The organism is Streptomyces sp. NPDC033131 (assembly GCF_055578365.1).
The window spans coordinates 54,507-142,341 of record NZ_JBVIPA010000027.1 but is presented as its reverse complement, the minus strand read 5'-3'; the positions used below and the strand labels follow the sequence as shown (position 1 = coordinate 142,341).

The window sequence follows — 87,835 nt, the reverse complement described above, 5'->3', positions numbered from 1 at the left end:
GGGGGGACCCCCATCGCGGCCGCTCCGGCGCCTTGCGATGCACGGCACCAGACCACGCGACCTGATCGGACGCTCATAGTGAAAGGACCCCTAAGCCTCCCGGCGCACCTCGACCACCCGGAAGCGGTTGGCCACGAACGCGCCGTCGGTGAGGGCCGCGTTCGCCGCCGGGTTGCCGCCCGAGCCGTGGAAGTCGGAGAACGCGGCGGTCTGGTTGACGTACACCCCGCCCGTGAGGTTCAGCGACAACTGGGCTGCCTCCTCCAGGCAGACCTCCTGAAGGGCCTGTTCGACCTCCTCGTCGGTGGTGTAGGCGCCGACCGTCATCGCGCCCTTCTCGCGGATGGTGCGCCGCAGCAGCTCCACCGCGTCCGCCGACGAGTCGACCGCGACGGCGAAGGAGACCGGCCCGAAGCACTCGCTCATGTAGGCGGCCTCGTCGTCGGTGCCCTCCCAGTACTTCCGCGCGCCGTCCAGCTTCACGATGACGGGCGTGCGGACGACGGCCTGCGGGAACTCCGCGTTGCTGATCTCCCGCGAGGCGAGGGCGACTTCGCCGAGACCGGCCGCGGCCTCCAGGCGGGCCTTGACGTCCGGGTTGACGATCGCGCCGAGCAGGGCGTTCGCGCGCGCGTCGTCGCCGAGCAGGCCGTCGACCGAGCGGGCGAGGTCGGCGACGACCTCGTCGAAGGTCCGGGGGCCTTCCTCGGTGCGGATGCCGTCGCGCGGGACGAGCAGGTTCTGCGGGGTGGTGCACATCTGGCCGCTGTACAGGGACAGCGAGAAGGCCAGGTTGGACAGCATCCCCTTGTAGTCGTCCGTGGAGTGGACCACCACCGTGTTGACGCCGGCCTTCTCCGTGTAGACCTGCGCCTGGCGGGCGTTGGCCTCCAGCCAGTCACCGAACTCCGTCGAGCCGGTGTAGTCGATGATCCGGATCTCGGGGCGGGTGGCCAGGGTCTTGGCGATGCCCTCACCCGGCCGCTCGGCGGTCAGCGCCACCAGGTTCGGGTCGAAGCCGGTCTCGGCGAGCACCTGGCGCGCGACCTGAACGGTCAGCGCGAGGGGCAGCACCGCGCGCGGGTGGGGCTTGACGAGGACCGCGTTACCGGTGGCCAGGGAGGCGAACAGGCCCGGATAGCCGTTCCACGTCGGGAAGGTGTTGCAGCCGATGACCAGCGCGATGCCGCGCGGGACCGGCGTGAACCGCTTGGTGAGCGCCAGCGGGTCGCGCTTTCCCTGCGGTTTGGTCCACTCTGCCGTGTCGGGGGTGCGGACCTGCTCCACGTACGCGTACGCCACCGCCTCCAGGCCGCGGTCCTGCGCGTGCGGGCCGCCCGCCTGGAACGCCATCATGAACGCCTGGCCGGAGGTGTGCATGACCGCGTGTGCGAACTCGTGGGTCCGGTCGCTGATGCGCTTGAGGATCTCCAGGCACACCACCGCGCGCATCTCCGCGCCCGCGTCACGCCAGGCCTTCTGCCCGGCCTTCATGGCGGGCAGCAGCTCGTCCACGTCCGCGTGCGGGTAGCTCACGCCCAGCTCGACGCCGTACGGCGAGACCTCGCCGCCCACCCAGTCGTCCGTGCCGGGCTGGCCGAGGTCGATGCGGGTGCCCAGGAGGGCGTCGAAGGCCGCCTTGCCCGCCGCCATGTCCAGGCTGCCGTTCTCGCCGTACGCCTTGGGGTGCTCGGGGTGCGGGGACCAGTACGCGCGGGTGCGGATCGCTTCCAGCGTCTGGTCGAGGGTGGGCCGGTGCTTGGCGATCAGATCGTGCGCGGTGAGTTCGGCGGCCATGCGGGACCAACTCCTCGTCTCAAGAACTCTTCGTCGAGCTCATGACCTGGGCAGAAACATGGGCAGGAACAGCCAGTCAGAGTTAGAGTAACCGAACGATCGGTCGGTACAAGGGGGTCCGCCGCATCTGTGGAAAACCCCGTGCGGGAGGATCGCGCACATGACAGCACTCGACCTCAGCAGCCCCGTGGCCGTCGTCGGCACCGGCACCATGGGCCAGGGCATCGCCCAGGTCGCGTTGGTCGCCGGCCATTCCGTACGCCTGTACGACGCCGCCCCCGGCCGGGCGCAGGAGGCGGCCGACGCGATCGGCGCCCGCCTGGACCGGCTCGTCGAGAAGGACCGGCTCGGCGGCGCGGACCGGGACGCCGCCCGCGCCCGCCTGCTGCCCGCACGGGACCTCGCCGACCTCGCCGACTGCGCCCTGGTCGTCGAGGCCGTCCTGGAGCGGCTGGACGCCAAGCAGGAGCTGTTCCGCGCGCTGGAGGACATCGTCGGCGAGGACTGTCTGCTCGCCACCAACACCTCGTCCCTGTCGGTCACCGCGATCGGCGGCGCCCTGCGCAACCCGGGCCGCCTGGTGGGCCTGCACTTCTTCAACCCCGCACCACTGCTGCCCCTCGTGGAGGTCGTCTCCGGGTTCGCCACCGACGTCACGTCGGCCACGCGCGCGTACGAGATGGCCCGCGCCTGGGGGAAGACCCCGGTCGCCTGCGCCGACACCCCGGGCTTCATCGTCAACCGCATCGCCCGGCCCTTCTACGCCGAGGCCTTCGCGGTCCACGAGGCCCAGGGCGCCGAACCGGCCACCATCGACGCGGTCCTGCGCGAGTGCGGCGGCTTCAAGATGGGCGCCTTCGAACTCACCGACCTCATCGGCCAGGACGTCAACGAGTCGGTCACCCACTCCGTGTGGCAGGCCTTCTTCCAGGACGTGCGCTTCGCGCCGTCGCTCGCCCAGCGCCGCCTGGTCGAGTCGGGCCGGCTCGGCCGCAAGACCGGACACGGCTGGTACGACCACTCCGAGGACGCCGACCGCCCCGAACCGCACACCGCGGAGCCGGCCCAGCCGCCCGCGTACGTCGCCGCCGAGGGCGATCTGGGCCCGGCCTCCGAACTGCTCAACCTGATCCGCGAGGCGGGCATCCCGGTCCGCGAGGACGAAGAGGACCACGGCACCCGCCTGGTCCTGCCGAGCGGCGGCCAGCTCGCCCTCGCCGACGGACAGACCTCGGTCGAGTTCCGGGACGTCGTCTACTTCGACCTCGCGCTCGACTACCGGCGGGCCACCCGCATCGCCCTGTCCGCCTCCCAGGACACCTCCCAGCAGACCCTCGCCGAGGCCACCGGCCTCTTCCAGGCGCTCGGCAAGCAGGTCAGCGTCATCGGTGACGTCCCAGGCATGATCGTCGCCCGGACGGTCGCGCGCATCGTCGACCTCGCGCACGACGCCGTCGCCAAGGGCGTGGCCACCAAGGAGGACATCGACACCGCCATGCGGCTCGGGGTCAACTACCCCCTCGGCCCCTTCGAGTGGAGCCGCAGGCTCGGCCGCAACTGGGCCTACGCCCTCCTCGACGACCTGCACATGCGTGACCCCTCCGGGCGCTACGCACCGTCCCTCGCGCTGTACCGCCACGCGTACGCGACCGACAAGCGGGAGGGCAGCACCTCATGACCACCGCCAAGCGCGACACGTACACCCCGCAGACGCTGCTGTCCGTCGCCGTCCAGGTCTTCAACGAGCGCGGCTACGACGGCACCTCCATGGAGCACCTCTCCAAGGCGGCCGGCATCTCCAAGTCGTCGATCTACCACCACGTCTCCGGCAAGGAGGAGCTGCTGCGCCGCGCCGTGAGCCGCGCGCTGGACGGCCTCTTCGGGATCCTCGACGAGGAGCCCGCGCGCGTGGGGAGCGCCGCGGAGTGTCTGGAGTACGTCGTACGGCGCATGGTGGAGGTGCTCATAGCCGAGCTGCCGTACGTGACCCTGCTGCTGCGCGTGCGCGGCAACACCGGCACCGAGCGGTGGGCCCTGGAGCGGCGCCGCGACTTCGACCACCGGGTCGCCGAGCTGCTGAAGGCGGCGGCGGCCGACGGGGACGTGCGCGGCGACGTGGAGGTACGGCTCGCGACGCGGCTCGTCTTCGGGATGATCAACTCGATCGTGGAGTGGTACCGGCCGGACGGGCGGGGCATGAACGAGCGCGAGGTCGCCGACGCCGTCGCACGGTTGGTGTTCTCGGGGCTTCGCGAGGAGCGCTGACGTCAGCCCTGCGGCTCCAGGTCCTCCTCCTCGAAGACCAGCAGGGTGCGCGTACTGAGCACCTCGGGAATCGCCTGGAGCCGGGTCAGCACCAGCTCGCGCAGCGCCCTGTTGTCGGAGGTGTGCACCAGCAGCAGGACGTCGAAGTCGCCGCCCACCAGGGCGATGTGGGAGGCGCCGGGCAGTTGCCTGAGCTGTTCCCGCACCGTGCGCCAGGAGTTCTGGACGATCTTCAGGGTGACGTACGCCGAAGTGCCCTGGCCCGCGCGTTCGTGGTTGACGCGGGCCCCGAAGCCGCGGATCACGCCGTCCTCGATGAGGCGGTTGATGCGGGCGTAGGCATTGGCGCGCGAGACATGGACGCGTTCGGCGACCGACCTTATGGACGCGCGGCCGTCCGCCTGGAGCATCTGCAGGATGTCCAGATCGATCGCGTCGAGGGGACGCGCGGGTGGCTCGGGGCCGCTGCCTTCCGGGCGCTCGGCCATTTGTTCAGATGCCACGTGCCCCCGCCTCTCCGCCATGGACGCACTGCGTTCATTTGAGGCTGTGGAGAACCGTTTGTCCACAGCCTGCGGGTGCCAGTAGCCAAAATGTGCCGACGACCGAACAATCGGTAGGTGAGGCGCATCACATCCGTGGCGCGCCTGAAGCCGCTCCCACGAGGAGGTGCCGTCATGACGGTCATGGAGCAGCGGGGCGCCTACAAGCCGACCCCGCCGCCCGCCTGGCAGCCGCGCACGGACCCCGCGCCGCTGCTGCCCGACGCACGTCCGTACCGCGTGCTCGGCACCGAGGCGGCCGCGCAGGCCGATCCCGGGCTGCTGCGCCGGCTCCACGCCGAGCTGGTGCGCGGCCGCCGGTACAACGCGCAGGCCACCGCACTCACCAAGCAGGGCCGTCTGGCGGTCTACCCGTCCAGCACCGGCCAGGAGGCCTGTCAGGTCGCCGCGGCGCTGGTCCTGGAGGACCGCGACTGGCTCTTCCCCAGCTACCGCGACACCCTCGCGGCCGTCGCCCGCGGCCTCGACCCCGTGCAGGCCCTCACCCTGCTGCGCGGCGACTGGCACACCGGCTACGACCCGCGCGAGCACCGCGTGGCCCCCCTGTGCACCCCGCTCGCCACCCAGCTCCCGCACGCCGTCGGCCTCGCGCACGCCGCCCGCCTCAAGGGCGACGACGTGGTCGCGCTGGCGATGGTCGGCGACGGCGGCTCCAGCGAGGGCGACTTCCACGAGGCGCTGAACTTCGCCGCCGTCTGGCAGGCCCCGGTCGTCTTCCTCGTCCAGAACAACGGCTTCGCGATCTCCGTCCCGCTCGCCAAGCAGACCGCGGCCCCGTCGCTGGCCCACAAGGCCGTCGGCTACGGCATGCCCGGCCGCCTGGTCGACGGCAACGACGCCGCCGCCGTGCACGAGGTCCTCGCCGACGCCGTACGGCACGCGCGCGCGGGCGGCGGCCCCACCCTGGTCGAGGCCATCACGTACCGCGTCGAGGCCCACACCAACGCCGACGACGCGACCCGCTACCGCGGCGACGCCGAGGTCGACACCTGGCGCGACCACGACCCGATCGCCCTCCTGGAGCACGAACTCACCGAACGCGGCCTGATCGACGACAGCGGCATCCAGGCCGCGCGCGACGCCGCCGAGGCCATGGCCGCGGACCTGCGCGAGCGCATGAACCAGGACCCGCCGCTCGACCCCATGGACCTGTTCGCCCACGTGTACGCCGAGCCCACCCCGCAACTGCGCGAGCAGCAGGCCCAGCTGCGGGCCGAGCTGGCGGCGGAGCAGGAAGGGCCGCACCGATGACCACCGTCGCCCTCAAGCCGGCCACCATGGCGCAGGCCCTCACGCGCGCGATGCGCGACGCCATGGCCGCCGACCCGACCGTGCACGTCATGGGCGAGGACGTCGGCACCCTCGGGGGAGTCTTCCGCGTCACCGACGGCCTCGCCAAGGAGTTCGGCGAGGACCGCTGCACGGACACCCCGCTCGCCGAGGCCGGCATCCTCGGCACGGCCGTCGGCATGGCGATGTACGGGCTGCGCCCGGTCGTGGAGATGCAGTTCGACGCGTTCGCCTACCCGGCGTTCGAGCAGCTGATCAGCCATGTCTCCCGGATGCGCAACCGCACCCGCGGCGCGCTGCCGCTCCCGCTCACCATCCGCGTCCCCTACGGCGGCGGCATCGGCGGCGTCGAGCACCACAGCGACTCGTCCGAGGCGTACTACATCGCGACCCCCGGGCTCCACGTCGTCACGCCCGCCACGGTCGCCGACGCCTACGGCCTGCTGCGCGCCGCCATCGCCTCCGACGACCCGGTCGTCTTCCTCGAACCCAAGCGCCTGTACTGGTCCAAGGCCTCCTGGAACCCGGACGACCCGCAGACCGTTGAACCCATAGGCCGCGCGGTGGTGCGGCGCTCGGGCCGGAGCGCCACACTCATCACGTACGGACCGTCCGTGCCCGTCTGCCTCGAAGCCGCCGAGGCGGCCCGGGACGAGGGGTGGGACCTCGAAGTCGTCGACCTGCGCTCCCTGGTGCCGTTCGACGACGAGACGGTCTGCGCCTCGGTACGGCGGACCGGGCGGGCGGTCGTCGTACACGAGTCGGGCGGGTTCGGCGGCCCGGGCGGGGAGATCGCGGCCCGCGTCACGGAGCGCTGCTTCCACCACCTGGAGGCGCCGGTGCTGCGCGTGGCGGGGTTCGACATTCCCTACCCGCCGCCGATGCTGGAGCGTCACCACCTGCCCGGCGTGGACCGGATCCTGGACGCCGTGGGGCGTCTGCAATGGGAGGCCGAGGGCTGATGGCACACGCTTCTGACATGCACAGCCTGGAGTTCAGGCTCCCCGACCTCGGGGAGGGGCTCACCGAGGCGGGAATCGTCCGCTGGCTCGTCGAGGTCGGGGACCTCGTCGTCGTCGACCAGCCGGTCGTCGAGGTCGAGACGGCCAAGGCGATGGTCGAGGTGCCCTGCCCCTACGGCGGTGTCGTCACCGCCCGCTTCGGCGAGGAGGGCACGGAACTGCCCGTCGGGGCCCCGCTGCTGACGGTCGCGGTGGGCACGCCGGCCTCCGGCGGTCGGAGCGAGGGCTCGGGCAATGTGCTGGTCGGCTACGGCACCTCACAGGCGCCGGCCCGCAGGGGCAGGGTGCGGCCGGGACAGCCGGCCCCGACGACCGCAGCGGCCGACGGCCACGCCGGCGCCCCCGAGACGGCGGACGGCCCGGTACCGGTGATCTCGCCGCTGGTGCGCCGCCTCGCCCGCGAGAACGGCCTCGACCTCAGGGAACTGACCGGCTCCGGCCCCGACGGCCTGATCCTGCGGGCCGACGTGGAGTACGCGCTGCGGGCGGCGGCGGCCCAAGGGCGTACGACGGTTCCGGCCGTGGCGCCCACGCCCGTGGCGCCCGCCACCACCCCGGCCCCCTCCGCGGCGACCGCCGGAGGCACCCGCATCCCCCTCAAGGGCATCCTGGGCGCCGCGGCCGACAAGCTCTCCCGCAGCCGCCGCGAGATCCCGGACGCCACCTGCTGGGTGGACGCCGACGCCACGGAACTCATGAAGGTACGGGCGGCGATGAACGCCGCGGACGGGCCGAAGATCTCCCTCCTCGCCCTGCTGGCCCGCATCTGCACCGCCGCCCTCGCCCGCCACCCCGAGCTCAACTCCACCGTGGACCTGGAGGCCAGGGAGATCGTCCGGCTGGACGCCGTGCACCTCGGGTTCGCCGCGCAGACCGAGCGGGGGCTCGTCGTGCCCGTCGTACGGGACGCGCACACACGGGACGCCCAGTCGCTGACCGCCGAGTTCGCCCGGCTGACCGAGTCGGCCCGCCAGGGCACCCTCAGCCCCCGGGACCTCACCGGCGGCACCTTCACGTTGAACAACTACGGCGTGTTCGGCGTCGACGGCTCCACGCCGATCATCAACCACCCCGAGGCGGCCATGCTCGGCGTCGGCCGTATCGTCCCCAAGCCGTGGGTGCACGAGGGCGAACTGGCGGTGCGCCAGGTGGTCCAGCTGTCGCTCACCTTCGACCACCGGGTGTGCGACGGCGGCACGGCGGGCGGCTTCCTGCGCTACGTGGCGGACTGCGTGGAACAGCCGGCGGTCCTGCTGCGCACCCTCTGATCACGTCGTGACCGCGCCGCCCCTGCCGTGTTCCCCGTGATCGGCGTTCCGGCGTTCCCTGTGATCGCGGCGGCACGCATACTCGGGGGGTGACCGCCAACCAGCCGCCCTCCGCTGTCGCCGCGTACGACGCCGTCGTACTCGCGGGCGGTGCCGCCCGGCGGCTCGGCGGTGCGGACAAGCCCGGGGTGCGGGTGGGCGGGCGGGCACTGCTCGACCGGGTGCTGGCCGCCTGCGCCGACGCGCGCGGCACCGTCGTCGTCGCCGATCCGCGCCCGACCGCGCGCCCGGTGACGTGGGCGCGTGAGGATCCGCCCGGCGGCGGGCCGGTGGCCGCACTCGACGCCGGTCTGCGCCGCACCACGGCCGACGAGGTCGTCGTCCTCTCGGCCGACCTGCCGTTCCTCGGTGAGGCGACGGTACGGCGGCTGCTGGCCGCCCTGCAGGCCACCGGCACCGAGGGCGTGCTGCTCACCGACGCCGACGGCCGCGACCAGCCGTTGGTGGCCGCCTACCGCGCGCCCGCACTGCGCCGGGAACTGACCGGCCTCGTCGCAGCGCACGGCAGCGCCACGGGGCTGCCCCTGCGCCGGCTCACCGCCGGTCTCGACCTCACCCGCGTCCCCGACCCCGTCGCATCGTTCGACTGCGACACCTGGGACGACATCGCCACCGCCAGGGCACGTATCAGGGAGCATGGGCTCGTGTTGGATGAATGGATTTCCGCAGTCAAGGACGAGCTGGGCATCGACCTCGAGGTCGACACCGGTGTGCTGCTCGACCTCGCCCGTGACGCCGCCCACGGCGTGGCGAGGCCCGCGGCACCGCTGACCACCTTCCTCGTCGGCTACGCGGCCGCACGGGCCGGCGGAGGCCCCGAGGCGGTGGCGGAGGCGTCCCGCAAGGCCGCCGCCCTCGCCCTCCGCTGGGCCGACGAGGACACCGCCGACGCCCAGCCGGACGTGGCTGCCGACGCCAAGCCGGACGTGGCCCCGGACGCCACGCCCGACACCCGACCGGACGCCGGATGATCGCCCGCGCCGCCCGGACCGGTGAGGACGCCGACGACGCGGAGGACTTCGACGTCGAGGAGGTGCTCGCGCTCGTGAAGGAAGGCAACGGCCACCCCGCCGGTGATCATGTGCCCGCCCCGCAGACCGGCCCCCCCGAGGCCTCCCACCGACCGGACCCCCGCCACCGGGCGACCCCCTGGCCCGCGGCCCGCGAGATCGCCGAGCGCGCTGCCCGGTCCGCCGGCCGCGGCGCTCACCGGGCCCCCGTCTCCGTCACGCTCGGCGACGCCCTGGGACTGACTCTGGCCGCTCCCCTGACCGCCCTCACCGACCTGCCCTCCTTCGACACCTCGGCGATGGACGGCTGGGCGGTCGCCGGCCCCGGCCCCTGGGCCGTACGGGACGAGGGCGTACTCGCCGGGCACGCGGAGCCCGATCCGCTCACCGACGGCGAGGCCGTCCGGATCGCCACCGGTGCCCGCATCCCCCTCGACACCACCGCCGTCCTGCGCAGCGAGCACGGCCGCGCGGACGACAAGGGCCACCTCCACCCGACCCGCGAGATGGCCCACGGCCAGGACATCCGCCCGCGCGGACAGGAGTGCCGCAGCGGTGACCAGCTCCTGCCGGCCGGCACCCTCGTCACCCCGGCGGTGCTCGGCCTCGCTGCGGCCGCCGGATACGACACCGTCACCGCCGTGCCCCGCCCCCGCGTCGAAGTCCTCGTCCTCGGCGACGAACTGCTCACCGAGGGCAGGCCGCACGACGGGCTGATCAGGGACGCGCTCGGCCCGATGCTCCCGCCCTGGCTGCGCGCGCTCGGCGCCGAGGTCACCGCCGTACACCGGCTCGGTGACGACGCCAAGGCGCTCCACAAGGCGATCACCACCTCCGGTGCCGACCTGATCGTGACCACCGGCGGCACCGCCTCCGGCCCCGTCGACCACGTCCACCCCGTTCTTCAGCGCATCGGCGCCGAGCTCCTGGTCGACGGCGTCAAGGTGCGCCCCGGCCACCCCATGCTGCTGGCCCGTACCAAGGAGAACCAGCACCTCGTCGGCCTGCCCGGCAACCCCCTCGCGGCCGTCTCCGGCCTGCTCACGCTCGCCGAGCCGCTGCTGCGCATCCTCGCGGCCCGTCCCGCCCCGGAGCCGTACACGCTGCCGCTGCGGGACGAGGCGCACGGGCACCCGCACGACACCCGGCTCATTCCCGTGGTCCTGCGCGGTGACTGTGCCGTGCCGCTGCACTACAACGGCCCGGCGATGCTGCGGGGCATCGCGGCGGCCGACGCCCTGGCCGTCGTCCCTCCGGGCGGGGCACAGCCCGGTCAGGAGACGGAACTGCTCGACCTGCCCTGGGCCAGCGCCGGGATCGGGGTGTGTTTCACGTGAAACTTCCCGGCCAGGACGCGATCGCCCGGCAGGCGGACGAACATCTCGTGACCCATCGGGTGCTGCTCCCGCGCAAGGTGGTGGAGCATCCGTTCCGGCAGGTCGCCAAGAGGGTGCTCATGGCCCTGTTCCTGCTCGTGGCCACCGCGTCGATCGTCTACGCCGACCACGACGGCTACAACGACAACTCCGACGGCTCCGTCGACTTCCTCGACGCCTGCTACTACGCGACCGTCACCCTCTCCACCACCGGCTACGGTGACATCACCCCGGTCAGTGACGCCGCCCGGCTCACCAACATCTTCGTCATCACACCGATGCGCGTGCTGTTCCTGATCATCCTGGTCGGCACCACGCTCGAGGTCCTCACCGAACGCACGCGTGAGGAGTGGCGACTCAACCGCTGGAGGTCCACCTTGCGCGACCACACCGTCGTCATCGGCTTCGGCACCAAGGGGCGTTCGGCGATCCAGACCGTCTGTGCGACGGGGCTGAAGAAGGAGCAGGTCGTCGTGGTCGACCCCAGTTCCAAGGTGATCGACGCGGCGACCGCGGACGGGTATGCCGGGGTCGTCGGGGACGCGACGCGCAGCGACGTCCTGATGCGGGCCGAGGTGCACCGGGCCCGGAAGATCATCATCGCGACCCAGCGCGACGACACGGCCGTCCTCGTGACGCTCACGGCCCGGCAGCTCAACAAGGGCGCGAAGATCGTGGCCGCGGTGCGGGAGGAGGAGAACGCTCCGCTGCTGAAGCAGTCCGGCGCCGACGCGGTGATCACCAGCGCCAGTGCCGCCGGGCGGCTCCTCGGTCTGTCCGTGCTGAGCCCCGCGGCCGGCATGGTGATGGAGGACCTGATCCAGCAGGGCAGCGGCCTCGACATCATCGAACGGCCGGTCATAAAGGCCGAGGTGGGCAAGAGCCCACGGGAGACGGCCGACCTGGTGGTGAGTGTCGTACGCGGGCACCGGGTGCTCGGCTACGACGATGTGGCCGTCGGCACACTGGAGCTGACGGACCGGCTGATCACCATCGTGCGGGCGACGCCGGGCTCGCAGATCGCGCCCGACGTCCGCCCGCTGCCCCAGGACTGACCGCGGCACGGGGGCCTGTCACTTGCGGTTGTACAGCCGCATCGTGATCGGCCCGAAGACCAGCACGAACAGGCCCGCCCAGCCCAGCGACCAGGCGACCTCGTCGGCCGGCCAGTCGCCCGCCATCAGTCCGCGCACCGCCGACGCCAGATGCGTCACCGGGCTGTTGTTGACGAAGGCCTGCAGCCAGCCCGGCATGGTCTTCGGGTCGACGAAGACGTTGGACAGGAAGGTCAGCGGGAAGATCACCATCATGCTGACGCCCATCACCGACTTCTCGGTGCGCAGCATCAGTCCGAACATCGTCCAGATCCACGAGAACGCGAACGAGAACACCACCAGCAGCGCGATCCCGGCGAGCACTCCGGCGGCCCCGCCGTCCGGGCGGTAGCCGAGGATCATGCCGACCGTGAGCATCACGACGGACGCGATGGTGTAGCGCAGCGCGTCGCCGAGGAGATAGCCGACCATCACCGACGGCCGCCAGATCGGCAGCGTGCGGAACCGGTCGAAGACGCCCTTCTCGATGTCGGTGTTCACCGAGACGCCGGTGTACATCGTGATCATCACGACCGACATCACCAGGATGCCCGGCAGCAGGAACTGGATGTACTCCTTCGGGGACCCGGCCAGGGCGCCCCCGAACAGGTACGTGTACATCAGCACCATCATGATCGGGAACGCCGTGACGTCGAAGAGCTGCTCCGGCACGTGCTTGATCTTGAGGATGGCCCGCCAGCCGAAGGTCAGCGAGGCAGACAGGGCGCTCGGGCGCGGCGGCCGCTCACCGGCGACGAGCAGCGCGGCGAGGGATTCGGCACTGACTGGGGCCAGGTCCTTGGTCTCCGTGGTCGTCGCGGTGCTCATGCCGCCACCTCGTCCTTCGAGTCGTTGGAGCCGTTCGCGTCGTGGGAGTTCTCCGCGTCGCGGGTGTCGTGGCCGGTGAGGGCGAGGAAGACCTCGTCCAGGCTGGGCTGGCCCAGGGAGAAGTTGTCGACGACGACCCCGGTGCGGGCCAGCTCGGCGAGCGCGCGGGCCGCCTGCTCGGCCGCCCCCTGCCCGTTCGCGGCCCCGCCCCCGACACGGGCCGTCAGCGCGACCGGGTCGGGCTCCAGCTGCACGTCCACGCCGAGGGCCAGCCGCAGCACCTCCTCGGCCTGTGGCCGCTGCGCGGGATCACGCAGTCGCAGATGTACGGACCCGGCGCCCACCGACGCCTTCAGCTCGCCCTTGGTGCCCTCGGCGATCACCTTGCCCTGGTCGATGACCGCGATCCGGGACGCCAGCTGGTCGGCCTCGTCCAGGTACTGCGTGGTCAGCAGCACCGTGGTGCCCTGGGCGACGACCGCCCGCACGATGTCCCACACCTGGTTGCGGCTGCGCGGGTCGAGGCCGGTCGTCGGCTCGTCCAGGAAGAGCAGCTCGGGCGTGTTGAGGATGGAGGCGGCGATGTCGATGCGGCGCCGCATGCCACCGGAGTAGTGCTTGACCTGCTTGCCGGCTGCCTCCGTGAGGCCGAAGGCCTCCAGCAGCTGCGCGGCACGTTCTCGCGCGGCCTTCTTGTGCTGGCCGAGCAGCCTGCCCAGCAGGACCAGGTTCTCGGTGCCGGTGAGGTCCTCGTCCACCGACGCGTACTGGCCGGTCAGGCTGACCCGGGCGCGGACCTCGTCGGCCTCCCGTACGACGTCGTGCCCGAAGACATGGGCCTCACCGCCGTCCGGCCGGAGGAGGGTGGCGAGCATCTTCACCGTGGTCGTCTTCCCGGCGCCGTTCGGGCCGAGGACGCCGTAGACCGTGCCTGCCGGCACCGCCAGGTCGACTCCGTCGACGGCCCGGGTCTCGCCGAACGTCTTCACCAGGCCTGCGGTTTCGATGGCCAGGCCGGACGTGTGCTGGCTCATGGGGTGATGTCCTTCCGCGTACTTGGGTTACGCATGGAAAGACCTTTACGGTCGCGCAAACTCATCGCTCCCGCACAACGAATTTCCGGGAGATCGGTCGAAGGACCGATGGGGACCCGACCAGGGACCGACGAGGGTCCGGAACCAAGGACCGACGAGGATCCGACCAAGGGCCGACGAGGACCAGACCGATGACCGGCGAGGGTCCGGCCAAGGACCGGGAGGTAGCGTCCCTTTCATGCATGCGATCACGATTCCCGAACCTGGTGGACCCGAGGCGCTGGTGTGGGACGAGGTCCCGGATCCCGTGCCCGGCGAGGGCGAGGTGCTGGTCGAGGTGGCGGCCAGCGCCGTCAACCGCGCCGACATCCTGCAGCGGCAGGGCTTCTATGACCCGCCGCCCGGCTCCTCCCCCTACCCCGGCCTGGAGTGCTCCGGACGGATCGCCGGGGTCGGCCCCGGTGTCACCGGCTGGAGCGTCGGCGACGAGGTGTGCGCGCTGCTCGCGGGAGGCGGTTACGCCGAGAAGGTCGCCGTACCGGCCGGCCAGCTGCTTCCGCTGCCCAAGGGCGTCGGCCTCACCCAGGCCGCCGCCCTGCCCGAGGTGGTCGCCACGGTCTGGTCGAACGTCTTCATGATCTCCCACCTCCGTCCCGGCGAGACCCTGCTCGTGCACGGCGGCTCCAGCGGCATCGGCACCATGGCGATCCAGCTCGCCAAGGCCGTGGGCGCCAAGGTCGCGGTCACGGCCGGCAGCAGGGAGAAGCTGGACCGCTGCGCCGAACTGGGCGCCGACATCCTGGTCGACTACCGCGAGCAGGACTTCGTCGCCGAGATCAAGGAGGCCACCGACGGGGCCGGCGCCGACGTCATCCTCGACAACATGGGTGCCAAGTACCTCGACCGCAACGTCACGGCCCTCGCCGTCAACGGCCGGCTGGCGATCATCGGCATGCAGGGCGGCGTCAAGGCCGAGCTGAACATCGCCGCCCTTCTGCGCAAGCGGGCCGCGATCAGCGCGACCTCCCTGCGGGCCAGGCCCCTCGGCGAGAAGGCGGCGATCGTCGCGGCCGTGCGCGAGCACGTCTGGCCGCTGCTGGACGCCGGTCACGTCCGCCCGGTCGTCGACTGCGAGCTCCCGATGAGCGACGCGGCCGCCGCGCACCGGGTGCTGGAGGAGAGCGGCCACATCGGAAAGGTCCTGCTCGTCACGCCGTCGACGCCCGTCACGCCGTAGACGCCCGTCACGCCGTAGATCTCAGGAGGCGGTCCGCCGCACCCGGAGCGCCACGAAGGCGAGCCCCAGCCCGAGTCCGACGAGGATCAGCCCGCCGCCGAGGGGCATGATCCGCAGTCCGGGCTCGGCGGGGCGGGCGGCGCTCTCCTTCGCGGAGCGTGTCGGGTGCCCGGGAGGCAGGGCAGCGGTCTCGCGCGGCGGTTCCGGTACGGCGGTGACACCGTCCTCGTCCTCCGGCACCGCGGCTTCGGTGTCCACCCGCTCCGCTTCCTCCGCCTCGTACCTCCGCCCCGGCCGCTCCCGCCCCTCGCCCGGACGGCTCCCGGCCCGTGAGGGCTCGACGGCGGACGGGGAGACGGATTCGGGGTCGGACGCCGAGGACGCGGAGGCGGAGGCGGAGGCAGGCGGAGACGCGGGGGGCGAGGACTCGGCCGCGTACGCCCACTCATTCCCGTACGTCCACTCACTCCCGTACGGCGGCACGACCACCCCCGCGGACACCACGATCAGCACCCCCGTCACGCGCAGCGATCGCAGCCATGAAGTCACGGAACAAGCCTGGCATTCACCCGTACACCCGGCATTGTGGACTGGTCCGGAGGGGCCAATCCGGGTCGATGTCGTCGTGAACGGTGGATCAGCCCTTACCGGGGGCACCACGGTGATGAGGTGTAGGGGTTGGAACTGCTCACCAAGGAGTGCACACAAGGCCGAATTAGCTCGATCGTGTGATCGTCCGCTTGCGGGCTTGCGGTGCTCTGGACTGATCGGGCTAACGTGATCGTACGACCTGGGACACCGGGTACGGCGTCAGCGTGCGGGGCCCCTGCTCCACCAGAGGATGGTTCAGAGCCTCCCCGCCGCCTCTGGCCGTGCCCAATTGGCCAGGTCGTGAGGGAACTGGCCTCCCGGGCCCGGACCACGCACAGGATGCGTGTCGCCGCCCCGGGGTCGAGAACGCCGGGGACCAGCTCGCCCAAGACCGTTCGGGGCGCGCGGCTGAACGGACTCACTCCCGCTCAGTCCACAGGAACGGTGCGAGAGAATGGCGGCATGGAGATGCCGAGGAACGAACGGTCGCCGGAGAACCCACAGATCCTGGTCGTTGGGCAGGACGGGATGGCTCTCGGCGGCGGAGGAGACGAGGACTCCCGCGAGGTTCCCGTGACGGAGATGGTGGAACAACCGGCGAAGGTCATGCGGATCGGAAGCATGATCAAGCAGCTGTTGGAAGAGGTTCGCGCGGCTCCCCTGGACGAGGCGAGCCGGGTCCGGCTCAAGGAGATCCATTCCAGCTCGGTGAAGGAGCTGGAGGACGGTCTGGCCCCGGAGCTCGTGGAGGAGCTGGAGCGGCTGTCGCTGCCGTTCGCGGACGAGGCGACCCCGAGTGACGCGGAACTGCGGATCGCGCAGGCGCAGTTGGTCGGCTGGCTGGAGGGTCTCTTCCACGGGATCCAGACCACCCTGTTCGCCCAGCAGATGGCCGCGCGCGCCCAGCTGGAACAGATGCGCCGCGCCCTTCCGCCGGGCGTCGGCGGTCACGAGGACGGTGACGACCCGCGTACGGTCGGCCGCTCGGGCGGCCCGTACCTGTAGGACCGCGTCACCCCATCACATACGCACAAGGGCCCGGCGGCCGATGGCTGCCGGGCCCTTCCACGTCGTCTCACCGCACCGGCGTCACGAGGGATTGCCGGTCGAGATCTCGAACTGCATCTCCGGCGGCTTCTTCGGGTCGAAGTCCGTGCCCGCCGTCGGGTACTGCTTCATGACCGTGCCGTCGCCGTAGGTGTTCTCGTCGACGGAGGTCTTGTCGTAGTTCCACCCGGCCGCCTTGAGGCACTCCAGGACGGAGTCCCAGTTCTTGAACGCGAAGTCCGGCATCCGCACCTGGGCCGGGTCGTTGTACGACTCGTCCGGCTCGGTGCACTCGGTCTTCTCGACCGTCTTGGAGGTGTCCGGCCCCCGGTAGCCCGCCGCCTTGGTCGACGTCGACGCGCTGGGGCTGTTGCCGGCCTTCGGGTCCTCGGTCCCGCCGCTGTTCATCATCAGCGCCGCGATCAGCCCGCCGACCGCGAGCAGCGACACCACGACCGACCCGATGATCACCGGCTTGTTGCCCTTGCCGCCGCCGGAGGAGACCTGGGCGGTCTGGGGCGTCATGTTGTACGGCGGCGGAGTCGACGGGTGCTGCGGCGCGTACCCGGACGGACCGGGCGTCTGGTAGCCGGCCTGCTGCGGATAGCCGTACGCCGGGGAAGGCGCCGACGGATGCGGGGTGCCGTACGGATTCGGCGTCGGGGCCGGCTGGTACGGCGTCTGTACGTTGCCCATGGGCCCCGGCGTCGCCTGGTCGACCGGCGGGAACACGGCGGAGCCGACGCCCGCGCCGCTCTGCGACGGCGCACCCGGCACGATGCTCGGCGCGGCGGGCTGGAAGGAGGCGGCCACGCGCAGGCACTCGTCGCGCATCACCTCGGCGCTCGGGAAGCGCTCGTTCGGGTTCTTCTTCAGCGCGCGGGCGACCAGTGCGTCCACCGCGGGCGGCAGGGCGCGGTTGATCGACGAAGGAGCGACCGGCTCCTCCTGCACGTGCGCGTACGCGATCGCCAGCGGCGAGTCCGCGTCGAACGGCAGCCGGCCGGTCACGAGCTGGAACAGCATGATGCCGACCGAGTAGAGGTCGGAGCGGGCGTCGACGCCTCTGCCCAGCGCCTGCTCCGGCGACAGGTACTGCGGGGTGCCGACGACCATGCCGGTCTGGGTCATCGAGGTGACACCGGACTGCATGGCGCGGGCGATGCCGAAGTCCATCACCTTGACCACGCCGCGCTTGGTCATCATCACGTTGCCCGGCTTGATGTCCCGGTGGACCAGGCCCATCTCGTGGCTGATCTCCAGCGCGGCGAGCACGTCCGCGGTGATCTTCAGTGCCTTGTCGGCGGGCATCGCGCCGTACTGCCGTACGTCCGCGCCCAGTACCGAGCCGAGCGGCTGGCCCTCGACGTACTCCATGACGATGTACGGCATCGTCGTGCCGTCCAGCTCGTCCTCGCCGGTGTCGAAGACGGAGACGATGTTGGTGTGCGTGAGCTTGGCCACGGCCTGGGCCTCGCGGCGGAAGCGCTCGCGGAAGGCCTGTTCGCGGCCCAGCTCGGTGTGCAGCGTCTTGACCGCGACCTGTCGGTCGAGCACGGCGTCGTACGCGAGATGCACCGAGGCCATACCGCCTTCGCCGAGCAAGTCGCGCAGCTGATAGCGGCCGCCGGCGAGCGCCCGCCCCGCGTACCGCCCCTGTGCGCCGTCCTGGCTCATGTCTCTGCGTCCCCCGTAGGCCTTCAGGCGCCGTGCGTGCCATTGATCCAAAGTGCTATTCCCGGCCAAGTCTGCCGGAGGGCACTGACACGTCAAGCGCGGTGCCCGATCCGTGACCGTACGCGAAAGAAAGGTCGCGCAAGCGTTACAGCAGACGTACGGCCGGTACACACAATTTGCACGCCGGTACGGACTGGAGGTTTGATGGCCGGTCCGTCTTCGGGCCGGTTCCCGGGGTCTTCCCGGATCGGAGGCTTGCGCGGAGGCTGTAGCGTGGCCGACGGAGACCGTAACAACACCGCGCGCACCGCGGGCAGAAACGACGGCGAGGACTGATGGCACAGCAGCAGCGCGCTCAGGGCCCGTCCGACCCCGAGGCGACTGGCGGCGGAATGTCAGATGCGCCGGAACTGTGGGGGAACGGCGGACTGGTCGGAGACGGCCGATATCGGATGACCCGCAGACTCGGCCGGGGCGGCATGGCCGAGGTCTTCGCGGCCGAGGACGTGCGCCTCGGACGCACTGTCGCGGTCAAGCTGCTGCGCGCCGACCTCGCCGAGGACCCCGTCTCCAAGGCCCGCTTCACGCGCGAGGCGCAGTCGGTCGCCGGACTCAACCACCATGCGATCGTCGCCGTGTACGACTCCGGCGAGGACTTCGTGGGCGGCCAGTCCGTGCCGTACATCGTGATGGAGATCGTCGAGGGGCGCACCATCCGCGACCTGCTCCTCAACGCCGAGGCCCCCGGCCCGGAGCAGGCCCTGATCATCGTCTCCGGTGTGCTGGAAGCGCTTGCTTATTCGCACCAGCACGGCATCGTGCACCGTGACATCAAGCCGGCCAACGTCATCATCACGCACAACGGCGCCGTGAAGGTGATGGACTTCGGCATCGCCCGCGCCCTGCACGGCGCGTCCACGACGATGACTCAAACCGGCATGGTCATGGGCACCCCGCAGTACCTCTCCCCGGAGCAGGCCCTCGGCAAGGCGGTCGACCACCGCTCCGACCTGTACGCCACGGGCTGTCTCCTCTACGAACTCCTCGCGCTGCGTCCGCCCTTCACCGGCGAGACCCCCCTGTCGGTCGTCTACCAGCACGTCCAGGACATCCCGACGCCTCCGTCCGAGGTCTCCGACGCCGTCCCGCCGGAGCTGGACGGCCTTGTCATGCGCTCGCTGGCCAAGGAGCCGGACGACCGTTTCCAGACGGCCGAGGAGATGCGCGGGCTGGTCCAGTACGGCCTGCAGATGCTGTACGAGCAGGGCGGCCACACCGGCACCTGGAACACCGGGCCCGTCGACATGCACGAGGGCCGGCACACCCCGGCGGGGGGCTTCGCGGGCACCAGCGTGATGCCGCACCCCGGTGACTCCTCCGGCACCACGCAGATCCCGCAGCCGATCCTGCCCAACCGCTACGGCGGCGGGGACGACGGCGGCTTCGAGGGACGGGGCAACCGGGGCGGCGGCCGCGGCAAGCTGTGGATCCTCGCCGTGCTCGCGGTGATCGCCATCGCGGCGGGTGTCGCGCTCGCCCTCAACGGCAGTGGCGGGAACGGTGGCGGCACGAGCCCCACGAAGTCGCCGACCACCTCGCAGACCACCAAGGACGAGACGGCCAGCGAGACGCCGAGCAGCGACACCAGCGAGCAGCCGACGGACACGTCCACGGACAACGGCACCGGTACGGAGCCCGACCCGGACTACACGCCCTCGTCCAGCCCTTCCAGCACGCCGTCGCAGTCGTTCAGCGAGGAGCCGACGGACGAGCCGACGGACGAGCCGACGACCACGGAGCCGACGGACGAGCCGACGACCACGGAGCCGTCGGACGACCCGGTGAGCCCGGACCCGACGGGCGAATCGCTCGTGGGCGGCACGAGCGACGGCGGCACCACCGGCGGCTGATCATCGGCTGACCCAGCGCGTCCACGCGCGCGTGCACCCGGAAACGGGCTGCACGCGCGCGTGCTGTTTGTCGGCTCTCCAGGACGCTCAGTCGGCGAACGCGTCGCACACCGCGTCGTACTCCCGCGTCCACCACACCGCGAGCGCCGAGGCCGCCGGGAACTGGGGGTCCGCGCGGGTGTCGCCGCGCTCGTAGTGCCAGCGCAGCATCCAGAAGTCGTTGAGGCGCTCCCACCACACGCGGTGCACGGCCGCCGCGAGTTCGGAGGGCGTGGCGCCGGCCGTCCGCCGGTACGCGCGCGCGTAGGCCCGCACCTTCGGCAGGTCGAGTGCGCCCGCGGGCCGTACGAAGAAGATCGCCGCGGCGCGTACGGCCTCCTCCGCGCGGGGCTTTACGCCGAGCCGGTCCCAGTCGACGATCGCGGCGGGGGCGTCCCCCTTGTAGAGCAGGTTGAACGGATGGAAGTCGCCGTGCACCCAGCCCACCGAGCCGCCACGCGGCGGACGGCGGTCGGCGTGCTGTTCCAGGAGCGCGCGCCGCTCCAGGAGCCGGTGCCGGGCGAGCTCGTCGAAGGAGTCGGCGGGGCGGTGGCGGTGTACGTGGGCGAGCAGGTCGTCGATGAGGGCGAAGGTGTCGGCCGCCTTGGCCGTCTCGGCTGTCTCGGGCGCTCCGGCTGTTCCGGGCGACTTCGCCCGCGCCCGCGCGTGCGACTGCATCACGCGTTCCAGGCTCGCGTGCACCACTCCCAGAAGGGCCCCGAGCCGTCCGCACTGGGCGGTGGTGAGCTGGCCGCCGTGGCGGTGCCTGCCGTCGATCCAGGGGTGCAGGGCGTAGGCGTGGCCACCGACGACCGCGACCGTGCGCCCGTCGCGGCCGGTCAGCGGGGGTGCGACCGGGACGCCGAGGTCGGCCAGGCGCTGGGTGGCCCGGTGCTGACGGGCGATCGCGGCGGGGTCGGCGGTCTCGGGGTCGAAGTGGTGCTTGAGGAAGTAGCGGCCGCGGGTCGTACAGAGCCGGTAGCCGCGGTTGAGAAGCCCTTGGTCGACGGGCTCGCAGGCGAGGGCGGATCCGGCGGAGTACTGGCGGAGGAGGGCTCCCAGCGGGGGCGCGTGGGGCATGAGGGGTGGTACACAAGAGCGCGGCACGCTGCCCGATGCTAGGGCAGAATCCAGGCCTCTGAGCTGCGGGTTGTCACAGACAGTCGCTTTCGATCACGTGAGGTGCCCGAAGTTGCGCGCCTGTGTGGTCGAGCCCCGCGAAGGGGGCCCGGGTGGCTGGAATCCGTGCCGACGCGCCGACGGCCGTTCCCGCTCGGCCGGCGCCTGGGCGTCCGTCCCGTCGTCCGTCCGGGCCGCGGCGGCTCGGCGCGAGATCTCCGTCTTTGCCCAGGAGGCGGTGTCGTACCCGTCCGCGAGACCCGCGCCGGGGAGACTCTTCCCGTGACCTGGGTCACCGGGATAACGTGCCGTTGTTCCGGCCCCCTGCAAGGCTGTGACCAGGGACGGTGTCCGATTTCGCGATTTTACTTGGAAATCCAAGCAAAAACGCAGGTCAGAAGGGGTTTCACAGAAATGTGAAGCACTGGGTAACGTGCCTGTTGCAGGGCGCTCGCCGGGGCACCTGTCACGCCTGTCGCCGACGTGCCGCACCCACCCCGTGCGTCCGGAGGACCGCAGGTGAGCCGCACTGGCACCCGGCGAACCCGGGTAGCCGGACCGACGGAGGAGCACACGTGACCGTGGAGAGCACTGCCCCGCGCAAACCGCGACGCAGCGCAGGTACGACCGGTGCGAAGAGCACGGCCGGCAAGCGCCCGACCGCAAAGAAAGCGCCAAGCACCAAGCCCGAACTCGTCCAGCTGCTGACGCCCGAGGGCGAGCGGATCGAGAGCGCGGAGAACGCCGCGTACGACAAGTACGTCGCCGACATCACCCCCGACGAGCTCCGCGGCCTGTACCGCGACATGGTGCTCACCCGGCGCTTCGACGCCGAGGCCACCTCCCTGCAGCGCCAGGGTGAGCTCGGTCTGTGGGCGTCGCTCCTCGGCCAGGAGGCCGCCCAGATCGGCTCCGGCCGGGCCCTGCGCGACGACGACTACGTCTTCCCCACCTACCGCGAGCACGGCGTCGCCTGGTGCCGCGGGGTGGACCCGACCAACCTGCTCGGCATGTTCCGCGGCGTGAACAACGGCGGCTGGGACCCGAACAGCAACAACTTCCACCTGTACACGATCGTCATCGGCTCGCAGACCCTGCACGCCACCGGCTACGCGATGGGCGTGGCCAAGGACGGCGCGGACTCGGCGGTCATCGCCTACTTCGGCGACGGCGCCTCCAGCCAGGGCGACGTCGCGGAGTCCTTCACCTTCTCCGCCGTCTACAACGCCCCCGTGGTGTTCTTCTGCCAGAACAACCAGTGGGCGATCTCCGAGCCGACCGAGAGACAGACCCGGGTCCCGCTCTACCAGCGCGCCCAGGGCTACGGCTTCCCGGGCGTCCGGGTCGACGGCAACGACGTACTGGCCTGCCTGGCCGTCACCAAGTGGGCGCTCGAGCGCGCTCGCAGCGGCGAGGGCCCCACGCTCGTCGAGGCGTACACGTACCGCATGGGCGCCCACACCACCTCCGACGACCCCTCCCGCTACCGCCACGACGACGAGCGGGCCGCCTGGGAGGCGAAGGACCCGATCCTGCGCCTTCGCCGTTTCCTGGAGGCCGCAAACCACGCGGACGAGGGATTCTTCGCGGAACTCGAGGCCGAGAGCGAGGCGTTGGGCAGGCGAGTGCGCGAAGCGGTCCGTGCCATGCCGGACCCGGACCACTTCGCCATGTTCGAGCACGCGTACGCGGACGGACACGCGCTGGTGGACGAGGAGCGGGCGCAGTTCGCCGCCTACCAGGCGTCGTTCGCCGAGGCAGAGGGGGGAAACTGAGATGGCCCAGACGGTGGCTTCCGAGCCGGTCAAGAACATGGCGCTGGCGAAGGCGATCAACGAATCGCTGCGCACGGCCCTGGACGCGGACCCCAAGGTCCTCGTCATGGGGGAGGACGTCGGCAAGCTCGGCGGTGTCTTCCGTGTGACGGACGGCCTGCAGAAGGACTTCGGCGAGAGCCGGGTCATCGACACCCCCCTCGCCGAATCCGGCATCGTGGGCACGGCGATCGGCCTCGCCCTGCGCGGCTACCGCCCGGTGGTGGAGATCCAGTTCGACGGGTTCGTCTTCCCCGCGTACGACCAGATCGTCACGCAGCTCGCGAAGATGCACGCGCGTTCGCTCGGCAAGGTCAAGATGCCGGTCGTCGTCCGCATTCCGTACGGCGGCGGCATCGGCGCGGTGGAGCACCACTCGGAGTCCCCGGAGGCGCTGTTCGCGCATGTGGCGGGCCTGAAGGTGGTCTCCCCGTCGAACCCGTCGGACGCCTACTGGATGATGCAGCAGGCCATCCAGAGCGACGACCCGGTGATCTTCTTCGAGCCGAAGCGCCGCTACTGGGACAAGGGCGAGGTGAACACGGAGGCGATCCCCGGCCCGCTGCACAAGGCGCAGGTCGTCCGCGAGGGCACGGACCTCACCCTCGCCGCCTACGGCCCGATGGTGAAGCTCTGCAAGGAGGTCGCGGACGTGGCCGCCGAGGAGGGCAGGTCCCTGGAGATCCTGGACCTGCGCTCGGTGTCCCCCCTGGACTTCGACTCCATCCAGACCTCGGTGGAGAAGACCCGCCGCCTCGTGGTGGTCCACGAGGCGCCGGTGTTCTTCGGCTCCGGCGCGGAGATCGCCGCCCGGATCACCGAGCGCTGCTTCTACCATCTGGAAGCCCCGGTGCTGCGGGTGGGCGGCTACCACGCCCCGTATCCGCCGGCCCGCCTGGAGGAGGAGTACCTGCCGGGCCTGGACCGGGTACTCGACGCCGTCGACCGTGCCCTGGCGTACTGAGGAGAGGGTCGTGACGACGATGACGGAAGCGTCCGTACGCGAGTTCAAGATGCCGGACGTGGGCGAGGGGCTCACCGAGGCCGAGATCCTCAAGTGGTACGTCAAGCCCGGCGACACGGTCACCGACGGCCAGGTGGTGTGCGAGGTCGAGACGGCCAAGGCGGCGGTGGAACTGCCCATCCCGTACGACGGAGTCGTACAGGAGCTGCACTTCGCCGAGGGCACCACGGTCGACGTGGGCACGTCGATCATCGCGGTGAACGTGTCCGGCGGGGGCCCCGCCACCGCCGCTTCCCCGGAGGCGACCGCTCCGGCGACCGCCCCCGCGACGACGCCGGCGCCCGCCGAACCGAAGCCCGAGGAGCCGAAGTCGGCGGGTTCCGGCCGCCAGCCGGTGCTGGTGGGCTACGGAGTGGCGACCTCCTCCACCAAGCGCCGCCCCCGCAAGGGCCCGGAGATCCCGGCCCAGGAGGCGTCGCCGGCGATCCAGGCGGAGCTGAACGGGCACGGGACGGGCACCGCGACCGCGGCCGCCAAGCCCCGCCCGCTGGCGAAGCCGCCGGTGCGCAAGCTGGCGAAGGACCTGGGCGTCGACCTGGCGACGGTGGTTCCGTCCGGCCCGGACGGCATCATCACCCGGGAGGACGTGCACGCGGCGGCGGCACCGGTGTCCGAGCCGGTGACGCGGACCCCGGTCGCGGAGCCCGCGCCCGCCGCTCCCGCTCCCGCCGCCGTGGCGGCGTACGACGCCTCCCGCGAGACCCGTGTCCCGGTGAAGGGCGTCCGCAAGGCGACGGCAGCGGCGATGGTCGGTTCGGCCTTCACCGCCCCGCATGTCACCGAGTTCGTGACGATCGACGTGACCCGCACGATGAAGCTGATCGAGGAGATCAAGCGGGCCCCCGAGAAGCACGAGATGCAGGGCCTGCGGGTCAACCCGCTGCTGCTGATCGCCAAGGCCCTGCTGGTCGCGATCAGGCGCAACCCGGACATCAACGCGTCCTGGGACGAGGCCAACCAGGAGATCGTGCTCAAGCACTACGTCAACCTGGGCATCGCGGCCGCCACCCCGCGCGGCCTGATCGTCCCGAACATCAAGGACGCGCACGCCAAGACCCTCCCGCAACTGGCCCGGTCACTGGGCGAACTGGTGTCCACGGCGAAGGAGGGCAAGACCTCCCCCGCCGCCATGCAGGGCGGCACGGTGACCATCACCAACGTCGGCGTCTTCGGCGTCGACACCGGTACGCCGATCCTCAACCCGGGTGAGTCCGCGATCCTCGCGGTCGGTGCGATCAAGCTCCAGCCGTGGGTCCACAAGGGCAAGGTGAAGCCCCGCCAGGTCACGACACTGGCTTTGTCCTTCGACCACCGCCTGGTCGACGGGGAGTTGGGCTCCAAGGTGCTGGCGGACGTGGCGGCGATCCTGGAGCAGCCGAAGCGGCTGATCACCTGGGCGTAGGGCGTTGTCACGGCCGACACGGTGAAGGGCCCTCCGCCGACGGCGGAGGGCCCTTCACTCACAGGTGCCTACTGGCCGGCACCGGTTGGCGCAGGCCGGATCAGCCGAGCCTGGCGAAGCCGTAGTTCATGAGCTTCTTCGCGTCCGTCGCGCGCTGGGTGGCGCTCGTGGAGGCGAGGACCGTGCCGATGACCGTCTTGCCGTTGCGGGTGGCGGCGAAGACGAGGCAGTACTTGGCCTCGGTGCCGGAGCCGGTCTTGACCCCGATCGTGCCGCTGTAGCTGCCGAGGAGGGTGTTGGTGTTCGTCCACGTCGGCATGGTGCGGGTGCTGCCGGTCTTGGTGATCGTCTTGGCGGTGTACGACTTCGTCTTGACGATCGTGCGGAACGTGGTGCTCTTCATCGCGCTGCCGGCGAGCTTCGTCAGGTCCTTCGGCGTCGAGTAGTTGGCGCCGTTGCCGATGCCGTCGAACGAGTCGAAGTGCGTGTTCGTCAGACCCAGGTTCTTCGCCTGGGTGTTCATCTTGCCGATGAACGACTTCACGCGTGCCGCACGCGTCGTGCCCGAGCCGAACTTGTCGGCGAGGGCGTACGCGGCGTCACAGCCGGACGGCAGCATCAGCCCGTACAGCAGCTGGCGGACGGTGACCTTGTCGCCGACGATCAGGCGGGCCGAGGAGGCGCCCTTCGACACGATGTAGTCGCTGTACGCCTTCTGGATCGTGACCTTCGCGTCGAGGTTGAGGTTCGACTGCGCGAGCACGACCTTGGCGGTCATGATCTTCGTGGTGGAGCCGGTGGAGCGCTTGGTGTTCGCGGCCTTGCCGTACAGCCCCGCGCCGTTCGCGTTGTTCATCACGTAGCCGCCCTTGGCGACGATCGTGGGTGCGGTGACGGCCTGTGCGGGTGCCGCGGCGAGGGCTCCGGACGCGAGCATGGCGCCTGCGGTCACGGTGACGGCGGCGGCTCGGCGGAAGCGGACAACCTGGAAGCCGTCCTTGATGACGGTTATCAACTGAGATACCCCGATTGTGTCGAATGCCCCTGGAGGTGCGGCCGAGTTGAGGTGCAAAGAAGGTGGGGCCGCAGGTGTGTGACTCGTAACTAGCACAGAAGGTTGTGCGGCTGCTGGGGCGGGTTCCCGTTATTTGCCGCAGCCTTTACCGGAGATGCCCTCCAGGTCCGCATGGTGGACGGTCGCCATCATGCGTACGTGTTGTATCTAAGCTGTGGGCATGAGCCTGGCAGTCAAGCACCCGCCCGCCGCCGACCGCGTGTACGCGCACGTCAAGCAGGGCGTCCTGGACCGCCGTTACGAGGGCGGCATTCTTCTGACCGAGGGTGAGCTCGCCGACGCCGTGGGGGTTTCCCGTACACCTGTGCGGGAGGCGCTGCTGCGGCTGGAGGTCGAAGGGCTGATCAAGCTCTACCCGAAAAAGGGAGCGCTCGTCCTGCCCGTCTCCGCCCAGGAGATCAAGGACGTGGTCGAGACCCGGCTGCTGGTCGAGGAGCATGCGGCGCGCAAGGCCGTACCCGCCCCCGCCGGACTCATCGAACGGCTCGAGGGACTGCTGGCCAAGCAGAAGGCGCAGGCCGCCGCCGGAGACCTCGCCGAAGCCGCCGTCACCGACCGCTGTTTCCACGCCGAGATCGTCCGCAGCGGCGGCAACGAAATCCTCTCCCGGCTCTACGACCAGCTCCGCGACCGCCAACTGCGCATGGGTGTCGCCATTCTGCACTCCCACCCCGACCGCATCGCCAAGACCCTCGTCGAGCACGAGGAGATCCTCGAGGCGCTGCGCTCCGGGGACGCGGAGGCCGCCGTCGGTGTCGTCCACCGGCACGTCGGCTGGTTCTCCCATCTGGCCCGGGGGGACGTCCGATGAGCTCGGCGTCGGTCACCCTGCCGGGTGACCCGCCGGGCGGCCGGCGCGCCATGGCCGTCTGGGGCATCGGCGTCTCCGTGTACTTCGTCGCCGTCATCTTCCGCACGTCGCTCGGTGTGGCCGGCCTCGACGCCGCCGACCGCTTCCACGTCAACGCGTCCGCCCTGTCGACGTTCTCGATCCTCCAGCTCCTCGTCTACGCGGGCATGCAGATCCCCGTCGGCCTGCTGGTGGACCGGCTCGGCACCAAGAAGGTGCTGGGCCTGGGGGTCGTTCTCTTCACGGCCGGACAACTCGGCTTCGCCTTCTCCCCGTCGTACGGCATGGCCCTCGCCTCGCGGGCGCTGCTCGGCTGCGGGGACGCGATGACGTTCATCAGCGTGCTGCGGCTCGGCTCCCGCTGGTTCCCGGTCCGGCGCGGTCCGATGGTCGCGCAGCTCGCGGGGCTGGTCGGCATGGCGGGCAACCTGGTCTCCACCCTCGTACTGGCGCGGCTGCTGCACGGCGTCGGCTGGACGGCGGCCTTCGCGGGCAGCGCGCTCGCGGGTGTCGTGGTGCTGGTTCTGCTGCTGCTCTTCCTGAAGGACCACCCCGAGGGGCACGAGCCGGAGCCGTCCCCGCATCAGGGGGCGGCGTACGTACGGCAGCAGATCGCCGCTTCCTGGCGGGAGCCGGGGACACGGCTCGGGCTGTGGGTGCACTTCACGACCCAGTTCCCGGCGATGGTGTTCCTGCTGCTGTGGGGCATGCCGTTCCTGGTCGAGGCGCAGGGGCTGTCACGGGCCGTGGCGGGGGAGCTGCTGACGCTGGTCGTGCTGTCCAACATGGTTGTCGGACTGGTCTACGGGCAGGTCGTCGCCCGGCATCATGCGGCGCGGCTGCCGCTGGCGCTGGGGACCGTGGGGGCGACGGCGTCGATGTGGGCCGTCACGCTGGTCTATCCCGGCGAGCACGCGCCGATGTGGCTGCTGATCGTGCTCTGCACGGTCCTGGGTTCGTGCGGGCCCGCGTCGATGCTCGGCTTCGACTTCGCCCGGCCGGCGAATCCGCCCGAGCGGCAGGGGACCGCGTCCGGGATCACGAACATGGGGGGTTTCGTCGCCTCGATGACGACGCTGTTCGCGATCGGGGTGCTGCTGGACGCGACCGGCGACGACTATCGCGTCGCGTTCTCCTCGGTGTTCGTGCTCCAGGCGGTCGGGGTGAGTCAGATTCTGCGGTTGCGGAAGCGGACGGCCCGCAGGGAGCGGGAGCGGTTGGTTGCCAGCCGGGTGGAGACGGTGCACGTGCCCGCGTAGGGCACCCGGCTGGTCGGCGGCACGCCCGCTACGGCGTCACCGCGAAGTTCCGCAGGATCGCCCCAGTGAGCTGCGGATCGCCCTCCGCCTTGACCCGGTCGGCGACGGCCTCCGGTGTGACGCGGCCGCAGGCGAGGCGGACGTAGGTCTCCCAGTCCAGGGTGAGGGTGGCGGCGGGGCCGAGGGCGGGAGCCGTCTCGAGGGTGCCGCGGCCCTGGATGTCGACGCGGATCGTGCGCAGGAACTCGATGGGGCCGTGGACGTCGAAGACGATCGCCGAACTGCGGGGCGCGCCCGCGTCCTCGGCCACGATGCGCGGGAGGACGGAGAGGAGCACGTCCCGGGCGATGTGCGCGCCGGGGGAGTCGAGGTTGCCGGGGCGGCCGAGGGCGGCGCGCAGGTCCTGCTCGTGCACCCACACGTTGAACGCGTGGCCGCGCATGGACTCTTCGAGGGTGAGTTCCGTGCCGACGTGGCCGCGCACCTTGTGGCCGGGGTCGCGCGACTCGTTGCGCAGCTGGCGGTTGCGGCGGATGATCACGTACTCCAGCTCGGAGGTCATCTCCGGCGACGTGTGGTGACGGCGGACGTCGACCTGCATCTCCATGTAGCGCTGGTGCTCGTTGGTGACGTGGAACAGGTCGCGCGGCAGCGTGTGGATGGGACGCGGGTCGCCGAGCATCTCGCAGTCCAGGCCGATGACATGGGAGACGACGTCACGGACCGACCAGCCCGGGCACGGGGTGCGGCGGTTCCACTCACCCTCCACCAGGGGCAACACCAGCTCGGATATCGCTTCGATGGAGTGGGTCCAGGCGTCGGCGTAGGGCTGGAGGGTGGGATGCAGACTCACGGAACGGGACCCCTCGGCGGTCGGTACTCGGGCGGTGGTGGCGTCGGCGGCGTTGCCAGCGGGAGGTGGCTGTCGGCGGGTGTCTTGGAACGCTAAGTTACGCTGCTGTGAGGCACCCCGGCAGTGCTTTAGTGTGACGATCGTAGGCCCGTTTGACATCCTCCCCCTCCTTCGGAGAGGGGGATTCCAACCCAGATGGGTTGAGGTTCACGGGTGCTCGAACGGCCGGTAGCCGCTGTCACCCCTCCGGCACCGGCTGAATGCCGGGGGCGAGGAATCCCGCCCTGTCCTGCCGCGACGTTGTTTGCTGCGTTCTCGTCGGCGTTGCAGGTGAACCCGCAGGAGACACAGACGAAGTCGGCTTGGCTCTTGCGCGACTTCTTCTCGATCCATCCGCAGGCGGAGCAACGCAGGGAGGTAAAGGGTGCGGGGACATCCTCGACCCGGCCCGGAGCCTTGTGCTCCGTGCGTCGGCGGAGCAGACCCCAACCCTGGGCGAGGACCGCCTGGTTCAGCCCGGCCTTCTGTTTGACCTTCGTGCCGGGATACTCGACCGTTCCCTTCGCGGAAGCGGTCATGTTCTTGATGTTCAGCTTCTCGAACCGGATCAGGTCACAGGTGCGGGCGAGCATCGTGCTGGTCTTCTCGCACCAGTCCTTGCGCCGGTCAGTCTCCCGCGCCTTGAGTCGTGCGACCGCCGCGTACTCGGCGGTCTTCAGATCGCTGCCCTTCGGGGCGCGTGCCGCCCGACGTTCGTGCTTGCGGATCTGTGCCCGCTCCTTGGCGGTGAGCTGCGGGCAGTTCAGCTTCCGGCCGTCCGACAGGGCGGCAGTGATCTTCACGCCCCGGTCGATGCCGATGACCTTGCCCGTGCCGGGTGTATCGATCGAGTTGGGGACGATGGCGAATGCGATGTGCCACCGGTTGTTCTTGTAGGTGACGCGGAAGGTCTTGGCCTGTGGCAGATCTCGCCGGGTGAGCCGGAACCGGACCCAGCCGCATCCGGGCACCTTGACCTGGGCCCACCGTCGGTTGAGCTTCTGCACTACGACGGATCGGCCCACGACCTGTTTGCCCGTCTTGGCGTTCAGTTTCGGGGAACCGTCCGATTCGAACTCCGGTACCCGGTCGGTGCCGATGACCCGGAACCCCTCGTGCACGTACTTCTTGCGCCAGGTGGGTTCGCCGAAGCCGGAGGTGAACTTGGCATTCCTCGCCTTTGCGAAATCCTTCAATGCCTGCTGTTGCACATCGGCGTTCCCAGCACGCAGCCATGCGTTGTTGTGCCGGGCCTCGGTGAGCCGGCGGCACTGCTCGACGAAGCCAGGCGCGGACTTGCGTCCGGGCCTCCAGTGCATGTGTTGCTCGACAGCGAGGTTCCAGACGTACCGCGCATGCGCGCAGTGCAGCAGCATTTGCTGTTCCTGGTCGCTCGTGGGATACATGCGAAACCTGCTCATGCACCCATTGTGGGTGCACTATGGGTGCATGGTCAAATTCTCTGGGTCTAGTCTGGGTGCGTGGTGAACTTCAATCTCAGGCTTCCCGACGACCTGCACATGGCCATCAAGGCTGCCGCCGAGCGTGAGGGGCGATCCGCCCACGGACAGATGCTGTGGTACCTGCGACGCGCGATCGAATCGGACGGACAGCCGGATCGCTCTCAGGGCGACCCGGCTGCCCCTGCCCCGCTCCGTGGTGGCGGGCATTCTCCCCGGTCCTGAAGGACCGGCATCCTGCCCGCAAGATCAGTGGACGACTGAATGACAGGACGGTGGCAATGTGCGCGCCTCGTTGATCCAGATCGCCGTGGACGAAGACGAATCGGTCGCATCGCGTCGGGGGCGAGTGGCCTCGCTCGTACGGGATCAGGTCGGTGCCGACCTCGTGGTGCTGCCCGAGTTGTGGACCACCGGCGCGTTCGCGTTCGAGGAGTTCGGGCGGGAGTCCGAACCGCTTCAGGGGCCGACGTACGAGGCCATGGCGAAGGCCGCGAGTGACACGGGCGTGTGGCTGCACGCCGGTTCGATTCCGGAGCGCGCGCCGGACGGGACGCTCTACAACACCTCACTCGTCTTCTCTCCCTCCGGCGACCTGGCCGCGTCCTACCGCAAGATCCACCGCTTCGGCTTCGACAAGGGTGAGGCCGTGCTGATGGGGGCGGGCGAGGACCTGGTGACGGTGCGTCTGCCCGACACGACCGTCGGTGTGGCGACCTGCTACGACCTCCGTTTCCCCGAGCTCTTCCGCGGTCTCGTCGACGCAGGTGCCCAGACCCTTGTCGTCCCGGCGGGCTGGCCGGAGCGCCGCCGGGCGCACTGGACGCTGCTGGCCCAGGCGCGGGCGGTGGAGAACCAGGCGTTCGTGCTCGCGTGTGGAACGGCCGGGACGCACGCCGGGGTTCCGCAGGCCGGTCACTCGATCGTGGTCGATCCGTGGGGCGAGGTGCTGGCCGAGGCAGGCGCCGACGAGGAGGTCCTCACGGTGGAGTTCGCCCCGGAGAAGGTCACGACGACCCGCGAACAGTTTCCGGCGCTCAAGGACCGGGTGCTCGGGGTGGCGGCGCCGCGTCGGTGAAGGCGGGGTGTGGTCCGCGCCCAGGGTTTTCGCCCCCTCCGCCCCTTCCCGTCCCGTCCCTGGGGGCTGCGCCCCCAGACCCCCGCTTCGGCCCGGAGGGCCTCGTCCTCAAGCGCCGGACGGGCTGGGTTTGAGTCCCGTTGTTCCTCAAGCGTCGGACGGGCTGGGTTTGAGTCCCGTCGTTCCTCAAGCGCCGGACGGGCTGGGGTTCAGTGCCGTCGCTCCTTCTCCGCCAGGTGGATCACGCAGACCGCCACCGCGATCAGCAGTGCCGGGTCCGCGTCCTCCCGGACGACGTCGACTCCGTACGTCTCCCGGACGTGCAGCCAGCGGCGGGAGACGACGGCGAGCAGTCCGCCGTCGTACTCGACGGCGAACTCGCGGTCGAGGATCTTGCCGCTGACGTCGAGTTCGGTGCTGCCGTCGGCCAGGGCCACCCGGTAGTGGTTGCGCAGGAGGGAGAGCCGTTTGCGGCGGATCGTGGCGAGCGGTTCACCCTCCCGTTCGATCACCATCGTGTCGCGCACGGCGAACATCTTCTGGCGGATGTCGATGAGGACGCGCCCCTGCGTGTCCTTCAGCTCGAAGGTGTCCCGCAGGCGCATCGCCTTGCCGTCGACGAGGAACACCCTGTTGCCGTGGTCGTCCTCGATCCAGTAGTCGTCACCGATGCCGAGGATCCGGTCGCGTACGAGGAATCTCATGACACCAGGGCTTCCCCGCCGCCCGGTCCGAAACGCCGCCGATAGGCCGAAGGGCTGAGTCCGGTCTCGCGCCGCACGCGCGCGCGGAGGTTCGCGGCCGTCCCCAGCCCGCTGCGGGCCGCCACCACGTCCAGCCGTTCCTCCCCGCGCTCGATCAGCCGGCACGCGAGCGCCACCCGCTCCCCCGTCAGCCAGGCCAGCGGGGTCGTCCCCAGCTGTGCGCGGAAGCGCCGGTGCAGGGTCGCCGGCGACACCGCCGCCCGCGCCGCCAGGCCGGCCACCGTCAGCGGCTCCCCCAGCCGCTCCTGCGCCCAGGCCAGCAGCGGCCCCAGCGACTCGTCCGGCACCTCGGGCACCGGCCGCTCCACGAACTGCCGCTGCCCGCCGTCCCGGTGCGCGGCGAACACGAGGCGCCGGGAGACGTGGTTGGCGACCTCGGCGCCGTGGTCGCGCCGTACGACATGCAGGCCGAGGTCGAGGGCCGAGGCGCTGCCCGACGCGGTGAGGATGTCGCCGTCGTCGACGAACAGGACGTCAGACTCCAGGTGTACGCGCGGGAAGCGTGTCCGGAAGGAGTCCGCCCACATCCAGTGGCAGGCGGCCCGGCGACCGTCCAGCAGCCCGGCCTGCGCGATCGTGAACGCCCCGGAGCAGAAGCCGACGAGCCGGGCGCCACGCGCGTGTGCCCGGCGCACGACGTCCAGGACGCGCGCGGACCGCGGGGCGTCGGTGTCGGGCCGGTTCGGCACGATCAGGGTGTCCGCCTCTTCGGCCGCTTCCAGCCCGGCGACCCCGGTGAGCGTGAAGAACCCGTCCCGCATACGGGTCGCGGGCTCGGCGGCGCACAGCCGGAAGTCGTAGAGCTCCCGGCCCAGTTCCGGTCGCCGCAGCCCGAAGATCTCGATGGCGCAGCTCATTTCGAACGGGTTGGAGTTCTCGTCCACGAGCAGAACGACTGTGTGCGGCTGAGAGGATCCTTGCGGCATGTGCGATTTCTAGCACTCGTACGGCGGTCCGGGCACCCCGCACGATGACCCCATGAGCAGCGAACCCGTCTCCCTCCCCCAGGCCCTCGCGTCGTTCGCCGACCTGTGGAGCCCCCGCATCGTCACCGCCGTCAACGACTACGACGTACGCATCGCCAAGGTCGAGGGCGAGCACGTGTGGCACGTCCACGACCACACCGACGAGTTCTTCCTGGTCCTGGACGGCGAGCTGCACATCGCCCTGCGGGAGACGGACGGCGAGCGCACGGTCGTCCTCCCCAAGGGCTCGGTCTTCACGGTCCCGCGCGGCACCGAACACAAGCCGTACGCCCCGCGGCCGACGGCGATCCTCGTCCTCGAACCCACCGGCACCCTCACCGTCGGCGACCGCCACGACGAGGTACCGGACCATGTGGACGCAACCACGGGGCACGCGCTGGCCTGAACCGTCACCGAAGGGAGGTCGCGGCGCTTTTCACTGCCGTGAGCAGGGCGTTCAGGGCGGTACGGGTCGGCGACAAGATCGAGGCCGGGGTGTCGCTTTCGCGGAGGTGGACGGTGGTGGGGGTGGCGGATATCTCCAGGCAGTTAGTGTCGGCGCCGCCTCCGGAGAACGACGATTTCTGCCAGTGGAGGGCTTCGGACACGGGGGAGTTCCTTCACATTTCCTGGGCGATACGGCGGATGAGGTCGAGGGAAGCATCCTGCGGAAGGGCCGCCTTGTCGATGCTCTCGAAGAGGGTTCGGTAGCGGTTCAGCCGTGCTGTGGCGTCGATGAACTCGGCACCGTGGGTCGTGTCGATCTGCACGGTGTCGAGTTGGGGCACGACTCCGCCAACGTACTGCATGGGGTAGCCGGCCCCCGCGAAACCCTCGGCAGAGAAGGGGATCACGCGAAGGGTGAGCGATTTCCAATCAGATGCCTCAAGAAGGCGTTCGAGCTGGACGCGGGTGACCTCGGAACCGCCGACGCGCATACGCAGCGCGGCCTCATGGATGACGACGTCGTAAGGTTTGCCCGACTCCGGTACCTGTCGACGCCGCATCCGGAACGAGATGCTGGCTTCGCGGTCCGCCTCCGGAAGGCTGGGTTCCACGAAGAGTGAGGCCGCGCGGGCGTGCTCCTCGGTCTGGAGGACTCCGGGGATGTGCACTACCTCGAATGAGCGGACGTACGACGCGTGTCGCTCCAACTCGGCTAGGTCGAGCGCCTGAGGAGGCAACACGCCCCGGTACTCCTCCCACCAGCCCTTGAACTGCGGCACCGCCATCTCGACCAGCGCGGCCACGAGTCGGCTGTCGTCGCACTCGTAGAACCCGGCCAACCTGCGCAGCCGCTGCTCGCTGATTCCGAACCGACCGGATTCGATGTGGCTGATCTGTGTCTGGTTCACACCGAGGAAGGCGGCGGCATCCCGCGACTCAATGCCTGCCGCCTCGCGCAGCTTGCGCAGTTCGGCACCGAGTCTGCCCTGTCGGGCTGTAGGGCTGACCCTCGGCGGCATCGTGTCCTCCTCGTTCGTCGTACTTTTCCGGATCAGTTGAGGCGTATCAGGCTGAGCCGCTACGGTCGTAACGCACCTAACGGAGGGTGCCCTCGCGGTCACTCATCCGCAACTCGCGCATGCCCACGCCTCGTTGGCAGTGCCACCTCGACCATCGATATCGGGGCGCCGGACAGCAACGCGGCCGGGATCGCGCAACCCCATCACCCCCACCGGAGTTGCTGCCCCATGCCCTCGTACACCCTCATCTGCCCACCCCTCGATACGTCCCCCCACATCGCCCGAGACTTCGTCGCCACCGTCCTGCGCACCCTGGAACTGGACGGCACCCTCGTCGAGGACGCGATCCTCTGCACCTCCGAACTCGTCACCAACGCTTGCGTGCACGCCAAGGGCGACGGCACGGTGCTGTGGTTGGCGGTGGATGAAGGGCGGCTGAGAGTGGTGGTATACGACGGGGACGAGAAGCCTCCGGTGATAAGGGAATTGCCGGCGGAGACGTGGGAGCAGGGCGGCGGCCGCGGCCTCTGTCTGGTGGACGCCGTCACCGAGGGCCGCTGGGGACACGGCCCGGACGTCCCGTACGGCGGGTACGAGCACCGGCATCGGGACGGCAAGGCGGTGTGGTTCGACCTACCTGTGGATGTGCCTGTACGACGCCCGACCGCACCATGACCGACCGGCCGCATGGCCGACGAAGGGTGAGGGAGATCAGCGCAACGCCCCCACCTCCCGGATCACCCACACCTAGGATGGCCCGCATGGCTATCGAAGGCGCGCAGACAGCCCCCGACGTGGTGGAGGACGTGTTCGAGGGACACGCCATGGACATCGAGGTCGAGGATACCGGCGAGGACACCACAAAGATTCGGCGGCCGTGGAACCCAGACCAGATCCGGGTGAACACCAGCCAGTTCTCCCTGCGTAACATCCTCGACCAGATCGACGAGAAGTCCATCGAACTCGCTCCGGACTTCCAGCGGTTGCAGGTCTGGCACTCCGGCCAGAAGTCCCTGCTGGTCGAGTCCCTGCTGCTGCAGATCCCGTTGCCCGCGTTCTACTTCGCCGAGGACGCGGACGGGTCGTTCCGGGTCGTGGACGGCCTTCAACGGCTGTCCACGCTGCACGCCTTCGTCCGGGGCGGGGAGGCCGGCTTCGCCCTCGGGAAGCTGGAACACCTGGTTGACCTGAAGGACCTGCGCTTCAGCGATCTTCCCGTGCCGTTCCAGCGGCGGATCAACAACACCCAGCTGATCGTCAACGTGATCGATCCGACGACGCCGCGCGGGGTCACGTACGAGATCTTCAAGCGGATCAACACCGGGGGGACCCCGCTCAACGCCCAGGAGATCCGGCACTGCATGAGCAGTCCGCGCAGCCGGGACATCCTGCACCGGATGACCCACACGGCCGCCTTCGCCAAGGCCACCGGAGGCCGCCTCACCGACCACATGCGGATGAACGACCGGGAGATGGCCCTGCGGTTCGCCGCATTTTGGCTGAAGGACGTCGAGGCGTACATGGAGCGGCCGTTCATGGAGATGTTCCTGATGGACGCCACCGAGATGCTCGACTCACCGCAGCAGGTTCCGGACGAGCGGGTGGCGGAACTGGAGGCCGCCTTCGAGCGGGCGATGTCCCACGCGTACCTTGTCTTCGGCGAGCACGCCTTCCGCAAGTGGCCGGAGGGGGACGAGTACCGCCGCCCGATCAACCGCGCTCTGTTCGAGACTTGGTCCATGGCGCTGGCCGACCCCGACCACACGGCCGCCGATCTGCGCGCGCGCCGCGAGGCGATCGTGAAGGCCGCCCGCGAGCGGATGACCAAGGACGTCACCTACCTCAACGCCATCACCTCGTCCACCGCCGACCGCAACCGGGTGGCTTACCGATTCACGGCCGCCACATTGGACTCGCGAGTCGGCCTGTGATCACTTCCCTGGAGATCCGGGGCTTCAAGCGGTTCCAGTCCGAGTCGTTCGCCCTGCGCCCTCTCACCGTCCTGACCGGAGTCAACGGCGGCGGCAAGAGCACTGTGATCCAGTCCCTGCTGCTGGCGAGGCTGGCCAGTACGTCGGGCGCTACGGCAGGCGGCACGGTCCGGCTGAACGGCCCGCTCGGGCTGGCCCTCGGCGAGGCCCGGGACGTGCTGAACTGGACGGCCGACGCGCGGGAGATCACCGTACGGCTCGGCGGTCCGGACGGGGAGTCATGGGTGTACGTCTTCGGTCTGCCCGACGCCGAGCAGGCACTGCACCTCGATGTACGGCGGCTGCCGGTGGCACACGTGCCCGGCATCGGGCCGAGCGTTGCGGACCCCGCTTTTACCTACCTGTGCGCCGAGCGCCTCGGCCCACGCGACACGCTGGCCGTGTCCGCCGAGGAACCCGATCGTATCGGCGTAGGAGTCCGGGGCGAGTTCACCGCACAGGTGCTGGCGCTGCGCGAGTCCCGTGCGGTCAGCCCTCGCAGCCCCCGCGGGGAGGTCAGGAGCCCGCTGCACCACCCGGAAGCAGCCGGTCCACAGCTGAGGGTCCAGGCCGAGGCATGGGCCTCGCAGATCATCCGCCCGCTGCAGATCACTGCCCGGGTGGCCGTGGGAATCATGGCCGGGACGATCCGGTTCGGTGAGACGGGTCTGAGCGGAGAGGAGATCCGCCCTGCCAACACCGGCTTCGGCGTCTCCTATGCGCTGCCGGTCGTCGTCGCCGGCCTGCTCACCGAGCCGGGTGACCTGCTGATCGTGGAGAACCCGGAGGCGCATCTGCATCCGGCGGGACAGTCCCGGCTGGGCCGGTTCCTCGCGCGGGTGGCGGGTAGCGGGGTGCAGGTCGTGGTGGAGACGCACAGCGACCATGTCCTCAACGGAGCCCGTCTCGCCGTCGCGCAGGACCGCTCCCTCCCGGCGGAGGACATGATCACGCACTATTTCGACCACGACCGGATCCTGCCCATCGACATCAATGACAGGGGCGAACTCAGCCACTGGCCCAGCGGCTTCTTCGACCAGATCGAGACCGACCTCGGGAGGCTGGCCCGTGCCCGACGCGGCAGGTAGGAACGAACAGGACTTATTAGGTGACACCTCAGCCGACGAGACTGCCGAGGCTGACGACGACTACCGCGTCGTCGTCGGTGAGGAGTGCTTCGACTGGCGGGAGCTGACGGAATCCGGCCTGGGGGACGCCCTCGACACGCTCGCGGAGCTGCTTCAGCCCTTGGCCGACGGCCGTAAGGCCGCGTTCATGGATCCTGCGTACGACGTCGAGTGCCGGCCGTCGGTCAAGCTGATTGACGCCCTCTACTCCCCGGACGGCGGACTGCCCCGTGATGAGCGGGTCCGTTTGCAGGAACTGCTGGGCAAGTGCCGGCGTCTGGAACCGGACGAGGCGGACCTGCCCCAGCCGCTCCGTGCGGCCGACGGCCCCTGGAGGGAGCCGTCCTGGGGCACGGCCCACGCCCTGGCCCGGGCAGCGACAGGCCGGGCCATGTCCTGCCTCCTCATGCCGTACGCCACACAGCCCGACTGGCCGTCCGGATGGCTCACCGTCGCGCGTACGACGGAGACGGGCTACGACGAGGTGAAGATGCACGTCCTGCGGATCCCGGACGACGCACCGGGGTTCTGGCGAGGCCTCCTCACTCACGAGGACGTCCCGGCCGAGCGATTCTTCGCCTTTACCCAGGACGCCTTCCCCCGGCTGCTGTTCGCCGAATCCCTGCGCCTGCACCACTTCAAAGGCACCTACGCCGAAGTCCTGCCCTGGCTGGTGAAACTGCTCGGCGCACTCGACGACCACTTCACCCGGACACTGGCCGACTGCGGCGGCGACCAGAAGCAGGTCATACGGCGGTTCGGCGCGCTGGGGCTCGACATCTCCCCCGAGAGCCCGAACACGAAGAAGAACGCAAGGGCGTGGGAGCAGCGCAACGTCGACTACGACGAAAGCACCTACCGTTGCGAATGGCACGGCAAGCGGCTGTGGGATCGCGACCGTGTGCACTTCTCCCTGCCGATCCCCGCGTACGGTGACCGGATCCTCGTCGGGATTTTCGTAGGGCACCTGGCGACCTGAGCCAGCCCAGCCGCGCGGAGTGGGAACGGGGCGCAGGGTGAGGGTGCGGGAACCGATCTCCCCCGCACCCTCGAAGCACGTCGAACTCGCCCTGCCGTACCGCAGTGACCTCCCGGTCAGCGGCGGCGCGGGCGCGGTGCCAGCTTGTACAGGGCCACGCCCGCGGCCATCAGCGTGGTGGCCGTGACCATCAGCGCCATGCTGTTCACCCACAGGCCGGTGGCGGCCAGGGTGGCGCCCCCGGCACCGGTGGAACCGACGCCTATCACTCTTCCGTACATGGTCGTTCTCCTAGTGGTGTGGTGCGGTGGTCCGTGGGGGGCGGTTCACGTGGCCACCCACTTCTCCTCGCTGCGGCGCAACAGGCCCCACAGCGACGTGAAGTAGATGGCGTGCTGGAACAGGTCGTAGAACATCTCGGGGATCATCAGCGCCGCGACCAGGACGGCACGGGGACCCGCCCGGCGCACCGAGACGATCTTCTCGACCATGAAGAGCAGGCCGATCGCGGTCCAGAACGGGGAGAAGCCGGGCCAGCCGTACAGCGTCGTGTACGTGATCATGAAGGTGATGTAGACGAGGAAGGACAGCGCGCCGAAGCCCATCAGGAACTGCTGGGCGAAGTAGCGGGCGGTGACCCGGGTCCAGCCGTAGTCGCGCAGGTTCTCCAGGGCGCCGCGCTGCCAGCGCAGCCGCTGGTGCCACAACTTGCCCAGCGTGGGCATGACCTCGGTGGTGACCGCGCAGCCGGCCGGGGACATGGCCCGGTAGCCGAGGGTCTTGACCGCCTTGGTCATCTCGTCGTCCTCGGTGAGCGAGGCGAGGCTGTAGTAGCTCGTGCCGCCGCCGATCACACCGTCGCGGCGGGCGGCGCGCACCTCGCGCAGCACCCGGGCGCGGAACATGGTGCCGGTGCCGGTGAGGACCTGCGCCTTGCCGCCGGTGCGCTCCAGTTCCCAGGCGTAGCGGTGGAACTCCATGCGCTGGAGCAGGCCGAGGAAGCCGCCGCCCTCCTCGCCGTAGAAGACGCCGCCGATGGCGCCGACCCTGCGGTTGAAGGTGGCGAGGGCGGTCTCGGCGAACCACGGGTTGAGCACGGTGTCGGCGTCCTGCACGAGCAGCAGGTCGCGGTCGTCCAGGTGCGGCAGCATCCAGGCGATGGCCTGGTTGAGGGCGCCGGCCTTCTTGTGGGTGTTGCCCTGCGTGTGGAAGACCTGGGCGCCGAGGGACGCGGCGACGAGGGCGGTGTCGTCCGTGCAGTTGTCGGCGATGACCACGACGAGGTCCGGGGGCCGGGTCTGGTTCCACAGGCCCTGGATGGCGGCCGCGATGCGGTCCTGCTCGTTGTGGGCCGGTATCAGTGCCGCGACGCGCGGTACGGGCCCGGGGTTCTCGGGGGCGGCGTGCGCGCGGCGAGCGGCGTGGCGGCCGGAGATCCGCTGCCGCGGATCGTGTGCCGGAGCGGACGCCGGGGCAGCGAGGTCGAGCACGTGGAGCCCCCCGAGGTACTGGTGCAACGGCCCGGCACTGCATCCCCCCGGGCCTCAGACCCTCCACTCTTCACGATATTCACACAAGCGCACAAGATGCCCCCGGTTACGAAATGCTCAAGGTTGTCTCCGCATGCCCTGTGCATCCCGCTCCGGGGGTCCTGTGCCGCTGCAGTGCGTGTGCCCCGATTGGGGTGTCGCTGCCTGCCGATGCGTCATACCGTCTGCCGGTCAGACGCCGTAGCCGTCGCTGTATCCGTTCCGCCTGCTGTGGGGCCGTTCCTCTTCGACGACCGGCGTGTTGGGCGGCATCACGACGCGCCTGCGCCGCGCGATGCTGCTGAAGGTGCTGACGCCGATCAGTCCGACGACCATCAGGATGATGCCGACGAGGTCGAGGTTGACCCCTTGCATGTCCCAGTCGGTCGCGAACGTGAGGATGGCGCCCACGGCGATGAGGATGATGCACCCGCCGAGGCCCATGAGTGTCGCCTCCCTGTCCGGTCCGGTCGATCCGGTCCGGAACTGCGGGTACCCCGTCTGTCAACCCCCATGCCGCGGGGAACCGTTCGAGCCGGAAGCTACCCCGCCAGGAACGCCACCAGCGCGTTCGCCAGCAGATGCGGGTCGTCCGCGCCGCACAACTCCCGTGCGCTGTGCATGGACAGGATCGCCACACCGATGTCGACGGTCGTGATGCCGTGGCGGGCCGCGGTGATCGGGCCGATCGTCGTGCCGCACGGCATGGAGTTGTTGGAGACGAAGGTCTGGAAGGGCACGTCCGCCCTCTCGCAGGCGGCGGCGAACAGCGCGCGCCCCGAACCGTCCGTGGCGTAGCGGTTGTTGACGTTGACCTTCAGGATCGGGCCGGCGTTGACGCGCGGGTGGTGCGTCGGGTCGTGCCGTTCCGCGTAGTTGGGGTGGACCGCGTGGCCCGTGTCGGAGGACAGACAGACGGTCCCCGCGAAGGCTCTCGCCCGGTCCTCGTAGGACCCGCCGCGCGCGAACACCGAACGCTCCAGCACGCTCCCGAGCAGCGGCCCGTCCGCGCCCGTGTCCGACTGCGAACCGTTCTCCTCGTGGTCGAAGGCGGCGAGCACCGGGATGTACGGCAGGTCGCCGGCGGCGGCGAGCGCGGCGAGCGCGGCGAGCGCGGCCACCCCGGAGTGCACGGACAGGAGGTTGTCCATGCGCGGCCCGGCGACCAGCTCGCCGTCCCGGCCCAGGTGGGCCGGCGGCTCCACGGAGTGCGTCATCAGGTCCCAGCCGGTGACCTCACCCGCGCCGATCCCGGCCTCCTCCTCCAGGAAGGCGATGAGATCGCCGTCCCGGACGTCGCCGCCCAGCCCCCAGATGGGCTGCAGGTGCCGCTGCTTGTCGAGCTTGAGGCCCTCCGCCGACACCGAACGGTCCAGGTGGATGGCGAGTTGGGGCACCCGCAGCAGCGGCCGGTCGACGTTCACCAGCCGCGTCGAACCGTCCCGCAGGGTCAGCCGGCCCGCCAGGCCCAGATCGCGGTCCAGCCAGGAGTTCAGCAGCGGCCCGCCGTAGATCTCCACGGCCACCTGCCGCCACCCGTGCGCCCCCGTGTCGGGCCGCGGCTTGACCCGCAGGTTCGGCGAGTCCGTGTGGGCGCCGACGATCCGGAAGGGGGTGTGCGGCAGGGCGCCCTCGGGCACGTACCAGGCCACGATCGCCCCGCCGCGCAGCACGTACCGGCCGCCGGTCGTCCCGTCCCACGCGTCCGTCTCCGCGACCTGTCGGAATCCCGCCTTCTCCAGGCGCTCGGCCGCGTTGGCCACCGCGTGGTACGGCGAGGGGCTCGCCGCCAGGAAGGTCATGAGGTCGTCGGTGTGGCCGCGGTCGAAGCGGGAGGGTGCGCTCATGGGGTTCACCTTAACGACGTACGAGGGCCCGCTCCCGGCGATGCGGAGCGGGCCCTCGTAAGGACGGTGTGGAGGTCCGGACGGCTGGTCTGATGTGTCCTAGAACGCGGCCTCGTCCAGGTCCATCAGGTCCAGCTCCACTCCCTCGGCGACCTTGCGGGCCAGGGTGACGCCCGGCAGAACGTTGGCCGCGAAGAACTTCGCCGCCGCGATCTTGCCGGTGTAGAAGGGCACGTCCTTGGAGGAGGCCGTCTCCAGCTTCTCGGCGGCGATCGCGGCGCCCTTGAGGAGCAGGTAACCGACGACCACGTCACCGGAGGCCATGAGCAGGCGGGTGGTGTTCAGTCCCACCTTGTAGATGTTCTTGACGTCCTGCTCGGTGGCCGCGAGGTCCGTCAGCATCAGGCCGACGATCGCCTCCAGCTCCACGGCCGCCTTGGCGAGGTGCTCACGGGCGCCGGACAGGGCCTCGCCGCCGGTGCCGAGCGCCAGGAACTTCTTGATGTCCTCGGCGAGGGAGTTCAGCGCCGCGCCCTGGTTGCGGACGATCTTCCGGAAGAAGAAGTCCTGGCCCTGGATCGCGGTCGTGCCCTCGTACAGGGTGTCGATCTTGGCGTCGCGGATGTACTGCTCGATCGGGTACTCCTGCAGGAAGCCGGAGCCGCCGAAGGTCTGCAGGGACTGGGCGAGCTGCTCGTAGCCCTTCTCGGAGCCGTAGCCCTTGACGATGGGCAGGAGCAGGTCGTTGAGGGCTTCCTCGGCCGAGGCGTCCTCGCCGTTCGCCCTCTTGACCGCGATCGTGTCCTGCACCGACGCGGTGTAGAGGACCAGGGCGCGCATGCCCTCCGCGTACGCCTTCTGCGTGATCAGCGAGCGGCGGACGTCCGGGTGGTGCGTGATGGTGACCTTGGGCGCGGTCTTGTCCATGAAGTTGGCCAGGTCGGGGCCCTGGACGCGCTCCTTGGCGTACTCCAGCGCGTTCAGGTAGCCGGTCGACAGCGTGGAGATCGCCTTCGTGCCGACCATCATCCGCGCGGCCTCGATGATCATGAACATCTGGCGGATGCCGTCGTGCTTGTCGCCGATCAGCCAGCCCTTGGCGGGGTGCCGGTCGCCGAAGGTCATCTCGCAGGTGTTGGAGGCCTTCAGGCCCATCTTGTGCTCGACGTTCGTCGCGTACACGCCGTTGCGCTCGCCCAGCTCGCCGGTCTCGACGTCGAAGTGGTACTTCGGGACGAGGAACAGGGACAGGCCCTTGGTGCCCGGGCCGTGGCCCTCGGGGCGGGCGAGGACGTAGTGGAGGATGTTCTCCTCCATGTCGTGCTCACCGGACGTGATGAAGCGCTTCACGCCCTCGATGTGCCAGGAGCCGTCGTCCTGGGGGATCGCCCTGGTACGGCCGGCGCCCACGTCGGAGCCCGCGTCGGGCTCGGTGAGCACCATGGTCGAACCCCAGGTCCGCTCCACCGCGAGCCGCGCGATCTTCTTCTGTACCTCGTTGCCCTCGTCGTAGAGGATGCCGGCGAACGCCGGGCCGGAGGAGTACATCCACACGGCCGGGTTGGCGCCGAGGATCAGCTCCGCGTACGCCCAGACCAGGGTCGGGGGAGCGGTCGTACCGCCGACCTCCTCGGGCAGGCCGAGGCGCCAGTACTCCGACTCCATGAACGCCTTGTAGCTCTTCTTGAACGACGGCGTCACCGGCGCGGTGTTCGTCTCCGGGTCGAAGACCGGCGGGTTGCGGTCGGCGTCCGCGAAGGACTCCGCCAGCTCGTTCTCCGAGAGGCGGGTCATCTCCTCGAGGATGCTCTTGGCAGTCTCGGTGTCCATCTCTTCGAACGGACCGGTCCCGTACAGCTTGTCGCGCCCGAGGACCTCGAAGAGGTTGAACTCGATGTCGCGGAGATTCGACTTGTAGTGCCCCATGGCGACGGCTCCGTAGCGGATCGGCGGGTCGGCGAGGCACTGGCTCCTCGCACCTAGTTCACGTACCAACAAGTAGCTACCGATGATGCTACCCGTCGGTAATAAGAAGCAACCCCGATCCGACATCTGTGACAGGTCACACCGGAACCGTCAGCGTCGCCGTGTATCCCTTCTCGACGCTGCCGGTCGTCGTCGCCAGCTGCTGCTCGTGGCCGTCGCTGAAGATGCCGTCCGTCTCCAGGGAGAGCCGGCCGAGGTTCGTCACGCTCCCGCTGTAGCCGTCCGTGGCGTACACCGTGTCGCAGACGTCCTGGGCGAAGGCGAGCTGCGAGGTGTTCGTGATGGACGTCGCCGCGGTGGCGTCGTCGAGGCTGCCGTAGACCTCGAAGTGGACGTGCGGCCAGCGGCCCGGGTAGCAGCCGGGGAAGATGCTCGTGAAGGTGACCTGCCCCTTGTCGTCGGTCTCCTGGACGCCGCGCAGGTAGTTCTCGTCGCTGACGCCCTCCGAGTACAGCGAGTAGTCGCCGTCCCGGTCGCAGTGCCAGACGTAGACGGCGGCGCCCGCCTTCGGGGTCCCGCAGCCGGCGGCCGCGTCCACGACCGTGAGCGTGAGGGTCAGGGGCACGCCCTCGGCGGTGCCGCCCGCGGAGTCGCCGAAGCTGCTGGTGATGTCGCTGCGGACGACCCCGCTCTCCTTCAGGACGTTCACGCCGTTCGACCCGTCGCCGGGGAAGGGGCCGGCGGTCTCGTCGGGGATCGTCGCGCACTCGGGAGAGGTTCCCGCGGCGGCGGAGCTCCCGGCGGCGGAGGGCGAGCCGGACGAGGCGGCAGAGGGGGCGTCCTCGGTGGTGCAGCCCACCAGCGGTACCAGGCTCGCCCCCGCCATCAGCCGGATCATCCGGCGGCGGGCGAGGACGGGAAGGTCGTAGGAGAGTCCCCTGTCGTGCTCGTGGAGTTCGTCGCCGTGGTGTCCGTGCATGGCTGTCCCCTTGCCCGTGTGGCTGCCGTTCCGGTGCTTTTATCTGACATGGCAGACGTTATGAGCCGTGGCGGCGAGAACACCAGGCCGACGGCTGTCAAGTCACTGTCGATCCCCTGTCGGTTTGCCGACCCTCCCCGTAGCGGCCCGCTCCCCGGCCGCTCTCGGTACTCTTGCGCGCATGTACGGCTACGACCAGAACGTCGGTGCACAGCAGGGGTACGCCCCGCCGCAGCAGCCCATGTCCGGCGGCGTCGGCGGCTACGGCCAGCAGCCGCCGCTCTACCCCGAGCCGTCCCCGCCCTCCCTCGCGGACGCGGTGCGCGCCTTCACCACCGGGCAGATGTCCGCCGAGGACTTCCAGCAGGTCTTCGCGACCTCGAAGGTCTACTGCCCGCGCGGTGACAACCCCGGCTTCCTCGCCCTGCACAACACCCAGCAGCCGGTGATCCCCATGTTCACCTCGCTCAAGGAGCTGCGCCGGTACGCGGGCAAGGAGTCCAAGTACTTCGTCATCACCGGCGCCGAGGTCATCGACCTGCTCCCGACCGGCTACGGCTTCGTCCTCGACATGGAAGGCGAGCATCGCATGGTCTTCGACGCGAAGGCCGTGGAACAGATGGTCGAGTTCGCGATGCGGCGGATGTACGGCTGATCGTCACTCCGGCCGGCGCAGCGCCAGGCCGTCGAGGACGACCTCCAGGCCGTACGCGAACTTCCCGTCCCGCACGGCCACGGGGTCCCGGGTCGCGGCGGTGGCATCGGCGTAGCCGCCTTCGAGGTGGGCGTGGCCGGCCGCGGCCTGCTGGGCGGCGGGCAGGAGGCGGGCGATGAAGTCCGCCTCACTCTCGCCGGAGCGGGCGATGGTGGTGAGCCAGGCCGCCTCGGTGGTGCTCATGCCGACGACGTAGGCCATGACCGTCTCGATCGCGCGTTCCGGCTCCAGGAACCCGGCACCCTTGAACAGCGCGGCCAGCCGATCGGAGAAGGACATCAGGTTCGGGCCGAGGTAGGCGAGTCCGGCCTGGCCGAGCACCGAGGACAGCCAGGGGTGGCGTAGCGCCGTCGTACGGAACGATTCCGCGGCCTCGGTGACGGCGGCACGCCAGTCGGGGCCGTCCGCGGCCGGTACGTGGATCTCGGCGGCGACCTCGTCCACGGCGAGCTCCATCAGCTCGTCCTTGGTGGCCACGTGCCGGTAGAGGGAGGTCGCGCCGGCGTTCAGGCGGGCGCCGAGCTTGCGCATGCTCAGGGCCTCGATGCCGTCGGCGTCCAGCATGGCGACGGCTTCACGGACGATGGCGTTCCGGTTGAGGGCGGGCTGGTCGGCCCTGGGCTGGGGGCGGGCCCACACGGACGGGATGGGGTTCTGCTTCGTCGTCTTGGCTGCCATGTCACTCCTCACGCGACCTGCTGCGTACGTCGTTCGCATCGAGCGTACAGCGTTAGTTGGTTGCGCACACTGTTCCGTCATGCGTACAGTGTGCGCATCGAAGGAACGGTGTTCGCGAAGGGGAGTCCCATGGAAGCCGAAGCCCGCAACCCACGTCGTTGGTGGATCCTCGTCGTGCTCTGCCTGAGCACGCTGGTCCTGGTGGTCGACAACATGGCGCTGACCGTCGCGGTGCCGGCGATGACCGAGGACCTCGGTGCCAGCGCCCAGGACACGCAGTGGATCCTCGACTCCTACATCCTGGTGTTCGCCGGTCTGCTCCTGACCTCCGGCAGCCTGGGCGACCGCTTCGGCCGCCGGAAGGTGATGCTGATCGGCCTGCTGCTGTTCGGGGCCGCCTCGCTGGCGGCGTCCTTCTGCACCAGCCCCGGCGAGGTGATCGCCGTACGCACCGCGATGGGTGTCGGAGGGGCGCTGATCATGCCGTCGACCCTCTCGATCCTCATCACGGTCTTCGACGAGGAGGAGCGCGGCAAGGCGATGGCGGCCTGGGGCTCGGTGTCGATGCTGGGCCTGGTCGGCAGTCCGGTCCTGGGCGGCGTACTGATCGAACACTTCTCCTGGCAGGCGATCTTCTTCATCAACGTGCCCGTCGTCGCGCTCGCCCTCGTCGCCGGTGTCACGCTCATGCCGGAGTCGAAGGCGCCCTGGCAGAAGGCCGACCCGCTGGGTGCGGTGCTGTCCGCGACCGGCATGACGGCCCTGGTCTGGTGGATCATCGAGCTGCCGCAGCACGGCGCGCTCGGCGGCCGCTCCACCCTCACGCTGGTGGTGGCGGTGCTGTCCCTGGCGGGCTTCGTGATCTGGGAGAACGTCACGAAGTCCCCCATGGTCCCGCTGGTCCTCTTCAAGCACCGCAACTTCAGCGGCGGCTCGCTGTCCCTCGCCCTCGTCCAGATCGGCAACGGCGGTCTGCTGCTGGTCCTCACCCAGTACCTGCAGTTCGTGCTCGGCTACTCGGCGATCGAGGCGGGCCTCGCCTTCCTGCCGCTGGCGGTCGCCGCGCTGATCGGCAACGGGGTCGGCGTCAAACTCTCCGCGGCGATCGGCAACCGGTTCGTGATCCTCGGCGGCATGCTGCTCATGGTCGTCTGCTTCGCCCTGATGGCCACGGTGGACGCCGACTCCGGCTTCACGCTCCCGGCGGTGGCCCTGGGGCTCCTCGGCCTCGGCGCGGGCCTCGCGATGCCGGCCGCGGTCGCCGCGCTGATGGGCACCATCCCGGCCGACAAGGCGGGCGTCGGCTCGGCGCTGAACGACACCATCCAGCAGGCCGGTACGGCTCTGGGCATCGCGATCCTCGGCTCGCTGCTGTCGAGCGGCTTCAGGGCGGAGATGCCGGCGGACGCTCCGGAAGGGGCCGGGAACTCGATCGCGGAGGCGCTGGCGGTGGCCCAGGGGGACAGCGGGCTGGTGCGGGCGGCGCGGGAGGCCTTCACCGCGTCGATGTCGACGACCTTCACCGTGAGCGCGATCGGTGTGCTGGTGGCGGCGGTGCTGGCGGCGGTGGTGATGCGGGACGGGAAGAAGTGGCCGCAGGAGCGGCAGGCGGGGTCGGAGGCGGGTTCGGATGCCGAGGCGGGTCAGGCCCTGGGTTCGGGCTCTGATTCGGTGAAGGAGTCCGAGCTGATCGCCTGACCTGATTGAGTTGGGCCGGGAGGCCGGTGCCCTGGGAAGGGTGCCGGCCTCGGGCGTTGGCCGCCGGCACGGCCGAAAGGCGGGAATGGTTTCCCGTGTTCCGGGGTTGGAGGTGGCAGAAAGTTCAACGCTCAACTAAACTCGGAGCACAAGGAGGTACCGACATGCCTGCAGTGACCGTCGAGAACCCGCTGACGCTGCCCCGCGTCGCCGCGCCCACCGACGCCGTGGCCCGTCCCGTGCTCACCGTCACGACCGCGCCGAGCGGTTTCGAGGGTGAGGGCTTCCCGGTGCGCCGAGCGTTCGCCGGGATCAACTACCGCCATCTCGACCCGTTCATCATGATGGACCAGATGGGCGAGGTGGAGTACGCGCCGGGTGAGCCCAAGGGCACGCCCTGGCACCCGCACCGCGGCTTCGAGACCGTCACCTACATCATCGACGGCATCTTCGACCACCAGGACAGCCAGGGTGGCGGCGGCACCATCACCAACGGCGACACCCAGTGGATGACCGCGGGCTCGGGCCTCCTGCACATCGAGGCCCCGCCGGAGGCGCTGGTCATGTCCGGCGGGCTGTTCCACGGGCTTCAGCTCTGGGTCAACCTGCCTGCCAAGGACAAGATGATGCCCCCGCGCTACCAGGACATCCGCGGTGGCCAGGTGCAGCTGCTCACCTCGCCGGACGGCGGCGCGCTGATGCGCGTGATCGCCGGTGAGCTGGACGGTCACCAGGGTCCGGGTATCACCCACACCCCCATCACCATGGTCCACGCGACGCTGGCCCCGGGCGCGGAGCTCACGCTGCCGTGGCGGGAGGACTTCAACGGTCTCGCGTACGTCCTGGCGGGCAAGGGTGCGGTCGGCGCCGAGCGGCGTCCCGTCCACATGGGCCAGACGGCCGTCTTCGGCGCCGGTTCCTCGCTGACCGTCCGCGCGGACGAGAGGCAGGACTCCCACACGCCGGACCTCGAAGTCGTGGTCCTGGGCGGACAGCCGATCCGTGAGCCGATGGCTCACTACGGGCCCTTCGTGATGAACACGCGGGACGAACTGCAGCAGGCCTTCGACGACTTCCAGAAGGGGCGGCTGGGGACGATCCCGGCGGTGCACGGGATGTCCGAGGGTGGCCTGTAGAAGTCACCGAAGGCGGGGTCCGGGCAGACCGGGCCCCGCCTTCGGTGTCCAGGGCGCCGCAGCAGCGATCCGCTGTCCCTGCTCTCGTTATCCGAACATGCCGGGCTGGTAGTCCCCGGCGGGCTGCTGGACGATCACGTTCAGGCGGTTGTAGGCGTTGATGACGGCGATGAGGGCCGCCAGGGCGGCGAGCTGTTCCTCGTCGTAGTGCTTCGCGGCGTTGGCCCAGGCCTCGTCCGTGACGCCGCCGGCCGCGTCGGCGATGCGGGTGCCCTGTTCCGTCAGCTCCAGGGCGGCGCGCTCGGCCTCGGTGAACACCTTGGCCTCCCGCCACGCCGCGATCAGGTTGAGGCGGGTCGAGGTCTCCCCGGCGTGGGCGGCGTCCTTGGTGTGCATGTCGGTGCAGAAACCGCAGCCGTTGATCTGACTGGCGCGGATCTTCACCAGTTCCTGCGTCGCGGCCGGCAGGGTCGTGTCCGAGACCACCTTCCCCGCCGAGTTGATGTGCCTCAGGAACTTGGCCGCGACCGGGCTGCCGAAGAGGTTCAGTCGTGCGTCCATGGTGAACTCCTGTGTGGTGGCTGGTGGTTACACCTCCCTGACGGAACAGCTCACCAAGATGTGACAGGCGCGAATGTGACGTGCGTCTCCTCGCCGTGCGGCTCACGACGCCCGCGAGGAATACCACCCGTTCTACGGCTTGTCGGCCTCGAACAACTCGAACCAGATGCTCTTCCCCTCGCCCCGCGGGTCCACCCCCCACACGTCCGCGAGCAGTTCGATGAGCACCAGGCCGCGGCCGGACGACGCCAGCTCACCCGGTCTGCGTTTGTGCGGGAGGTCGTCGCTGGTGTCCGTGACCTCGACGCGCATCCGGCGTGCGCCCGGCTCGCCCCGCACCTCGGCCAGCAGCAGGGCGTCCGCGTCGGTGTGGACCAGGACGTTGGTCAGCATCTCGGAGAGCAGCAGCACCGCCGAGTCGATCTGGTCCTGCGACGCCCAGTCGTGCAGCAGCTCCCGCAGCTGTTGCCGGGCCACCGCCACCCGTTCCGGTTCGGCCTGGGCCACCGAGAGCATCGTGCGGCGGACCCTGGGGGGTACGGCGACCGTGTCGCCGCAGCCGCAGCCCTCGCCCTGCCGGCACAGCAGCAGAACGGCTATGTCGTCCTCGCGGCGGTCGGCCAGGGGCCCGACGGTGTGGTGCGAGGAGGGCCCGTGCACGGCCTGGACCAGGGCGTCGGCAAGGGCTTCCAGGTCGCCCTCGTGATCCTCCAGGATCGCGCGGATGCGCTTCCAGCCGGTCTCCATGTCGTGGCCGCCGGTCTCGATGAGGCCGTCGGTGCACAGCAGCAGGGTCTCGGAGGGTTCGAGGGTGATCCGGGTGGTGGGGTAGTCGGCGTCGGGGTCGATGCCCAGGGGGAGGCCGCCTGCCGTGGGGCGGTTCAGGACCGTGCCGTCCGCCATGCGGATCGCGGGGTCGGGATGGCCGGCGCGGGCGATGTCCAGGATGCCGGTCGTGGGGTCCGCCTCCACGTACAGGCAGGTGGCGAAGCGGTGGTCGGCGCTCTCGGGATCGTCGTAGGTCATGCCGTGCAGGAAGCGGGAGGCGCGGGAGAGGACCGCGTCGGGGCGGTGGCCCTCCGAGGCGTACGCCCTGAGCGCGATGCGGAGCTGGCCCATCAGGCCGGCCGCGCGGACGTCGTGGCCCTGGACGTCGCCGATGACCAGGGCGAAGCGGCCGCCCGGCAGGGGGATCATGTCGTACCAGTCGCCGCCCACCTGGAGGCCGCCGCCGGTGGGGACGTACCGCGCGGCGATGCTCATGCCCGGTATCCGAGGGCCGAGGGTGGGAAGCATCGAGCGTTGGAGGCCGTCCGTGAGTTCCCGCTCCGACTCCGCCACGCCCGCCCGGGAGAGGGCCTGGGCGAGCATACGGGCCACCGTCGTCAGGACGGAGCGCTCGTCCGGTGTGAACGCCACCGGATAGGTGAAGGCCGCCATCCACGCGCCCATCGTGCGGCCGGCGACGGTCAGCGGCAGGAAGGCCCAGGACCGGCGGCCGAAGTGCCGGGCGAGCGGCCAGGTGAGCGGGTAGCGGGACCTGTAGTCCTCGGGGTCGGAGAGGTAGACGGCGCGGCCGGTGCGGACCACCTCGGCGGCCGGGTAGTCGGTCGCGAGGGACATCTGGGAGAAGGGTCCCTCGTCGCCGGGCCGGTGGCCGTGGTGGCCGATGATCGTCAGGCGGTCTCCCTCGACGCCGAAGACGGCCAGACCGTCCGGGGAGAAACCGGGCATGGACAGACCCGCGGCGACCCGCAGGACCTCGGCCGTGGAGCGGGCCTCGGCCAGGGCGCGGCCCGCGTCCAGCAGGAACGCCTCGCGGGAGCGGCGCCAGTCGCCGGTGACGGCGGTGCGTCCGGCGGGCGTGCCGGGTCTGGGCTCGGTGACCTCCTGGAGGGTGCCGATCAGCTCGTACACCTTCCTCGCCGGGTCGAAGGACGGCTTGGAACGGCTGCGGACGACGCGGACGACGTGCCCCTCGGGGTCCATGATCCGGACGCGCACCTCGGCGAGGGTGTCCTCGGCGACGGCGAGCTGGATCACTCCGGTGATCTCGTTCCAGTCGACGGGGTGGAGACGGGCCCGGGTCTGGGCTTCCGTGAGGACGGTCTGCTCGGCGGGCAGCCCGAGCAGCCGGGCTGCCTCGGCGTCGACCGTGACCAGTCCGGTGGCGGTGTCCCAGTGCCACAGGCCGGTCGCGAGGACGGCGAGAACCTCCCCCACGGCGGGCAGAGGCTCGCCATTGCGCATTGCCCCACTTTAAGAAGACGAGGACGAGGAGTGCCACTGATCACCGGCTCTTCAATGGTGGGGAGGCGATCTCGAGGTGGCCGGTACCCTTGGGAGGTCCGGGCACCGGGCCCCGGAGATTCCCGATCAGCGAAGGCTGGATGAACGACGATGCATCGGTACAGGTCCCACACCTGCGGCGAGCTCCGCGCCTCTGACGTCGGCACCGACGTCCGGCTGAGCGGCTGGCTGCACAATCGGCGCGACCTGGGCGGCATCCTCTTCATCGATCTGCGCGACCACTACGGCATCACCCAGCTGGTCGCCCGCCCCGGCACCCCGGCGTACGAGGCCCTCGACAAGGTCTCCAAGGAGTCCACGGTCCGCGTCGACGGCCGCGTTGTTTCACGTGGAACCGAGAACGTGAACCCGGACCTCCCCTCCGGCGAGATCGAGGTCGAGGTCGGCGAGGTCGAGCTGCTCGGCGCGGCCGCCCCGCTGCCGTTCACGATCAACACGGAGGACGGGGTCAACGAGGAGCGGCGTCTGGAGTACCGCTTCCTGGACCTGCGCCGTGAGCGCATGCACCGCAACATCCTGCTGCGTACGTCGGTCATCTCCGCGATCCGGCACAAGATGACGGCGCTGGGCTTCAACGAGATGGCGACGCCGATCCTGTCCGCCACCTCGCCCGAGGGTGCCCGCGACTTCGTCGTCCCCTCCCGCCTGAACCCGGGCAAGTTCTACGCCCTCCCGCAGGCCCCGCAGCAGTTCAAGCAGCTGCTGATGATCTCCGGCTTCGACCGCTACTTCCAGATCGCGCCCTGCTTCCGCGACGAGGACGCCCGCGCGGACCGCTCGCCGGGCGAGTTCTACCAGCTCGACGTCGAGATGAGCTTCGTCGAGCAGGAGGACGTCTTCCAGCCGATCGAGAAGCTCATGACCGAGCTCTTCGAGGAGTTCGGCAACGGCCGGCACGTGACGTCCCCCTTCCCGCGCATCCCGTTCCGTGAGGCGATGCTCAAGTACGGCTCGGACAAGCCGGACCTGCGCGCCCAGCTGGAGCTCGTCGACATCACCGACATCTTCGAGGGCTCGGAGTTCAAGGCCTTCGCCGGCAAGCACGTGCGTGCCCTGCCGGTGCCGGATGTGTCCGCGCAGCCCCGCAAGTTCTTCGACCAGCTCGGTGACTTCGCGGTCTCGCAGGGCGCGAAGGGCCTGGCCTGGGTGCGGGTGACCGAGGACGGCTCGCTGACCGGCCCGATCGCGAAGTTCCTCACCGAGGAGAACGTCGCCGAGCTGACCAAGCGGCTGTCGCTCGCCGCGGGTCACGCCGTGTTCTTCGGCGCGGGCGAGTTCGACGAGGTCTCGAAGATCATGGGCGCGGTGCGGGTCGAGGCCGCCAAGCGTGCCGGGCACTTCGAGGAGAACGTCTTCCGGTTCTGCTGGATCGTCGACTTCCCGATGTACGAGAAGGATGAGGAGAGCGGCACGATCGACTTCTCGCACAACCCGTTCTCCATGCCGCAGGGCGGTCTGGAGGCCCTGGAGACCCAGGACCCGCTGGACATCCTGGGCTGGCAGTACGACATCGTCTGCAACGGCGTCGAGCTGTCCTCGGGCGCGATCCGGAACCACGAGCCGGAGATCATGCTCAAGGCGTTCGAGATCGCCGGCTACGACCGGGAGACCGTCGAGGAGAAGTTCGCCGGCATGCTCCGCGCGTTCCGCTTCGGCGCCCCGCCGCACGGCGGCATCGCCCCCGGCGTCGACCGCATCGTCATGCTGCTGGCCGACGAGCCGAACATCCGCGAGACCATCGCCTTCCCGCTCAACGGCAACGCCCAGGACCTGATGATGGGCGCGCCGACGGAGCTGGAGGAGGCACGGCTGCGGGAGCTGCACCTGACGGTGCGCAAGCCGCAGCCGAAGTAGTCCGCTTCGGAGTCCGCTTGGTGGTCCGCTTCGCGAGGGGCCTGAAACCGACGTCGGTTTCAGGCCCCTTCGGCGTGCCTGGGGAAACCACAGTCCGCTCCCACGTCTTTGACAGTCTCCTTACCTAACTTCCCTGCTCATGACGGGAAACCAGACGGCCCCAGGGCCGAAACACAAGCAGGACCCGACGCGTCGCAAGGTCGTCGTGGCGGGCGGCGCGGCGGTGGCCGCCGTGGGTGTGGGCGGTGCCCTCGCCATGACCGCCTCCGCGGACGAGACGACGGCGGGCGCGAGCGCGGCCTCGACCGCGTCGAGCAGCGCGGAGGTCTGCTACAAGCTCACCTCGGAGACCACCGAGGGTCCCTACTACATCGACGCCGACAAGATCCGCCAGGACATCACCGAGGACAAGGAGGGCATCCCGCTCACCCTCACCCTCAAGGTGATCGACTCCGAGACCTGCAAGCCGATCCGCGACGCCGCCGTCGACATCTGGCACTGCGACGCGCTGGGCATCTACTCCGGCTACGAGAGCCTGTCGACCGGCGGTGGCGGCACCGCCCCGACCGGCGCCCCCTCGGGCACGCCGACGGGAGAGCCGCCGTCGGGCGCACCGTCCGGCGGCCCCGGCGGCGGTGGCGGGATCCACGAGGAGCCCACGGACGACGAGCGCTACCTGCGCGGCACCTGGAAGACGGACAAGCAGGGCCGGGTCACCTTCAAGACGGTCTTCCCGGGCTGGTACCGCGGCCGCTGCGTCCACATCCACACCAAGGTGCACGTGGACGGCGAGTGGACCGACGCCGGCTACGAGGGCGGACACGCCTGCCACACCGGCCAGTTCTTCTTCGACGAGGAGTCCGTGCTCGCCTCCGCCGAGGTCGAGCCGTACGCCACCAGCACCACCGAGCGCACCACGCTCACCGAGGACACGATCTACGACCAGAGCGGCACCCAGGGCGGTCTCCTCAGGCTGAAGTACGACAAGAAGAACATCGCCAAGGGCGTCGTCGGCTCCCTCACCGTGGGCGTCGCGCCGGACGAGACGAACGACGGCACCTGATCGCTGCCGTGCCCCGCCGGGTCGATGGGTTGTTCATGCAGTTCACCTGTTCGCGTACATGAACATTTGCTCAACCCATTGACCCGGAAGATCGGCCTCCGTAACGTCCCCCAGTGCCCGCGTACGTGATTGCAGTTCACGTATGTGCACCGCGAGGGAGACAACGATGTCAGAAGTCGTGTCAGAGGTCGTGACACCCGACGCCGAAAGCCGAGCAGTCGGCAAGTTCCTGCGTCGCATGCTGCCGATCCTGGTCCTGATGCTGCTGGTCAACCAGATGGACCGGACGAACGTCGGCTTCGTCCAGGACGAGTTGCGGGCCGATGTGGGGGTGAGTGCCACCGCGTACGGTCTCGGCGCCGGCCTGTTCTTCATCGGGTACGCGCTGTTCGAGGTCCCGAGCAACATGCTCCTGGAGCGGTTCGGCGCCCGGGTCTGGCTCACCCGCATCATGATCACCTGGGGCGTGGTGATCGTGGCGATGTGCTTCATCCACAACGTCGCGATGTTCTACGCCCTCCGTTTCCTCCTCGGCGTCGCCGAGGCCGGCTTCTTCCCCGGAGTGCTCCTCTACTTCACCCAGTGGCTGCCCGACTCCAGCCGGGGCCGGGCGAGCGCGATCTTCCTCGGCGGTTCGGCCACGGCGTACATCGTGACGGGACCGGTCACCGGAGCCCTGCTGGAGCTGCACGGGGCGGGCGGATTCGCCGGCTGGCGCTGGATGTTCGCGCTGGAGGGCGCCTTCTCGATCGTCGTCGGGATCGTCGCCGGGTTCTTCCTCGTCTCCCGCATCGAGGACGCCCGCTGGCTCACCCGCGAGGAGAAGGCGGCACTGAGCGCGGCGGTCGACCGCGACAAGGAAGCCCGCAGCCGAGCTCCCAGGGTCTCCCGGCTCAAGCTCCTGTTCCACCCCCAGGTCGCCCTGCTGACCGGCGTCTTCTTCGCGATGGCACTCACCGGGTACGCGATCACCTTCTGGCTGCCCAGCCTGGTCGACGACATCGGCGGGCTGTCGTCCTTCCAGGTCGGGCTGCTCACCGCCGTACCGTGGATCTGCGCCGTGATCGCGATGTACACGGTGAGCCACTTCACCGACGCCGCCCCGGACCGCCGCCCCTTCCTGGCGATCGCCCTGGTCCTGTCGGCCGTGGGCACCTTCCTCGCCACCCTGGGCTCCCCCTGGTTCGGGCTCGCCGCCCTCACGCTCGCCGCGGTCGGCGGGAAGTGCGCGGCCACCCTGTACTGGCCGATGGCCCAGTCCGGACTCGACCTCAAGGTCGCCGCGCCGGGGCTCGCCGTGGTCAACTCCATCGGAAACCTGGGCGGTTTCGTCTCCCCCACGCTCTTCGGCTACCTCAAGGACACGACCGGCAGCACGAACGGCGGCCTGTACACGCTCTCCGCCGCGTCGCTCCTCGCGGTGATCGGGGTGGTCTTCATCAGGAACACCCGCGGGACGTCCGGCGCCCCGCCGCGGACCGCGCCGGAGACGAGCGCACAGCGGCCCGTCGTGTCCTGAGAAGCGCGAAGGCGCCCGGGGTGACCGCACCCCGGGCGCCCGCGTTCACGAACTCACAGTTCACGAAAGCGACTTGTAGCCGCTCCAGCCGGTGGCGATCGTCGCCCGCGCCCCGAACGACCCCTTGCCGTCCCCGCTGTTGCGGAACAGGTTGCCGCTGCTGTCGCGGGAGACGATGTCGGCCTTGCCGTCGTCGGTGATGTCGCCGACGCCGACGATCACGTTGTACGAGCCGCCCCAGTTCGCGAACAGCCGGGTGCGGGCGCCGAAGGTGCCGTTGCCCTTGCCGTAGTAGCGGTACAGGGTGTTCGCCTTGTCCTGGGCGAGCAGGTCACCGATGCCGTCGCCGTTGAGGTCGCCGACGCCCACGATCTTCTTGTACGTCTTCCAGTTGTCGTAGAGCTTCACGCGGGCGGACAGCTTGCCGGTGCTGGTGCCCTTGTAGAGGTAGACCGTGCCGGTGGACGTGTTGCGGGCGACCAGGTCCGGGCGGCCGTCGCCGCTGACGTCACCGGGGGAGGTCAGGACGTCGTACTGGGTCCAGCCGCCGGTCGACAGCGTCGTGTACGACGTCGACGGCCTGACCGCGGCGTTGCAGCCCGGCTTGTACAGGCGCAGGGCGCCGCTGCTCAGGCGGACCAGGACGTCGTTGCAGCGGTCGCCGCTGAGGTCGCCGAAGGGCACGAACCTCGCGGTCGTCGGCCAGCCGGTGCCGGTGGTCTTCTCGCCGAATCTTCCGGTCCCGGTGCCGCTGTGGAAGGTCAGGCCGCCGGAGGCGTTGAGGGTGAGCAGGTCGCCCCTGCCGTCCGGGCCGTCGGGGCTGGTGAAGTCGCGGAGTGCGGGCGCGCCCCGGAGGACGAACCCCTCCCCGGACTTCACCGTGGCCGGGGTCGAGGTGCCCAGGCCGGTCGCCTTCAGCGTCCACGTGAACGCGCCGTTGGGGAAGTAACCCCCGCTCGCCGTCCTGCCGTTCCAGGTCGCCGACACCCAGGCCGAGGTCGCACCGCCGGTGATCGTGCGGGTCGCCCTGCCGCTCGCGCCGCTCTGCACCGAGGTGAGGGTGAGGGACCAGGAGGTGACGGGGCGGGAGAGCAGCCAGTGACCGCGCCACGGCTCCGTCGAGGGCGGCTCCATGATGCCCTCGGTCTCCGTGGAGAAGGCCGTCGGCGTGGACGGCGTGACGCCGGTGGTGGCCACGTGCGTCTGCTCGAACGAGTCGAACCAGGCGACCAGGCCCGTGTACTCGTCCACCGTCCAGCGGTAGCGGCGGTCCACCGCGAGGCCGCTGTCCGGCAGGCCGGAGGCGATCACGCGGGTGGTGCCGGTGGCCGCGTCGGTGAGGACCAGCCGGTCGGCGTCGTGGTCGTGGCGGACGGTGAAGCCGTCGCCGAGCAGCACGTCACCGGGCTGCACGGCGCGGGACGTACCGGCCTTGGTGTCGTAGACGCCCGCCGAGGCCGTCCCGCAGGACCAGTACACCCAGCGGCCCGCCGCCTGGAGCTCGCTCGGCGTGCAGGCGAGCGAGGGGACCGTCACCGTGGCGAGGGTCCTGTCCTCGGTGAGGCTGTAGGAGGTGAGCTTGCCGGTGCCGGCGGCGCTCCAGAGGGTGGAGCCGTTCAGGGCGGCGGCGCGCACCGAGCGCTTCAGCTTCTGCGCGTAGCCGAACTCGCCGACGTACTGCGCCGGGGCGGAGCCGCCCGAGTTGTAGACGGCGTAGTCGTCGGAGACGTCGACGATCGAGCCGCCCGTGGTGCCGTAGAACGACAGGGGGTTGTAGCCGATGGAGACCAGCCGGTCCGCGTTCTCCAGGCCGCTGCCGCCCTCGTCGCCGTCGTAGAACGTGTCGAGGTAGACGTCCTCGGGATCGGTGCCGTCGAAGTTGCCCCACATCGCCGAGCAGGTGGTGTTCGGGTACGGGCACGTCGGGCTGACCGAACTGCTCTCCGTGGCGGCGGACGCGGTCAGCTGGGTGCTGCCGTTGGTGGTGAGCCTGCGGACGGACGTGGTGTCCGAGGTGCTGCTCGTGGTGTCCTCCGCGACGCGCAGGCTGCCGCGGCTGAGCGCGAGCCCGGTCTTCTTGTTCTCGTACGGAGGGACCTTGGTCAGCTTCGCCACCTGCGGGGTGCCGTCGGCGCCGAGGCTCACGCGCTGCACCCACCAGTCGGCCGTGGTGGTGCCGCCGGTGACGAGGGCGCCGCCGTCCGGGGTGGCCAGCGGGGTGCCGTACGACCCGGGCAGCAGGGTCCTGGTGGTGCCGTCGGTCAGGGAGACGGCCTTGACGCCGGGGGCGCCGGTCAGGACCAGCCAGTCACCGACGAGGACGGGAACGGGGGAGACGGTGGTCTCCTCCCCGGCCACCGGGACCGTCTCCTCGGCGGCGAGGTCGGTGCGCGGCTTGAGGTGCAGACCGGCGGCCTGCGTGTACCAGCCGACGCGGTCGTCGCTCAGCACGACCTCCGGCACCGTCTCCTCGGACAGACCGGTGAAGACCGGGGTGAGCCGCGCGGTGGCGAAGTCGAGGTAGCCGACGGTGTACGACGTGAGGGCACCGTTCTCGTCGCGGGCGGGGTGGGTCAGCAGGGCGCCGTTCTCGTCGCCGGTGCGCGCGAAGTTCCACTCCCAACCCACGTCGGCCGGATAGCCGGTGACCACGCGGTCGCGCTGCTTGCCGTCGACGAGGTCGACGAGGTGCAGCACGTGTCCGTCCAGTTCGGTGCCGTCGACGACGCCGTTGTACTCGACGGTGACGGTGGTCTCGCCGTACGTGCCCACGCGGTCGGCCGACTGGCTCAGGTCGAGGGTCCGCAGGGCGCCGCCGTCCGGGCTCCACAGCGACACGGGGTCGCCGCCGTCGGTCCTGTTCGGCAGCGCCACCGTGTCGGCGTCCTGCCCGAACACGCCCGAGGCACAGCGCTTCTCCGTGTCGTAACAGCTGGTGGTGGTCGGCGAGTAGACCCCGGACGGTCCCTCGACGGTGACGGTGCTGCCGTCCTCGTAGTCCGTCCAGAACAGGCCGGCGGCCCCCGCCTGGCGGTGCAGGAAGCCGGTCTCGCCCGCCGCCAGCAGCCGCTCGGCGCGCCGCAGCTCGAGGCGCGGATCGTCCAGGACGATCTCGGTGGTTCCGGCCGCCGCGGCCGTCGTGGCGGCCTGCGCGGCGCCGCCGCCGTCCTCCGTACCGGAGAACAGAGTGATGGATCCGGCCGCCACGGCGACCGCGAGCGCGGAGACGAGAGCGGCACGACCGCCCCGTCTCGGGGCGTGTCTGCCCACGTGAAGTTCCCTCCCCACGAGGGCCCCCGCCCTCGCACAAGTGGCCGGATGCTATCAGGGGGCGGGGGTGCGTCCGCGCAGGTGAAGGGGCAGGGCGGGTGCTGAACGCCTGGTCTAGCCGGCGACGCGGGTGACGCCGAAGATCAGGGTGCGGCGACCGACGTCGTAATGGACGGTCCCGGTGGTCTTCAGCAGGTCGTCCAGGACATCGGCGTCGTCGACGTCGATGGTCAGCACTTCCTCCCAGGCGCCCTCGTCGAGAACGAGCTGCAGGGTGAACGTGCCGCGTGCGCCTGCGTCGCCGGCGACCCAGCTGAACTGGTAGTGGCTGAGCTGGCGGACCTTGATGCTTTCGTCGGTGAGGGGCTGGCTGATGGTGCCCATGACGTCCTCCTCATGCGCTGATCGGCGAAATCCCGTCGTGCGTGTCCGGGCGTGTCCGGGCGGGTCCAGGGGGATCCGGTCACCGATCACTCCGGCCGGTCTCGTCGGTCTGACCGGATTCGGTCTCGGTCTCGATCCGCTCCTTGCGGATCTCGCCGCGAACGGTCTCTTCCTCGGTACGCTCCTCGGTACCCAGCCGGACGCGTTCGACGGGGACGGCTTCCGTCTCCACGACGGGGCGCTCCTCGTGGAGTATCACCTCGTGTTCGGCCTCGGTGATGTCGGCGCCGGACATGGCCGCGTCCCGGTTGGCGTCGGTGATCGGCTCGTGCTCGACCCGGACTTCCTCGTGGCGTACGGGGACGGTCTTCTGGACCTCCTCGGTGACGACGTACTTGCGCAGGCGCGCCCGGCCGGTCTCTCGGCGTTCGACACCGACGCGCATCTGCTCCTCGGAGCGCGTCATCGCGTCGTCGCCGGCCCGCTCTGTTCCGGCAGCGGTCGTGGTGGCCGTGGTGCCGGTGACGGTGCCTGCCAGGCCGCCCTGGGGCTGGTCGGTCCGCTGCCAAGCGGTGTCCCAGTCGATGCCGTAGTGCTGGTAGAGGCGGTGCTCCTCCTCTTCGGACAGATGTCCGCCGGCGTCGACGTCGACGTTCGGTGCGTCCTTGACCGTTTCCTTGTCGTAGGGCACCTCCAGGTGGTCCTCCACCACGGTCCCGTCGTGGATCGGCACGAACGACTCGCTGGTGCCGAACAGGCCGGTCTTCACGCTCACCCATTCGGGCTCACTGGTCACATCGTCGAAGAAGATGTGCTTGGCCTCACCGATCCTGTTGCCGTCCGCGTCGTAGACGGGATGATCCAGCACGGTGGCGATCTGGTCGCGAGTGATCATTAGGGCTCTCCTTGTTCCTGTAGTCCCTTACGCGTAACCACTCGCTTCACGGGCAAAAGCGGAAAATTCCAGAAAAAATGGAAATATTCCCGCAGTGAGGCGGTCGCACGGCGGGGAACCAGGGGGCGGACGATCACCGCCGGTCGCCGCTCGCCGGTGCCGCCGGGTATTGAGACGGCCTATCAAGGAAACGCAAAGCGACTTCACAGAATCCTGGCCGACGGTCGTTCCATGACCTCAACGGCCCTGAACCAACTGGTTTTGGTCGCCTGTGACCTCGTCGCCGTCTCGGTGCTCACCTTCGGCGTCTTCTTTCCGCGTCACCACCGCCGGGACCTCGTCGCCGCGTTCCTCGGAGTCAATGTCGGCGTCCTGTCCGTGGCGATGACGCTGAGTTCCGCGTCGGTCGGGATCGGCCTGGGAATGGGCCTGTTCGGGGTGCTGTCGATCATCCGGCTGCGGTCGTACGAGATCGCCCAGCACGAGATCGCGTACTACTTCTCCGCCCTGGCGATCGGCCTGCTCAGCGGACTGCCGCAGCACGCGACCGTGCTGTCCGCCGCGCTGACCCTGCTGATCGTCGGCGCGATGTACGTCGGCGACCACCCCCGCCTGTTCGCCCGGCACCGCACGCGCAGCCTGCGTCTCGCTCCGCGCACACCGACGAGGACGCCCTGCGCACCCACCTCGAGGTGCTGCTCGGCGGACGGGTGGTGAACCTGTCGGTCAAGAGCGTCGACCTCGTCAACGACACCACGCAGGTCGAGGTCCGGTACGTCGTGACCTCCGTCCCGGTGCCGGAGGTAGCGGTTGCCGCCCCTGCCGAGCTGGGCGTACGGGCATGACCGCCATCGACTCGCTGGGCACCGCCGTCTCGTCAACGCCCCCGACCAGAAGGTCACGTTGATCCTCGATGGCGCCGGCATCTCCAGTTCCTCGGGGGCGGCGATCGCGGCGACCGAGGCGGAGGAACTGGTGGTCGTCCTGGCCGACGGCAGCGAGAACACCCTCTCCGACGCCGACTCGTACGCCGAGTCCACCGAGAAGGACGACGCCGACGCGGCCCTCTTCAGCGCCGGGAACCTGACGGTCGGGGGCGGCGGATCGCTCACCGTGCGCGGCAACGGCAACGACGGCATCGCGAGCAAGGACGGACTGGTCATCGCCTCCGGCACGGTCACCGTCGAGGCCGCCGACGACGGCGTCCGGGGCAAGGACTACCTCGTCGTGCACGGCGGCCAGGTCACCGTCACGGCGAAGGGCGACGGTCTCAAGGCCGACAACACCGAGGACACGGAAGCCGGTTACCTCGCTGTCGACGGCGGCACGGTGAAGGTGAGCAGTGCGGGCGACGGCGTCGACGCGGCGACCGACCTCGTGGTGACCGGCGGGACGCTCGACGTGCACAGCGAGGCCGCGGACGACAGCTCCGCGCACGGGCTCAAGTCGGGGGTCATCACCGTCCTGGAGGACGGAAAGGTCGCCGTCGACGCCTCGGCCGACGGCGTGCACAGCGACGCGGCCGTGCGTCTCGGCGGCGCCACGGTGACCGTCGCCGCCGGCGACGACGGGGTGCACGCCGAGGGCGATCTGCTCGTCGACGGCGGGTCGGTGAAGGTGACCCGGTCGAACGAGGGCCTGGAGGGCAAGGACATCACGGTCGCCGGCGGTTCGACGGAGATCACCTCCTTTGACGACGGGGTGAACGCGTCCGGCGGTACGACGACCGAGGAGGGCGGTGGCGGCGGCCGGGGCGGTGGCGAGTCCGCGGGGGACTTCACCCTGAAGGTCACCGGCGGCACCCTGGTCATCAACGCCGACGGCGACGGCATCGACTCCAACGGCACCGCCGAGATCACCGGCGGCACCCTCGTCGTCAACGGCCCCGAACAGGGCGGCAACGGCGCGCTCGACGTCAACGGCAGCTTCACGGTCGGCGGCGGTGTGCTGGTGGCCACCGGGAGCGCGGGTATGGCCGTCGCCCCCGACACCGGGTCCGCGCAGGGCTGGATCTCGGCGACCCTCGACACGACGGTCGATGCGGGCACGACGCTGCACGTGGCGGACGCCGACGGCAAGGTGGTGGCCACGTACGTCACCTCGAAGGCGATCCAGAACGTCGTCTTCTCCTCCTCCGCGGTGAAGTCCGGAGCGGAGTACCGGATCTACTCCGGCGGCTCCGCCTCGGGCACGAGCACGGGCGGGCTGGCGGAGAAGGGCGAGCTGGGCTCGGCGGACGAGCTCGCGACGGTGACGGCGGGCGAGGCGCCGGAAGGGCGGGTTCGGGGGCGGGCGGAGGTAGGAAGGCCGGTGTTGTGGCTACTCGCCTTCGAAGATCTCGGCGGCGGATGTGGCGGTGGCGGCACGGGTGAGCCAGGTGCTCAGGGTGGCGTGGTCCGTGCAGTTGGTGATGCGTTCGCGGGCTTCGTCGGAGACGTCGATACCGCGGCCGGCCAGCACCAGCAGGAGCGCTTGGGCTTCGCCTTCGGCGCGCAGCTCCTGCGCCAGCGGGGACTGGAAGAAGGAGAGGTCCATGGTCACGAGTTTCCTCCAGTGTTCGGCGACCGTGCCTGTGCCCAGGCCCTGTGCGGTCAGTTCGATGAAGATGTCCGCTGCGTTCTCGTCGCGTTTGTGCAGCGAGAACGGCAGTCGCGACAGCGGCCGGGTTCGGGCCCGCGGAATGCGTGGTCGCAGCCGTCGCAGTTGCGGAGGGGGTGCCTGACGGACGGAGGTGCTTCGGGGGCGCGGTACGGCGGGAGAGGCGGGAGCTGGGCCGTGAGGCGGTGAGCCAGGAACGCGGCCGGGCGGTACAGGGGCTCGGCGGGGAGGTCGCTGGTCAGGGCGTGGCGTACGGCGGTGGGGGTGAGATCGCGCTCCAGCCAGGCGGCGACGCCGGGGGCGAGGTGGTCGGCGTCTGTGGCGGAGAGGAGCAGGCGGGGGTCTTCGCGGCGGAGGCCCGCAAGGACGTCGATGGCCGTCTGGAGGAGGGCCGGGGAGGCGTACGCGGGCTTCGGTACGGCGGGGAGGGCGCGGCGTGGGGGCTTCTTCCGCTGCTCGGCCGCCCGCCGGGCCGGGGGCCTGTCCGGGGGTTTGGGTACGTCGTCGGGCGCGTCCCCGTGTCGGCCCGGCTGGTTGCAGGAGACGGTGCGGGTGACGATCCGGCCGCTCTCGGTGCGCTCGCGGGTGCGGCGCAGGTAGCCGTGGGTCTCCAGTTCGCGCAGGGCGGCGGCGATACGGGTCGGGCCCTCGGGGAAACGGTCGGCGAGGGTCTTGATGTCGGCGCGGGCGCCGGTGGGGAGCGACTGGATGTGGACGGCGAGCCCGATGGCCAGCGCGGACAGCTCGGGGTGCTGGGCGAGGTGGTTGCCGATCACCGTGAAGCGGTTGGTGTGGCGGGAGTTGTCGTGGATCACTCCGCCCGGGTGGGCGTTCCGGCGGGGGTGGTTTTTGCCCGTGGGACGGGTCTGGGCGTGCGGGTGCACGCTAGGGTTCTGCGTATCCATCGGGAAGCTCTCTTCTTCCTCGGTGGTCAGGCCCTCGCATGGGATTGCAGTCCCGGCGGGGGCCGTCGCATGTCTGCGGTTGTGTGGTGTCGCGCTGAGCGTAGAGCAGCCAACCCGTGCCGAAGCCAGCCGAGTTGGTGATGTTCACTCGCGCGAGTGAGCAGGCGCCGTGGGCGGGAGGGGTGGGGCTTGGTCGGGTTTCTTTCCCTCTCGTGGTTCTTTGGGAAGAGCGCCAGGCCGACCGGAACACACGTCCTCAGGCTTCGGTGGTTGCGGCGCCAGGTCGAGTTCGGCCCACACGGTTTTACGGGGACGGGGGACGGGGGTGTCGAGTCGGGTGGACTTTTCCTTGTTCGTATCACTGAGCGTGGCCGTGCGTGCTTACCGTGAACAGTGACGACGCCGATGCGTACGGTGACCGTCCGGAGCTTGTCCGCTGCTGTCCGGGCTGTCGGTACCGGCCATAGGGGTACGTGCGTTGCGGCACGGAGGTACGACGGAGGGGTGCGGTATGTCGGTGGACGGCGAGGTACGACGGCTCAAGAGCGAGGCGGACGAGCCGGGTTGGGAGGTCGACCCGGACGATGACTGGGGAGTGGCCGTCGTCGCGACCGTGGGGCGGCAGCTCAGGCTGCGGCGGGAGGCGGTGGGGATGCGGGCCGCCGAGTTCGGGGCGGCGGTGGGGTACGGGGAGGACCTCGTCTACAAGATCGAGGGCGGTAAGCGGATCCCTCGGGGCGAGTATCTGGACAGGGCGGACGAGGTGTTGGGGGCGGGTGGGTTGCTCTCGGCGATGAAGGAGGATGTGGCGAAGGTCCGGTATCCGAAAAGGGTTCGCGAACTGGCCAAGTTGGAGGCGCAGGCGGTCGAGATCGGCATCTACGAGAGCCACGGCATCAACGGCCTGTTGCAGACCTCTGAGCACGCAAGGTCGTTGTTCAAGGCCATGCAACCCCCGTACTCGCCGGACGAGGTGGAGCGCATGGTGGCCGCCCGCATGGCTCGGGCGTCGATCTTCGAGCGGTCCCCTGCCCCGGCGCTCAGCTTCGTCCAGGAAGAGGCGGCCCTGCGGCGACCTCTCGGAGGCACAATGGTGAGGCGACAACAGCTCGAACGTCTGTTGGAGGTGGGGAATCTGCACAACGTTCTGCTTCAGGTGATGCCGTTGAACTGCGAGACCCACTCCGGCATGGACGGCAGGATCGAGCTGCTGAAATTCGCGGATGGTACGGCAGTGGGCCGCTCCGATGGTGCGTTCAACGGGCGGCCGACCTCCGATCCCAAACAGCTGCGCATCCTTGAGCTGCGGTATGGCACCATCCGGGCTCAGGCGCTCTCCCCAGGGGAGTCGCTGACCTTCGTCGAACAACTGCTGGGAGAGACATGATCCGCAAGGCCCATGCCGGGGACGCCTCCGAGCTGGCGTGGTTCAAGAGCAGCTACAGCAGCGGCAATGACGGCAACTCCTGCGTCGAGATCGCCCTCGCCCCCAGCGCGGTGCACGTCCGCGACTCCAAGAACACGGGCGGGCCTCGGCTCGCGCTCGCGCCGGAGGCATGGGCGGGCTTCGTGGCGTACGCCTCGGAGAGCTGACCTCTCAACCAGCGGCGTCGGCCTTCTGGTTTCTCAGGTCCCCTCCGCATACCTACTGCGTCACGAACTGCGTGAGGATCGCCTGTACCTCGTAGATGTCGACGCCCTTGGTGAAGGTCTTCTGGATCGGGACGGAGTTGCCCGAGACCCAGATCTTCAGCTCGGCGTCGAGGTCGAAGGTGCCGGCGGTCTCCACCGCGAAGTGGGTGATGCTGCGGAACGGGATGGAGTGGTACTCCACCTTCTTTCCGGTGATGCCCTGCTTGTCGACCAGGAGCAGGCGACGGTCGGTGAACAGGATGACGTCGCGCACCAGCTGGTACGCGGCCTGCACCTGCTCACCGGCGCCCAGCAGGCGCGCGTAGTCCTGCTGCGCCTGGCTCGGGTTCACGGTGTGCGCGTTTCCGAACATGCCCATGTGGATCCCCCCACTCGATCGGCTCATGTGCCCGGGTGCGTTCCGTTACGACCCGGCTTCATGTGATCTTCGTATTGTGTACCTTCTGGGGCGCGACGGTGTGTGGAGGTGCGGGAAATGTGATCGCGAGCGGCAACCCTTCCGGGGTCCGCGGCCACTGACGGGGTGACAGTACGTTCCACCACCCGTAAGGAACTCCCCTCGTGGCATCCCCCTCACACCGTCGGTCCCTCCGCAAGCGTCGCACCCTCGTCGTCTCCGCCGCCGCCGTCGCGGCCGCCGCCCTCGGCACCTCCTTACTCGTGCTGAACGCGAACGCGGCACCCGTCGACCTCTACCACCAGACGCTCGCGGCCAAGGACGGCTGGGCGTCCTCCGGCACCGGTACGACGGGCGGCGCCAAGGCCGACGCCGCGCACACCTTCACCGTCAGCACGCGGGCGGAGCTGGTGAAGGCGCTCGGTTCCGCCTCCGACACCACGCCGCGGATCATCAAGGTCAAGGGCACGATCGACGCCAACACCGATGCCGCGGGCAAGAAGCTGACCTGCGCGGACTACGCGTCGGGCACCGGCTACTCGCTGTCGGCCTATCTGAAGGCGTTCGACCCGGCGACGTACGGCACCTCGAAGCTGCCCTCCGGCACCCAGGAGAGCGCCCGCGCCGCCGCTCAGGCCAAGCAGGCGAAGAACATCGTCTTCAAGGTGCCCGCCAACACGACGCTCGTCGGCGTCCCCGGCACCAAGGCCGGCATCACCGGCGGCAGTCTCCAGGTGAAGAGCGTCGACAACGTCATCATCCGCAACCTCACCTTCGCCGCCACCGAGGACTGCTTCCCGCAGTGGGACCCGACCGACGGCTCGGCAGGCGAGTGGAACTCCAACTACGACTCCGTCACCCTGCGCGGGGCGACCCACGTCTGGGCCGACCACAACACCTTCACCGACGCGCCGTTCTTCGACAGTGCGGAGAAGACGTACTTCGGCCGGAAGTACCAGATCCACGACGGCGCCCTCGACATCACCAACGGCTCGGACCTGGTGACCGTCGAGCGCAACCAGTTCACCAACCACGACAAGACGATGCTGATCGGCAGCAGCGACACCGACAGCGTCGGCAAACTGCGCGTCTCCATCCACCACAACGTGTGGAAGGGCATCACCCAGCGCGCCCCGCTGGCCCGCATCGGCCAGATCCACATCTACAACAACGTCTACGACACGACGACACTGAACGGCTACGCGCCGAAGTACAGCATCGACTCCCGTGCGAAGGCACAGGTCGTCGCGGAGAACAACCACTGGACGGTGCCGGCCGGCGGCAAGGTCGCCAAGCTGCTCAGCGGCGACGGCACGGGTTCCGTCGCGGGCGGCGGAAACCTCGTCAACGGCACGGCGACGGATGTCGTCGCCGCGTACAACGCCGCGAACTCCAAGAAGCTGAAGACGACGGTGAACTGGACGCCGTCGCTCACGGCGGGGCTGGAGCCGTCGGCGAAGAACCTGCTGACGTCACTGGCGACGACGACGGGGGCCGGGGTGCTGTAGGGCACCGCCGAGCCCGGCGGGGCCGGCACCCGGTGCGAGGGCGGTCAGGTCGTGCTCATCCGGAGCGGCCCCGCCGCCCTCCTGCACCGGCTGCGGGTCAGGTGACGTACCGGCCGTCCCAGGGTTCGCCGAATTCCAGGCGGTCCGGGTAGAGCTCGGCCCAGGACTCGTTCTCCTCCTTGCGGATCACCAGGCCGAAACGGACTCCGTCGACGGTGAGCTGGAAGGGGCGGACGGCGATGTCCGTGTAGGAGCGGCGCGGCAGGCTGCGCAGGAGTTTCGACAGGTGGATGCGGGCGCGGCCGAGGACCGAGTCGTTGCCGTCAGGGGCGCGCTGCTGGTCCGCCCAGGTGCCCGCGCACCAGATCTCCGAGTCGCGGTAGTGGCCGTCGGCGTCGAAGGTGTGCAGTGCCACGTAGAGGCGTTTGTGCTCTTCCCAGCCCTCGTCGGGACGGAAGCCCTCGGGGAAGGCGTACGTGATCGACGCCAGGAACTGGCCGTCCGCGTACCGGCCGATGGACTCGGTGTGACGCCTGGGCGCGTAGGCGATCGGAATGACCTCGGGTACTGCCATTGCCATGGCGGAAACCATACGGGTGGTCGGGGACATTCCGGCAGGGGGTAGGGGTACGGACGAGGGCCCGGGAAGCGGTGTGCTTCCCGGGCCCCGCGCTGATGAGCGCGCGCGTCACGCCGTCGGCTTCTCCTCCAGGCGCGGGAAGAGGACCGCACCCTTGGTGACCGTCGTGCCGGCCGGGAGCCTGCCCCACTCGCCGGCCTCCTGGACCTTCTGGTCCGCGAGGGCGCCGAGGGAGGTGCCGGCGCCGAGCGAGTCCCAGAGCTTCTGGGAGGTGTCCGGCATGACCGGGTTCAGGAGGACCGCGGACGCGCGGAGGGACTCCGCGGCCGTGTAGAGGATCGTTGCCAGGCGGGCCTTGCCCTCGTCAGAGGTGTCCTTGGCGACCTTCCACGGCTCCTGCTCCGTGATGTAGCCGTTGACCTGCTTGACGAAGTCGAAGACGGCCAGGATGCCGCCCTGGAAGTCCAGCTCCTCGCCGATCTTCCGGTCGGCTTCCGCCACCGCCTTCGCCAGGCCGTCCTGGACCGCCTTCTCGGCCTCGCCGGACGCCGTCGCCTCGGGCAGGGCGCCGCCGAAGTACTTGCCGACCATGGCCGCGACGCGGGAGGCGAGGTTGCCGTAGTCGTTGGCCAGCTCGCTGGTGTAGCGGGCCGAGAAGTCCTCCCAGGAGAAGGAGCCGTCCTGGCCGAAGGCGATCGCGCGCAGGAAGTACCAGCGGTACGCGTCCACGCCGAAGTGCGAGGTCAGGTCCTGCGGCTTGATGCCCGTCAGGTTGGACTTGCTCATCTTCTCGCCGCCGACCATCAGCCAGCCGTTGGCGGCGATCTTGCCGGGCAGCGGGAGGCCCTGCGCCATCAGCATCGCGGGCCAGATCACCGCGTGGAAGCGGAGGATGTCCTTGCCGACCAGGTGGACGTCGGCCGGGAAGGTCTCCTCGAACTTCTGCTGGTTCTCGTTGTAACCGACCGCCGTGGCGTAGTTCAGCAGCGCGTCGACCCACACGTAGATCACGTGCTTCTGGTCCCACGGGATCGGGATGCCCCAGTCGAAGGTCGAGCGGGAGATCGACAGGTCCTGCAGGCCCTGGCGGACGAAGTTCACGACCTCGTTGCGCGCGGACTCCGGCTGGATGAAGCCGGGGTTCGCCTCGTAGTGGGCGAGGAGCTTGTCGCCGTACTCGCTCAGCTTGAAGAAGTAGTTCTCCTCGCTGAGGATCTCCACCGGCTTCTTGTGGATCGGGCACAGCTTCTGACCCGCGAAGTCACCCTCGCCGTCGAGCAGCTCGCCCGGGAGCTTGTACTCCTCGCAGCCGACGCAGTACGGGCCCTCGTAGCCGCCCTTGTAGATCTCGCCCTTGTCGTACAGGTCCTGGACGAACTCCTGGACGCGGTCGGTGTGCCGCTTCTGCGTGGTGCGGATGAAGTCGTCGTTCTCGATCTCCAGGTGCTCCCAGAGGGGCTTCCAGGCCTCCTCCACGAGCTTGTCGCACCACTCCTGCGGGGTCACCCCGTTCGCGTCCGCGGTGCGCATGATCTTCTGACCGTGCTCGTCCGTGCCGGTGAGGTACCACACCTTCTCGCCGCGCTGACGGTGCCAGCGCGTGAGCACGTCCCCTGCGACGGTCGTGTAGGCGTGGCCCAGGTGAGGAGCGTCGTTGACGTAGTAAATGGGGGTCGAGACGTAGTACGCCTTCGCCCCCTGCTTCTCGGATCCAGTGGCCGCCATGCCCGAAATCCTACTGGTCTCGCGAAGGTCGACTCACATGCGTTTCGGGGGGTGGACCGGAGATCGGTCCACCCCCCGACGGGGCAGCGGGCGCTGCGGGGGTTACGGGCGCCAGGTGGCCAGTACGCCCTCGTAGAGCTCGGCGTCCGTGAGCTCGCGGGGGGTCGGGCCCGCGTGGAAGAAGGACGTGTTGCCCGTCTTCAGCTTGCGGAGGTAGTCGAAGGCCTTGTTGTCCTGCTCACCGAAGGCGACGAAGGAGAAGAAGACGGTGGGGTGGCTCTTCGCGGCGTCCGTGAGGGACTGGGTGGCCGGGGTCTTGGCGTCGGGGGCGCCGTCCGTCTGGAAGACGACGAGGGCGGGGGTGCCGGGGGCCGCTTCCCGCGCGTGGTGGGTGACGACTGCCTCTACCGCGGCGTGGTAGCTGGTACGGCCCATGCGGCCGAGGCCGGCGTGCAGCTCGTCGATCTTGTTGTCGTGGTCGGTGAGGGTCAGCTCGCCGGTGCCGTCCAGTTCCGTGGAGAAGAAGACCACGTGGACCTTGGCCTCGGGGTCGAGGTGGGCCGCGAGGGCGAGGGTCTGCTCGCCGAGGGCCTGGGCGGAGCCGTCCTTGTAGTACGGGCGCATGGACGCGGAGCGGTCGAGGACGAGGTAGACCTTGGCACGGGTGCCGGTGAGGTTCCTGTCCTTGAGGGTGGTGTCGGCGGCCTCGTAGGCGGTTCGGAGGGTGGCGGGGACGGTGGCCTCGGCCTCGGCCTCGGCTTCGCCTTCGGTGTTCCCACCCGCACCACCCGTGCTGCTTTCGTCGTCGACCGCGGGTGGCCCCTGTGGGGCGTCCTCGCCGTCGGCGGCCAGCGGCTCGGGGGTGGAGACCGGCTCGGGGGCCGGGGGCTCCTCCGCGACCGGCTCCGGCTCCTCGGCGGCGACCGGTTCGGCGGCGGGTTCGGGCTCCGGCTCGGGGCTGACCTCCGCCACGGGCTCGGGAGCCACTTCCGCGACCGGCTCCGGCTCCTCGGCCGCCACCGGTTCGGCGGCGGGCTCCGGCTCCGGGGCGGCCTCCACAACCGGCTCGGGCGCGGGTTCGGGCGTCACCTCGGCGGTCGGCTCCGCGACCGGCTCCGGCTCCGGCTCGACGACCGGCTCAGGCTCGGGCTCGGGAGCGATTTCCGCGACCGGTTCGGCGGCGGGTTCGGGCTCGGGAGCAACCTCCGTGGCCGCGACCGGCTCCGGCTCCTCGGCCGCCACCGGCTCGGGCTCCTCGGCCGCCACCGGCTCGGCAGTCGGCTCCGGCTCCGGCGTGACCTCCGTGACCGCGACCGGCTCCTCGGCCGCCGCCGGCTCGGCCGCCGGCTCCGGCTCCGGCGTGACCTCCGTGGCCGCGACCGGCTCCGGCTCCTCGGCCGCGACCGGCTCGGGCTCGGGAGTGACCTCCGCGACCGGCGTCTCCACCACCGGCTCCGGCGTCGGTTCCTCCGCCACCGGCGTCTTCGCCGGCTCCGCCGCGGTCACAGCCGGGAGCGCCGGTTCCGCCGGTTCCGCCGGCTTCGGTACGGCCACCTTGTCGAAGGCCGCCGCGACCAAGTCGTGCTCGTCCTTTGCGGACAAAGGGGACTCGGTGGGCGGTGTGGACGGCGTCGACGCGCGCGGTTCCGGGACCGTCGCCGTCGGCTGCGGGTCCGGGGTCGGCTCCGTTGCAGGGGCCGGTACCGTCGGCGCGGCCTCCTGCGAGGCAACCTCGGTTTCCTGCGAAGGGGCGGTGGTGTGCCCCTTGCGTGACCGGCCGAACGCGTTCCGCAGGAGAGTGAGAATGCCCATGTGCGCAACCCTTCGCATGAGTTGTAGCCCGTCAATCCCTGGCCAGGACGGACACGTAAGGTTAGCGGCCCCGGAAGGCGATCTTGGGCAGGGGCGGGTCGCGCGACCCGGGAGACGTCAAGAGGGCATATCAAGCCTTGACCCGCGCGCCTGCCCGTCGAGGCCAACTGCCTGACAGCCACCTCGGGTTCACCCTCGGTTCACCGGCACGCCCCGCTCCCGCACAGACGTGCCCATAGCGTCCGTCACACCGGAACCAAGGGGAAGCAAGGGGAGAGCAAAGTGCGTATGCAGTTGCCGTTGATCAGGACTTCGAACGAGCACCCCGGGGGGCGCTCCGCCCTCACCTGCCGGTTCCGGTGTGGTGACGCCTGTTTCCACGAGGTGCCGAACACGTCCGCCAACCCGTACGTCGGTGATGTCATCGCCGGTGCGCTCAGCCGGCGGTCGATCATGCGGGCCGCGGCCGTCGTGACCGTGGCCGGTGCGGCGGGGGCGGGGCTCACCTCGCCGGTCGCCGCGGCCGAAAGCGGTGCAGAGGGAGCCATTGCGGGCAAACCCGGTCGCGGCAGGGCCGCCCGTGGTCTTCGGTTCGCCGCCGTCGCGCCCAACACCGCCGACGTGGTGACCATTCCGGATGGTTATCGGCAGAATGTCGTGATCCGCTGGGGTGAGCCCATCCTGCGCGGGGCTCCGGCCTTCGACCCGGAGAAGCAGACCGCCGCCGCCCAGGCCGGTCAGTTCGGGTACAACAACGACTTCCTCTCCCTCCTCCCGCTGCCGGGCGAGCGGAACAGGCAACTCCTCGTCGCCAACCACGAGTACACCGACGAGGTGCTCATGTTCCGCGGCTACGACGCCGCCAACCCGACCCGTGAGCAGGTCGAGATCGCCTGGGCGGCGCACGGGCTGTCCGCCGTCGTCGTGGAGGGCGACCGCAGGAGCGGGAAGCTGACCGCCGTCTCCCGGCACCCCCTCAACCGGCGCGTCACCGCCACCACCGAGTTCCGGGTCACCGGGCCCGCCGCCGGGTCCGACCTGCTGAAGACCTCCGCCGACCCGACCGGCACCAAGGTCCTGGGCACCCTCAACAACTGCGCGGGTGGAACCACCCCCTGGGGCACCACGCTGCACGGCGAGGAGAACTTCAACCAGTACTTCGCCAACGCGAGCCGGGCGACGGACAAGCGGTACGGCATCGGCACCGCGGCCTCCGAGCGCAAGTGGGAGCGGTTCGACAAGCGGTTCGACGTGGCCCAGGAGCCGAACGAGGTGCACCGTTTCGGGTACGTCGTCGAGCTCGACCCGTACGACCCGCACTCCACGCCCCGCAAGCACACCGCCCTCGGCCGCTTCAAGCACGAGGGCGCGACCGTGCGGCTCACGGACGACGGCCGGCCGGTCGTCTACACCGGTGACGACGAGCGGTTCGACTACTTCTACAAGTTCGTCGGCAGCAAGCGGATGAAGAAGGGCTCGTCGCGGGCCGTGCGCGAGCACAACCTGAGCCTCCTCGACGAGGGCACGCTCTACGTCGCCAAGCTCACCGGTGACTCCCCCGCCATCGAGATCGACGGGACGGGGAAGCTGCCGGGCGACGGTGAGTTCGACGGCAGCGGCGAGTGGATCCCGCTGGCCACCGCGACCGCCAAGGGTGCCGTCTCGCACGTGGACGGGATGACCGCCGACGAGGTGTTCGTCTTCACCCGGCTCGCCGGGGACAAGGTCGGCGCGACCAAGATGGACCGGCCCGAGGACATCGAGCCGAACCCGCACACCGGCAAGGTGTACGTCGCCCTCACCAACAACAGCAACCGCGGTGTCGGCACGAACGCCCCGGCCGACGAGGCCAACCCGCGCAACGCCAACAAGCACGGGCACGTCCTGGAGCTCACCGAGCGCTGGAACCGGGCCGACAGCAAGAAGTTCGCCTGGACGCTCTTCCTCGTCGCCGGTGACCCGGAGGACCCCGCCACCTACTTCGCGGGATTCCCCAAGGACGACGTCAGCCCGATCTCCTGCCCGGACAACGTGGCCTTCGACTCGTACGGCAACCTGTGGATCTCCACCGACGGCGCCCAGCTCGGCTTCCACGACGGCCTCTTCGGCGTCGCCACGAAGGGCGAGCGGCGCGGTGAGCTCAAGCAGTTCCTGACCATGCCGATCGGTGCCGAGACCTGCGGTCCGGTCATCCAGGACCGGCGGGTGCTCGTCGCGGTGCAGCACCCGGGCGAGATCAACGGCGCGTCCGTGGAGAAGCCGGCCAGCACCTGGCCGGACGGCCCCGGCAAGATCGTCCGCCCGTCGGTCGTGGCGGTGTGGCGCGCCGACGGCGACGACATCGGCGTCTGAGCACAAAGACCGGCGCGGTCGTCATCCGCGCTGGTGCAGCGTGATCTCGACCAGCAGCGCGCGGTGATCCGTGCCGGCGAGGTCGAGGAAGCGGGTCTCGCGGGCGGCGAAGTCGGCGGAGACCAGCACGTGGTCGATCTGGGCGCCCAGCGCCGGAGTGGTCCGGGCCGTGCGGGCGGGCCAGGTGGGCGTGCGGTCGGCGCCGGTCAGGCGGGCCGCGTCGCGCAGGCCGGTGTCGAGGATGCGGCGGAAGGCGGCGTGGTCCTGGGAGGCGTTGAAGTCGCCGGCCAGAATGGTCGGCGACTTCGCCCGGCCGGCGGCGAAGTCGCGCAGGGCACCCAGCTCGCGCCGCCAGACGTCGACCTGGCCGGGCAGCGGGGGCATCGGGTGCGCGAGCTGGAGCCGTACGGCCCGTCCGCGCACGTCGGCGACGGCACCCGGCATGCCCATCGTGCCGGGGATGCCTTCGGCGGCCTCGAGGGGGAAGCGGCTGAGGAGGACCGACCCCGCCGATCCGCCGCCCTCGACGGCCTGTCGGTGCGGGTAGTCGGCGCCGAGGGCCTGCTTCAGCGCCGCGTCACACGTGTACTCGCACTCCTGTATGAAGACGAGGTCCGGCCGCTCCCTGCGGACGGTGGCGACGAGGGAGTCGGTGGCCTGCCCGAACTCGACGTTCGAGGTCAGCACCCGCAGGGAGGCGACGGCCGCACCGCCGGGCTCGCTGCTCTTCCCGTACGGCTCCATGAACCAGGCCAGCAGTCCGATGACGAGGACCGCCCACACCACCCCGGTCCACCACCGGGCCAGCAGGGCGATCCCCAGCCCCAGCGCGGCGGGTGCGAGCAACCACGGCAGGAAGGCCAGGAGCTGGGGGACGGGGGTGATCCCGTCGGTGTCGGCGACCCGGCACCCCACGACGACGCTCACCCCGGCGAACAGCGGCGCGGCGCACCAGATGCCGGGCCGGCGGAAGCGCTGTCGGGTCACCGTCCCGAGACTACGAGCGCCGGTCCACCCGCGCCAGGAACTCCCCGAGCGCCCCGTTGAACTCCTGCGGGCGCTCCAGGTTCGGCAGGTGGGCCGCCCTCTCGATCACCCGCAGTGTCGAGTCGGGGAGGGCCGCGTGCATGGCCTCGGCGTCGGCAACCGGCGTGTACGTGTCGTCGGCGCCCACCACCACCAGCGCGGGGACGGTGACGCGGGTCAGCAGCTCGCGGTAGTCGGGGCGTGCGGCGCGGGCGCGGAGGGCGGCGGCGGCACCCTGGGCGGGCGCGGACGTCATCATGCGGTGGACGTGGGCCTTCACCTCGGGTGAGGCGTACGGCGCCACCATCTTCTCCAGCACCTCGTCGGCGTACCCCCGCAGCCCCTCCCGCAGCAGCCGGTCCGCCATGGCGTTGCGGGTGCGCACGCCCTGGGGGGTCTCGGCCGCCGGGAAGGTGTCCGCGAGGACCAGGCCCCGGACGCGCTCCCCGAACCGCCGGTAGCCGTCCATCGCGATCTGGCCGCCCATCGACAGGCCGGCCAGGACGAAGGTCTCCACCTTCAGCTCGTCGAGGAGCGCCTCGATGTCCTGCGCGAACTGGGCGAACCGGGTGACGCCGGGGGCCTGCCGGGAGTCGCCGTAGCCCCGCAGGTCGGGGGCGATCACCCGGCGCGTGGCGGAGAACCCGGCGATCTGCGGGGCCCACATGGTGCGGTCGAAGGGGTGGCCGTGGACCAGGACAAGGGGGACCGCAGAGGTATCGGCCCCTTTGTCCTCGTATGCGAGGAACTCCGGGAAAGAGGTCATGTGACCGACCCTAGATCGCCCCAACTCGTCGGTGCAATAAGATCTTTGCTCTCGGTGCAATCCGATCCTGACGGGGTGGGGACTCTGTGGACGACTACCGGCGCCTCGCCGACCGCCTGGCCGACGACATCGCCGCCGGACGCCTCAAGCCCGGTGAACGGCTGCCCCCGCAGCGGGTGTTCGCACGGCGGCGCCGGATAGCCGGGTCGACGGCCGGGCGGGTGTACGGCGAACTCGTGCGGCGCGGGCTGGTGGTGGGGGAGGTGGGACGCGGAACGTTCGTCCGGGCGGCGCCGGTCGCGGCGACGGGCCGCGCGCTCACCGAGCCGGCCGAAGCCGCCGCGCCCGTCAACCTGGAGCTCAACTACCCGTCCGCACCGGGCCAGTCCGAACTCCTCGCCCCCGCCCTCGCGCCTCTCCTGCGCCCCGACGTCCTGGCGGAGGCCCTTCGCCCGGCCGCCGCCACCGGCACCCGCGCCGCCCGGGAAGCGGCCGCCGGTCTGCTCGCCGCCCCCGGCTGGCGCCCGGCCCCCGGGCAGCTCCTCTTCACCGGCAACGCCCGGCAGGCGATCGCCGCCGTCCTCGCCTCCCTCGTCCGGCCCGGCGGCCGGGTCGGCGTCGAGAATCTGACGTATCCCGTGGTCAAGGAGATCGCGGCCCGGCTGGGCATCACGCTGGTGCCGCTCGCCACGGACGAGGACGGCCCGCTCCCGGAGTCCGTCGCCGCCGCCCACCGCACGGCACCCCTGTCCGCCCTCTACGTCCAGCCGGCCCTGCACAATCCGACGTCCGTGACGATGAGCGAGCAGCGCAAGGGCCGACTGGCCGCCGCCGCGACCGACTTGGACATCCCGGTCGTCGAGGACCGCATCTGGTCCTTCCTCGCCGACGACCTCGTCACACCGCTGGCCGCCTACGCCCCCGCCCTCACCCACGTCGTCGACGGCCTGTCCAAGCGCGTGGCGCCCGGACTCACCGTCGGCTTTCTCGTCGTACCGCCGCATCGGGTGGAGACCGTGGCCGCCGCCGTGCGGTCCGGCGGGTGGAGTGCGGGGCGGTTCGCGCTGGAGGCCGGTGTGCGGTGGATCGGGGACGGGACGGTGGCGCACCTGGTCGCGGCGAAGCGGGCGGACGCGGGGCGCAGGCAGCGGATCCTGGAGGAGGAACTGCGGGGGTTCGCCGTACGGTCGGATCCGCGTGCCTATCACGCCTGGTGGGAGCTGCCCGCCCGGTGGCGCGCGGACACCTTCACGGCCGCGGCCGCCGCGCGCGGTGTCGCCGTCACGCCCGGGCCCGCCTTCGCCGTCGACCCGAGCCGGACGCCGGACGCGGTCAGGCTCGGGCTCGCGTCGGCCGCCGTGCCGGATCTGCGGCGGGCACTGCGGACGCTTGCCGAGATCGCCGGCGCAGCAGATGCCCGTACCGGCCGCTGAGCAGGCAGGCCAGCGCCACCGCCAGTCCGGCGGCGGCCAGCAGCCAGGAGACCGTGCGCAGGGTGGCCGTGAGGGCGTCGTAGATCGCGCCGGCGGCCGGCCGGTGGGCGGGATCGGGCAGGTCGGCGAGGGTGAGACGGCGGCCGACGGCGACCGCGAGGCCGAGCAGGGCGCCGCCCAGGGCGGTGCCGAGGGCGGTCGCGGTGACCGCGCGGCGGCGACAGGCCGCCACGGCGATCCCGGCGGCCGCGAGCACGGCCGCCGTCACGGGCAGCCAGAATCCGGCGACGTCGAGCACGTGGAACCCCTTCCGGAGCCGGGACAGATCCTCGGCCGGGAGGACGGAGACCTCGGTGTGCCGGACCGGGATGCGGTGCGCCAACGGCACGTGGTCCTCGCTCAGCCGGTTCCTGACCTCGGCGGCGACCGGTGCGAGGTCCACCGTCACGCCGCCCTCGCCGCCATCGCCGCCATCCCGCAGCGCGCTCAGCACCGCTTCGTGCACGGCCCGGTTGCCCGCGTCCCACACCGTGCGGAACGCCTCGGTCCGGGTGAACGAGCGCACCGCGTCCCGCACGAAGAGGCGCATCGGACCGCCGACGTCGGCCGCGTTCACGATCTCGGCCCCGACGGTGTCCGCGATCGCGTCGCGCACGTCCGCATCGGCGGCCAGCGGCGCCATCGTGGTGACGTACCGGCCGGTGTCGGCGAGCCCGTACGCCACCCAGGCCGCCGACGCGCCGAACGGCACGAGCAGACAGGCCAGGGCGATCAGTACGGCCGACAGGGCGTTCCGGAGTCGTGAGGGCACCCTTCCAGGCAAGACGGGCCCGGCCGGGACCGCGAGCGGCGCGACTCCATACGGACGCACGCGCACACCGAACGGGCGCCGGGCCGCCCAGGTGGCGGGTGCCCGGCAGAGGCTCAGCGGATGCGGTTTCCCGCCGCGTCCTCACGTGTGTAGTAGCGGTAGAAGAACACGCCGAAGATGCCCGCCCCGACCACCAGTCCCAGGGCCGTGGACCTGAGCACGCTCGCGTCGGACTGGCTGTACAGGAAGCCGATGGCCGCGCCCGCGAAGGCGGACTTGGTGATCGAGTGCAGCTCCCGCTTCAGCCGCGGGGCGAACGTCGCCACGGCGAGGCACAGCACGATGAACGCGATCGCGGTGACGAAGCCGAACAGGATGTTCCAGCCGGTGATGGGCCCGCCCTCGCGGCGGTTGGCCGCGGCCCAGTAGCCGTAGACGAGGCCGAGCACGACGGGCACCGCGTACCTCGCCACCGCGTGGACGCGCTCGCTGAACAGGTCGGGCGTGCGCTTCGGCCGGGTCATGCTCCGCCGGGCCGGGCGGGCCGGACGGCGTGTGCCGCGCAGTCTGCCGGGCCTGGGTGCCGCGTGAGCCATGAGAGCACTCCTCTCTCCTCGCCCCCGCCTTCCAGAGCACACCTGGGGACAGGCCCTGGCAAGTCGGCGGCTTCCGCCCCGCGCGGGCAGGCTCGTTTGCAGGCCTGGGACCCACCTTTGCAGCCGCAGCGGTTACGGTGCTGCCGTACGTGATCGACGGGGGACGGGGAGGGACCGATGCCGGGAACCGTGCTGCTGCTGGCCGCATCGCCGGTGGGCAAGGGCTGTCTGGTGGACGCGGCGTCCGTGCTCCCCGTGCTCGCGGCCGTGCCGCCCGCCGTGCTGTCCGGCGCCGAGACCGCCAACGTCGTCGAGCTCGCCGACCCGCTGGAACCCCAGGCCGTCCTCACCCGGCTGCGCGCCGCCGCGACGGCCCCCGGCCCGCTCACCGTCTTCGTCACCGGCCAGCTCCTGCTCGACCGCCGCCAGCACCTGCCGCACCTCGCACTGGCCCGCACCACCACCGCCACCGTCCGCTACACCGGCCTCCCCTGGCACTGGATCCGTGAGGAACTGCGCCTGCGCACGCCCGGGACGACGACCCTGCTGCTGGACCTGCACGCCGACGCGGAGAGCTGGCAGTGGCTGCGCGCCCACCCACTGGACTGCGGGCGCAGTACCGCGGTGTACGGACGTGTCGCGCCGCCGCCGTCGTCTCGGCGGACGGTGGCCGCGCCGGCGTACATGAAGGCCGTCGCGACGATCCTGCGGAGCGGGTGGCGTCCGCCGATGGAGCAGTTGCACGAGCAGGCGCTGGCCCGGCTGGGGAGCGAGGCGTACGGGGACCTGGTCCTCGGTGTGCCCGGGTCGGGGGTGCCCGGCGTGGCCGTACCGGGCGGGGCCGTGCCCGCTCCGGCCGGCTTCGCCCCCCGGACCCCGCAGCAGCCCGAACCGTCCCGGCCGCACGCGCCGGACGGGCAGGCCGGTGCGGACCGGCGTCGGGAGATCGTCCGGCCGCGCACGGAGAGCGAGGCCGCCCGGCACGGCGTCGACGACGAGGATGATCCGCACGCCGCCATCACCACCGCCGTCCAGGACGGCCGTCACGACGCCGCCGACGCACTCGCCGCCGAGCACGAGCAGGCCGCCGTACGGTCTCACGGCCGTGCCTCGGAGCAGGCCCTGCACTGGGCGGAGGTCCGGGCCGATCTGGCGATGTTCGCGGGCGATCCGGCCCGCAGCTGCCGTACCTGGCTGGCGGTGGCGTCCGCTCGGCTGGGTGCCGGGCAGGCGGTGGACGCGCCCGCCGTGGAGTCGGCCGTGGACCGGGCGCACCACCAGTGGGGGCAGATCGGCGATCCGGCGGCGGCTCGTGAACTGGGGGCCGCGCTGGCCGACCTGCGGGCCCGGGTGCCGGGGCGCCGGGAGGGCGCCCTGGACCACATCCGGCGGCAGCTGCGGCAGTTGCAGACGCTCGGCTCGTGAACACGCGGTGCTCCGAACCCCTCCCCTGACTCCCCGAGCGGTGCCATGATGCTGAGTTATGGCTGAGGGGGATGGAGTGGCCAACCAAGGCATACGGGTTCGGCTGGACGGGACCGCGAGCGAGAGCGACGTCGGCGCTCTGCGCAAGTGGCTGGAGCGGGAGAAACCACTCGACGAACTGGTGCGGGCCGGCCGGCTGCAGATTCACGAGCAGCGCCGCACCGACGAGCCGGGTGCCCCGATGGGCGTCGGGATGGACATCGTCGTCGCCGTCATCGGGGCGGGCGCGGCCACCGTCTTCAAGGAGCTGCTGACGCAGGTCAAGCAGGCCGTGGAGGCATGGCGGGCCAACCGGAGAGAGGTCGAGGACGGCGATCCGCCCGAGGGTCGTGTCGACACCGTGGGCCTCGACGACAGGTAGGCCGGTGACCCGCTTCGACCCGCGTGGACGGGTGAACCGGGCGCTGCTGGTGGGGGTCTCCGAGTACGACCTCACGGAGCCGCCGCACGGCGTGCCCGGCGACCTCCCCGCCGTCAAGCACAACCTGAACCGGCTCCGGGACACACTGTTACGGGGCCGGGTCTTCGGCGAGCACGAGATCACCGTGGCCCGCTCGCCGTCCCGGGACGACTTCGACCACGCCCTGCGCAGGACCGCCGAAGAGGCGCAGGGCCTGCTGTTGCTGTACTTCTCGGGGCACGGCGCCATCCCCAGCGCGGGCGACGAGCTGTTCCTGCAGATGCGCAACGCGAGTGTGGTCGCGGGCGGGCACGCGGTCTTCCCCGGCTCGGAGACGGTCAGCACGGCCCTGACCATGCTGGCCGCCGGTCCGGCCGAGCGGATCGTGGTGGTCCTCGACTGCTGCTTCGCGGGCAACGCCGCGTGGATCTGGGAGACCTTCCGCGACAAGCGGCGCGTGCTGCTCCTGATGAGCGTGCAGGCCAATCACCGCATCGACGCGGGGGACCCCTCGACACCCACGCCGTTCACCGAGGAGCTGGTGCAGCTCCTCGAGGAGAACGGTGAGCTGGGCTTCCAGGAGGTCGCGGACCGGCTGCGGGACCGGATGGCGGCGGCCGGGTACAAGACGGTGCGCGGCGAGGCGTGGGAACCGCAGAGCAGGACGGAGCCGGGTGAGGACGTCCTGCTGTCCGCACGGCCGGCTCAGCCCGTCCGGCGGCCGATCGGCGGATCGGGGCCGTGGCCGCCGGGAGAGGGGCACAGCCCGTCCGAGCGGCCCCCCGAAGGGAAACCGGGCCCCTCCCGCCTGCGTACCGCCGCGGCCCTCCTCCTCGCCCGTCTCCGCACCGGCACCGCGGCCCTCGCCCACGCCTTCCGGCGTCCGCCCGCCACCCGCCGCCCCGCCACCCGCGTCCTGCTCGTCCTCACTCTCGTCCTCGCCGCCCTGGGGCTCGGCTCGTACGGCATCGTCACCCTCACCGCCGGCCACCCCTCCTGCGCGCCGCCCCTCGAACTGCGCGTCCTGACCGACCCCGACCTCGAACCGACGGTGGCCGCGGCGGCGGAGGCCTATCTGCAGTCGGACGAGAACACCGCCGGCGACGGCTGCCGGCGCAGCGGCATCACGGTGTACAGCGCGGGATCCGCCGACGTGGTCACCGCGCTGGCCGGACAGTCGGACGCCTGGCAGGAGCCCCGGGACGAGGACACCAACCCGCAGCGGGACGTCGGCCCGCAGCCGGACGTCTGGATCCCCGCCACCGCCGCCGACGCCGCCCGCGCCACGGCCGCCCAGGACACCGACGCCGTGGCCCGCCTGGACTTCGACGAGGAGCCGCTGGCGTACTCCCCGGTCGTGCTCGCCGCCCCGCGGGACCTCGCCGCCGACCTGGACGACCGCGTCGAACCCTCGCTGGCCCTGATGATCACCGCCCTGCGCGAACGCGACGCTGATGCCGAAGTGCGCCGGCCCGACCCGGAGTTCGCGACCTCCGCGCTGCTCGCCACCATCGGCCTGTACGCGGGCGGAGCCGACCCGGCCGGGGCGGAACTGAAGGTCGCCCAGCAGGGGCCGCCCTCTCCCACGGCCGCCGGCCTGCTGTGCACGCTGCCCGACGACAACGCCGTGGACAACCGCACCGCCGCCCTCGTCCCCGAGTTCCTGCTGCGCAGCGGCGTCGGCTGCGACCGGGCGACCCGGACGCCCCGGTCCGCCCACTATCCCGGTGACGTGCCGGGGCTGGAGCCCACTTTCGTGCGGGTCCGCTGGCAGGACGCCGACCGGGACGAGGAGGCGCGTGACGAGGCGGCCGAGAGCTTCCGTACCTGGCTCGCCGGGTCGGACGGGCAGGCCGCCTTCGGCCGGGACGGCTTCCGTTCCGCGCGCGGCGAGCACCTTCTGCTGGACGCCGACAGCCCGGTCCCCGACGGGATGGTGCCGGTGCCGTCGCCGCTCACCGAGACCGCCGGACGCGTCGAGACGGAGAAGACGCTCACCAAGTACCGCGCCGCGCACGGCCCCGGCCAGGTCCTGTTCCTGCTGGACAGCTCCGGTTCGATGGCTTCCCTGTGGGAGGGCCCCAGCGGTGGGCCCGGACTGCTCAAGCAGTCCCTGGGCGGGCTCGGCGGCAAGGACGAGTACGGCGTGTGGGCGGTGTCCGGGACGTCCGGGGCCGAGCGCTCGTACGAGACCGTGCTCCCCTTCGGCCGCCACACCCGCAGGGAGGCGGAACGCGCCGTCGACGCGGCCCGCGTGAGGGACGCCCAGGCCGACCCGCACCGCGCCCTGCTCGCCGCGCTCGACGACCTGGGCGGCCTAGGCCCGGACGAACGCCCCCGCCTCCTCGTCCACATCACCGACAGCGAGGACGACGACCGGCTCACCGGCGCGAACCTCGACGAGGTACTGGCGCGGGCGCGGGCGGCGAAGGTGCCGGTGGCCATGGTGTCCCTGGAAACCGGCGGCTGCGACCCGAACCGGCCGGCCGCCCGCATCTCCGCCGCGAGCGGCGGCCGCTGCCTGGACACCGACGAGGACCTCGGCGCGGGCCTGACCGACGAGGTCGCACGCACCGGACTGGGGGCGGACTGATGACGGGGCGAGGCAGCGAACCGGAGATGTGGCCCGGCGGCACCGGACGCGGGACGGCCCCGCGCCACGCCGGCCGGCGGCTGGCGGTTCTGCTGGTCCTGCTCCTGGTCGCGGCGTGCACCGGTGGTGGTGCGGGTGGTTCCACGACGCCCGCCGCCGACCGGCCGGGGGACATCGTCGTCGCCAGCGGCCGGGACGTCACCGGCAAGAACGGCATCCGCCAGCAGCTCATCGACGCCTGGAACCGGCAGCAGGAGAAGGCCGGCACCGGCTACCGCGCCCGGCTGGTGGAACTGCCGGGCAGCGCGGACGAACAGCGCAGTCAGCTCCTCGGCGCCCTCCAGTCGGGCAGCGCCGCCTACGACGTCGTCAACCTCGACGTGACCTGGGTACCGGAGTTCGCCGCGGCCGGCCTCGTGCGCCGGCTGCCCGACGGCGTGCTGGACGGTGACGTCATCACGTCGGTGGCGGACACGGCCCGCTGGGACGGCAAGGTGTACTCGGTGCCGTTCAACAGCGACGTCGGTCTGCTCTACTACCGGCGCGACCACCTTCACCAGGCGGGCGTCCAGAGGACCGACCTGAGCGCGGGCGTCGACCGGGCCTGGCTCCAGGAGACCGTCCAGTCACTGGAGAACCAGCCGCCCAAGGGCTACGAGCAGGGCTGGACCACCCAGCTCGCCCCCTACGAGGGCCGTACGGTCAACGCCCTGGAGGCGTTCGCTTCCGCGACGCCGGATCTCGCCCTCATCGACGAGGACGGCCGGTACGTCGCCTCCGCCGAGCAGTTGACCGAGGGCATCGCCGAACTCCGGCAGCGCACCGGTCCGCCGTACACCCTCCCGGACGCCGTCCACTCCGACGAGGCCGCCTCCCTCGCGGACTTCGCCGCGGGCCGCACCACGTTCCTGCGCCACTGGCCCTACGCCTACCGCACGCTGCACCAGTCCTTCACCCCCGGCCGGCTCGGTGTGGCCCCGCTGCCCGGCCGGGCGGTGCTCGGCGGCCAGAACCTCGCGGTGACCACGGCGTCCCAACGGGCGGCCAAGGCGGCCCAGCTGATCGGCTTCCTCACCGGCAAGGAGAGCGAACGCTGTCTGCTGGACGCGGGGTTCGCGGCGACGCGGACATCGGCGTACGACGACGACTCGGTGAAGTGCACCCTGGCCGCCGCGGCCCCCTCGGCCTCCCCCACCGGTGAGCGCGCCGACCGCATGCCCCGCGACAGGGCCGACGGCCGCCCCGCCTACGCCCGCCGCATTCTCCTCCCGGCGCTCCGAGCCGCCGTACAGCGGCCGCGCACCCCGCTGTACGGCGCGTTCACCCAGACCTTCACCGCCCAGCTCGGCGCCCTGTTCGGCGACCGCCCGCCGACCGACGCGCAACTGGCCGAGCGACTGGACGAGGCCCTGCGGAAGGCGCTGCCGGACTAGGGACACCCCGCGAGGCCGCTCGGCGGATGTGCGGGAGTTCCTAACGGCCGGCGGGAGCCGCGGAGTCCGTGAGCTGGGTGGCGTGCTGCGCGGGCCGGGGCTCCATGGCTCTCGCCGGGCCCGCGTTCGCCGCCAGTACCAGGGCGGCGACCGCGACGACGGCGGCGACGATGCTCCTGGCGTAACGCTCGGTGGCGCTGGTGCGTTCAGGCACGACAACCTCGCAGCGGCGACAACAACAGCAAGAACACGGACAACGACAACAACAACGACCGGACCACCATGAGCAGCGGCGTGTTAAGCATGCTTAATACGCCGTTTAACCTAGGGGCTGACGGAGCCGAACGGCAAGAGGCACCAGGGGAGTTGGGCATGCCGGAGCGCGACGACCCGGTGATCATCGGGCGGCGGGTGCAGCAGCTGCGGACGGATCGCGGGCTGACCCAGAAACAGGTGGCCGAACCGGCCTACACACCCGCCTACATCTCCACCCTGGAGGCCGGCCGCGTCCGCCCCTCCGACGAGGCGCTCAGGCACCTCGCCGAACGGCTCGGCGTCGGCTTCGAGGAGCTGGCGACCGGACGGCCGGCCCGTCTGGTCACCGAGCTGCGGCTGCGGCTGACCGGCGCGCAGCGCACGTTGGCGACCGGTGCCACCGAGGCGGCGGCCGAGGGGTTCGCCGCCGCGCTCGCGGAGGCGGAGACGCACGGCCTGGCGGGCGAGCAGGCCGACGCGCTGCTCGGGCTCGGCGAGGCCGCCATCGACACCGGTGACCTGGCCGCCGCCCGGCTGTACTTCGAGCGGGCCGAGGAGGTGCTCGCCGGTGCGGGTGCCCCCCTGCCGGCCCGCGTCCCGGCGATCCGGGGCCGGGCCGTCTCCCACTACCTGGGCGGCGAACTCCGTTACGCGGTCTACCTGTTGGAGTCCACGCTCGACGAGCTCAACCGCGGCGGCCTGCACGACCCCGACGCGCTGCTACTCCTGTACGCCAGCGTCATCGGCCCCTACATGGACATGGGCGCCCACGCCCGCGCCGCCCAGGCCGCCGAACTCGCCCTCGCCCTGGCCCCCCAGGTCGGCGACCCGGCGCTGGTGGCCCGTATGCACCGCTCGGTCGCCCGTACCCTGCTCGCCGAGGGCCGGATCGCCGAGGCCGACGCCTCGCTCGCGAAGGCGGCCGAGCTGTACCGGCAGCTGCAGATCCGTACCGAACTCGCCAACTGCCATTGGATGCGCGGCTACGTGTACGCGCAGAACGGCGAACTGGAGCGTGCCGAGGCCGAGTTGCGGGAGGCTCTCGCGATGCTCTCCGCCAAGCGGGCCGCCCTGTACTCCAGCCAGGTCGCCGTCGAGCTGGCCGACGTACTGCACCGGCGCGGCAGGTCCGACGAGGCCGCCGCCCTGCTGCACGACGTGCTCAGCGACTTCACCGCCGAACGCGGCGCCCTGCACTCCGCCGCCGCCCACCGCCTCCTCGGCATCATCGCCGAGGACGCCCGGGACCCCGAGGCCGCCGAGGAGCACTACGTACGCGCCCTGAGCCTGCTGGAGCGGGCGGGCGCGGCCGGCGACCTGGCCGACCTGTGCCGGCTGCTGGGGGATCTGCTGCGGCGTTCGGGACGTGTGGAGGCGGCCCTGGACGCCTACCGGACGGGGCTCGGACACCGTACGGCCCCGGGGACGACCACTCTCGGCCCGGCGCCCGCACAGCCTCCTCTGTAACGAAACCGGGCCGGCGCACAGCGGTCCCGGTTACCGTGCGCGGAGACACCAGACACGGAGTACCGGGACAGGCGCGTGGAGAATCGACGGACGGCGGGCGACAGCCTGCGCCTCGCCGTGCGCGCGCTCGTGTACGCCGTCCTCGGCGGGGCGGCGCTGCTCACCGTCGTCACGGTCGTGTCCGTCCTCGGGCCGCTGCTCGCCCTCGACCTGTACACCCCGCCCGTCGCCGCCTGGTGGACCGTCTTCACGGCGATCGCCGTCCAAGGGGTGCCGTTCCTCCTCCTCGGTACGGTCGTCTCGGCGGCGATAGGCGCCTTCGTG

Annotated in this window: 77 protein-coding genes and 1 pseudogene (1 of these 78 running past the window's edge); 42 read left to right on the top strand and 36 right to left on the bottom strand. The window is 70.7% G+C overall.

The window, feature by feature from the left end:
* Nucleotides 1-90 precede the first annotated feature (90 nt).
* Nucleotides 91-1,797, bottom strand: a complete 1,707-nt coding sequence (paaN, locus tag ACZ5XS_RS29960; RefSeq protein WP_468656501.1) for a phenylacetic acid degradation protein PaaN — start codon at nt 1,795-1,797, stop codon at nt 91-93.
* Nucleotides 1,798-1,957: 160 nt separating this feature from the next.
* Here paaN and ACZ5XS_RS29955 point away from each other — a divergent pair, with 160 nt between their 5' ends.
* Together ACZ5XS_RS29955 and ACZ5XS_RS29950 are read left to right on the top strand one after the other, a co-directional pair.
* Entirely contained in the window at nt 1,958-3,475 is a 1,518-nt protein-coding gene (locus tag ACZ5XS_RS29955) for a 3-hydroxyacyl-CoA dehydrogenase (RefSeq protein WP_468656499.1), read from the top strand.
* A complete protein-coding gene (locus tag ACZ5XS_RS29950; RefSeq protein ID WP_468656497.1) occupies nt 3,472-4,062 on the top strand; it encodes a TetR/AcrR family transcriptional regulator in 591 nt (196 codons plus the stop codon). Before ACZ5XS_RS29955 ends, ACZ5XS_RS29950 begins: the two co-directional genes overlap by 4 nt.
* 2 nt (nt 4,063-4,064) lie before the next feature.
* Here the strand turns inward: ACZ5XS_RS29950 and ACZ5XS_RS29945 are convergent, their stop codons facing one another.
* Nucleotides 4,065-4,550, bottom strand: coding sequence for an Lrp/AsnC family transcriptional regulator (locus ACZ5XS_RS29945; RefSeq protein ID WP_468656525.1), 486 nt, complete (start codon nt 4,548-4,550; stop codon nt 4,065-4,067).
* A gap of 189 nt (nt 4,551-4,739) precedes the next feature.
* On the opposite strand from ACZ5XS_RS29945, the gene pdhA (ACZ5XS_RS29940) reads away from it, so the two are divergent.
* The 6 genes from pdhA (ACZ5XS_RS29940) (at nt 4,740) to ACZ5XS_RS29915 (ending at nt 11,706) form a co-directional block, all read left to right on the top strand.
* A complete protein-coding gene (gene pdhA / locus ACZ5XS_RS29940; protein ID WP_468656495.1) occupies nt 4,740-5,876 on the top strand; it encodes a pyruvate dehydrogenase (acetyl-transferring) E1 component subunit alpha in 1,137 nt (378 codons plus the stop codon).
* Nucleotides 5,873-6,877, top strand: a complete 1,005-nt coding sequence (locus ACZ5XS_RS29935; RefSeq protein WP_217243002.1) for an alpha-ketoacid dehydrogenase subunit beta — start codon at nt 5,873-5,875, stop codon at nt 6,875-6,877. The genes pdhA (ACZ5XS_RS29940) and ACZ5XS_RS29935 overlap by 4 nt, the downstream gene beginning before the upstream one ends.
* Nucleotides 6,877-8,205 carry a dihydrolipoamide acetyltransferase family protein gene (locus ACZ5XS_RS29930; protein WP_468656493.1) on the top strand — a complete coding sequence of 443 codons (1,329 nt, stop codon included), beginning with the start codon at nt 6,877-6,879 and terminating at the stop codon, nt 8,203-8,205. The genes ACZ5XS_RS29935 and ACZ5XS_RS29930 overlap by 1 nt, the downstream gene beginning before the upstream one ends.
* An 89-nt stretch (nt 8,206-8,294) precedes the next feature.
* Nucleotides 8,295-9,236: an NTP transferase domain-containing protein gene (locus ACZ5XS_RS29925; protein WP_468656491.1), complete on the top strand. Its 942-nt coding sequence runs from the start codon at nt 8,295-8,297 to the stop codon at nt 9,234-9,236.
* Entirely contained in the window at nt 9,233-10,612 is a 1,380-nt protein-coding gene (locus ACZ5XS_RS29920; RefSeq protein WP_468656489.1) for a molybdopterin molybdotransferase MoeA, read from the top strand. The genes ACZ5XS_RS29925 and ACZ5XS_RS29920 overlap by 4 nt, the downstream gene beginning before the upstream one ends.
* Nucleotides 10,609-11,706 carry a potassium channel family protein gene (locus tag ACZ5XS_RS29915; protein WP_468656487.1) on the top strand — a complete coding sequence of 366 codons (1,098 nt, stop codon included), beginning with the start codon at nt 10,609-10,611 and terminating at the stop codon, nt 11,704-11,706. Before ACZ5XS_RS29920 ends, ACZ5XS_RS29915 begins: the two co-directional genes overlap by 4 nt.
* 18 nt (nt 11,707-11,724) lie before the next feature.
* Here the strand turns inward: ACZ5XS_RS29915 and ACZ5XS_RS29910 are convergent, their stop codons facing one another.
* Both ACZ5XS_RS29910 and ACZ5XS_RS29905 read right to left on the bottom strand, forming a co-directional pair.
* Nucleotides 11,725-12,573 (bottom strand): ABC transporter permease, encoded by an 849-nt coding sequence (locus ACZ5XS_RS29910; protein WP_468656485.1) that lies wholly within the window; start codon nt 12,571-12,573, stop codon nt 11,725-11,727.
* A complete protein-coding gene (locus ACZ5XS_RS29905; protein WP_468656483.1) occupies nt 12,570-13,607 on the bottom strand; it encodes an ATP-binding cassette domain-containing protein in 1,038 nt (345 codons plus the stop codon). The genes ACZ5XS_RS29910 and ACZ5XS_RS29905 overlap by 4 nt, the downstream gene beginning before the upstream one ends.
* Nucleotides 13,608-13,845: 238 nt before the next feature.
* Here ACZ5XS_RS29905 and ACZ5XS_RS29900 point away from each other — a divergent pair, with 238 nt between their 5' ends.
* Nucleotides 13,846-14,844: an NAD(P)H-quinone oxidoreductase gene (locus ACZ5XS_RS29900; protein WP_468656481.1), complete on the top strand. Its 999-nt coding sequence runs from the start codon at nt 13,846-13,848 to the stop codon at nt 14,842-14,844.
* A 21-nt stretch (nt 14,845-14,865) separates the two neighbouring features.
* Here the strand turns inward: ACZ5XS_RS29900 and ACZ5XS_RS29895 are convergent, their stop codons facing one another.
* Nucleotides 14,866-15,393 carry a hypothetical protein gene (locus ACZ5XS_RS29895; RefSeq protein ID WP_468656479.1) on the bottom strand — a complete coding sequence of 176 codons (528 nt, stop codon included), beginning with the start codon at nt 15,391-15,393 and terminating at the stop codon, nt 14,866-14,868.
* A gap of 504 nt (nt 15,394-15,897) precedes the next feature.
* Between ACZ5XS_RS29895 and ACZ5XS_RS29890 the strand changes: the two genes are divergently transcribed.
* Nucleotides 15,898-16,440, top strand: a complete 543-nt coding sequence (locus ACZ5XS_RS29890; protein WP_217242994.1) for a bacterial proteasome activator family protein — start codon at nt 15,898-15,900, stop codon at nt 16,438-16,440.
* An 84-nt stretch (nt 16,441-16,524) separates the two neighbouring features.
* Here the strand turns inward: ACZ5XS_RS29890 and ACZ5XS_RS29885 are convergent, their stop codons facing one another.
* On the bottom strand, nt 16,525-18,159 hold the full coding sequence (locus tag ACZ5XS_RS29885) for a protein kinase domain-containing protein (RefSeq protein ID WP_468656477.1): 1,635 nt from the start codon (nt 18,157-18,159) through the stop codon (nt 16,525-16,527).
* 335 nt (nt 18,160-18,494) lie between these two features.
* On the opposite strand from ACZ5XS_RS29885, the gene ACZ5XS_RS29880 reads away from it, so the two are divergent.
* Nucleotides 18,495-20,069: a protein kinase domain-containing protein gene (locus tag ACZ5XS_RS29880; RefSeq protein ID WP_468656475.1), complete on the top strand. Its 1,575-nt coding sequence runs from the start codon at nt 18,495-18,497 to the stop codon at nt 20,067-20,069.
* 87 nt (nt 20,070-20,156) lie between these two features.
* Here ACZ5XS_RS29880 and ACZ5XS_RS29875 read toward each other — a convergent pair whose 3' ends face one another.
* Complete coding sequence (locus ACZ5XS_RS29875) at nt 20,157-21,188, bottom strand: phosphotransferase (RefSeq protein ID WP_468656473.1); 1,032 nt, start codon at nt 21,186-21,188, stop codon at nt 20,157-20,159.
* A 614-nt stretch (nt 21,189-21,802) separates the two neighbouring features.
* On the opposite strand from ACZ5XS_RS29875, the gene pdhA (ACZ5XS_RS29870) reads away from it, so the two are divergent.
* The 3 genes from pdhA (ACZ5XS_RS29870) to ACZ5XS_RS29860 are packed head-to-tail and all read left to right on the top strand — an operon-like array spanning nt 21,803 to nt 25,467.
* On the top strand, nt 21,803-23,002 hold the full coding sequence (pdhA, locus tag ACZ5XS_RS29870; RefSeq protein ID WP_217242990.1) for a pyruvate dehydrogenase (acetyl-transferring) E1 component subunit alpha: 1,200 nt from the start codon (nt 21,803-21,805) through the stop codon (nt 23,000-23,002).
* Nucleotide 23,003: 1 nt separating this feature from the next.
* The gene (locus ACZ5XS_RS29865) at nt 23,004-24,005 is read left to right on the top strand and encodes an alpha-ketoacid dehydrogenase subunit beta (protein WP_468656471.1); all 1,002 of its coding nucleotides are present in this window, start codon (nt 23,004-23,006) and stop codon (nt 24,003-24,005) included.
* A 10-nt stretch (nt 24,006-24,015) separates the two neighbouring features.
* On the top strand, nt 24,016-25,467 hold the full coding sequence (locus ACZ5XS_RS29860; RefSeq protein ID WP_468656469.1) for a dihydrolipoamide acetyltransferase family protein: 1,452 nt from the start codon (nt 24,016-24,018) through the stop codon (nt 25,465-25,467).
* A 100-nt stretch (nt 25,468-25,567) separates the two neighbouring features.
* Here the strand turns inward: ACZ5XS_RS29860 and ACZ5XS_RS29855 are convergent, their stop codons facing one another.
* Nucleotides 25,568-26,470: a D-alanyl-D-alanine carboxypeptidase family protein gene (locus ACZ5XS_RS29855; protein ID WP_468656523.1), complete on the bottom strand. Its 903-nt coding sequence runs from the start codon at nt 26,468-26,470 to the stop codon at nt 25,568-25,570.
* A gap of 232 nt (nt 26,471-26,702) precedes the next feature.
* On the opposite strand from ACZ5XS_RS29855, the gene ACZ5XS_RS29850 reads away from it, so the two are divergent.
* Nucleotides 26,703-27,353 (top strand): GntR family transcriptional regulator, encoded by a 651-nt coding sequence (locus ACZ5XS_RS29850; RefSeq protein ID WP_468656467.1) that lies wholly within the window; start codon nt 26,703-26,705, stop codon nt 27,351-27,353.
* Complete coding sequence (locus ACZ5XS_RS29845) at nt 27,350-28,651, top strand: MFS transporter (protein WP_468656465.1); 1,302 nt, start codon at nt 27,350-27,352, stop codon at nt 28,649-28,651. Before ACZ5XS_RS29850 ends, ACZ5XS_RS29845 begins: the two co-directional genes overlap by 4 nt.
* A 28-nt stretch (nt 28,652-28,679) precedes the next feature.
* Here the strand turns inward: ACZ5XS_RS29845 and ACZ5XS_RS29840 are convergent, their stop codons facing one another.
* The gene (locus tag ACZ5XS_RS29840; protein ID WP_468656463.1) at nt 28,680-29,504 is read right to left on the bottom strand and encodes a maleylpyruvate isomerase family mycothiol-dependent enzyme; all 825 of its coding nucleotides are present in this window, start codon (nt 29,502-29,504) and stop codon (nt 28,680-28,682) included.
* A gap of 128 nt (nt 29,505-29,632) precedes the next feature.
* Entirely contained in the window at nt 29,633-30,919 is a 1,287-nt protein-coding gene (locus tag ACZ5XS_RS29835) for an RNA-guided endonuclease InsQ/TnpB family protein (RefSeq protein WP_468656461.1), read from the bottom strand.
* A gap of 367 nt (nt 30,920-31,286) precedes the next feature.
* On the opposite strand from ACZ5XS_RS29835, the gene ACZ5XS_RS29830 reads away from it, so the two are divergent.
* Nucleotides 31,287-32,081 carry a carbon-nitrogen family hydrolase gene (locus ACZ5XS_RS29830; RefSeq protein ID WP_468656459.1) on the top strand — a complete coding sequence of 265 codons (795 nt, stop codon included), beginning with the start codon at nt 31,287-31,289 and terminating at the stop codon, nt 32,079-32,081.
* A 209-nt stretch (nt 32,082-32,290) separates the two neighbouring features.
* On the opposite strand, the gene ACZ5XS_RS29825 is transcribed toward ACZ5XS_RS29830, so the two are convergent.
* Both ACZ5XS_RS29825 and ACZ5XS_RS29820 read right to left on the bottom strand, forming a co-directional pair.
* Nucleotides 32,291-32,785, bottom strand: a complete 495-nt coding sequence (locus tag ACZ5XS_RS29825; protein WP_468656457.1) for an LURP-one-related/scramblase family protein — start codon at nt 32,783-32,785, stop codon at nt 32,291-32,293.
* Nucleotides 32,782-33,771: a helix-turn-helix domain-containing protein gene (locus ACZ5XS_RS29820; RefSeq protein ID WP_468656455.1), complete on the bottom strand. Its 990-nt coding sequence runs from the start codon at nt 33,769-33,771 to the stop codon at nt 32,782-32,784. The genes ACZ5XS_RS29825 and ACZ5XS_RS29820 overlap by 4 nt, the downstream gene beginning before the upstream one ends.
* Before the next feature lie 52 nt (nt 33,772-33,823).
* Between ACZ5XS_RS29820 and ACZ5XS_RS29815 the strand changes: the two genes are divergently transcribed.
* Nucleotides 33,824-34,216 carry a cupin domain-containing protein gene (locus tag ACZ5XS_RS29815; protein ID WP_468656453.1) on the top strand — a complete coding sequence of 131 codons (393 nt, stop codon included), beginning with the start codon at nt 33,824-33,826 and terminating at the stop codon, nt 34,214-34,216.
* Between the two features lie 4 nt (nt 34,217-34,220).
* Here the strand turns inward: ACZ5XS_RS29815 and ACZ5XS_RS29810 are convergent, their stop codons facing one another.
* Both ACZ5XS_RS29810 and ACZ5XS_RS29805 read right to left on the bottom strand, forming a co-directional pair.
* Nucleotides 34,221-34,418 carry a DUF397 domain-containing protein gene (locus ACZ5XS_RS29810; RefSeq protein ID WP_468656451.1) on the bottom strand — a complete coding sequence of 66 codons (198 nt, stop codon included), beginning with the start codon at nt 34,416-34,418 and terminating at the stop codon, nt 34,221-34,223.
* A 12-nt stretch (nt 34,419-34,430) separates the two neighbouring features.
* Nucleotides 34,431-35,276 carry a helix-turn-helix domain-containing protein gene (locus tag ACZ5XS_RS29805; protein WP_468656521.1) on the bottom strand — a complete coding sequence of 282 codons (846 nt, stop codon included), beginning with the start codon at nt 35,274-35,276 and terminating at the stop codon, nt 34,431-34,433.
* A 228-nt stretch (nt 35,277-35,504) separates the two neighbouring features.
* On the opposite strand from ACZ5XS_RS29805, the gene ACZ5XS_RS29800 reads away from it, so the two are divergent.
* The 4 genes from ACZ5XS_RS29800 to ACZ5XS_RS29785 all read left to right on the top strand — a co-directional run bounded on the left by ACZ5XS_RS29800 (nt 35,505) and on the right by ACZ5XS_RS29785 (nt 39,352).
* On the top strand, nt 35,505-35,951 hold the full coding sequence (locus ACZ5XS_RS29800; RefSeq protein ID WP_468656449.1) for an ATP-binding protein: 447 nt from the start codon (nt 35,505-35,507) through the stop codon (nt 35,949-35,951).
* Between the two features lie 86 nt (nt 35,952-36,037).
* On the top strand, nt 36,038-37,207 hold the full coding sequence (locus ACZ5XS_RS29795; protein ID WP_468656447.1) for a DUF262 domain-containing protein: 1,170 nt from the start codon (nt 36,038-36,040) through the stop codon (nt 37,205-37,207).
* Complete coding sequence (locus tag ACZ5XS_RS29790; protein ID WP_468656445.1) at nt 37,204-38,334, top strand: AAA family ATPase; 1,131 nt, start codon at nt 37,204-37,206, stop codon at nt 38,332-38,334. The genes ACZ5XS_RS29795 and ACZ5XS_RS29790 overlap by 4 nt, the downstream gene beginning before the upstream one ends.
* Nucleotides 38,315-39,352, top strand: a complete 1,038-nt coding sequence (locus ACZ5XS_RS29785) for a hypothetical protein (protein WP_468656443.1) — start codon at nt 38,315-38,317, stop codon at nt 39,350-39,352. Before ACZ5XS_RS29790 ends, ACZ5XS_RS29785 begins: the two co-directional genes overlap by 20 nt.
* A gap of 116 nt (nt 39,353-39,468) precedes the next feature.
* Here the strand turns inward: ACZ5XS_RS29785 and ACZ5XS_RS29780 are convergent, their stop codons facing one another.
* From ACZ5XS_RS29780 to ACZ5XS_RS29755, 6 genes are all read right to left on the bottom strand, one after another.
* A complete protein-coding gene (locus tag ACZ5XS_RS29780; protein ID WP_468656441.1) occupies nt 39,469-39,633 on the bottom strand; it encodes a hypothetical protein in 165 nt (54 codons plus the stop codon).
* A 45-nt stretch (nt 39,634-39,678) separates the two neighbouring features.
* Complete coding sequence (locus tag ACZ5XS_RS29775; RefSeq protein ID WP_468656519.1) at nt 39,679-40,788, bottom strand: glycosyltransferase family 2 protein; 1,110 nt, start codon at nt 40,786-40,788, stop codon at nt 39,679-39,681.
* A 285-nt stretch (nt 40,789-41,073) separates the two neighbouring features.
* Nucleotides 41,074-41,325: a DUF6458 family protein gene (locus ACZ5XS_RS29770; RefSeq protein ID WP_217242978.1), complete on the bottom strand. Its 252-nt coding sequence runs from the start codon at nt 41,323-41,325 to the stop codon at nt 41,074-41,076.
* Between the two features lie 98 nt (nt 41,326-41,423).
* Nucleotides 41,424-42,728 (bottom strand): M18 family aminopeptidase, encoded by a 1,305-nt coding sequence (locus tag ACZ5XS_RS29765; protein WP_468656439.1) that lies wholly within the window; start codon nt 42,726-42,728, stop codon nt 41,424-41,426.
* A gap of 99 nt (nt 42,729-42,827) precedes the next feature.
* Complete coding sequence (locus ACZ5XS_RS29760) at nt 42,828-44,654, bottom strand: acyl-CoA dehydrogenase (RefSeq protein ID WP_468656517.1); 1,827 nt, start codon at nt 44,652-44,654, stop codon at nt 42,828-42,830.
* 136 nt (nt 44,655-44,790) lie between these two features.
* Nucleotides 44,791-45,633 (bottom strand): intradiol ring-cleavage dioxygenase, encoded by an 843-nt coding sequence (locus tag ACZ5XS_RS29755; protein WP_468656437.1) that lies wholly within the window; start codon nt 45,631-45,633, stop codon nt 44,791-44,793.
* 181 nt (nt 45,634-45,814) lie between these two features.
* On the opposite strand from ACZ5XS_RS29755, the gene ACZ5XS_RS29750 reads away from it, so the two are divergent.
* Nucleotides 45,815-46,288: an SseB family protein gene (locus ACZ5XS_RS29750; RefSeq protein WP_217242974.1), complete on the top strand. Its 474-nt coding sequence runs from the start codon at nt 45,815-45,817 to the stop codon at nt 46,286-46,288.
* A gap of 3 nt (nt 46,289-46,291) precedes the next feature.
* On the opposite strand, the gene ACZ5XS_RS29745 is transcribed toward ACZ5XS_RS29750, so the two are convergent.
* Nucleotides 46,292-47,026: a TetR/AcrR family transcriptional regulator C-terminal domain-containing protein gene (locus tag ACZ5XS_RS29745; RefSeq protein WP_468656435.1), complete on the bottom strand. Its 735-nt coding sequence runs from the start codon at nt 47,024-47,026 to the stop codon at nt 46,292-46,294.
* A 129-nt stretch (nt 47,027-47,155) separates the two neighbouring features.
* Here ACZ5XS_RS29745 and ACZ5XS_RS29740 point away from each other — a divergent pair, with 129 nt between their 5' ends.
* Nucleotides 47,156-48,724 (top strand): MFS transporter, encoded by a 1,569-nt coding sequence (locus ACZ5XS_RS29740; protein ID WP_468656433.1) that lies wholly within the window; start codon nt 47,156-47,158, stop codon nt 48,722-48,724.
* 164 nt (nt 48,725-48,888) lie between these two features.
* Nucleotides 48,889-49,860 carry a pirin family protein gene (locus ACZ5XS_RS29735; protein WP_468656431.1) on the top strand — a complete coding sequence of 324 codons (972 nt, stop codon included), beginning with the start codon at nt 48,889-48,891 and terminating at the stop codon, nt 49,858-49,860.
* Nucleotides 49,861-49,947: 87 nt separating this feature from the next.
* Here the strand turns inward: ACZ5XS_RS29735 and ACZ5XS_RS29730 are convergent, their stop codons facing one another.
* Together ACZ5XS_RS29730 and ACZ5XS_RS29725 are read right to left on the bottom strand one after the other, a co-directional pair.
* Entirely contained in the window at nt 49,948-50,421 is a 474-nt protein-coding gene (locus ACZ5XS_RS29730; RefSeq protein ID WP_468656429.1) for a carboxymuconolactone decarboxylase family protein, read from the bottom strand.
* 132 nt (nt 50,422-50,553) lie between these two features.
* On the bottom strand, nt 50,554-52,671 hold the full coding sequence (locus tag ACZ5XS_RS29725; protein WP_468656427.1) for a SpoIIE family protein phosphatase: 2,118 nt from the start codon (nt 52,669-52,671) through the stop codon (nt 50,554-50,556).
* 150 nt (nt 52,672-52,821) lie between these two features.
* Here ACZ5XS_RS29725 and aspS point away from each other — a divergent pair, with 150 nt between their 5' ends.
* From aspS to ACZ5XS_RS29710, 3 genes are all read left to right on the top strand, one after another.
* Nucleotides 52,822-54,585, top strand: a complete 1,764-nt coding sequence (gene aspS, locus ACZ5XS_RS29720) for an aspartate--tRNA ligase (protein ID WP_468656425.1) — start codon at nt 52,822-52,824, stop codon at nt 54,583-54,585.
* A 139-nt stretch (nt 54,586-54,724) separates the two neighbouring features.
* A complete protein-coding gene (locus ACZ5XS_RS29715) occupies nt 54,725-55,648 on the top strand; it encodes an intradiol ring-cleavage dioxygenase (protein WP_468656423.1) in 924 nt (307 codons plus the stop codon).
* A 166-nt stretch (nt 55,649-55,814) separates the two neighbouring features.
* Nucleotides 55,815-57,167: an MFS transporter gene (locus ACZ5XS_RS29710; protein WP_468656421.1), complete on the top strand. Its 1,353-nt coding sequence runs from the start codon at nt 55,815-55,817 to the stop codon at nt 57,165-57,167.
* A gap of 60 nt (nt 57,168-57,227) precedes the next feature.
* Here the strand turns inward: ACZ5XS_RS29710 and ACZ5XS_RS29705 are convergent, their stop codons facing one another.
* From ACZ5XS_RS29705 to ACZ5XS_RS29695, 3 genes are all read right to left on the bottom strand, one after another.
* Nucleotides 57,228-60,437: an FG-GAP-like repeat-containing protein gene (locus tag ACZ5XS_RS29705; protein WP_468656419.1), complete on the bottom strand. Its 3,210-nt coding sequence runs from the start codon at nt 60,435-60,437 to the stop codon at nt 57,228-57,230.
* 114 nt (nt 60,438-60,551) lie between these two features.
* The gene (locus ACZ5XS_RS29700) at nt 60,552-60,821 is read right to left on the bottom strand and encodes a hypothetical protein (protein ID WP_217242964.1); all 270 of its coding nucleotides are present in this window, start codon (nt 60,819-60,821) and stop codon (nt 60,552-60,554) included.
* A gap of 79 nt (nt 60,822-60,900) precedes the next feature.
* Nucleotides 60,901-61,716: a DUF2382 domain-containing protein gene (locus ACZ5XS_RS29695; RefSeq protein WP_468656417.1), complete on the bottom strand. Its 816-nt coding sequence runs from the start codon at nt 61,714-61,716 to the stop codon at nt 60,901-60,903.
* Between the two features lie 231 nt (nt 61,717-61,947).
* Here ACZ5XS_RS29695 and ACZ5XS_RS29690 point away from each other — a divergent pair, with 231 nt between their 5' ends.
* The 3 genes and pseudogenes from ACZ5XS_RS29690 to ACZ5XS_RS29680 all read left to right on the top strand — a co-directional run.
* Nucleotides 61,948-62,433 (top strand): DUF4956 domain-containing protein, encoded by a 486-nt coding sequence (locus ACZ5XS_RS29690; protein WP_468656415.1) that lies wholly within the window; start codon nt 61,948-61,950, stop codon nt 62,431-62,433.
* Nucleotides 62,409-62,561: a hypothetical protein gene (locus ACZ5XS_RS29685; protein ID WP_468656413.1), complete on the top strand. Its 153-nt coding sequence runs from the start codon at nt 62,409-62,411 to the stop codon at nt 62,559-62,561. Before ACZ5XS_RS29690 ends, ACZ5XS_RS29685 begins: the two co-directional genes overlap by 25 nt.
* A pseudogene (locus ACZ5XS_RS29680) lies at nt 62,527-63,744 on the top strand (carbohydrate-binding domain-containing protein); the annotation flags it as partial. The gene ACZ5XS_RS29685 and the pseudogene ACZ5XS_RS29680, both read left to right, overlap by 35 nt.
* Nucleotides 63,745-64,307: 563 nt before the next feature.
* Here the strand turns inward: ACZ5XS_RS29680 and ACZ5XS_RS29675 are convergent.
* Nucleotides 64,308-65,219, bottom strand: coding sequence for a helix-turn-helix domain-containing protein (locus ACZ5XS_RS29675; RefSeq protein WP_468656411.1), 912 nt, complete (start codon nt 65,217-65,219; stop codon nt 64,308-64,310).
* Between the two features lie 511 nt (nt 65,220-65,730).
* Here ACZ5XS_RS29675 and ACZ5XS_RS29670 point away from each other — a divergent pair.
* The gene (locus ACZ5XS_RS29670; RefSeq protein WP_468656409.1) at nt 65,731-66,606 is read left to right on the top strand and encodes a helix-turn-helix domain-containing protein; all 876 of its coding nucleotides are present in this window, start codon (nt 65,731-65,733) and stop codon (nt 66,604-66,606) included.
* The gene (locus tag ACZ5XS_RS29665; RefSeq protein WP_468656407.1) at nt 66,603-66,812 is read left to right on the top strand and encodes a DUF397 domain-containing protein; all 210 of its coding nucleotides are present in this window, start codon (nt 66,603-66,605) and stop codon (nt 66,810-66,812) included. Before ACZ5XS_RS29670 ends, ACZ5XS_RS29665 begins: the two co-directional genes overlap by 4 nt.
* A gap of 52 nt (nt 66,813-66,864) precedes the next feature.
* Here ACZ5XS_RS29665 and ACZ5XS_RS29660 read toward each other — a convergent pair whose 3' ends face one another.
* On the bottom strand, nt 66,865-67,230 hold the full coding sequence (locus ACZ5XS_RS29660) for a PH domain-containing protein (RefSeq protein ID WP_468656405.1): 366 nt from the start codon (nt 67,228-67,230) through the stop codon (nt 66,865-66,867).
* A gap of 203 nt (nt 67,231-67,433) precedes the next feature.
* Between ACZ5XS_RS29660 and ACZ5XS_RS29655 the strand changes: the two genes are divergently transcribed.
* Entirely contained in the window at nt 67,434-68,777 is a 1,344-nt protein-coding gene (locus tag ACZ5XS_RS29655; protein ID WP_468656403.1) for a pectate lyase family protein, read from the top strand.
* Nucleotides 68,778-68,874: 97 nt separating this feature from the next.
* Here ACZ5XS_RS29655 and ACZ5XS_RS29650 read toward each other — a convergent pair whose 3' ends face one another.
* From ACZ5XS_RS29650 to ACZ5XS_RS29640, 3 genes are all read right to left on the bottom strand, one after another.
* On the bottom strand, nt 68,875-69,351 hold the full coding sequence (locus ACZ5XS_RS29650; protein WP_468656515.1) for a hypothetical protein: 477 nt from the start codon (nt 69,349-69,351) through the stop codon (nt 68,875-68,877).
* Nucleotides 69,352-69,465: 114 nt separating this feature from the next.
* Nucleotides 69,466-71,082, bottom strand: coding sequence for a methionine--tRNA ligase (gene metG, locus ACZ5XS_RS29645; RefSeq protein WP_468656401.1), 1,617 nt, complete (start codon nt 71,080-71,082; stop codon nt 69,466-69,468).
* 102 nt (nt 71,083-71,184) lie between these two features.
* The gene (locus ACZ5XS_RS29640) at nt 71,185-72,894 is read right to left on the bottom strand and encodes a VWA domain-containing protein (RefSeq protein WP_468656399.1); all 1,710 of its coding nucleotides are present in this window, start codon (nt 72,892-72,894) and stop codon (nt 71,185-71,187) included.
* Nucleotides 72,895-73,176: 282 nt separating this feature from the next.
* On the opposite strand from ACZ5XS_RS29640, the gene ACZ5XS_RS29635 reads away from it, so the two are divergent.
* On the top strand, nt 73,177-75,246 hold the full coding sequence (locus ACZ5XS_RS29635; RefSeq protein WP_468656397.1) for a PhoX family protein: 2,070 nt from the start codon (nt 73,177-73,179) through the stop codon (nt 75,244-75,246).
* 21 nt (nt 75,247-75,267) lie between these two features.
* Here the strand turns inward: ACZ5XS_RS29635 and ACZ5XS_RS29630 are convergent, their stop codons facing one another.
* Together ACZ5XS_RS29630 and ACZ5XS_RS29625 are read right to left on the bottom strand one after the other, a co-directional pair.
* Nucleotides 75,268-76,233: an endonuclease/exonuclease/phosphatase family protein gene (locus ACZ5XS_RS29630; protein WP_468656395.1), complete on the bottom strand. Its 966-nt coding sequence runs from the start codon at nt 76,231-76,233 to the stop codon at nt 75,268-75,270.
* A gap of 10 nt (nt 76,234-76,243) precedes the next feature.
* Nucleotides 76,244-77,038 carry an alpha/beta fold hydrolase gene (locus tag ACZ5XS_RS29625; protein WP_468656393.1) on the bottom strand — a complete coding sequence of 265 codons (795 nt, stop codon included), beginning with the start codon at nt 77,036-77,038 and terminating at the stop codon, nt 76,244-76,246.
* A gap of 86 nt (nt 77,039-77,124) precedes the next feature.
* Here ACZ5XS_RS29625 and ACZ5XS_RS29620 point away from each other — a divergent pair, with 86 nt between their 5' ends.
* On the top strand, nt 77,125-78,471 hold the full coding sequence (locus tag ACZ5XS_RS29620) for an aminotransferase-like domain-containing protein (protein WP_468656391.1): 1,347 nt from the start codon (nt 77,125-77,127) through the stop codon (nt 78,469-78,471).
* On the opposite strand, the gene ACZ5XS_RS29615 is transcribed toward ACZ5XS_RS29620, so the two are convergent.
* Complete coding sequence (locus ACZ5XS_RS29615; RefSeq protein ID WP_468656389.1) at nt 78,371-79,282, bottom strand: hypothetical protein; 912 nt, start codon at nt 79,280-79,282, stop codon at nt 78,371-78,373. The two genes, ACZ5XS_RS29620 and ACZ5XS_RS29615, sit on opposite strands and share 101 nt — an antisense overlap.
* Nucleotides 79,283-79,395: 113 nt before the next feature.
* Nucleotides 79,396-79,878: a hypothetical protein gene (locus ACZ5XS_RS29610; RefSeq protein WP_468656387.1), complete on the bottom strand. Its 483-nt coding sequence runs from the start codon at nt 79,876-79,878 to the stop codon at nt 79,396-79,398.
* A gap of 177 nt (nt 79,879-80,055) precedes the next feature.
* Here ACZ5XS_RS29610 and ACZ5XS_RS29605 point away from each other — a divergent pair, with 177 nt between their 5' ends.
* From ACZ5XS_RS29605 to ACZ5XS_RS29590, 4 genes are all read left to right on the top strand, one after another.
* Nucleotides 80,056-81,303: a hypothetical protein gene (locus ACZ5XS_RS29605; RefSeq protein ID WP_468656385.1), complete on the top strand. Its 1,248-nt coding sequence runs from the start codon at nt 80,056-80,058 to the stop codon at nt 81,301-81,303.
* A gap of 76 nt (nt 81,304-81,379) precedes the next feature.
* Nucleotides 81,380-81,724 (top strand): effector-associated constant component EACC1, encoded by a 345-nt coding sequence (locus tag ACZ5XS_RS29600; RefSeq protein ID WP_468656383.1) that lies wholly within the window; start codon nt 81,380-81,382, stop codon nt 81,722-81,724.
* 4 nt (nt 81,725-81,728) lie between these two features.
* Nucleotides 81,729-84,356 carry a vWA domain-containing protein gene (locus ACZ5XS_RS29595; protein WP_468656381.1) on the top strand — a complete coding sequence of 876 codons (2,628 nt, stop codon included), beginning with the start codon at nt 81,729-81,731 and terminating at the stop codon, nt 84,354-84,356.
* Nucleotides 84,357-84,382: 26 nt separating this feature from the next.
* Nucleotides 84,383-85,789, top strand: a complete 1,407-nt coding sequence (locus tag ACZ5XS_RS29590; RefSeq protein WP_468656513.1) for an extracellular solute-binding protein — start codon at nt 84,383-84,385, stop codon at nt 85,787-85,789.
* Nucleotides 85,790-85,829: 40 nt separating this feature from the next.
* On the opposite strand, the gene ACZ5XS_RS29585 is transcribed toward ACZ5XS_RS29590, so the two are convergent.
* A complete protein-coding gene (locus tag ACZ5XS_RS29585; protein WP_468656379.1) occupies nt 85,830-86,003 on the bottom strand; it encodes a hypothetical protein in 174 nt (57 codons plus the stop codon).
* A gap of 158 nt (nt 86,004-86,161) precedes the next feature.
* Between ACZ5XS_RS29585 and ACZ5XS_RS29580 the strand changes: the two genes are divergently transcribed.
* Nucleotides 86,162-87,511 (top strand): helix-turn-helix domain-containing protein, encoded by a 1,350-nt coding sequence (locus tag ACZ5XS_RS29580; RefSeq protein WP_468656377.1) that lies wholly within the window; start codon nt 86,162-86,164, stop codon nt 87,509-87,511.
* A gap of 75 nt (nt 87,512-87,586) precedes the next feature.
* Nucleotides 87,587-87,835: the start of a permease gene (locus tag ACZ5XS_RS29575; RefSeq protein WP_468656375.1), read on the top strand. 756 nt of this gene lie beyond the right edge of the window; only the first 249 of its 1,005 coding nucleotides appear in the window; it begins with the start codon at nt 87,587-87,589; its stop codon lies beyond the right edge, outside the window.

Bases quoted from the DNA above. Each gene is read 5' to 3' on its own strand.
- ACZ5XS_RS29825 (WP_468656457.1), bottom strand. From the start codon at position 32,785: ATGAGATTCCTCGTACGCGACCGGATCCTCGGCATCGGTGACGACTAC.
- ACZ5XS_RS29650 (WP_468656515.1), bottom strand. From the start codon at position 69,351: ATGGCAGTACCCGAGGTCATTCCGATCGCCTACGCGCCCAGGCGTCAC.
- ACZ5XS_RS29625 (WP_468656393.1), bottom strand. From the start codon at position 77,038: ATGACCTCTTTCCCGGAGTTCCTCGCATACGAGGACAAAGGGGCCGAT.
- ACZ5XS_RS29740 (WP_468656433.1), top strand. From the start codon at position 47,156: ATGGAAGCCGAAGCCCGCAACCCACGTCGTTGGTGGATCCTCGTCGTG.
- ACZ5XS_RS29875 (WP_468656473.1), bottom strand. From the start codon at position 21,188: ATGCCCCACGCGCCCCCGCTGGGAGCCCTCCTCCGCCAGTACTCCGCC.
- ACZ5XS_RS29880 (WP_468656475.1), top strand. From the start codon at position 18,495: ATGGCACAGCAGCAGCGCGCTCAGGGCCCGTCCGACCCCGAGGCGACT.
- ACZ5XS_RS29820 (WP_468656455.1), bottom strand. From the start codon at position 33,771: ATGCCGCAAGGATCCTCTCAGCCGCACACAGTCGTTCTGCTCGTGGAC.
- ACZ5XS_RS29605 (WP_468656385.1), top strand. From the start codon at position 80,056: ATGCCGGGAACCGTGCTGCTGCTGGCCGCATCGCCGGTGGGCAAGGGC.
- ACZ5XS_RS29890 (WP_217242994.1), top strand. From the start codon at position 15,898: ATGGAGATGCCGAGGAACGAACGGTCGCCGGAGAACCCACAGATCCTG.
- ACZ5XS_RS29955 (WP_468656499.1), top strand. From the start codon at position 1,958: ATGACAGCACTCGACCTCAGCAGCCCCGTGGCCGTCGTCGGCACCGGC.
- metG (WP_468656401.1), bottom strand. From the start codon at position 71,082: ATGGCGGCCACTGGATCCGAGAAGCAGGGGGCGAAGGCGTACTACGTC.
- pdhA (WP_468656495.1), top strand. From the start codon at position 4,740: ATGACGGTCATGGAGCAGCGGGGCGCCTACAAGCCGACCCCGCCGCCC.
- aspS (WP_468656425.1), top strand. From the start codon at position 52,822: ATGCATCGGTACAGGTCCCACACCTGCGGCGAGCTCCGCGCCTCTGAC.
- ACZ5XS_RS29920 (WP_468656489.1), top strand. From the start codon at position 9,233: ATGATCGCCCGCGCCGCCCGGACCGGTGAGGACGCCGACGACGCGGAG.
- ACZ5XS_RS29700 (WP_217242964.1), bottom strand. From the start codon at position 60,821: ATGGGCACCATCAGCCAGCCCCTCACCGACGAAAGCATCAAGGTCCGC.
- ACZ5XS_RS29850 (WP_468656467.1), top strand. From the start codon at position 26,703: ATGAGCCTGGCAGTCAAGCACCCGCCCGCCGCCGACCGCGTGTACGCG.
- ACZ5XS_RS29735 (WP_468656431.1), top strand. From the start codon at position 48,889: ATGCCTGCAGTGACCGTCGAGAACCCGCTGACGCTGCCCCGCGTCGCC.
- paaN (WP_468656501.1), bottom strand. From the start codon at position 1,797: ATGGCCGCCGAACTCACCGCGCACGATCTGATCGCCAAGCACCGGCCC.
- ACZ5XS_RS29935 (WP_217243002.1), top strand. From the start codon at position 5,873: ATGACCACCGTCGCCCTCAAGCCGGCCACCATGGCGCAGGCCCTCACG.
- ACZ5XS_RS29780 (WP_468656441.1), bottom strand. From the start codon at position 39,633: ATGTACGGAAGAGTGATAGGCGTCGGTTCCACCGGTGCCGGGGGCGCC.
- ACZ5XS_RS29755 (WP_468656437.1), bottom strand. From the start codon at position 45,633: ATGCACGGACACCACGGCGACGAACTCCACGAGCACGACAGGGGACTC.
- ACZ5XS_RS29675 (WP_468656411.1), bottom strand. From the start codon at position 65,219: ATGGATACGCAGAACCCTAGCGTGCACCCGCACGCCCAGACCCGTCCC.
- ACZ5XS_RS29930 (WP_468656493.1), top strand. From the start codon at position 6,877: ATGGCACACGCTTCTGACATGCACAGCCTGGAGTTCAGGCTCCCCGAC.
- ACZ5XS_RS29885 (WP_468656477.1), bottom strand. From the start codon at position 18,159: ATGAGCCAGGACGGCGCACAGGGGCGGTACGCGGGGCGGGCGCTCGCC.
- ACZ5XS_RS29695 (WP_468656417.1), bottom strand. From the start codon at position 61,716: ATGATCACTCGCGACCAGATCGCCACCGTGCTGGATCATCCCGTCTAC.
- ACZ5XS_RS29725 (WP_468656427.1), bottom strand. From the start codon at position 52,671: ATGCGCAATGGCGAGCCTCTGCCCGCCGTGGGGGAGGTTCTCGCCGTC.
- ACZ5XS_RS29865 (WP_468656471.1), top strand. From the start codon at position 23,004: ATGGCCCAGACGGTGGCTTCCGAGCCGGTCAAGAACATGGCGCTGGCG.
- ACZ5XS_RS29640 (WP_468656399.1), bottom strand. From the start codon at position 72,894: ATGGGCATTCTCACTCTCCTGCGGAACGCGTTCGGCCGGTCACGCAAG.
- ACZ5XS_RS29715 (WP_468656423.1), top strand. From the start codon at position 54,725: ATGACGGGAAACCAGACGGCCCCAGGGCCGAAACACAAGCAGGACCCG.
- ACZ5XS_RS29945 (WP_468656525.1), bottom strand. From the start codon at position 4,550: ATGGCCGAGCGCCCGGAAGGCAGCGGCCCCGAGCCACCCGCGCGTCCC.
- ACZ5XS_RS29900 (WP_468656481.1), top strand. From the start codon at position 13,846: ATGCATGCGATCACGATTCCCGAACCTGGTGGACCCGAGGCGCTGGTG.
- ACZ5XS_RS29760 (WP_468656517.1), bottom strand. From the start codon at position 44,654: ATGGGGCACTACAAGTCGAATCTCCGCGACATCGAGTTCAACCTCTTC.
- ACZ5XS_RS29660 (WP_468656405.1), bottom strand. From the start codon at position 67,230: ATGGGCATGTTCGGAAACGCGCACACCGTGAACCCGAGCCAGGCGCAG.
- ACZ5XS_RS29845 (WP_468656465.1), top strand. From the start codon at position 27,350: ATGAGCTCGGCGTCGGTCACCCTGCCGGGTGACCCGCCGGGCGGCCGG.
- ACZ5XS_RS29730 (WP_468656429.1), bottom strand. From the start codon at position 50,421: ATGGACGCACGACTGAACCTCTTCGGCAGCCCGGTCGCGGCCAAGTTC.
- ACZ5XS_RS29710 (WP_468656421.1), top strand. From the start codon at position 55,815: ATGTCAGAAGTCGTGTCAGAGGTCGTGACACCCGACGCCGAAAGCCGA.
- ACZ5XS_RS29745 (WP_468656435.1), bottom strand. From the start codon at position 47,026: ATGGCAGCCAAGACGACGAAGCAGAACCCCATCCCGTCCGTGTGGGCC.
- ACZ5XS_RS29670 (WP_468656409.1), top strand. From the start codon at position 65,731: ATGTCGGTGGACGGCGAGGTACGACGGCTCAAGAGCGAGGCGGACGAG.
- ACZ5XS_RS29610 (WP_468656387.1), bottom strand. From the start codon at position 79,878: ATGGCTCACGCGGCACCCAGGCCCGGCAGACTGCGCGGCACACGCCGT.
- ACZ5XS_RS29905 (WP_468656483.1), bottom strand. From the start codon at position 13,607: ATGAGCCAGCACACGTCCGGCCTGGCCATCGAAACCGCAGGCCTGGTG.
- ACZ5XS_RS29835 (WP_468656461.1), bottom strand. From the start codon at position 30,919: ATGCTGCTGCACTGCGCGCATGCGCGGTACGTCTGGAACCTCGCTGTC.
- ACZ5XS_RS29805 (WP_468656521.1), bottom strand. From the start codon at position 35,276: ATGCCGCCGAGGGTCAGCCCTACAGCCCGACAGGGCAGACTCGGTGCC.
- ACZ5XS_RS29765 (WP_468656439.1), bottom strand. From the start codon at position 42,728: ATGAGCGCACCCTCCCGCTTCGACCGCGGCCACACCGACGACCTCATG.
- ACZ5XS_RS29770 (WP_217242978.1), bottom strand. From the start codon at position 41,325: ATGGGCCTCGGCGGGTGCATCATCCTCATCGCCGTGGGCGCCATCCTC.
- ACZ5XS_RS29580 (WP_468656377.1), top strand. From the start codon at position 86,162: ATGCCGGAGCGCGACGACCCGGTGATCATCGGGCGGCGGGTGCAGCAG.
- ACZ5XS_RS29800 (WP_468656449.1), top strand. From the start codon at position 35,505: ATGCCCTCGTACACCCTCATCTGCCCACCCCTCGATACGTCCCCCCAC.
- ACZ5XS_RS29590 (WP_468656513.1), top strand. From the start codon at position 84,383: ATGTGGCCCGGCGGCACCGGACGCGGGACGGCCCCGCGCCACGCCGGC.
- ACZ5XS_RS29950 (WP_468656497.1), top strand. From the start codon at position 3,472: ATGACCACCGCCAAGCGCGACACGTACACCCCGCAGACGCTGCTGTCC.
- ACZ5XS_RS29815 (WP_468656453.1), top strand. From the start codon at position 33,824: ATGAGCAGCGAACCCGTCTCCCTCCCCCAGGCCCTCGCGTCGTTCGCC.
- ACZ5XS_RS29665 (WP_468656407.1), top strand. From the start codon at position 66,603: ATGATCCGCAAGGCCCATGCCGGGGACGCCTCCGAGCTGGCGTGGTTC.
- ACZ5XS_RS29750 (WP_217242974.1), top strand. From the start codon at position 45,815: ATGTACGGCTACGACCAGAACGTCGGTGCACAGCAGGGGTACGCCCCG.
- ACZ5XS_RS29795 (WP_468656447.1), top strand. From the start codon at position 36,038: ATGGCTATCGAAGGCGCGCAGACAGCCCCCGACGTGGTGGAGGACGTG.
- ACZ5XS_RS29690 (WP_468656415.1), top strand. From the start codon at position 61,948: ATGACCTCAACGGCCCTGAACCAACTGGTTTTGGTCGCCTGTGACCTC.
- ACZ5XS_RS29910 (WP_468656485.1), bottom strand. From the start codon at position 12,573: ATGAGCACCGCGACGACCACGGAGACCAAGGACCTGGCCCCAGTCAGT.